Here is a 106,040-nt window from a genome sequence, read left to right as displayed (position 1 = left end):
CCCCACCGTACGTGCCGTTCGGCATACGGCGGTTCCTGTCAGCTCGCTCTGTTATTGCCTCTTCGCCTGTTGTAATATAAGCACCCAGCCATACCTTGCGGATTCCGTCCGCTACTTCCGGCTTCAGGCCCTCTTGCGAGGCATCTGCCCAATACAGTCAGAGATTCGGTCTAAAGCAGTATGACAGGTTCGGTCCTTCGTCCACCTCAGGCGGACTACTATACCCTCTGCTGATTTCTGTCCATCCCTCACACCGCCTTCCGGCGACATCAGCCGAGTGAGTGCGCTCTGACGGGCGCACCAATAAAAAGGGGACTCCGCAGTGGAGTCCCCGCCTCTCTTAGTAAGGGTATGGAGAAAATTAAAATCCGAGAGGATTGACGAAAAGCACGATAAGAACGACAACAAGAGCATAAATGGCGAGAGACTCGATCATCGCGAGACCGATAATGAGCGTCGTCGTGATCTTGCCCGATGCGCCGGGGTTTCTTGCGACTCCCTCTGCTGCACCCTTCAGGCCGAGGCCCTGGCCGATGCCGGTCCCGAGGGCGGCGAGGCCGATAGCGAGACCGAGACCGAGGACGATCATGCCGTTATAGCTCGGCTTTGCACCGCCCGCTGCAGCCGCCTCTTCGGCGAATGCCGGAGCGACGAGGGCAAGGGCAAGGAGCGTTACCACCATCAGTGCGAAAAACTTTTTCATCTGCGTCTTCCTCCTTTCTTCGAGAATATGTATATCAGTGCGCTTCCTCGACCGCGCCGGCGAGATACAGACAGGTAAGAAGAATGAAGACGTATGCCTGTATGACGCTGACCAGCACGCCGAGACCGAGAATGACCACCGGGACAATGGCCGGGGCAAGGATAGCGAGGATCACGAGGATCATATGCTTCGCTATCATGTTGCCGAAGAGCCGAACGGAAAGGGTGATGGGCCGCACCAGGTGGCCGATGAGCTCGATAAAGAACATCAGGATCATCAGGGGCAGCGCATACACGGACCTGATCGGCCCGAGGAAATGGTTGAAATATTTTACACCGTGGACTTTTACGCCGTAGTAGTGCGTCGCGAGGAAGACGGGGATCGCCATCGACGCCGTCATATTGATATTGCTCGTCGGCGACTCGAAGCCCGGAATGAGGCCCATGAAGTTGCTGAGGCCGATATACAGCAGCAGCGTGCCGATCAGCGGATAGAACTTGTCGCCCCAGTGGTGGCCGATCGTCGAGTTCGAGAGCGAGAGGGAAAACTCCGCGATGGTCTCCAGAAAGTTCTGAAGCCCTGCCGGGACGAGGCTGATCTTGTTCCTGACGGCGAGCGCCGCCCCGATCAGGATGAGCATGGCGAGCCATGAATAGGAAACATACGGAGGGATGTTCGGCAACAGCATATGCAAAAAGACTGGTGGTTCTGCCACGGCGGTCCTCCTTTTGTTCGGTAATGCAGGAGCCGGTAACAACGGGGCTTTTCCAGCATTAATTCGACTGTATCTGCTATCTTAAATTCAACGAGAATTAAATGTCAATGTTTCGGCAGTTAAGATTTTTTATTGTCGTATAAGCGTTAGTAATCGGCGTTCGAGGGGGGTATCAAAGTCCTTTGAAAAGGGTCTCTGCGGAGAGCAGGAGCATGGAGCCCCGGGCGAGGCCGAGCGCCGCTGCCACCACGTCGCATTTCGACTGGAAGAGGAAGAAGAGGCGCCGGTCACCCTCCGGAGGGACCGCCAGGAGCTGCGGCGGCGTATCCCAGAGGGTCTCGAAGTTGCCCTGCCCCTTGCTGATGACCAGGCGCGCACCGGCAAACGCCCGGTTGAAGCCGAGGGAGGTCATTTCGAGTATGGTGCCGATGCAGTCGGAGCCGTTGTCGATGACCTCCGTGATGCCGGTGAGCCCCGCCTCCCGTGCATCCTCCATCGTCGCGTCGTTCAGCACCGGCGAGCCCTTCGCGACAACGGCAACCCTCTTCCCCGCCTCGAGGAGCGCCTCTATGAGGATCCGGTCGAAGACGATCTCGCCGGCATTATCGAGGAGGTAGAGGATGTCCTCGTGCCGGGCGAGGGCCTCTTTGAACAAGGGATATTCGTCGATCGTAAGAGGATGGTGCAGCGCCCTATCGATCGTCCCGGCGATATCGACAGACGTAAAGATGCCGAAGTCGATGATATTGCCGGCGATCGCGAGCCGGCAGGCGGTCCAGAGGGGGTCGGCGCTCTCCCGCACCCTCGCGCTGAGCTCCGGATACAGGCCCAGGGCGATCCGGTTGTATTCCGCCTTGATCTCCTCGAAGGGGTCCCTGCCGAGTATCTGCCGGATCTTCCGGTGGAGGAACGTCGTCGAATAGGCAGGAGACCGCGAAAAATCGGTCGCCTTGATCTCATCGGCGACCCCCGTCAGCAACGCCTCCTGCAGGGCGGCGTCCTTCGTGCCGAGCCGGGCCGCGATAACGGCCTGTCTATAAAAGCAGGGGAAACAGTCGAGGTGAACCTTCATAAAAATATAAACTCGAAATTCGAATCTCTAAATCCGAAACAGTCTCAACTCTGTTCAGAATTTCGTGCTCGGGATTCAGGACTTCACCTGTTCAGTGCCCTGTCGGCGATATCTTTCCGGTAGTGCATACCGTCAAAGTGGATCTTTTCGACTGCCTCATAGGCCCGGGCCTTCGCTGCCCTGATGTCCCTGCCGGTCGCCGTAACGCCGAGCACCCTGCCGCCGTTCGTGACGATATCGCCGTTGCTGAAGGCCGTTCCCGCATGGAAGACCACGACATCATCGATCTTGCCCGCCTCATCGAGGCCCCTGATGACCTTGCCCTTTTCGTAGCTGCCGGGATAGCCGCCCGAAGCGAGCACGACGCAGACCGAGGCGTCCGGCTTCCACACGACCTCGGTATCGGCCAGCCTCCCGTCGGTCATGGCGAACGAGATGTCCACCAGGTCGGTCTCGAGCCGCGCGAGGATGGGCTGCGTCTCGGGATCGCCCAGCCTGCAATTGAACTCGAGCACCGAGGGTCTGCCGTTGTCGATCATGAGCCCTGCGTAGAGGATTCCCTTATACGGGATGCCTTCTGCCCTGAGCCCGTCGATGGTCGGCTGCATGATCGTCTCCATAACCACGCGCTCGAGCTCGGGGGTCACCACCGGCGCAGGGCTGTAGGCGCCCATGCCGCCGGTATTCGGCCCCTTGTCCTGGTCGAATACCCGTTTATGGTCCTGGGAGCTCACCATAGGGACGATCGTCTTGCCGTCGGTGAAGACCATGAAGGAGGCCTCTTCGCCCCGGAGGCAGCTCTCGACAACGACCCGGTCCCCGGCAGCGCCGAACTCCTTGTGCTTCATGATCCGCTCGAGCGCATCGATCGCCTCGTCCACAGTAGAGGCGACGATGACCCCTTTGCCCGCAGCGAGGCCGTCGGCCTTCACCACGATCGGCGCGCCCTTCAGGCGCACATGGTCCACTGCATGGAGATAGGAGGTGAACACCTTGTATTCCGCGGTCGGTATGCGGTGGCGCTTCATGAACTCCTTCGAGAAGACCTTGCTCGATTCGAGCTGCGCCGCCGCCCTGGTCGGGCCGACGATCCTCCTGCCCTCTTTTTCGAAGGCGTCCACAATGCCCTTCGAGAGCGGGTCCTCGGGACCGACGATGGTGAGGTCGATCCATTCGTACCGGACGAAATTCACCAGCTCGTCGAAGTCGTCGGGGCTGATGTCGATGCACTCGGCTATCTCGGCGATGCCGGCGTTGCCGGGAGCGCAGTATACCTTGTCAACGTGCTTCGACTGCGCCAGCTTCCAGACAAGGGCATGCTCCCTTCCTCCTCCGCCGATAACAAGAACCTTCATAAATCCTCCTTAAAGACCGTCACGCGTTACGGATTACGCGTAACGAGTAACTACACAAAGATCGTAGTGCACAATCTGTAATGAGTAAAGCAGATCCCTGAATTTATTGTTGTAATTCTTAACCCGTCACGCGTTACGGATTACGCGTAACGGTCTTTCAGTGTCTGAAATGCCTCACGCCGGTAATGATCATCGCCATGTCGAATTCGTCCGCCGCAGCGATGACGTCGGGGTCCTTCACCGAGCCGCCCGGCTGCACTACAGCGGTAACCCCCATCTCGTGGAGCACCTCGATGCCATCCCTGAAGGGGAAGAAGCCGTCCGAGGCGGCGACGGACCCCTTGATCGGCTCGCCGGCGTTCATCGCCCCTATCCGCGCCGAGTAGACGCGCTTCGTCTGGCCGATGCCGATGCCTGCGGTCCTGTCCTTGAAGGCATAGACGATCGCATTCGATTTTACATGCTTGCAGACCTTCCACGCAAAGGAGAGCGCCTCGAGCTCATCGTTCGTAGGCTGGCGCCTGGTGACCGCCTTCAGCGCCATCACCTCCTCGGCGGAATAGTCCCATCCCTGGAGGAGCAGGCCCCCGGCGATCCTCTTGATATCCCACGATGCCGCTTTCCGTTTTTCCGGCGAGAGCATCTCGGGAAGCGCGAGCAGCCTGATATTCGGCTTCCTGGCGAAGACCTCGAGCGCCTCTTTCGTGAAGGAGGGCGCGATCACCACCTCGAGGAAGAGCTCCGCCATTTCCTTGGCCGCTGCGCCGTCCACCTCGGTATTGAAGGCGACTACTCCGCCGAAAGCCGAGACAGGGTCGGCTTTTTCGGCCTTTTTGTACGCCTCGGCCACGGTCTCGCCCGTGGCGACGCCGCAGGGGTTGTTATGCTTTATGATGGCGCATACCTTTTTATCGAATTCGAGCGCGAGCATGAGCGCCGAGTGCGCATCGAGATAATTATTGAAGGACATCTCCTTTCCCTGAAGCACCTTTGCATCGGGGAGGGAGAGCCCCGCGGTCCGCTCCTTGTAGATCGCCGCCTTCTGCTGGGGGTTTTCGCCGTACCGCAGATCGGCTACCTTTTTGAGCGAGGTGGTGTAATACGCGGGGAAGGACGGCTCCTTTTCGGTAATGCCGGTGAGATACTCGGCGATGAGCGTGTCGTAGCGGGCAGTATGGCTGAATACCTTCTTTGCGAGGGCGAGCTTCGTTTCCCTGCTCACGCCGCCGTTCGAGGCCCGCATCTCCTCGAGCAGTTTCGGGTAGTCGTCGGGGTCGACGACCACTGCCACGTCCTGGAAGTTCTTCGAGGCGGCCCTGAGCATGGTGGGGCCGCCTATATCGATGTTCTCGATCGCCTCTTCGAAGGTGACGTCCGGCTTGGCGACGGTCTGCTCGAAAGGATAGAGGTTGACGACGACCATATCGATGGTCTGTATGCCGTGCTTCCGTATGTCTTCCATGTCCTTGGGATTGCCCCGGCGGGAAAGGAGGCCGCCGTGGATCTTCGGGTGGAGCGTCTTCAACCGGCCGTCGAGCATTTCGGGGAACCCCGTGTAGTCCGACACCTCTATGACCGGCACGCCGGCATCGCGGAGGGACTTGGCGGTGCCGCCTGTCGAGAGGATCTCGACCCCCCTCGCCGACAACTCCTGTGCGAACGCGACCACGCCGCGTTTATCCGATACGCTCATCAGCGCCCTCTTGATCATACCCGTTCCTCCTTAATACGCAATAATTATCTTATAATGATCACCCGACATTGTATCACACCGCCCCCTTCTCCTTGAGGCTCACGTACCGGCCGTCTCCGATGATCACGTGGTCGAGCACCCCGATGCCGATAATTTCTCCCGCGCCTTTCAGGCGCTCGGTCACCTGGAGGTCGTCCCGGCTCGGCGCAGGGTCGCCGCTGGGATGGTTGTGCACGAAGATCACCGCTGCCGCGGACTCCTTTATCGCCTCGCGGAAGGCCTCCCGGGGATGAATGAGCGAATTGGTGAGGGTGCCTTCCGATATCTTGCACTCCCGCAGGAGGCGGTTCTTCGTATCCAGGAGCAGCGCGATCAGCAGCTCTTTCCTCACGCTCCTGAAGCGCGGGGCGAAATACGTGTAGACGGCGTGGCTGGAGGAGAAGACCGGTTTCCCTTCGAACGACCCGCTCATGAGACGCTTGCCGAGCTCGAAGGCTGCCTTGATCTGGGCTATCTTGGCGGTCCCGAGCCCCTTGAGCGAGGCGAGCTCGGTAGTGGAAGCGCTGTCGATCGCGCGGAGGTCCCGGAACGTCTCGAGCAGCGTCCGCGAGAGGTCCATGACCCCCTTGCCGTTGCCGCCGGTCCTCAGGATGATGGCGAGCAGCTGGGCGTCGGAGAGGTGCTCGGCGCCGTACTTCACGAGCCTCTCGCGGGGCCGCTCGTTTTCGGGCCAGTCCCTGACTTTCCGCTGATTCAGTCCCGCCATGCTGCTCCACCTCCTTCCTTTTCCTTGAACAGAAACTATACCACAGCGCTTTTCGAAAAGGAAATATCGGAGCTGTCGCAAGGAGATAGGAGGAGACAGGGAGGTTACACGGGTATCTCTTTCCAGGGGAGGGTAAAGGAGAAGACCGCGCCCTTTCCGGGCTCGCCCTCGGCCCATATCTGGCCGCCGTGGCGATTGATGATGCGCTTGACGATCGAGAGCCCGATGCCGGTGCCCTCGAACCCCTCCTCGGCATGCACCCGCTGAAAGACATCGAAGAGCCTGGCTGCATGGCGCATATCGAAGCCGACGCCGTTGTCCTTGATGAAGTAGAGGACCGTATTCCCCTCCAGCAGGCTGCCTATCTCGATCTCGGCGACCTCCCGCGTCCTGGTGAACTTGAAGGCGTTCGAAATGAGGTTCACCACCACCTGCCTCATCAGCGCGGGGTCGGCGAAGAGGGGAAGCAGCGCTCCGGTCTTCAACCGCACCGTCCTCTTCGGCTCCAATGCCTTGACCTCATCGAAGACCTCCCGCACCATCGCCTCCATATCGATCTCGCTCCGGGTCAGCTGCTTGCGGCCCGAACGGGAAAAAGCGAGGAGGTCGTCGATGAGCGCTTCCATCTTGCCCACATTGGCCTGTATAACCTGCAGCACCTCTCTTCCCTGCTCATCGAGCGCTCCCGCGTACCGCTTGAGCAGCCTGCGGGCATAGCCCCCGATCACGATGAGCGGCACCCGCAGATCGTGCGACACGGAGTAGCTGAAGGCGTCGAGCTCCCTGTTCGCATCGACCAGCTCCGCAACCCGCTGCTGGAGCTCGGCATTGAGCTTCCTGATCTCCTCCTCGGTCCGCTTGCGCTCGGTAATGTCGCGGGAGATGTTGATGATGAAGGATTCGCCTCCCCGCTCTATCAGCTCCGCGGACCGGAGCATGGTGCGGACCTCTCCGTTCTTCATCCGGAACTTGACCTCATGGTCCCTCAGCTTTCCCTGCTCCCTCAGTATCCTGACCACCTCGGCGCGCTCGGCAGGATTGACCCAGAGCTTCAGCTCCGCCGAGGTCTTGCCGATGACCTCTTCCCGGCGGTAGCCGGTGATGCGGAGGAAGGCCTCGTTCACATCGATGAGGCGGCCGTCCTCGAGCGTGCTGATGGCGATCCAGTCGGGACTCGAATGAAAGACGGTCGAGAACTTCTCTTCCGACTGCCGCAGCGCCTCGACCTCCCGCCTCCGCTCCGTCACATCGCGCATGATCCCCTGGTATCCCAGGATCGCACCGTCCTGCGTGCGGCGCAGCGAGGAGGTCATGAGGCAGTAGAGCTCCGTGCCGTCCTTTCTCTTGAACCGCATTTCGTAGTCCTTGACGGAGCCCGTCCGCTCTATCTCCTGCTGAAACCATTCCCGGTCCTTTGGATCAACATACAGCTCGCGGATATCCCTTCCGATCAGCTCCTCCCTGGAGTACCCGAAAAGCTCGAGGCCAGCCCGGTTCATGTCGATAACCTCTCCCTCACGGGAGGTGACATAGACGGCATCGCGGGAATCCTCGAAAAGGGTGCGGTACCGTATCTCGCTCTGCTGGACGATGCCTTTTATGCGCGCGCACTCCGCCTCGAGCTCCATGATGCGCCGGCGGAGCTGCTCGGACTCGGACGGAAGCTCTTCGATTCTCTCTCTTTCCGTTATGCCCATGGTTCACTATTATTATATACTGTATAAAAACGGGCCGCTACAGCGCAGCGTGCAGCGAATACCTGCCGCGCCGGAAGCCGGAAGAAGGAGCGCACAGCCGGGACGTGCCGTAAACGTGGTATACTGCCTTAAGAGAGGCCTGTCGCCTCTGGATACTTGTTTGCGAGGAGCTCTTGGTATGGAAGTGCCGAGAAAGACCGTCGATGAGCTGAAGGCCTTGATGGACCGGAACGAGCAGGTCACGATCATCGATGTGCGCCAGCCCGCCGCTTACCGCACCAGCCCCTGGAAAATAAAGGGCGCGGTCTACGTCGACCCTGATGACGAGCAGGCGCTCATGGCCGCGGTGGGCTCGCTGGATAAAAGCGCGCCGATCGTCGTCTATTGAACGTGAAAAGACGAGCATACCAGCGCCCGTGCGGCAGGCAGGCTTATCGAGAAGGGTTTTACCAACACAGCCGCCCTCAAAGGCGGCTACGGCGAGTGGCGTAAGGCGGACTATCCGCTCGAAGCCACGGGGAACCGGTAGATCCCGGTCTACTTCACCCGGGCGCCCTGCTTCACGTCCCGGTCGAGGCCGAGTATCGAGAGCGTGCCCTCGTCATCCGTTGCAGCCAGGAGCATCCCCTGCGACTCTATACCCATCAGCTTCGCGGGCCTGAGGTTCGCCACGACGACGATCTTCTTGCCGATGAGGTATGCGGGGTCGTATGCCTTGCCGATGCCCGCCACGACCTGGCGCTCCTCGCCGGTATCGACCTTCATCCTGATCAGCTTCTCCGACTTCTCGACCCGCTCGGCGCTGACGACGAGGCCGACCTTCAACTGGACCTTCGCAAAGTCCTCTATGCCTATCAACTCGACAACACCCTGTTCGGTCATCGCAGGCTTCTCCTTTTTCTTCTCTGCCTTCGGGGCCTTCTCTGCTATCGTCTTTTCCGGTTTTTCGATTCTCGGGAAGAGCTGCTCTCCCTTGGCGACCTTCACCGCGTATGGCGGCCTCCATGCCCACTCGAAAACTCCCCTGACGCTTTCTTCTCCGCCGCTTTGCCTTACCTCTTCGACCAGCGACTTCAGGCCGAGCTGCTGCCACATCTTTTCAGCCGTCGCAGGCATGAAGGGATACAGCGAAAGAGCGGTCAGCCGCAGCGCGTTCCAGAGATCGGATATCACCTGCTTCAGTTCTTCAGAATCACTCTTGGCGAGCTTCCACGGCTCTTTCCGGGCGATATAGTTGTTCGCCTCCCCGATCATACTCCAGATGTTCTCGAGGATATGATAGAACTGCAGGCGCGACCAGAGCTCCTGCTCATGCGCTTTACGGTTCGCATCGATGCAGACTTTTCCGAAGTCGTTCACTTGATTGCTGACGATTACTTCGATGTCGCCGCTGAAATACTTTTCCGCCATAGTGAGAAACCTGCTCAGGAGATTGCCGAGGTCATTGGCGAGGTCGGTGTTGATGCGGCGGATGAGGGCCTCTTCCGAGAAATCGCCGTCGAGGCCGAAAGTCACCTCCCGGAAAAGAAAATACCGGAAGGCATCCACGCCGTATTTGTCCGCCATCGCATTGGGATCGACCACATTTCCTACGGACTTGGACATCTTCTTCCCCTCGACGGTCCACCAGCCGTGCGCGAAGATGGCGCCCGGCAAGGGGAGCTCCAGGGCCATGAGCATGGCCGACCAGTAGACGGCGTGCGTCGTGAGGATGTCCTTCCCGATGAGGTGGTGGTCAGCAGGCCACCACGCCACCCCCCGGGGGGCGAGATACTCCGTAGCGGAATAGTAATTTACCAGCGCATCGAACCAGACATAGGTGACGAAGCTGCCGTCGAAGGGAAGCGGAATGCCCCAGGCGAGCCGCGCCTTCGGCCGCGAGATGCAGAGGTCGCCCAGAGGATTATGCCGCAGGAAGCCGAGCACCTCGTTCCTGCGGGTCTCGGGAAGAATATATTCGGGATTGTCCTCGATATGCTTTACCAGCCGGTCCTGGTATTTGGACATGAGGAAAAAATAGTTCTCCTCGTGGATATGCTCGACCGGCCTGCCGCAGTCGGGGCAGTTGCCTTCGACGAGATCTTTTTCGGTCCAGAACCGCTCGTCGGGGACACAGTACCATCCCGAATACCCGCGCTTCTCTATTTCGCCGGTATCGAAGAGCTTCTGCATGAGGCCCTGCACGGTCCTGACGTGCTCCGGATCGGTAGTGCGTATGAAGGCGTCGTTCGAGATATTCAGCGTGGCCCAGAGGTCCTTGAAGTTGGGGACCATGCTGTCGGCATGCTCTTTGGGCGTTTTGCCCCGGTCCTTTGCCGCTTTCTCGACCTTCTGCCCGTGCTCATCCGTTCCGGTGAGGAAGAAGACGGCATCGCCCCTCAGGCGATGATACCGTGCGAGGACATCGGCGGCAATGGTGGTATAGGCGTGCCCTATGTGCGGGATATCATTGACGTAGTAGATCGGCGTCGTAACATAATACTTCCCGCTGCTCATCGCCTGAACCGCTTCCTTTTGTGCCGGCCAGGCCGCCGCTTCTCCTGCTGCTCCGGCGCCCGCTCAGCTGATGCGGGAGCAGCCTCGGTAGGGACGAGCGCTTCCGGGGCCGCTTCCCTTATCGGCTCCCTGCGCGCCGGTTTTGTCTCCCGGGGATGCATTCTCCGGGGGTGCTCTCTCCGGGCAGGCGTCGCCGTAATCTTTTCTTCGATCACCTCGATCGGGATATCGTCCCCGCCGATCGGGATATCGTCATCCGAAGCGATGTTCCCCAGGTCGCCGTCGTACTCATAACGGAGACAGCACATCAGCCTGCTGCAGAGTCCCGAAAGCTTGCCGACGTTGAGGACCAGCTCCTGCTTCTTCGCCATCTTTATCGAGACCGGGTCGAAGGTGGCGAGGAAGGTGTTGCAGCAGAGCTCCCTGCCGCAGATCCCGATGCCCCCCACGATCTTCGCCTCGTCCCGGACGCCGATCTGCCGCATCTCGATCCTCGTCTTGAACTTCGCCGCCAGGTCCTTCACCAGTTCCCTGAAGTCGATTCTCCCGTCGGCGGTGAAGTAAAAGACGATCCGTTTACGGTCGAGGGTCGCCTCGGCGCCGACCAGCTTCATCGGCAGCCCCCGCGCCATGATACGCTCCAGGCAGAAGGCCCGCGCATCCCTCTCGATCCTCTTATTATCCTCTCTGGCTTTGAAATCCTCCTCGGAGGCCCGCCTGATCACCTTCTTCAGCTCCCGCTCGGATGCCCCGACCGTACGCCGCGGCCGTACCACCGTCCCGATGCTGAGGCCGAAATCGGACTCGACGATGACGGGGTCGCCTTCTTTCACGTCGAGCGGATCGACCTCGAAGTCATAGATCTTCCCGCAGCGTCTGAACCTTACTCCCACGACATCCGGCATGTATCCTCCATGCATGCGCAGCGCTCTCCACCTTTGGCTGGGAGGCGCCGTCTCACGATGAGCTGCGCGCCAGCAACGGCCTCACGATCTGCGCCGCATAATTCCATGATATTGATTTGTTGAGATTAAAATCAAGAAGCCCGCGCAGCCGCTGCAGATGCCGGTAGGCCTCGAAGACCGCCCCGATATCCGTCTGCCGGGAAAGCCGGTAGCGGCTGCTGCCGTAGAGGAGATCCTCTTCCCGGCCCGTTATCCGCTCCACCGCCATATCCCTGAGAAAGACCGATGACAGGTCGAGCCACGTCTTCATTTCATTCCTGTCGGCCCAGGCCTCTTTCGATCCGCCGCGCAGCAGGGCGTCGAGGAGGTTCATGAACCACTCCCGCTCTTCTTCCAGGTCCCCCGAGAGCGCCAGCCCCGGCCTTCCCATCGAGAGTCTCACCGCCAGAGCTTCAGCCTCCTTCCCCGTCGTTCCGGCGATCACCCTTTTGACTCCCTCGAGCGGCAGGGGATAGAAACGGACCTGGGTACAGCGCGATTTTATGGTATCCGGAAGCCTGTCGGGATTGGGCGAGAGGAGCAGGATGAGGCTCTCCTCGGGCGGCTCCTCGAGCGTCTTGAGAAAGGCATTGGCGGCATTGCTGTTCATCAGGTCGGCATCGTCGATGATGACCACCTTTTTCCGGGCCTCGTAAGGCTTCAGAAAGAGCGCTTCCTCGATCGTCCGCACCGTCTCGATCTTGATCTCCTCGCCTTCGGGCAGGAGCACGGTCACGTCGGGGTGAATGCCTGCTTCGATCTTCCTGCAGGAGAGGCAGGCATCACAGCAGTCCCCTTCGGCCGGCTGCAGGCAGTTGACCGCCTTCGCGTAGGTGATGGCCGCGAGCTTCTTGCCGACCCCTCCGTCGCCCGAGATGAGCATGGCCGACGGGACCCTTTCTCTCCGCAGCGTGCCGAGCAGTATCCTTACCCCGCGTTCCTGTCCTATGATATGCCTGAGCGCCATATTAAAAATCCAAAATAGAGGAACTCCTCAGTTTCTCATTCCTGATTTTGATCTCTTAATTTGGTTTGCACTATTTCCCATACCCGCTCCGCGACCGCCTCGGGCGGAAGGGAGGCATCGACCACTTTCACTCTGCCGGGTTCGGCACGGGCGATCTCCAGAAATCCCTCGCGCACCCTGCGATGGAACTCGATCGTCTCGAGCTCGAGCCGGTCCACCTTGTTGATATCCCGGTTCCTTCTGAGGCCGGTCTCGACATCGAGATCGAAGAGGATCGTAAGCTCAGGCCTGGTCCCTCCTGTCGCTATGCCATCGAGAGACGTGATCAGCGTCAGGTCGATCCCCCGCGCATAGCCCTGGTAGGCGACAGTGGAATCGGCAAACCGGTCGGTGATGACCGCGTCTCCCCTCTCGAGGGCAGGCAGGATGAGCTCGGCGAGGTGCTGCGCCCGCGCGGCGTTGTACAGGAGCAGCTCGGTGGTGGAAGACATCTCCCTGTGCTCGGGAAGAAGCAGGATCTCCCGTACGCGGTCGCCGATGACCGTTCCGCCGGGCTCGTGGGTAAGGACCGTGCGGTGCCCCCGGGCGGAAAGGCGCGCGGAGAGGAGCTGCGCCTGCGTCGTCTTGCCGGTCCCCTCGATGCCCTCAAAGGAGATGAATAAGCCCGTGCTCCTCGCCACTACGCTGCGTCCTCTTTCAGGCGCATCAGCAGTTGAAAGATCCTCGTCGTCTCCTCGATGCTGCGGGATCCGGTGCCGCACGAAGGGGTCAGGAGCAGGCGGCTCGCGACCAGCTCGGGGGAAACACTGCGGCCCAGCTTCCCGATATGCTCCTTTATGCGCGACGCCAGCTGCGCATCGTCGATGCTGCCGATCGCATCGGACGTGGGGACCATGCCCCACGCGAGGTATCCTCCGCCCTCGAGGAACTGCTTGACCTCGTCATGGTACAGGGCGAGGGAGTCGAAGTATTCGAAGGCGTCGAAGTTGACGATCCCGGCGCCGCTCCTGAGGACCATCGGCCAATCGGCCCTCCCGCAGCAGTGGATGCCGGGGATGCCTCCCGCCTCTTCGACCGCACTGATGCTGTCTTTCAACAGGCGCTCCGCTTCTCCTGCATCGACCCCGAGGTACGAGGAGCTCCCCAGCGCCGAAAGGATCGGCTCGTCGATAAAGATGACCACGCCGTCGGCGTGCTGCTTCAGCATGTCCACCTGCCAGCGGATCTTCGCCTTGAGCAGCATGGACGAGACCTCCCGCAGCTCCTCGTCGAAAAAGACATACCGTCCGTAATTATCCTTGAGCCCGAGCGTATAGGTCACCGGTCCGGTGACATGGCCCTTGAGCAGGGGGAACCTCCTGCCCCTGATCATCTTCAGGAAGGCGTGGAGCCCTGCGGCATAATCTTCCGATATGGCGATCCGGGCCATATCGGAGCAGGATTCATAGAACCGTTCGAGCTCATCGCTCGAGTCGCGCATGACCCAGGCGACCTGGTCCTGCTCGTTGATCCGGAGATAGGGCATGCCCTCGGAATACTGGACGATCATCGACTCATGAAACGAGAGACGGGGCAGCTGGGGCCAGAAGGGTATATCGAAGGATCTGAGCACGAGCTCGCAGGCATCTTCTGCTCGCGTATGGGGCAGGCTGCCTATTCCGGTTGTCGAGAACGGTGGTATGGAGAAAGACATTTTTTATTATAGCAAATGCCCGTAACAAAAGGGCAAAATACGCGGTACCGGAAACCGCTGCGGGTACGGCAGAGGAGCGGTCCGCCCCCCACGCTATAGAACGCGCGTCGGCTAGTCGCTCAGCTTCTTGAGGGCCTCGGGGAGCTGGGTCATGAAATCGGGATGCACTCTTCCGAGGAAGAGCTTCAGCCCGCGCACTTCGAGCTTGAGATCGTCCAGCTCGGCCAGCGATGCTTCGAGGGTGCTGATCTTGTCGGTCAGGGTCTTCACCTCTTGCTCCAGCAGCGTCATCTTCTCCTGCAAGATAATGATATCCTTCATGGACGGTTCCCCTTATCTCCGTTGCGACCGCGTCAGCCTGCGGAGCTTTTTGTGCTTGTGTTTACGCATTTTCTTCTTGCGCCATTTCACGACACTGCCCACACCATCACCTCCTTTTCCGGGAATATAAGTTAAAAATGAGAACTGAGGAGTAGGAAGTGAAGACAGGAGCCAGAATAAAAGAACTCCCCTAAGCTCCCCCTTCTTCTTACTTCTTACTTCTTACTTCTTACTTCTTACTTCTTACTTCTTACTTGTCCTTATCCGTCCCGACCGTCTCCATGAATGCCTCGATATGGAGCGCCACGGCCGGTGATTCCGTACCATCGTAAGGGATACTGATGCAGGGTATCCCGTAATCCCTCGTGATCGCCTTCAGGAGCGCTGCGACGATGGTGCCGGGCATGCATCCGAACGGCATCGCGCTGATGATTCCCGCTGCCCCGCGCTCGATGAGATCGACCGCCTTGCCGATGCTCAGGACCGTCTCGCCCTCGAACGAATCATGGACGTAGGGCGCCGCCTTCTTCAGTATCTCTCCTGTTTCAGGCTCCTTCAGAGTCTTGAGGAACCCCTTGAAGGCGCTGCCGTACCGGTGCTCGATACGCTTCTGGAAGAACCGTTTCAGGAGAATATTCATCATATCAGACCTGCGCCTTTTAATCAAGGCTTTGCGCAGCGACATCGTATTGACATAGTAGACCCACTCCTCGATGGGCGCGAGCCAGACTTCGCCGCCCAGTGCCTCTATCTTCCGCACCAGGTCTTCGTTCGAAAACTGGTGTGTCCGGACGAAGATCTCGCCGATGATGCCGATGAGCGATCTCTGCTCCCGGCGGCGGGGGATCGCCTCGAAGCCGTCGCGCATGTCCCTGAGGAGACGTTCCATGGCCCCGTTCCTGCTCTGGAGCGCACGGGAGATCCGTTCGTGATACTGCCGGTACAACGCCTCGGCGTCGCCGGCGGAGCGCTCATAGGGCCTCGTTTCGTGGAGACACTTGGTCAGCAGCTCGTAGGCGATGATGCCCTTCCAGGCCGCCATCGAAAAGTCGCTCCCGGCGATACCCAGATCGCGGTAGAAGCCCACGTCCTGGTTCGGAGCAAAGATGGGGACGCCGCCGAGACCGAGCTTCTCGAGGATCATCTTATGGGAGATGTTGTACTGCCCGAACCTGCAGGGCCCTGTACCGGAAGGCATGAAAAACGCCGACTGCTCGGGTCTGAAATCAGGAGCAAGGGCCTTCTTGAGCATATCCCCGGCCGTCACCAGATAGGGGAAGCACTCCTTTCCGGACACATACCGCCTGCCGATATCGACGGATTCCTTATCAGAGGGGGGCAGGACCTCCGCACGCACCCCGCAGCAGGTAAAAGCTGCCTTGAGTGCAAAGGCATGGTCGGCCATGTGGGGGATGAAGACGGTACGCCCTTCGAGATCGGACGAGCGGAGGACCGCCTGGGGAGCGCCGCCTTCTTCCGCGCTCACGTGTTTCCGCGCCCCGCTGCTTTCGCGCCGCTGCGCTCGCTGCGGGCCGTTCTGCTGCTCGATGCTGTCGAGAAACGCCTCGCATCGGGTAATGGCGCCTGCGTCGGCGCTGTGCTCGTCGATCTCTATGTGGAGGAAAGGCTTGCTCCGCATCTCTTCCTTGAAATACTTCAGGATAAAGGAATCGGGCCCGCACGAGAAGTTGCCGATATAAATGGCATGCAGATTCGGCGTCGTGTTGATAAGACGCGCCGCCTTCAGGATCCGCTGCCCCGACCGCCAGTACATGTTCGGCCATGACCGGGAGATCGATACGGATTCGAGGGGGAGCATATCCATGGGAAGAGAAAGCACCTCGATGGTCGAGAGCTTTTTCGGGATCTCGAGGTTGACGCTCGGGTCAAAGGCATTATACGCCCTGCCGACGATCACCACCGCCCTCATCCCCCCTGCCGCGAGGTCGGCGAGCACTTCCCTTCCCTTTTCCTTGACAGCCTTCGTGAAGCGCTCCTGCGATGCCGCGGCAGCAGGAAGCGCCCGCTCGACATCGCTCTTCCTGATCCCGTAGCGGCCGAGCGCGGCGGCGACCTCCCCCACCAAATGCTGCTGCCCGCGGCCGCTGTCCACGACCGGTGTCAGGGCCCGTACTCCCTTGATGGCAGCCTTCGAGACATAGGGGATCGTCTGGGTATGCGGGCATGCGAGGCCGCGCGGGCAGTCGCTTCCGCCCGGGCCAGCCTGGCCGATATCGATGAAGCTCGGGAGGAGCACGGCATCGATGCCGGTGTCGACGAGATACTTGATATGCCCATGCGCGACCTTCACGGGGAAACATGCTTCGGAAAGGACATTTTCGAGGCCGAGGGTGATGATCTGCTTGTTCGTCTTCGGAGAGACGACGACATCGAACCCGAGCTCCCAGAGGAGCGTCGACCAGAACGGCAGGTAGTCGTGGAGATAAAAAATATAGGGGATACCGATCGTTCCCCGCGAGGCGTGCCGCTTCACACGCCCTGCGGCAGCCTCCGCAGGATCGGCTTCGCCCGTCGCCACCGAGAGCTCATTGAGGTAGTGCTCATGGTCTTTCCAGAGCATCTCCTCCCTGAACGAGAAGAGGTCGGGAAGCGACGAGCGCCGGGCGCGGCGGAGGTCGTACTTTTCGCACCGGCCGCCGTAGAAAAGATGTCCGTCCTCTCCCTGCATCTTGATCTTGTTGATCTCACAGACGTTCGAACAGCCCTTGCACGCGAAGGAGCTGACCTCGTAACCCCGCTGCGATAAGGCGAAGCCCTTGAACATCGTGGCGCACGACGCATCGCGGCTTTGCATATATCGCAGAGCGATAAGGGCCATGCCTATGGCGCCGGTGACGTCATGATGGGGAGGGACGATCACCTCTTTGCCGAGATACCGCTCGAACGCAGCCACCACCGCCTTATTGAAGGCGACCCCGCCCTGGAAAAATACGGTCCTGCCGATCGGCTTGCCGGCAACGACGCGGTTCACATAGTTCTGGACAATGGAGTAGGCGAGGCCGGCGACAAGATTGTCCTTGTCGGCGCCCCTCTGGAGGCTCGCCATCAGGGAGTTCTCCATGAAGACGGTGCAGCGTTCACCGAGCCTGCAAGGGCTCTTCGACCGGAAGGAGCGCGCGGCGAACTCCCCCTTTACCGAGATATCGAGCTTCTCGGCCTGCTCCTCGATGAACGAGCCGGTGCCCGCGGCACAGGCCTTGTTCATCTCGAAGTCTATGATAATGCCGTCCCGGAGAGAGATATATTTCGAGTCCTGTCCCCCGATCTCGAGGATCGTGTCGACCTCGGGATTGATGAAGATCGCTGCTGCGGCCTGGGCCGTGATCTCGTTCTTCACGATATCGGCGCCGACATAATCGGCGATCATGTACCTGCCCGACCCAGTGGTCCCGACGCCCCGGATCTCGACGGTATCGCCGAGCTCTCCCTGGATCTCGGCCAGGCCCTGCCGCACCGCGTCGATAGGCCGGCCCGCGGTCATGAGATACCGCTTTGCGAGGAGCGTGCCGCTCTCGTCGATCACTGCAAGATTGGTGCTGATCGAGCCGATATCGATGCCGAGATACGCGGTGACCGGCGGCGCGTGATCGCTGCCGCCTGCCGGCGCCTCCTTGCCGCCCGGCCTCCCGCTGAACGAGGGGCATGCTGCGGAGCCGCCCAGGTGGCGCTCGGGGAAGTCATCCTCCTGACCGAACAGCGGCGCGTGTCCCCTTTCATCATAAGACGTAGTACGGAGATATTCCTCCAGTGTCTCGATGGAGAAGGCGGTGAACAGCCCCTCGTCCCTGTCCCTCATCGCAGCGCCGAGGGCGCCCATGAGGGCGAAATCGTCGGGAATGAAGAGCTCGTCGAGCTCGAAGACCTCCTTGAAGGCCCGCACCATGCCCTTGTTGGCCGCCACCCCGCCCTGGAAGGCGACCGGGGGCACGATGTCACGGCCCCGGGCGATGGTTCCCTTGAAGTTCCGCGCTACGGCAAAGCAGAGCCCTGCCACGATATCCTCGACGGGCGTGGCGATCTGCTGCAGGTGTATCATGTCCGACTTGGCGAAGACGCTGCAGCGGCCTGCTACCTTGGAGGGCCGCCGCGACTGCACGGCGAGCGCGCTGAACTCTTCGATGCCCAGCCGGAGCCGCTCCGCCTGCTGCTCCAGGAAGGAGCCGGTGCCGGCGGCGCAGAGCGAATTCATCGAGAAGTCCCGTATCCTCCCCTCGTCGAGGAGAATCAGCTTCGAGTCCTCGCCGCCCATCTCGATGATGGTCCTGATGCGGGGATAGAGCTTTCGGACCGAATAGGACTGCGCGACGACCTCGTTGACCGGCTTGATCTTCAGCGCAGCGGCAATGACCCGGGAGGCGGAGCCGGTCAGGGAGAGCCCGCTTTCGGGGTAAGCGTCCTTTATTTCACGAAGGAGGTCGAGCGCTGCGTTGACCGGGTGTCCGTAATGCCGTACATAGCGCCCCTTTACCTTGGCGCCCTCTTTGTCGAGCACCGCAACCTTCACACTCACCGAACCTGCGTCAAGACCGACGAAATGCATCATCCCACCTCATCATCACTGGCGTAAAAGGCTTGTCTGTATGTCAAAGGCAACGAATACCAACGAATACCGGCAGAACTGCTGGTCTGGTGCGGGAACGGCTCTTATTCAAAGATACCATATCCGGCATCTCTTATAAAGGCCCTGACGGAAAAGCTCCTTGCCGTTATTGGATATTCCGGTCCTGCAGCCCTGGAGGAGCGGCAGGATGCTCACTTATCCCGGCCAATCTGGTAATATAGATGCGTTCCGTGCACCATTCATGACTCTTGGAAGGAGGAGCGCTCGTCATTCCACCGGAGCGCACTGTCTATGACACCATCGCTGCAGAAAGTATTCGTGTTCGATACCAGTGTCCTGGTCCATGACCCCCTCGCTCTCAACGAGTTCGGCGATAACCACCGCATCATCCCGATCGCCGTTATCGAGGAACTGGACAAGCTGAAGAAAGAGAACTACACCGCCCGCGAAGCCTTGCGTCAAATCGACCACTTCTGCGACAAGGGAGATATCCACAAGGGGGTGCCGCTTCCGGACGGCGGCACCGTACGGATCGACGTCACCTTCAAGGACGCTCCTGCCAACAAGCTCACCGCCGACGACCGGATCGTCGAGACCGCCCTGAGGATCAGGAAAGAGCATAACGGGAGCGTCCCGGTCATCGTCGTCTCGAAAGATACGTCGGTGCGCATCAAGGCCGAGGCGCAGGGCGTGCACGCCCAGGACTACAAGAGCGACAAGACGACGCTCTTTCAAAACTACGGAAAGATCATCGGCGAAGACGGCGATTACCAGAACGGCATCGCCTCCGTACGCTACCGCCTCGAGGGAGACAGGCTCTATCGTCTTTACGGGAAAGACGCGGTCATGCCGATCGGGAGACGGGAGCGGCTCTACGGGCTCTCCTTCAAGAATGTCGAACAGGAGTGCGCAGCGGATGCGCTCATCTCGGACGACATCTCGATGGTCGCGCTCACCGGCACTGCGGGAGCGGGCAAGACGCTCCTCGCCCTGGCCGCGGGGCTGCACCTCTACGAGAAAAAGAAGATCGAACAGGTGATCGTGGCCCGTCCGGTCATCCCGATGGGAAAGGACCTGGGATACCTGCCCGGCGATATCGAGGCGAAGCTCAACCCCTGGATGCAGCCCATCTTCGATAACCTGGAGGTGCTCGTCTATACGCCGCGGGAGGAGAAGGACAGCAAAAGGGTCAGATACAACAGTGCGAAATACCTCATCGAGTCGGGCGTCGTCCATATCGAGCCGTTGACGTACATCAGGGGAAGGAGCCTGCCCCGTCGGTTCATGATCATCGACGAGGCGCAGAACCTGCGTCCTATCGACACCCTCACGATCGCCACGAGGGCAGGAGAAGGGACGAAGATCATATTTACCGGCGACCTCACCCAGATCGATTCGCCCTACCTCGACGCCGAGAGCAACGGGCTCGCCTTCCTGATCGGCAGGTACATCAACGAGCCCGACTTCTGCTACCTCCACCTCTCGAAGAGCGCCCGGTCGCGGCTCGCCGAGCGCGCGGCGGAGCTGCTCAAGATCCGTTAAGGCAAGGGCTGTCTTTGCTCGATCCTGACGGTGACCGCCCCCTTCGCCCGCCTCAGGACCGCTGCATCGCCGGCGATCCGGCCGACGAGGTTCACCTCGCTCGCCGGTACCGGATCATCTCCTTTGCTCAGCGGCGTGGGGCCGAAGAAGAGCGCCAGGGCGTTCCCCGGGGGCCAGTAGCCGATGTCCCCTGCCTTCACCCGGAGGGTTGCGGTCTCGTCCAGCGGGGCGGCGAGGGGGACCGCGAAGTAGAACTCATCGCCCCACTCCTCCGGTCTGGCCTCGAGCGGGAGCGCCTCGGCCACCGCCTTTGCGCAGGCGGTATCGAAAAGCTCCGCCTCCACGACCACCGGCCCCATGGTTATCGAGATCGGGAGGGGCATCGTTATCTTCCTTTATACCCGGGACAGGCCTCGAACCCCTTGCAGCCCGCCTCTTTCTTGAGCTTGCAGTCCTTGTTGGCGCAGAGAGAGAACGCACGTCCCTCCGGGAGACCCTTCCCCCTGACGCTTTTGCTGCCGTGCCTCTTCATCGGCGCCGTTCCCTTGCTCATGACACTATTCATATTATAGTACGGAACAAGCCGCGGGAAGCATCTTTTTCTTGCTCACGGGGGAGGGAGATGCAGAAAGGCTCCGTCATCACGCGCGCTGCGGGACGACGGAGCCTTCCGGGGGGCCTTTTTGAAACGAGCAGCTCAGCAGCGATTCTCAGCAGCCGGGCTTCGTCCCTTTGAGGTCGTTGAAGCTCTTGATAACGTTCTTGCCGCCCTCGTTGAAGTATTTGACCTTCACCTCGTCGCCCTTCTCGAGGCGGTCGCCGAGCTTCTTGAGCGCTCCTCCATGTTCGACAACAAAGGTCGTGTCCTTGCCGTCGATCGTGACGACGACCGTCTTCTTGCTTACATCGTAGTCCTTGATCTTGCCCTTGCCTTCGAGTTTCTCCGCTGCCATAAGGCCGCCCGCAAAGAGCGCCAGACAGAGCGTCACTGTCATGATGCGTGCTGCTACTCGTACCGCCTTCATCGTATCCTCCTCCTGTGTTTTACAAGGCGCCGGAGAGAGCGCTCTCTCCGAGCAAACCTAGGCTGACTCCCTTTTCAACGCATCCAGAAGTTCCACCACCGTATGCGAGAGGGCTTCCACCTCGCGATACAGCTTCTCCGCCTTGTCCTTCTTTCCTGCATTATACTCCGCAACCGCCTCGCGGGCAAGCCTGTGGATCTGCTCATGGGGAGCGTCAATGTCCCGGTAGCTCCGCAACCGCCCGCAGAGCTCCCTGCCCTCTCCCCCGTACCATTTCCCGAACCTGCAGGAGCGGTGGTCGACGAGCTGCGCCGGGTCGAGGACCACGTCGCCTTTCAAGCACGCATGTACTTTTTCGACGAACATCCGGTGGTCGGTCTGGGCGATATCGAGAACCAGCAGCTCGGTCTCCTGCGTCTTGAACCCCGCCGTGGAATCCCGCAGCGTCTCTGCAACCTTTGTCAACCCGTTTACCTTGTGCGTCATCTCCAACGCCAGGCTCTCCATTTCCTTTGCGACCGACGCCGTCTGTTCTATATTATTCGAAACCTCTTCCGAGGCGGCCGACTGCTCCTCGACCGCGGCAGCGATCTGGGTCACCTGGTCCCGCACCCGGTGGACCGTTTCCACGATATGGTTCAGTGCCTCACCGGCTTCCCGTATGTATTCGGTCGCTTTGGTCACCTCAGCCGACGCTTCAGACATGGATCTCGTCGTCTCCGCCGATTCCGATTGAACCATGCCTATTTTCTCGGTAATTTCAGCCGTAGCCCGCACCGTCCTCTCGGCGAGCTTTCTCACCTCGTCGGCAACGACGGCAAATCCCCGCCCCTGCTCCCCGGCCCGCGCCGCCTCTATTGCGGCATTCAGGGCGAGGAGATTGGTCTGGTCGGCGATGTCCTTGATAACGGTGACGATAGTGCCGATCTCGGACGTACTGCTGTTCAGCCGTTCGACCATCGTTGCGAGCTCGACGGTGGAGGTGTAGACCTTATTGACCGTCTCCACAGCGCCGTCGGCAATCTCCTTGCCCTTTACCGCCGTCGCCATTGCTTCTGAAGACGTCTCCGAGGCCGTTGAAGCGTTCCGTGCAATGTCGGTAATCGTATGGGTCATCTGCTCGGAAGCAGCGGCTATTTGAGATGCCTGGTTCGCCTGCTTTCGCGCCCCTTCGGCAGTCTTTTCCGAGGTCTGATTAACCATGCCTATGGTAGACACGACATCATGCGTAGCGGCAATAGTGCTGCCGATCATTGCATTGAACGACTGCACCATGATCCTCATGCTCTCGGCAAGGCTCCCTATCTCGTCCTTTGCCGTGTGATCCACCCTGACGTTCAGGTCACCGCGGGCGATGCGCCCCGCGGCTTCGGTAATCCTGTCTATGGGCGGCACAACCCCTCTGATAACCAGGAAGGTTAGGACGATGCCCGCCACGAGGCCTGCTGCGGCGCCTGCGATGAGGACCGCCACGACCTTCTTCTCGAGCGCCTCGGTAAGCTCGGTCTGACGCTTGATCTTCTTGTCCTGGCTCGTTGCGATGCCGAGGAGGAGGCTCTTTACGCTGTACTCGAGCTCCTCCCTCCGCTTCAGCTCCTCCTGCGAGAGACCGCCGCTCCTCTTCTTTGCCTCGGTCAACTTCTTGAAAAGGCCGTCGAACTCCCCGATCAGCCCCTCGGCCTCTTCTATCTTCCTCTTCTCCTCGGAGGTGGCTTGCTTCTTTATCTCGCCCAGGTTATCGATGGTCACCTCTATCTCATTGGCGAAATTCTCTGCCAGCTCTTCATTTTCGGCGCCCGAAATAGAGGAGGCGATAAAGTACCCCACGGCATTCGAAAAGTGCTCCTTCGCGCTCATAGCGTACTGCTTGCTGACCACCGGCTCTTTCAGGATCACCGCATAGGAGCTGGTCGTCTTCCGCAGGGCGTAGATACCGAGCAGGGAGACCGTCAGGATAATAAAGAGGAACAGTCCGGACACTGCGTAAAGCTTCCTTGCAATCGTCAGATGCATCTTCCACACCTCGTCGTCGTCATCACTGCGGAACAGCCCTCCCCACAGCTCCCCCACTCGATTCACGCGGCACAACAGGGCACGGGGCCAGGCTACTTGCCTCCCCGCTCCTGCCTGGTATACGCGCTGATAATCTTCCTTATCTCTTCCGCCTCTTTCGGCACCGTCCTCGCCCTGCTCCCCCGGGCATACTCCCCTTCGTACACATCCCAGTTGCCGTGCTGGTTCGCCACATACTTTCTCCCCTCATGCTCATAGCAGGTGACGAGCATGCCGTTATAGAACGATTTGACCAGAGACTTCGTAACCATCGCACCTCCGCTGCGTGACGAGAATTGACCGATCCTTTTTTACTGCGTTACGGCTCTATGATCTTGTTTGCGAATTCGAACAGCCGGGTACGAAATCAACGCGACGGCCCGGCACGCTCCGCCCCTCGGCTGCGCGGGCGGCCAGCACGAGCACAGAAAAGGGGGGAGCTGCAGCTCCCCCCCTTTTCTGAAGCGACTACACATTGACCGAGGGATGTTACCTGCTCTCGCACCATTCCCGTGCGTTCTGGAACAGCTTCAGCCACGGAGAGGCCTTGAGCTGCCGCCTCATCGCTTCCGGCATCCACGCCCATTGCCAGGTGAGGAACGCCCTCTCCGGGTGGGGCATCAGGGCGAGATGCCTGCCGTCGGGGCTGCAGAGCGCCGCAATCCCCATCGGCGAGCCGCCGGGGCTGAAGGGATAGGCCTCGGTGATCTCTCCGCCATCGTCTGCATATCTTATCGGCGCGAGCTCTTTTTTCATTACTTCCTGGAGGATCGATGCGTCGGGGAAGTGTGCCCGTCCCTCCCCGTGGGCCACCCAGATGCCGAGCACCGAATCTTCCATGCCCCTGAGCATGACCGCCGGGCTCTTCAGTATCTTCACGGTCGAGAAGCGGGATTCGAACCTCCCGGACCGGTTGTGGATAAAGCGCGGCTGCCGCTCGTCCGGGATGCCCTGCCAGGGCACCCACCCCAGGAGCGCTGCCAGCTGGCAGCCGTTGCAGACGCCGAGGCTGAACGTATCGGGGCGGTGATAGAACTGCCGGAACTCCTCGAAAAGCCGCTTGTTGAAGCGTATGGTTCCCGCCCACCCCTTGGCCGAATCGAGGACATCGGCGTAGCTGAACCCCCCGACAAAGGCGACGCCCTTGAAACGGGAGAGGGCGATGCGCTCGTCGAGGAGGTCGGTCATGGTAATGTCCCAGGGCTCGAATCCCGCGGCATAGAAGGCAGAGGACATCTCGCGGTCGCCGTTGCTCCCTTCCTCCCGGACGATCGCCACCGCGGGTTTCGCCTCCCGCTTCACGAGCACTTCGGGCGTCGCTTCGGGCGTGAAGCCAACCCTGTACGAGGGTCCCGGCCGATCATAAGCCAGCGCCCTTTCTTCAGCGACACAGGCGGGATTGGCCTGGAGCAGGTCGAGCCGGTGGCTCGTCTCCTCCCAGACCTCCCTCAAGGCCCGCATGTCTGCCTCGACCACCACCTCCCCATCGACACGCACCCTGATATCTTTTTCGGGAAGACTGGCGCCGATGATCTGGTACGGCACATCGTGGGCACTGAATACCCTGGCAACCTCCCGCTCGTCTTCAGGCAGATATTCGATCACCAGCCCCAGCTCCTCGGCGAAGAGGACGGGAAGGGGGTCCTGGCCGGTGCGGCTCCTCAGACTGATATCGATACCGCAGTTGCCGGCGAAGGCCATCTCGAGCAGCGTCGTGATCAGCCCGCCGTCACTCCGGTCATGACCGGCGAGGACCCTGCCGGCGCCGATAAGCTCCTGCACCGCATTGAAGGCATCCTTGAGCAGCTGCGTATTGTCCACATCAGGGGCCTCCGCCCCCACCTGCTTGTAGCACTGGGCGAGCGCCGAGCCGCCGAGCCGGTTTTTGCCGTAGCCGAGATCGACGGCGATGAGCCTGCTCCTCCCCGGCATCTTCAGGTCGGGCGTCACCACCTTGGTGACATCGGGGCAGGTGGCATAGGCGGAGATGACGAGGCTGCCCGGAGATTTGACGACCTCCACCTCTCCCGATGCATGCGTCACCCGGGCCGCCATCGAGAGGCTGTCTTTTCCGCCGTCCACGGCAATGCCGAGCTCGAGCATGATATCGCGCATCGCGATCGCCGCATCGTACAGCCGCGCGCCTTCGCCGGGAAGCTTGGGAGCCCACATCCAGTTGGCAGAGCATTTGATGTCGCGCAGGCCGCTGATCCGCGCCCAGACGATATTGGTCAGGGCTTCTCCCACGCTCATCCGCGCCATTGCCGACGGATTGATAAGTCCCTTGATCGGCTGCTCGCCGATCGAGATGGCAGCGCCCGTGAACTTCCCCTGGTCATCGGGGAAGTGGCTCTGCGCGATGACCGCCACATCCGCTACCGTGAGCTGGAGGGGCCCGGCGCACTGCTGCCGCGCCACCAGGCCGGTGACGGAGCGGTCTGCTTTATTGGTGAGGAACCGCTTGGACCCCACGGAGAGGAGCCTGAGCACCCTGTCGAGGGCATCCATAACCGTTATGCCTTCAGGCAGGCTCAGCTCCTGGGTATGCAGGGCGACCCGCTCCATCCTGAAGGTCTTCTGCGGCATGTCGCCGAGGACTTTATCGAGGCTCAGGTTCTCGGCGACGGTATTATCCGCGCTGTCGTACACGACAATATACCCGTCGCCCGTAATCTCCCCGATGAAGGCGACCGGCACCTTCTCCCTCGTGCAGAGCATCCCGAACATCCCGGCATGGTCGGCACGGACGAGCAGCGCGTCCTGCTCCTGGTACTCGGCGCCCCATATCTCGAGGACCGAGAGCGTGTTGTCGCCGACGATGATTTTTCTTATATCGATCTTCGCCCCGGCGGGGTGAACGATCTCTTTCACGACATTGCAGTTGCCGCCGGCGCCCTGGTCGTGGATGCTGACGACGGGGTTCTCGTCGCCCAGCTCGACGCAGGCCCGGATGACGCGGTTCACCTTCTGCTCCATCTCCGCGTCGCCGCGCTGCACGGCGTTGAAGTCGAGCGCCTCGACATTCTCTCCCTGGATCATGCTCGAGGCTGCGCCGCCGCCCATGCCGATGCGATAGGCAGGGCCGCCGATCTTCACGACGAGCATCCCTTTCCGCGGCTCCTCTTTTTCGGTATGCCGGCTGTCGATCTGCCCCACGCCGCCGGTGAACATGATCGGCTTCAGCCACTCCCGCCGCTCGCCGTCCGGCAGCCGCAGGCCGAACGAGCGGGTAAAGCCCTGGATAACGGGCTCGCCGAACTTGTTGCCGTAATCGGACGCGCCGTTGCTCGCCTCGATCTCGATCTGGAGCGGCGAGGCGAGGTTGCCGGGATACGTGAAGGAGCCGTGCTCCCAGGGGAGCGGATAGCCGGGTATCTGGAGATTGCCGACACAATAGGCCGCGGTACCGGCCACCACGAGACTCCCCTTCCCGGTGGCATGGACATCACGTATCCTGCCGCCCGTGCCGGTCTCGGCGCCGGGGAACGGCGCCACTCCCGAAGGAAAGTTGTGCGTCTCCGCCGTAAAGATGATATGGCAGGTGACCTCGCTCTTCCTGAAGGGCGACGGTCCGCCGGGCCGCCCGGGAAGGATCGTGCGGATCGTGTAGCCGCTGATGGCGCTCGAGTTGTCCTTGAACGCGATGACGCTGTTGTGCGGGTTCCGCTTATACGGCTCCTTCACGATCTGCATGAGCGTATCGGGAATCTCTCTGCCGTCGATGACGAGGCGCCCCCTGAAAAACCAGTGGCGCGAATGCTCGCTGTTCGACTGGCTCAGATCGAAGCACTCCACATTGGTCGGGTTGCGCCTGAGGTCTTTGGCGAACAAGGTGTAGTAATAGTCGATATCCCATTCATCGAGGCCCAGGCCCATTTCGTCGTTGATCTTCAGGAGCGCCGCCTTCCCCTCCTCGAGGACCGGGACGATCCTCACCGGCTCCGGCTGTACACCTGTCTCGAAGGTCGTGAGCGGCGCGGGATAGCGCGTCTCGGTCATACGGTCGTGGATCAGCGGCAGGAACTCCGAAGCCGGCTGCTGATCGCCCAGCAGTTTATATCGCCGCGAGCGCTCCATGCGGGTGACCTTCGTGAGCCCGCAGGCATGGCAGACCGAGACGGCATTCGTCGACCACGCGGTAGTGAAGCTCATGCGGGGGCCGACTTCGATAACGTCGTGATGCGCACCGCGTGACGCATCACGCGTCAAAAAACTACGGGGAGAAAAGCCCTCGGGCTCGAAGGTCTCGGCGAGAAGCCACTGCAGCGTGCCGAGCTCATCATCCGTAAGCGGCGCTGAAGCCTCTATATTGAAGCAGAATTCGGTCTCTATATCGCGGATGCGGGCATCGATCCTCTCCCTCGCTGCCTTCAGGAGGACATCCTTTTTATAGAGCGAAAGCGCAGGGGTGCGATAGAGATGCAAAAGGTTGTGGTGCGGCATTATTCTCTCCTTTGTTGCGTGGTCAGCCCTGTCATTGTACCATACTCCGCCCTGCGCGATATTCATTTAGGAAGAAAGTACAGAGAGATAGGCGGAACAGCACGGCGAACGACCGGACAACTCCTTATTATACCTCGGAGAGGACAATGCCTGCTGACGGTACGACAGCGGGGGGAGCCGGCTCCCCACCGCTGTCGGGCAGGGGGCCGGCTTTGCTCACGGCTAACGCCTTCTTCCTGCCCCGGCCCAGGCAGGCACGCCCTTGTCGTCGCGGAGCGTGACGGTCTTGTCGCCCTTCGTCACTTCAGCGGCAATAACGGCCGGCTTTTCCGCCACGGTCACCCGCGATCCCTTGACCGTGATCGTATCGCCCTTGTCGAACTTCACGTCGAGCTTGTCGATATACCAGGCCGGACCGAGATGGACCGGGATGCTCTCTTTATCGGTCTTCACCAGGAGATGAATCCCGTAGGACATGCCGCGCATCGGCATTATCTTCTCGACAGCCTCGACCGTCCCGGTGAGCGTCTCGACCGTGGCCGGGTTATACATCCTCTGGTACTTCGTCCCCATGCCCCATCCTCCCATACCCCTGCCCTTCATGGGCTGCGCAAAGGCGAGGGAGGTCGCACTGATCAGGAATACGGCAATGAGCAGACCGACGATTCTCTTCATACGCATCATGCCTCCTTCATCACTGCTGTAGTGTAATGCTCATACGTACGCCTACGACCGGGGGCTACCTTCCCCCTCTGCCGTTACCCATCCTGCGGGGGCCCGCGCCGCCGCTCTCGATGCCGCGCTTGATCCGGTCCTCCTGGAATCCCTCCCTCTTCCGTTCGCGTTCTCTGCTCTCTTCAGCTCCTTCGGGCCTCTCGAGGTATCTCCTCTTCTCTTCCTGGGTCATGGTGCGGACCCTCTGCTGCCACTCGTTCTGGAAGGCCTGGCGCTCCTCGATCGGGGCGTCCTGCATCCCGCCCCTCATGCGAGAGAGCTCCTCGGTGGTCATCATGCTGTAATCGGCGGCAAACACCGGCGACAGCAGAAGCATCGAGCCGAGGAGCCCCCCTGCAACGCTCGTTCTCATCTTCATCGGTATCCTCCTCCTTTTTCGGCTTCTAGATAAATAATAGCTCATCCGGAGCGACACTGCATAAATTGCAATGTCCATACCAGGAGCGACCGTTCATGCTTTTCAAACACTTACACCCTGCTATTCCATGATTTAGAATACCTGGTAATTGCAATTTGCGCAATCTTTGCATGCCGTTGCGCACAAATTGCATCTCTTTGCCGCCTCTGCCGCTGCACGCGCCCAGCGCCGCCGCATATGTTACAATATCCTTTTGGAACAGCCAGTAGTGTATGAGGTGTTTCGTGAATATCCGATCGACATCCGATGAAATCATAGAAGCGAACGAAGGAGAGGACCTCTACAAGGCGCTCAAAAGGGCAGGCATCTACCTCGTCGCCTCCTGCGGCGGCAAAGGCACCTGCGGCAAGTGCAAGGTCAGGATCGTTGAGGGGGCGCATGAGATACTTTCCCATGGGAAATTGACAGCGCAGGAACGGGGAGCAGGCCTGGTCCTCGCCTGCCAGACCGTCCCCCGGGGGGAGCTGCTCATAGAAATACCGAAGGAGTCACGGCTGGTCGTCGGCGACAAGATCGCGATTGCAAAGACGAAAAACCTCGTCGATTACCTGAAGTCCTTCGGCGTCGCCATCAACCCCCCTATAAAGAGGGTCTCTCTCGAGCTGCCGCCGCCGACGATCAACGACAACATCAGCGATCTCGAGCGGCTGAAGCGGGCTCTCGACGCCAAGGGGCTGGGGGCGGTCCGCTTCTCCCATGTCTTCGTCTCGACCATGGGCAAGATCCTGCGCGAGGCGGACTGGAAGGTGGTCCTCACCTATGTCCCGGGCAACGATGTCCCCGGAGAGGCGATATTCCTTACGCCGCCCCATCTCTGCAGCAGGCGCTTCGGCCTCGCCGTCGATATCGGGACGACGACGGTGGTGGTCTACCTCATCGACCTCTCGACAGGAGAGATCGTCGACGTCGGGTCGACCTATAACTCCCAGATGCGCTACGGCGACGATGTCATCACCCGCATCGTCCATGCCACCGAAGGCGCGGGCCTTCACGAGCTGAGGAACGCGGTGGTGACCGATATCAACACCATCGTCATCTCGCTGATGGAGCGCCATTCCGTGCAATCCTGCGAGATCGACTCCGCCACCATCGCCGGCAACACGACCATGTCCCATCTCTTCTGGGGCATGGACCCGGGATCGATCAGGGAGGAGCCCTATATCCCGGCGCTCAATCAGTTCCCGCTCTGGAAGGCCGGCACCGCGAAGCTCTCCATCAATCCGCAGGCCCCGATCTACACCGTCCCCTGCGTAGCGAGCTATGTGGGCGGCGATATCGTCGCTGGAGTGCTCGCCTCGAAGATGCACCGGAACGCCGAGATCGCCCTCTTCATGGACATCGGCACCAACGGCGAGATCGCGGTGGGCAACAACGAATGGCTCATGACCGCAGCCTGCTCGGCAGGCCCCGCGTTCGAGGGGAGCGGCATCCGTAATGGAATGCGCGCGACCTCCGGCGCCATCGAAGCGGTGAAGATAAACCGCGCGACCCTCGAGCCCGAGATCGGCGTGATCGGCGGCGGCGTGCCCCTCGGCATCTGCGGGTCGGGCATGATCGACGCGGTCTCCGAGATGTTCCTGTCCGGGGTCGTCGACCTGAAGGGGAAGTTCATGAAAGGCGCCTCGGACAGGATCCGTGACGGGGAAGAGGGGCCAGAATTCGTCTTCTATCGCGGCAATGCGCACCATAAAGATGTCGTGCTCACCGAAGTGGACATCGAGAACCTGCTCAGGGCGAAGGCCGCGATCTATGCCGGCGTCACCACCCTGCTCGGCGACGCCGGGTTCACGCTCGACGCCGTCGAAAAAGTCTATATCGCAGGAGGCTTCGGCAACTACATCAATGTGGAGCGGGCGATCATCTTCGGCATGCTCCCCGACCTCCCGAAGGAGCGCTTCGTCTTCCTGGGCAATACCTCGATCACCGGCGCCTATCTCTGCCTCCTCTCCGAGGAGCTGCGGAAAGAGGCGGAGGAGATCGCCGCGAAGATGACGTATGTCGAGCTGTCGGTCTCGAGGAACTTCATGGACGAATACATGTCCGCGCTCTTCCTGCCGCATACGGACATCGGCCAGTTCCCGAGCGTCGCGGCATTGATGCAGAAGTAAACGCCATTCCTGATAAAACACTATGGGGTTCTTTTCTGACATAAGGAGGGATTACCGGGCGGTCTTCGAGCGGGACCCGGCGGCGCGGAGCGCGGCCGAGGTGGTGCTCACCTATTCGGGCCTGCACGCGATCGTCATCCATCGCCTCAGCCATGCGCTCTGGAAGCTCGGCGTGCCCTTCGTTCCCCGGTTCCTCTCCCAGGCGGCGCGGTTCCTCACCGGCATCGAGATACACCCGGCTGCCGAGATCGGTCCCGGCTTCTTCATCGACCACGGCATGGGTGTCGTCATAGGCGAGACCGCCGAGGTCGGCGAGGACTGCCTCCTCTACCAGGGGGTGACGCTGGGCGGCACCGGGAAAGATAAGGGCAAACGCCACCCGACCTTGGGGAACAGCGTGGTCGTCGGCACCGGAGCGAAGATCCTCGGCCCCATCCGGATCGGCAACCGCGTCAAGATCGGCGCCAACTCGGTGGTGCTCAAGCCGGTGCCCGACGACGCCATCGTGGTCGGCGTGCCGGGCAGGATCATCAAGAAAAAGATCGTGCGTATCGAGGAGCGGGGGCCGGTCGAGGCGCTCGATCATGTGCGCCTTCCCGATCCCCTCGACGAACGGTTCCAGGAGATGATGGACTACATCGAACGCCTCGAAGCGAGAATAGAGCGAATGGAGGGCAAAGGAGGGAAGATGAAGCTTTACAACACGATGTCGGGGAAAAAGGAGGACTTCGTTCCCCTGCACGACCGGAAGGTGGGAATCTACGCCTGCGGCGTCACGGTGTACGACTACTCCCACATCGGCCACGCCCGGAGCGTCATCATCTTTGATGTCATAAAGCGGTACCTCACGCACAAGGGCTTCGAGGTGAAGTTCGTGCGCAACTTCACCGACATCGACGACAAGATCATAAAGAGGTCCCATGAGGAGTGCCATTCGTGGGACGAGGTGGCCAGGAAGTATATAAAGGAATACTACGCCGACATGGACCGGCTCGGCGTGGCGCGGGCCGACGTGGAGCCGAAGGCGACCGGGCACATTCCCGAGATGATCGAGGTCATCAGGGGCCTGATCGAGAAGGGTCATGCCTACGAGTCCGACGGGAGCGTCTACTTCGCTGTCGATACCTTCCCCGAGTACGGCAAGCTCTCGAAGAAGGAGCAGAAAGACCTCCTCGCCGGCGCCCGCGTCGATGTGGAGGAGAAAAAGAGGAACCCCTCCGACTTCGCCCTCTGGAAGGCGTCGAAGCCGGGAGAGCCCTGGTGGGACAGCCCGTGGGGAAAGGGGAGGCCCGGCTGGCATATCGAGTGCACGGCCATGGCGATGAAGCACCTCGGGGAGTCGATCGATATCCACGGCGGCGGCGCTGACCTCATCTTCCCCCACCACGAGAACGAGATCGCCCAGTCCGAGGCGTACTCCGGGAAGATGTTCGCGAAGTACTGGGTGCATAACGGGTTCATCACGATCGACAAGGAGAAGATGTCGAAGTCGCTCGGCAACTTTTTCACCGTCCGCGAGATCCTCGACAAGTTCGATCCCGAGGTGGTGCGGCTCTTCATCCTCTCGAGCCACTACCGCAGCCCCATCGAGTTTTCGAACGAGCAGCTGCGGGACGCCGAATCCTCCCTCGACCGCTACTACAGCACCGCCGCGCGGATCGACGACTTTCTCGCCGGAGCGCCGCCGGTTTCGGGCAAAGCCCCGAAGAGCGCCGCAGTCTGCGAAGAGCTCGCGGCAGTGCTCGACGGGTTCAAGGACCGCTTCGAGGAAGCGATGGACGACGACTTCAATACCGCCCTCGCCCTCGGCCATGTCTTCGAGCTCGTCAGGGTGATCAACAAGTATCTCGATGCGAAGCCCGCGGGAGAGGATGCGCAGCGGCTCGTGCAGCGGGCGAAGGACGCCCTGCACATGGCGGGCGGCGTGCTGAATCTCTTCCACCGCACCGTGGCCCAGTGGAACATCGACCTGCTCGCGATCAAGAGAATTCCGCTGACGCAGGCCGAGATCGAACAGAAGATCGAGGACCGCCGCAAAGCCCGGGAAAACAAGGACTGGGCGCTCGCGGACGCGATCAGAAAAGAGCTCGAAGAAAAGGGCGTGCTCCTCGAAGACAGGAAAGACGGCACGGGCTGGAAGGTGAGGATTGTTTAAAGACTCTTTCAGGGGATACTATAATCCGATGTTTGAGGGCTGCCGGGAACAAGGAAGAGGGTCAGGTCTTGAATCTTGAATTCTATCCCTCTTGCTGTTTTCAAGATTCAAGACCTGACCCCCGGCCGCGAGTAGCAGCCTTGATCTCGTGAATCTGCAACTCTTCTAGGCATGTTCCGGTAATACAAGAGGCCTATGCCGGAATCAGAGGGTCGTGTCTGCACCTATGACTTTTAAGTCCTGAAAATGGGCTTTGTATATTCCTCTGTCCCTTGAGAGCAGTATGTCCGCATGCGCAAGCGCGTGGGCGCCGATAATGAAATCGCTGAGTACTCTTTGGCGCATCGAAATCGGAGCGCCGCAGTGCTGGCATGAGGGCCTGACCTGTTTCCCGCATCGGGAACAATGTATGGATCGTCCCCTGCTTCTGGAGTATTCCACCCAGCGTACGCCTGCCATGAAAAGTGACTTTTCGGTTGAGCAAACAAGGTTAATGCCGGTATCCGACAGGAAATGTCTAAGCTCTTTTTCTGATAAAAACTGCGCGGCGAGTTCCGCGTATACCACTTCCGAGATCACGAGGCGCCCTTTTTCCAGGTATGTCTCGAGCACCCTTTTCGACGGTACCGCGTGCTGCTCGTCAGGAATCAGGATATCGAGCAGGACGTTGGTATCAACTGCCGAGATCATTCACCCCTCAAACCCTTCACAAGGTCATCGGTCTTCTGCCCTTTCCGGTGACGGAGCTTCCCTACCCATTTATCGAAGGGAGACTTTGTTACGGCCTTTTTTATAACCACCACCCCGTCTTTTTCTTCAAATCCGACGTCCTCTCCGGGGTGCACTCCCAGCTTCTCCCGAACCCTTTTCGGTATGGTTATCTGCCCCTTGGATGTCACCTTGGCAACGATCATAAAAACCTCCAGGTAAGGAAAATTTTTCCTTACTTTTATTGTAAGGAGCCATGCCTGTCTTGTCAACCATCATTCCGGCTCCTTCGCGGTCGCCGGTAATCCACTCAGGTCGTTGTTCAAACCGAATACTCCCGCACCAGTGCTTCCGACCGGTTGTGGAGTGAGTTATTTCATCGCTCATGGTACAATTAGCTCATTCGTATACACCTTTTTTACTTCGGGAACTCGATGAGAGACAGGGACACGAAAGGCGAATGGATCTACGGCATCAATCCCGTTACCGAGTCTATCAGATCGGGGCGGAAGATCAATGCGGTGTATGTGCAGGGGCAGCTCCAGCGTCATGGACATATCGCGGGCATCGTCGATGCGGCGAAAGCGAAAGGTATCCCGGTCAAGACCGAGTCCAGGGAGTTCTTCGATGCACGCTTTCAGAAGGGGCATCAGGGAGTCGCCGCGCTCGTCGGCAGGAAAGAGACTATCGCGGTCGAAGAGCTGCTCGAAATCCCCGCGCAGAAAGGTGAGCAGCCGTTTTTTATTATTCTCGACGGCATCGAGGACCCCCGCAACTTCGGCGCCATACTGCGCGTCGCCGATGCCGCCGGCGCGCACGGCGTGGTGTTCCAGAGCCGCAGGTCCGCAGGGATTACGCCCGTGGTCTCCAAGGCATCGGCAGGCGCCCTTGAGCACATCCCGCTCGTCGAAGCGGTCAATATCAAGCATGCCATGGAAAAGATGAAGCGCGCCGACATCACCCTCATCGGCGCCGAGGCCGATGCGCCCGTTACCCTCTGGGAAGTGGATCTGACCGTTCCCCTGGCATTGGTGGTAGGGTCCGAAGGTGAGGGAGTGCGCCGCACCGTGCGGGACCTCTGCGATCTGGTCGTAAAGCTGCCCATGCGCGGGGTCGTCAATTCCCTCAATGTCTCGGTAGCCGCCGGCATCCTCTCCTACGAAGTGCTGCGTCAGAGAGCACGGGCCTGACCGATCAGCTTTCTTGATACCTCCCCGAAGCTTTTGTCTTCCGGCGCTCTTCATATTGCACCCCTCCCGATTTTGCGCTAAGCTTTGTATACGTCTTCGTCTGTCGATACCTCATGCTACCGGGGAGGAGATATGTTCCATACCGCGCGACCCCAGGATATCATCGACGGCGCAATAACCGATGTCTACTTCGAGCGCACCATGGCGGTGCTCAGGGCAAAGGGAATAAACAAGCGGGTCAAGGCCGAGTTCATCGCCAAGAGCCTTCCCGGTCAGTGGCCCTGGGCAGTGCTGGCGGGTCTCGAAGAGGCGTTGTTCCTGCTGAAGCACCTCCCGGTAAAAGTCAGGGCCATGCAGGAAGGATCGGTCTTCTATCCCTATGAGCCGGTCATCGAGATAGAAGGCAGGTACCAGGACTTCTGCGTCTACGAGACCGCCCTCCTCGGCCTCATCTGCCAGGCCTCGGGGATCGCCACGAAGGCTGCACGCTTCAAGAAGCTGGCCGGCGAGCGCCTGCTCATCAGTTTCGGTGCGCGGCGCATGCACCCGATCCTTGCCCCCATGATCGAGCGCAATGCCTATATCGGCGGCTGCGACGGCGTTTCGGTGGTGAAGTCGGCGGAGCTCATCAGGGAGGACCCGATGGGTACCATGCCGCATGCCCTGATCATCTGCTTCGGCTCGACGCTGGATGCGGTCAAGGCGTACGATGAAGTCCTCGCGCCGGGCATCAGGCGCGTGGCCCTCATCGACACCTTCCAGGACGAGAAATTCGAGTGCCTGAATATCGCCGAGGCGCTGGGAGAAAGGCTCTATGCCGTGCGCTTCGACACGCCGGGCTCCCGGCGCGGCAACTTCTACCGCATTCTCGAGGAGGCGCGGTGGGAGCTCGACCTGCGGGGCTACCGGCAGGTCAAGTTCTACGTCAGCGGCGGCATAAGAGAAGAGGATGTGCCGGGCCTGAACCCCCTCGTCGACGGGTACGGCATCGGCACCTCGATCAGCGACGCTCCGGTGGTCGACTTCGCTATGGACATCATGGAGGTCGAGGGGCAGCCGCTCGCCAAGCGCGGCAAGTGGTCCGGCAGCAAGCGCGTGCTCTCGTGCAGCTCCTGCGGAATGCGGAAGATCACTCCTTTCGAGACGGGCGAGCTCCCCTGCCCTTGCGGCGGCGCGTTCCGGGATGAGCTCATCCCGGCAATGGACAACGGCAGACAGCTCATCGATGCGCCGCCCCCTGCCGAGCTGCGGAAGCGCGTGCTGGGGAACGTGAAAGGGCTGCCGCTGGAATAACGGGACGCACACTATTGTTATGAAAGAGACAGGAAGCCCCCTTCCTGTACTCTCTCTCCCTGTCCCTGGTATAATTCCGGGCAGAGCAATTACTACGTAGGGAGGACCTTATGAAATCCTTGCACAATGACCTTCCCGACGAACGGCTCCGGTCGACGATCGGGCTGGGGATGCTTGTTCAGGATGTGATGACCAGAGATGTCCTCTCGGTTCCGAAGTTCGAGAGCATCATGCGCGTGGCGAATATCCTGTCCGAAAGGAATATCAGCGGGCTTCCGGTGGTCGATAAAGAGCAGCGCGTCATAGGCATCGTAACCCAGGCCGACATCCTCTCGATGGTGGGCGTGAGGAGGGAGAATACCCTCAAAGACCTCTTGCGGCATATGCTGGGCGAACAGCTTCCCGAGCGCAGAATGGGGGATATCGCAGGCGATATCATGACCGCTCCGGCCGATACGATCTCCCCCCGTGCAACCATCGCCGAGGCAGCGCGCATCATGGATGAGAGGCGGATAAGAAGGCTGCCCGTGGTCGACGAGAACCAGACGCTCCTGGGTATCATAACAAGGGCCGATATCCTGAAGGCGGTGATCAAGAAACTGAAATGGGACACCCCCGACCGTCGTCCCTGACCGCTTCGGGAGACTCTCTCTAACGCACTAAGGGCAGACCACGCAGAGGCTGCCCTTAGTGCGCTGTGTCAGACGACGGTCATCTTCCCGCTGCCGCCATCTGCGACCGCTTCATCTCCTCCATGCTCTTCGCCATCTCGCTGGTCTGGCTTTCATCCAGGATATCCCGCGCCTCGTCGAAAAGCTCTCCTTCCTCCTCGTCGACATGGTGCTCCACATTCTCCCTGAGCACCGTGAGCTTGGCGAACCATTGCTCACCCTGCTGCATGCTGCTCATCTCCCTGAGGAGCAGCTTGATCACATGGTGCTCCTCGATCGCCTCGAGTATCATGGTGTGGGTCTCTTCCTCGTCTTTCAGCGACGGATAGAAGAGTTTCTCTTCTCCCTCCATATGGATCTGGAGCTCCCGGCTGAGCTGGCTGAAGAGCTGTTGCGCCTTGCTCTCGCTGCCGGACGCGCCTTCGAGCTCGTCCAGTTGATCGAATAGCTTAATCGCCTCTTCATGATCCTTTTTCAACAGCTCGAAAATAGTCATCGTTCCCTCCCTTGTGCGGAGACCGGTGCTTCCGCCGTCTGCATTCCGGTCTCCTGTTTTTAACGGCGTGTCCTGTTTGCGTTCTCGATCCGGCGTCCTGCCGGCATCAGCCGTTGATGATCTCCCCGCCGTTGGGGTGCAGCACCTGTCCGGTCATGTACGAGGAGTCGGATGAGGCGAGGAAGACATAGCACGGCGCTATCTCCTCCGGCTGTCCGGCCCGTTGCAGCGGCACGTTCTCACCGAACGGCGGAATCTCCTCTGCCTTGAAGCTGGCAGGGATGAGCGGTGTCCAGACGGGTCCCGGCGCTACCCCGTTGACCCTGATGCCCCTGGCGGCGAGGCTCTTCGCCAGCGATCGCGTAAAAGCGACGATCGCTCCTTTTGTGGACGAGTAGTCGAGCAGCTTCGGATTGCCCCGGTATGCGGTCACCGAGGTGGTGTTGATAATGGCGCTCCCCTCTCTGAAGTATTTCAGAGCTGCCTTGGTCATGAAAAAATAAGAGAAGATATTCGTCCGGAAGGTCCGTTCGAGGGACAGGGCAGTGATGTCTTCGATACTCTCCCGTTCGTGCTGCTCTGCCGCATTGTTGACCAGTATATCGAGCCTGCCGAGCTCGGCGACGGTCCGCTCCACGGATTGACGGCAGAAGAGCTCATCGCCGACATCGCCGGCGATGGCGATGCAGCGCCGGCCCTCTTTTTCGATCCTCTTTTTCGTCTCTTCGGCGTCTTCGTGCTCGTTCAGATAAAGGATAACGACATCGGCCCCTTCTTTCGCAAAGGCGATGGCGACCGCCCTGCCGATGCCGCTGTCCCCGCCGGTGACGAGAGCGACCCTGTCGAGGAGCTTGCCGCTTCCCTGGTACTCGCGCCTCTCCGCCCTGGGCCGGGGTGTCATCTCCTTCTCGATGCCGGGCTGCCGCTCCTGCTCCTGCGGGGGCTTCTTCATTCTTTTCCTTCCGCGCACCTTCGGCATGCTGTCCTCCTTTGGTTCGGTTGTTGATGGTATGCGGGACTCTTCATTACGGGAACCGGCCGGTTGCCGAGCTCCGGTCCGGCAGAGGAGGCATACCGGTTTCCGGTTCGGATGACGGTCAGGCGATCTTCCCTGTGCAGGGACAAGCGACGAAGAGAGCGGAACAGCCTGCAGAGCAAGAGCGATGGGGTCGAGGGAAACACGAGATCGATACGTCGATGCAATGAAAGGAGGCTCTTCTATCTAAATTGGACCACAAAAGCGCACAAAAAGCAAGACACGCACGCCGCGTTTAACGGAGCGGGCGCTCGGGCTCGTGCCGGTCCACGCCTCGGTAGCGCCCCCCTCTAAGGGCATCGATAAAGTTATGGTGCGTCACCAGCATGAAGAACTCCGTGTAGCAGCCGCCCACCTCCTCGCGCGCATGGGAATCGCTGCCCCCCGTGGTCGGCAGCTGAAGGACCCGCGCCGCCCGCATCGCCTTGTCGTTCTCGGTGCGGTTGTTATGGTGGTTGTACGCTTCTATGGCGCAGATGCCGTTCAGGCTCCCAAGATCGGCCCTCATGAGCGACCATTCGCGATACGGATGGGGGACGATCACTATGCCTCCCCGGTCCGTCACGAAGCGCACGACCTCCCGGACCGGCGCCGCCTCGCCGATGCCGAGGAAACGGTCATCCCGTATGCCGAAGAGCAGCACATGCCCTTCCGCGGTCGCGTACTCGGCGCCTCTGAAGATGCTGATCCTGTCCCGGTAGCGCTCCTTCAGCCGTTCGACCGGCTCCGACGCCTCATAGGAATTGTGCTCGGTAAAGGCGATGCCGTCGAGACCGACCTCGATGGCGCGCTCTATCGACTCCTCGGGCTCGGCGGTGCTGTCCTCGCTGTAGATCGAATGGTTGTGCAGGTCGATTTTCGTTATCATGCTCGCACCCCCGTTATCCCTGTAATGACGGTATGACACTGCCTCAGCGCCGCGCAATCCTGCCGATATCCTCTTTCAGCAGGGCTGCATACCTGGTGATCAGTCTTCTGAACTTCTGCGCATCCTCCGAGGCCCCCAGTCCATTGAGGGCGAAGGTAGTATACCCGATCCGGTAGGCAAGATAGGCGATGCGGTAGAGCGGAAGACGCCGGCGCACGGTCGTATCGCGCGCCTGTGCCTCGTAGGAGGCGAGGAGATACTCTGCCGCCTTCTGTTCGAGCCCGAACTCGATCATGCAGCCGGCGATGTCCCAGGCGATGTCCTGGGAGCAGGGGAAGAACTGGTCGGCGTGGTGGTCGATAGCATCGGTTTTGAGATATCCCCTGTCGGTTCTGATCCACTCGTGGGGAAGCATGCGGCCGTCGACAGCGACCGGCCCGGCTTCGTCGAAGAGAGAGCGGAACACCTCGATCCGATCGAGACGGTCTGCCCACGGTCTGCCGAGGCCGAGGAGGGTATTCCGCCTGATCATCCCGGTGAGCTCCTCGAACCGCATGCCCCGCTCGACAGGGAACGACCGGCCGAGAAAGCGGAGATACCGCACGATGCTGTCGAGCGCCTCCCGGTCGACAGCGCCAGGCGAAAGCGGCACGCCGTCGATGAACGCCGTCGTCATGAAGCCGTTCGACAATCCCTGGACAGGAGGAGTAAGCCCGGCATCCGCGAGGGCGAGGGCGCGCTGCAGCTTCGCTCTTCCGTACCGTCCGAGGCCCGCGAACTTGAAGAGGAGCATAGCCGAGTTCCGATAGAGGAACTTGCGCTTCTCGTGCTGCGGCTGCACGGCGGGCGCGTCGTCCTCTTCGCGGTAGAAGAGGTCGCGCCACATTCCTGCCGAGATGTCCCTGATGAAGTCGCCGTGAACTATCCCGTTCAGACGGCCGCTCCTGAGCAGGACATCGTCGAACCATGCCGTTATCCTCCGGTGCTTCGCCCACCGCTCCCGGGCCGGCCGGGATATGAAGTGCCGGCCGTCCGTATCCCAGCTCGGGAAAAAAACGATCCTGCTGTCGGCGATGCCGAGCGCGGAGAGCTTTTCCGCAGGAGCGCAGATGGACGAGCCGCTCATGCCGGGCCCTTCGTCCATGATGAGGAAATAATGGCCGTTCAGGTCGCGGAGCACCGCCTCGAATGAAGGGGTAAGGAGCACGCTCCGGTAAAAGGGATCGCCGCGGGGCCTCATCGTACAAGGGAGGACCGCACACCCTGCGGCCTCGAGCGCTGCCGCGACCACCGCCGAAAGGCTCGTCCCTATGCTGCGAAGCCCTATGCAGACGACGCGGTCGGGACGGGCCTCGGCAGCGAAGCGCTTCGCCGCCTCGAGATAGGTCTCGGGGTAGAGGCCGTAGTGGGCGTAGCCCTCGGGCTCGCGAAGACAGACGCGTTCGGGCAGGTCATGGGGCGGCAGCTCCGCGAGCGCCCTCTGCAGCAGGGCGAGCCGCCGGAGCGCTTCGGCATCTCTTCCCTCCCAGGAGGCGAGCACGATATGCCCTGTCACGACGCCGATGCTCCTGAGCGTTGCGGCGGACCTGTCGTGGTCATCCCGCTCGGGACAGCGCGCGTCGGCGACTGCCGATTCGAAGACGCCCCACTCGATGAGCAGCTCGACCGCCTCTTCGTGACGTATGCGCGGCATGCGGCAAAGCCGCTCCACCATCCCCTGTATCTCTGCCAGGCACCGGGCGGACGGGACCTCCTGCTCCTGCTTTCTATAGACAATCATAGCCCGTTCTCCTGAAGGCGCCCGCTGAGGACCGCGGCAGCGGAGAGCGCGCCCTCCGCAGACCGGGGAGCGGCGAGCGGCAGGTGATCGATCGTGATCCGGTAGTTCATCCGGTCGCACGCTCCCCAGAGATACTTGAGCTTCTCTCTCCCGCGGAGGAAGTCGAACTCTCTCATCCCTTCGGCGATCGCCTCCTCGATGGCATGGTCGATGAGGACGATGCCGGGGCTCAGCCGGGAAAAGACAGGATTCGTACGCACGCGGTAGCAGTAGAATGCGTCCCTGCCCCGGAGTCCGTAGACCACCGCAGCGGTGCTGCCGTTAACCCGGAGCCGGTAGAGACGCAGATACGCACGACGCTGCAGGGGGTATGCGGCGACGCGGTGGAACAGCTCGGTTGCTCCGTCTTCTCCCGGAGCGCTCTCCCCCTCGCCGGTCCGGCGGCTGTATGAGAGCCCGAAGAAGTCGTCGAGAAACTCATCGGTCGTCTCCTCGCGGGCGGATTCGATGAGCACGCTTCCGGCAGAATCCACCGCCCGCCGGGCGCGGTCCACCCGCACCCTCTGTGCAGCGGAAATCCCGCTCCTGAGGGCCTCGATACTCTCGGGCAATTCCAGCACCGGACAGGCTTCGAGAGGGCGTATCCTCGCAGAGAGTCCATGAGACAGCGTGCACCCGAGCAGCGGAGAGGTCGTCCGGATCTCCCGGAGATCGCAGAGCTCCCACCGGGCACGCTCGCGGAGCAGATAGCGAAAGACCGCAGCGGTCCCGGCAGGGGCTGCGTCAGGCTCGAAGAGGACGTCGAGGTAGTCGGTAATGCCGCTCCCCAGAAGGGCTATCCGCCGGTTGCAGCACGCGGGACCGTCATAGCCCGGACCGTCATCGATGAACAAGGGCGCCAGCCCGACCAGTCTCCCCTCGCAACGTACCGTTATGACCAGGAGCTCACCGCGGCCGATATGCCGCCACCAGGGCAGGAGCCATTCAGGGGTCTGGAAGGGAGTTGCTGAAGGAGAGCGCGCCCAGAGCGCTGACCACTCGGGGACGAGGGCCTCCAGCCCGCGCCCGGTGGTTACTTCCTCGATATGCAGCGACAATGATTCCCTATTCATGATACCTCACATTCTTTTGAAGAGAGCTTCCTGTTCGCAGCAAGGGCACAATACCGCTCCAGGTAGCGCTGCACCATGGCGGTATGGGAAAAGCGCCTCCTCGCCTCGCTCCTGCAGAGCCCGGGGTCTATTTCCGGCGCCGCTGCAATGGCCTCGGCCATCTCCCGCACGTCGCGCACGATAAAGCCGGTCTTGCCCTGTTCGACGATATCCGCGAGCGCTCCCGAAGGGAAGGCGATGACCGGCGTTCCGCAGGCGAGGGCCTCCATGGCTGCCAGCGAGCTCGTCTCTGCCACGAGGCTCGGTATGAGCAGGCACCGCGCTGCAGTGAGGAGGCGGCGTTTGCGAAAGAATCCCACGGGGCCGAGAAAGCGGTGCTGCCGGCCCTCGAGGCGGGGCCGGATCTCTTCGGTGAAATAACGCATATGCACCTCATACGGATACAGCGCGCCGGCGAGGATCAGCGGGATACCGGCCCGGCCCGCGGCATCGAGGGCGAGATGGAATCCTTTCTCGGGGCAGATCCTGCCCAGGGAAAGGACGAAGTTCCGCTTGCTCACGGTGAGAGAGAGCTCTTCGACCGGCACGCCGTTGTCGATCGGCGGCAGCAGGTCCAGACTGCGCGGGCGGGTCGCATGCTGCGCCGCAGAGACGGTATGGAGATACGTCAGCGGCCGCGCGGGCCGCAGGGAGCTCGGCGGATACCAGGCGAGCGGCAGGTGGAGCGTCACCAGCGCCGGCGCTCCCTCGGGGGGGAGGTAGTGCTCGAAATCGATGCCGTGCATATGCACGACATCGATGTGCCCGGCGGAGAGCGCCTTCTTTATAGCCCTTCGATGCTGCTCCCTCACAAAGGCGCGCGCCGCTTCGTCGATGCGTCCTTCGACCCGGGGAGTACTGATAAGAGCGCCCCTCACCGCCGAGCCCTCGCAGGCGATGACGACCGACCGGTGGCCCGAACGCACGAGGAAGTCATCGATCATGCCGAGCACCTGCTCTGCGCCGCCCACGGCATCGGGACCGACCGGCGCCAGCGGATAGGCGACATTGAGCACGGTCAGCGGCGCATGGACGGCCCTATGCTGCATAGCGGCGCACCATCCGCGCGCAGAACTCCGCAAACTCCTCGGGCCGGCGGGGCGGGCTGGTGTGGTGGGGAGTAATGCCGCGGGACTCGGGCGTAAAGCAGAAGGTGAGCGTCACGCTGAATCCCTCGAGCGCCTTCATCTGCCGGTCGAACCATGCATCGGCATCCGGGCGGAGGCTGTCCGCCCAGCTGAGGCCGGTCCGCAGGTAGCTCACTCCCAGTCTCTTGAGCCATCGCACGGCGTCGTCGAGGCGGTGGTCCTCGAAATGAAACCACTGGCAGATGCCGAGCTCCGGCGTGTACGCGGGAAAAGAGGGAAGTGCGAGCTTGGGAGAGCCGTCCTCACGGAGCAGCCCCATGTAAAAATGGCGGTAGTACGACGACCCTTCGGCCTCGCGGTGGCGTGTCGTGGCGGGCCACGCCCTCGGCAGGTCGTACAGGCTGTACCAGTGGATGCGCCCGGCCCGCCCCCGGAGCAGCTCGGCAGTGCGCCTCAGCCCGAACTCCTGCACCTCCTCGGCGCCGAAGGTCGAGACCCCCGCCTCCGACACCCAGACCGGCAGGTCGGTGACCGCCTGTATCTCTCCGAGCTTGTCCGGCCATTCATGGATGGTCCAGTGGTTCCAGTCGAGAGGGAACCCGTGGACAGCGACCACCTCGACGTGGTCGAGCACGCCCTTGCTCTTCATGTTGGCGACGAAATTGGGATCGATGGGGGAGATGCCGCCCAGCACGCGCAGGAGGCGCGGGTTCTCGGCTGCGACGGCGGCGGCGGCGCTCTTCACCATCCCGGCATACAGGTTCCACTCGGCGTCGATATGAAAGTCCCAATGGGACAGGTTGTTCGGCTCGTTCCAGAGCATGACGGCCTCAATCATCGATGCCCCCCTCCTTTCTTTCCAAGGACCGGCAGATGTAGACCTCCTCTTCGGGGTGGTCGATGATCTCGAACGAGGCGCTGCGGAGCATCGCCTCGACGCAGGCGCGGTTCGGGAGCCACCAGTTCGTGGGATCCCCCGAGTACTTGCGCTCTATGAAATGCATCCGGGGAAACGAAGGGTCTTCGAATATGCAGCGCTCGCTGAAGGAGTAGTCGTCTTCGATGGCAGCGACCTCGTCGCTGCCCCGCAGCATGGATTGAAAGATGAGCAGGTCCCTGACCACATGGCGGTGGAGGAGGTCGAGGGCGAAGAGCGGGTGGCGGAGGTGATAGAGCACCCCCATGAAGAGGACGATATCGAAGCTCCTGCCCAGCCGCGCCACTTCGTATACCGAGAGCTGTTGAAACTCGATCTCCATCCCGTGGACAGCGGCGGCGAAGCGCGCCTGTGCAAGATAATCCGCATCCGAATCGATGCCCACCACCTGTCCGGCGCCGCGCCGCTTCATCTCGATGGCGTAGAACCCGGCGTTGCAGCCGATGTCGAGCACCGACTTCCCCTGCAGGTCGGCAGGGACGGCATGGGCGAAGTGGCGCCATTTGACTTCAGGGTAGTCGCCGAGGAAGTGATCGGGAGCGGTCTCGATGCCGCGCAGCTTGAGGTTATGGAACCACGGACCGAGCTCGGCCACTCTCCTCCTGATCTCGTCAGGGGTGAGCCGGTCCGGCGGGACTGAAGACGGAACTGAGGAATGATACGTCATAGAGAGCATCTCCTTTTGCTCCTGAGAAAGGTTCATGTTCGCGCACTGAGCAGTTTGATCGCTTCACGGTAGCCGTTGAGGGTCCCCACGTCCACATAGGACTGCCCGCCCTTCACGCCCCGGGCCTCACCGCCGCGCGCCAGGTAGGCGTTGACGAGCGTGCCGATATACTCGTCACTGCGGTCCCGCTCGGACCAGAGCGCAAAGAGGCCGCGCAAGACCGCCCCGGAGAGCTTGAACCCTCCCCATATCCATGAGGTGGCGGGCCGGGGCTGCTTCACCTGTATCTCGCGGACGGCGCCCCTGTCATCGGTGACGACCGCATCGAAGAGCTCGGGGTGCTCGACCGGAAACAGGAGGAACGAGAGGGCCGCGTCATCGAGAAGGCGGAACCCCTCTTCGGGAAACCAGATGGTGTCCGGCAGTCCCACGATCACCTGTTCGTCGGGATGGATCAGCGGAAGAACGCGGAAGATGGCGTCGCAGAGTCCGGCGGGACGGGGCTGTACGGTATAGCAGACGTGTGCTGAGCTCACATTGCCCTCGTAGTATTCCAGGATATCCGATTTGCCCGGAGCGATAATGAAGCATATCTTTGTCGCACCGCCCGCGATCATCCGGTCGACGAGATACTCGCTGACCGCGCGGGGCCGTTCGACTCCCTGGTCGAGCCGGCTGCCCACCGGGAGCAGCTCCTTCGAGAAGGCGAGCGGCTGTATCCTGCTGCCGACGCCTGCGGCGGGAATGATTCCCCACATACCTAATCCTCCGCGGTTGAAGGGTAGTACCGGTATGCGCCGAACTCCGCAAGCGCATGTCCTGCGGCGTCCAGCGCCCGCTCGAGGTCGCGGACGCGCTGGTCGGCCGTGTGCTCGGCCAGCACGCGCTCCTGCGCAGCCCGGCCGATCCGGGCGATCCGGTCAGGAGACATCTCGAGCGCAGCCATCACCTCCTCCGTCGTCCGTGCAATGGCGATCTCGGCGCCGATCGAGAAGAACTGCTCGAGGCCCTCCCAGCAGTCGCTGATCAGCGGCGCTGCGCAGGCCGCTGCCTCGAAGAGACGGCCCGACGGACAGTACCCCATCTCCGCCATCGCCCCGCGGGTGACATTCAGCGTAAAGGTCGAGGAGCAGAAGAAGGAGGGATGCTCCGGCGGCGGCACGTGAGGGATGTAGCAGATATTCTCCCCCCACGGAAACGATTCCGGGTAGAGGGAGCCGCCGATGAGAAAGCGCCGCCGGGGGAGCCTCCGGGAGGTCTCGACCAGCAGCGCCTGGAGCATCCGCTGGCGGTCGTCGGCGTACGTCCCCAGATAGGAGAGGTCGGCCCGGTAGGCGTCGACGGACGGCACGGGGTAGTGCGTCGAGGGATCGACGCTCCCGTAAAGCGGCGCGACACGGGGTGCGCCCAGGAGCGTCCGGAGCTCCTCCAGCGCCTTCCCTCCGGTGTAGCTCAGCACCAGGTCGAAGTCCCGGAGGCCGCGGGGGCCGATATAGGAGACCGGCTGGCCCCCGCGTACGCGCTCCAGAGTCACCGGGGTATCCATGTCGTAGAACGTACGCAGTCTCACCGGCGAGCATCCTACCAGTTCCGACGCGGCGACCCCGTCGGGACAGTAGGAGGTCACCATGCCGGCATCGGCATCGGCAAGCTGCTCCCGGGCAACAGGCAGCACCGCGGACCAGCTCTGGTAGAAGCAGAGCGTCACGCCGGAGAGCTCGATGAGGTCGCGGTGGTGCGCATAGTAGGGGACGTCCCGCTCGAAAAAGACGACCCGGTGCCCCCGCCGCACCAATGCGCGGCAGAGCCCGCGCCAGAGCGTCGCATGCCCGTTTCCCCAGGAAGAGCTTATCGTGAGTCCGAAGATGACCAGTTTCATAACCAGCTCTGAAGATCCGTCGTGGTGGTTGCTCTGTTCCGCACCGTCCTCCCGCGGCAGACGGAGCGGGCAGCTCCGGCTTACGGCTTGAGAACGACCTTGATGCAGTTCTCCTCTTTATGTTTGAAGATATCGTAGCCGCGCGGCGCGTCCTCGAGGCGCAGGCGATGCGTGATAATGAACGAGGGGTCGATGCGCCCCTGCTCTATGTGCTCGAGGAGCGGCCGCATGTACTTCTGGACATGCGTCTGCCCTGTCTTGATGGTCAGTCCCTTGTTGAACACGGCGCCCATCGGCATTTTATCGATGAAGCCGCCGTAAACCCCGGGGACCGAGACGGTGCCCCCTTTTCTGCAGATTTTGATCGCCTGGCGGAGCGCCGTGGGGCGGTCGCTCTCGAGACGCACCGCCTGCTTCGCCCGGTCGTACCATGCGTCGATGCCGGTCCCGTGGGCTTCCATGCCCACGGCGTCGATGCAGGCGTCGGGCCCCCGGCCGCCGGTCATATCCGCAAGGGTCTCGTCGAGGTCCACCTGCGTATAGTCGATCACCTCGGCCTTGCCCTCCTCATGCGCCATGCCGAGCCGCTCGGGAAACCGGTCGATGGCGATGACCCGCTCGGCGCCGAGCAGGTAGGCGCTCTTGATCGCGAACTGGCCCACCGGGCCGCAGCCCCACACCGCAACCGTGTCTCCCGGCCTGATGCCGCAGTTCTCCGCAGCCATATAGCCCGTGGGAAAGACATCCGAAAGGAAGAGGGCCTGTTCGTCCGGCACGCCGTCGGAGAGCTTCAGCAGCCCCGTATCGGCAAACGGCACGCGCACATACTCCGCCTGGCCTCCCGCGTAGCCGCCGAACATATGCGCATATCCGTAAAACCCTGCGGTCGCGTAGCCGTACACCTTCTCCATCATCGCGGCGTTCGGGTTGGAGTTGTCGCAGAGCGACCACATATCGTTGGCGCAGAAGAAGCAGTGGCCGCAGGAGATCGTGAACGAGGCGACCACCCGGTCTCCGGGCCTCACGGTCTCGACCGCGCTGCCGGCATCGACCACCACCCCCATGAACTCATGGCCGAGGATGTCGCCCTCCCTCAGGGTCGGGACATACCCGTCGTAGAGGTGCAGATCGGACCCGCATATCGCGGAGAGCGTTACGCGCACGATCGCGTCGTGCGGATTTATGACAGAGGGTGCGGGCACGTCCTTTACCCGCACGTCGTTCTTCCCGTACCAGCATAATGCCTTCATACTCGTCCTCCCCTCTCGCAACGGAGCCTGTTTGCGAGAGTCTTTTCATCAGGGGTTCGCGATCCGCATCCGGCGGCGGCAGCCGCGCCGGCCTCCTGCTCAGCGCCGCTGCCTGCCCGAGGGCTGCCCCTCGGTCGTCGGGATCTCTCCCGCCTCCATGACCTGCTTGAAGTTCCGCAGGTCCTCTTCGAGCTGGTTCTTCGGTATCGCAGTGAGCAGTTTCGCTGCCGCTGCTCCGAGCGCGCCCAACGGAGGGCGGTACTTCATCTTCACTCTCACCTCGGTGCCCCGGCCGCCGGTCGCATCGCTGAACATGACCTTGCCTTTATGCCGGATATCGGCATTCTCGAGAGTATGCCATGCGATGAACTCGTTTTCCCGGTCTTCGGTCATCTCCGCATCCCACTCCACCGTGATGCCGCCCGGCTCGCGCACTACCCAGTGGGAGCGTCCGTCGGTGCTGCGCACCGACTCGAGGTGGCGCATAAAGCGGGGGAGGTTCTCGAAGTTCCGCCAGAACCGGTAGACCTCTTCGCGCGGACGGTTGATGATGACGCTCTTCTCCATGCTTATCCCCTCGGCGGCCGCCGCTCCTGCAGTCGAAACGCCGAGGGCGCCGTACAGGGGGCAATGTCCCGACCTGCCGCGGGATACGAGGAGGTAGCTGCCGAGCAGGGAAAGCGCCCGGCCCCGGCGGGAGCGGCGGGTGAGACCGTAGAGTGCGAGAATGCTGCCGCCCATCATCGAGATCCAGCGCTCCGCCCGCCCGACGTTCACTCCTTTTCCCTTGCGCTCTTTTCGTATGACCATCCGCCTCTCCCGAGGCTCGATCGCTGTCTCTGCCGTCGCCATAGTCCCTCCCTTTGTGCTGCTGCGTGCATACGACATCCCTTCATGAGATCAGCTCCCGGAGATCACTTCCGCTATATAGCCCTCCAGCTCGGCTGCGCGATGCGCCGCCGTGTGCTGGGAAAGGACGCGCTCCCGGGCCCGCGCACCGAGGGCGAGGCGGTCCTGCTCGGCAATATCGTGGAGGTACTGCAGCGTGTCCTCGGGTGAACGGGAGACGAGGATCTCCTTCCCGGGCTCCAGGAACTGTTCCAGTCCTTCCCAGTAATCACTGATAATGGGGGTAGCGCAGGCCGCTGCCTCGAAGAGCCGCACGCTGGGCGAGTAGCCGGCGCGCACCATATCGGCCCTGGTGATATTCAGCGTGAAGCGCTGGCCGTTATAGAACGCGCAGTGCTCCGCGGGGTTCAGGTGCACGATGCGCTCCACGTTGTACGGCCATACGATGCTCTCGGGATACTGCGGCCCGGCCACGACATACCGGCAGCGCTCGCTCCGGCGCGCCGGCTCGAGCAGCAGCCGGTCGAGGAGCGGCTGGCGGTCGTCGCTGTAGGTGCCGAGATACCCGATATCCCACCGCTTCCCGGCCTCCCGGAAGAAGTACAGCTCGGGGTCGACCGAGCAGTAGAGCGGCCGGGCCAGGGGAGAGCCGTAGCGCTTTTCGATGCCGTCGAGCAGGGGCCCCCCGGTAAACGAGAGATACAGGCGGTAGCGCGGGATCAGGGATGCCGAAAGGTAGGCGGCATCTCCGTACTCCAGCTTCGCCATGGTCACCGGGGTATCGATGTCATAGAAGGCGGTAATGCCCCGTGCGGTTGCGGTGACCCATTCCCCGACCGCTATGCCTTCGGGCACGTACGAGCCGACGATCACCGCATCCGCCTCCCGCACCTCGGCCGCAAAGCGCTTTTTCAGATCCGTCAGGCTGAGATATATCTCCGTGCGGCAATAGGGCGGTTTGGGAAGGTCGCGGTTGTCCGCATACCACGGCACCTCGCGCTCGAGGAACAGCACCGTATGCCCCCGCTCCACCAGCCCCCGGACGAGCCCCCGGTAGGTCGTCGCATGTCCGTTGCCCCAGGAGGAGGTGATCGACAGCCCGAGCATGACGATAGTCAGTTGCCGGGAGCTCATGCACACCCTCCTGCACGACCTGCAGGGGCATCGAGCACGGCATGCAGCTGCCTCGCCCGGTGGGCATAGGTATGCTCTGCAGTGATACGCTTGAGCGCCGCCTCACCGATCCCGGCGGCGCGGTCGACGGTAAGCGAGAGGAGCTGCTCGGCGACCTCCTCCCCGCTCCGGGCGACGAGGACCTCGCGCCCCGGCTCGAGGAAGAGCTCGATGCCCTCCCAGGCATCGGTAATCAGGCAGGCGCCGGCGCCGGCAGCCTCGAAGACGCGGGTCGGCGGGGAGAATCCGTACCGGGCCATGCTCTCCCTGTTGATGTTGAGCACCGCCCGCGGCGTGCTGTTGAATGCGTTGTGCTCATGCGTATAGACATGCCCGAGATACGTGATATTCCCGGGGAGCGGTGGCTCCCACCCGTTGCCGCCCAGGAGAAAACGGCAGCGGGGCAGCCGGCGCGCGACATCGATGAAGAACTCCTTCACCCGCGCCTCCCGGTCGGGGAGGCGGTTGCCGATGAAGCCGAGGTCGCCGCTGAACCGCGTATCGAGGGCGACGGGGTAGTGGGTCGCGGGGTCGAGGGCATTATAGATAGGGATGCAATGCCGCGCCCCCAGCAACGTATACGCCGTCACCACCGGGTCGCCGCCTCCATAGGTAAAGATGAAGTCGTAGCGGGGGACGAGCGCGCGGAAGGCATCGTCCGGACTCTGCTGAACGCGGTCGAGGGTCGCGGGGGCGTCCACATCCCAGAAGGCAGCCGCTGCGCCGGGCCGCTTTATCTGGAGGACCGCTGCTTCGAGCGCTTCATCGAAGACGCCGACGCCGCTCGCCTTGACGATGAGGTCGGCATGACGCGCGTCGTCGAGGGCAGCGGCGAGGCCCTCGTCGTCGGCTGCGTAGACGACGACACGGGCCCAGGGGGGATCGACGATATCGCGGTGCTGCTGCCGCCCGTAAGCATCCGGCTCATAGAAGGTGATCCGGTAGTCCAGCCGGTGGAGCTCGCGGATAATGCCGCGGTAATAGGTCGCCGCCCCGTTCCAGTAGGCCGAGACGAGACTCGAACCGAAAAAGGCGATGCGCATACGGTGCTGTCCTTTCATTCCGGATTCACTCCCCTGAGCTCCCGGCAAACAGCGAGCAGCTCATCCACGCGGTGAGCGCAGGTGTGGCGGCTGACGACCGTCCGGTATCCGTGCTCCGCAAGCGCGCGGGACATCTCGGCGTCCCGCAGCAGGGTCTTCATATGGCGCAGCATCTCGTTGCCGTTGCGCGCAACGAGAAAGTCCTCGCCCGGAGTAAACAGGCCCTCCGCATCTTCCCAGGGCGCGCATATCAGGGGGATGCCGCAGGCGAGCGCCTCGAAGGGACGGATCGTCGGGATCCCGGGCAGCGCCTGCACATAGGGACGCCGGATCACATGGAGCGTGAGCCTGAAACGCGCAAAGACCCGCGGTACCCTGTAATTCGGGAGCCACCCGCGGTATTCGATCCCTGCGCCGGCGATCATGTCCCGCGCATGCCGGGGATAGCGCACGCCGTGCATGCGCGTCTTCAGCCCGAGTCGCTTCACCGGCCCGAGCAGGAACTCCTGCAGCTCCGCGGTCCGCTCTTCATCGCCCCAGTTCCCGATCCAGACGAGGTCGCCCTCGCACCCTTCTTCTCCGCGAGCGCTGTCGGGGTAGAATATCCTGGTATCCGCAGCCTCGTGCCAGACCCATGCCCGCTGCGTCCAGCCGCGCGAGAGATAGATCGTGCGGACGACCTCGCCGAAGGCGAGCACGCCGTCGTAGTGCGACAGGTCATAGGCCGCCATCAGCTCCGGCGCCGTCACCGAGCGGTGGTGGGTATCATGAAAGAGGAGGGTAAGGCCGCCTGCCCGGCTCCGGTACTCCCCGATGCGCCGCACCAGGTCGTGATCGTTCCATTCATGCACGATGACCAGGTCGGCGCGGTCGAGCGCACGGTCGAGATCGAGCGTCTCGCGGCGGTAGCGTATGCTCGTGAGATGGGGATAGGCCCCGCGGAACTCACGGAGCGGCGCGGTGCCGTGCTCTTCGAGGAGGTTCGAGAGACTCCAGCCGTTCCGGGGCTCGTACACCGCCACCGTATGCCCGCGCGACAGGAGCTCCGAGGCGATGCCGCGCAGAAAATGCGCATTGCCGTGGTTCCAGTCCGAGAGGAGCGAGTGATAGAACATCACGATACGCATTGCCCCTCCGTCTCGGAGGCCGGCGCCGCAGCCGACTGCACCATACGTTCGTACACCGCGAGATAGCCCGCTGCCATGCGCCGGGGCGTGAACTCCTGGGCCCTCACCCGTGCACGTTCCGCCATCTCCTGCCGGTATGCCGCATTGCGGATGAGTGTCTCGATCGCCTCCCGTATCATAGAGGTGTCGTCGGGTGAAACGAAAAGCGCCGCATCGTGCCAGAGCTCGCGGAGGCTCGGGATGTCGCCGAGCACCAGCGCGCACCCGGACAGCCCTGCCTCGAGCACCGAAAGTCCGAAGGGTTCGTAGTAGGCAGGAAATGCATAGAGAGAAGCTCGCGACATCCACGAGGCGATCCCGCTTGCCGGGAGCCGGCCGAGGCGGCGGACCGCGCTATGGCGCCCTGCCGCGGTGTCGCCGCCCCCGGACGGGGGGCACTCCTCGCCGGCGATATAGAGCGGCCAGGAGAGGAGCGGCGCGCTCTCCATGAGCGCTGCCACGTTCTTCGCCCTGTCCCAGAGCCTTCCCGCCGTAAGGACGAGCGCCTCTTTGATCCCCGGCGCAAACAGTTCGGTATTCCGTCCGTTCGGGATAATGCTGCAGGCGATGTCGCTATGGTAGTGGCGTGCGAGCGCATCGCGCATCGACGCAGTCGGGACGACGACGGCGTCGGCTGCAGCGATGCCGCGCTTGACCTCATGACGGTACCGCTTCCACTCCGGGGGAGCCGGCTCTTTCAGGACCGCCTCCCACCACGAAAGGACGCAGGAGTGCCCCACGACGAGCCGGGGCGCTTTCCAGGGGAGAGCCCCGTGCGCATACCCGTTGAGATGGACGATATCGGGCTCGAGCTCTTCTTCGAGCCTGAGCAGCCACTCTCCGGCGCGGGCGACATCGTCCCACGGGTGCTCCATCCACTCGAGCTTGAACGTGCTCTCATGAAGCTCGGCGCCGGGGATCTGGCGAAGGTCGGCGCGCTGCTGCGCCGACAGGGGGGCGCCCATGGTTGCGAGGACCACCTCGATATCGTGCTTCCAGAGGACATGCGCGAGCTCGACGGCGTAGGTCCATACGCCGCCCAGGGTATCGGCGGTCATGAGAATACGCTTGGGATGCCGCCTCATCGCCCTGCTCATCGCCCCCCGCCTGCTTCGAGCCGGGCGAGGGGAAGCGGCCGCTCTTCCTGGATATCGCTGAAGGCGCTGTGCTGCTGCAGGTAGCAGCCGTGCGCCCGCTCCCACGCATACTCATCCGGAGGCCCCCAGCGCTTTGCATATTCCTGCGACCCGGGATAGGGAAAGAGGGGCACGGGCTCATTGGTCCATACGTTGGAGCGGAGGAGGAGGTCGCGCCATTCTGCAGTCAGCGCCGGATCGTCGGCATCCGAGGCGAGCAGGGTCGCCTGAACGAACGGCACATGGTCGCGCGCGCACTTCAGGAGATCGATCAGCTCGCTGTTCGTCTTCATACACCGCTTGCCGAGGGCGAGGCGCGCCGCCTCGCTCGCGCTCTCGATGCCGGCCTCTATCGAGACGCAGCCCGCGGCGCCGAGCCGCTCCAGCAGCTCCGGGGTCCAGAGGTCGATCCTCGTCTGGATGCCGAAGGCGACATCCCGTTCCCCCACTGCAGCGAGCAGCGCGCTGTCGGGCATGAACAGCTCGTCGATGAAGTAGAGGTAGCTCACGCCCTTGCTCACGAGGTCGTCGATCTCTTCGAGCACGACCGGCACGGGACGCCTGCGATACCGGCCCCGGAAGGTCTCCCGGGCGCAGAAGGAGCAGCTGTAAGGGCATCCCCGCGAGCTCTCGACCTCGGCGCCCGGTGCACCCGTCTGCCCGGGCGCGCAGTCGAAGCGGTGGTGGTGGTGCCGGCGCCGGGCGAGGACCTCCCGGGGCCACCGCAGCGCCGGCAGCGCAGCCATGTCGCTTTCGTGCGGCGTTCCTCTTCTTCCTGCGCCCCCCTCCTCCCGCCAGAAGACCGAGGGGATAGTCTTCCCTCTTCCCGGGTCCTGCGCCAGGAGAGGGAGCACCTCTTCGGGCTCTCCCCGTATCACCCTGTCGACGCCCAGCTTTTTCATCACCGCTTCGGGCGTTGTAGAGCCGTGCGGCCCCACGGCAACGGTAAGCGCCCCGCTCTCGCGCACTGCCCGCACGATCTCCAGGGGCGCACGGAGCTCCGGGGGCGCGCAACGCCAGAAGAGATAGCTCGGCGCCGTGGTAATGACGATGATATCCGGGGCAAAGGCATGCGTCTGCTGCGCAATCGCCTGCGCCGGGAGACCATCCCTATGCCCGTCGATAAGGAGCACGTCGTGTCCCACGCGCTCCAGGAGCGCCTTCGCATACCCGTATTCGAGGGGGAGGTGCGGCTCGCGGCATCCGAAGTAGATGCTGCCGCCGAAGGTCCAGTCAGGATTGATCAATGAGTACTTCATGCGGCTCTTTCTCCTGTAAGAGGATCGGGGAGGAGGCGCGCAAGAGCGTCAGCCACTCGTACAGCTTCGCGACGCCCTGGTGTACGCTCGTCCGCGGGGTCCAGCCGGTCATGGTCTTGAACTTCCGCGCGTCGGAGACGTAATAGCGCTGGTCGCCGTGGCGCCACTCGTCGAAGTGCACCTCCGGCCGCGCGCCGTGCAGGCCGGCGACCATCTCGACCAGCTCGAGGAGGCTCAGCGTGTTCGCCGGTCCGCCGCCGATGTTGAAGGCCTGGCCGGAGAGGAGCCGGATATTCGCCTGGGCGATCAGCAGGGCGTCGACGAGGTCCTCGACATACAGCACATCCCGGACCTGCATCCCGTCACCGTAAATGGTGATCGGCCTGCCCTTGATGGCGCTGATCAGGAAGTGCGCCACCCACCCCTGGTCCTCGGTGCCGAGTTGGTGGGGGCCGTAGATGCAGCTCATCCTGAAGACCGTCGCCGGGATCCCGTAGGTGCGGGCATAATCGAGTATATATTGGTCGGCCGTGCCCTTGGAGCAGCCGTAGGGGCTCTGGAAATCGAGCATGCACCGCTCGTTGATGCCGGAGAGCCTGGTCAGGAAATCGATCGGCTCGTACCGTGCGCCGTACTTCCGCAAATAGATATCTTCGAGTCCCCCGTAGACTTTGTTGGTCGAGGTGAAGACCAGGGGAGGAGGGCTCTCGAGTCTGCGGAGCTCTTCGAGGAGGTTCATCGTGCCGCAGACATTGACCGTAAAGTCATAATCGGGATTGACGAGGCTCGTCGTCACCGCTACCTGTGCGCCGAAGTGAAAGACCTGCCGGGCTCCGCGCAGCGCTTCCCGGAGGGCTGCGCGGTTGCAGATGTCCGCGATCTCGACCCGGACGAGGTCGCCGTGCGCCTCCCGCAGCCAGCGCAGGTTCCGCTCGACGCCCGGCCGGGAAAGGTTATCGTAGATGAGCACCGGCTGCTCTGTCGCGAGCAGGCGGTGGGCGAGGTTGGTCCCGATGAAGCCTGCGCCGCCGATAATGAGCACCGGCTGCAGCCGGTGCTCAGGCGCAGGCACGGGGGGGAGCGTGAGCCGGAACGTCTCGCGCACCGCATCGATCCCGCCGCTCTGCCAGAGCCGGAAGAGCAGCTTCGGTCTCCCGTCGCTCTGCCGCAGCCCGAGGTGATAGCACCGCTCATCGGTATGCATGCCCTCGGGGCCGGGAAGGTCGGGAGGGAGGTCCCGGACCGACGCCCAGTAGACGCGCGCTGCCGGTGCCTCGGCCGCCTTGATGAACTCCCTCAGCTGTCCGAGCTCGTCATGCTTCCAGGTGGAGAAGCCGGTCTCGGTAATCCAGAGCTCTTTGTCGAGACTGTAGGTGTCCAGGACATCGCGCAGCTCTGACACCTTGAACGACCACTCGTCCCAGTCGAACTCCCACGTGCCCGGAAAACCGTGAAATCCCACGACATCGATATAGGAAAGGATACCGCGCTCGCAGAGCAGGCGGAGCCAGTGCGGGTCGGTAGGACAGGTCGCCCCCAGGACGGCCTTCTTCCCGTACTGCTGGGCCCGGTACGCGGCGCTGCCGATCATCTCGGAGAAGATGCGCCATTCGGGGTCGAGCCGCCAGTCCCAGTTGTATACTTTATCCGGCTCGTTCCAGAGCTCCACATACTCCAGGAACTTATCGAAGCGGGTAAGGAACGCCTCGACGAAGTCGGCAAATGACCTGGGGTCACGGGGAGGGGCGGATGTTTTCGGAAGCACCCCCAGGGAGGGGGGCGTCTGGACAAGACAGGGAAGGACTTGCACTTCCTGAGTCAGGCGGGGGATGAGCCAGTTATACCACTCTTCTCCCGCGGGCGTCTGCCAGTGAGCCCAGGAGACCGGCGCCCGGAGCTCGGTGACGCCGAGCGCTTTGAGATCATGCAACACCTGCTCGACCTCGTCGCAGGCGCCGGTGCGGAACGTTTCGCTCATGCCGATGACCGGTCCCGCGCGCCGGGACGGCGTCGCCTGCGGGCTCTGCACCCTCACCGACTTCGCGAGCCGGTCCCGCATCCTGGTCGTGAGATAACGCACTTCGCTCATACCGTCAACCCCCGCCCGGCCAGCTCCGCACTCGCCTCTTCGACCCGGTCGAAGGCGACCTTGCCCTCGATCCACTCGCTCAGCTCGAGCAGACCCTCGTCGAAGGTGACGCAGGGTTCGTAATGCAGGACTTCGCGGGCACGGGAGATATCGGCAAAACAGTGGCGGATATCTCCCATTCGATATTTTCCGACGACCTGCGGCCTGATATGCCGTTTCCCGAAGACCTCCGCCATGCGCTCGGCGACTTCGAGGATGGTATAGGGAGTACCGCTTCCTATGTTGAAGATGTTATGCGCTGCGGCGGGGACTTCCAGTGCCTGCCGGCAGGCGCGCGCGACATCGTAGACGCTCACGAAATCGCGCTGCTGGTAGCCATCCTCGAAGATGAGCGGCGGTCTGCCGTTGAGGAGCCGTGAGGCGAAGATGGCGAGCACCCCGGTGTACGGATTCGAAAAGGCCTGGCGTGTTCCGAAGACGTTGAAGAAGCGGAGCGCCGTCACGGGGATCCCGTACGCCTGGCCCGCCATCATGCAGAGGCGTTCCTGATCGTATTTCGAAAGAGCGTAGACCGAGGTGAGACAGGGTTTTTTGGCTTCGGGGGTCGGCACCGGCACGAGGATAGCGCCGTTCCGGTTCTGCAGCTCCCATCTGCCCTCCTTCAGCTGCCCGAGGCTTCTCCCCGCATCGCTGCAGACCGTACCGTCCGGCGCGCAGTAGAGCCCCTCGCCGTAGACGCTCATACTCGAGGCGACGACCAGCCGCGCCACGGGCCGCTTGATCGCCGCTTCGAGGAGAACGGCAGTGCCCCTGCTGTTCGTATCGATATACTTCTCGATCTCGTACATGCTCTGCCCGACGCCGACTGCCGCTGCGAAGTGGTACACGGCATCGATGCCGTCGAGGGCCCGCGCCACCGCCTCCGGGTCCCGCACATCCCCGACGATCAGCTCCACCTCGGGACTGAGATACTCCGGCCTCGTGCAGTCGGGCCCGTGGACCTGAACCGAGAGATTATCGAGCGCGCGAACACGATAGCCCTGCCTGAGCAGCTCATCGGCAAGATGGGAGCCGATAAAGCCTGCGCCTCCCGTAATCAAGATGTGTTTGCTCACGGTATCCTCCTCACCGTACAGTTGCATTTCCCGTTGCGGCTGCCCACAGCAGAAACAATCGTGAGATGGCGGGTGCGGCAGAAATGAGGGTGCGAAGAAATGTCGCCTGGTGCAGCGCTGTGCGAGAAATTTCGCTATCGACGGTTAATAAGAATGATGATGTGTCTATCTCCCTGGAACCGCTGCGCAGAGATAGCGGATATACCGGGTAAGGCGGACCGTAGTGCTGCGCGATACCCCGGAGAGAGCTGTGTCTCTTTTAAACATATAACAGAGGTTTGAGGGATTGTCAAGAAAGTGTAAGCCCGTCCGACACGGTTACTTAGCGCCGGACTGCCGCTTCGGAAGCCGGATGATGAAGGTACTCCCCTTGCCGACCTCGCTCTCCACCGCTACCACACCCCGATGGAGCTCGACATACCGCTTCACGTTGGCGAGCCCCAGTCCCACGCCGCGGAGCTCCCGGTCGTCGATGCCGATGACCTGTTCGAACGGCTTGAAGATGAGGTTGACCTTGCTCTTTTCCATGCCCTTTCCGCTGTCGCTGACCCGCACCTCGACGACCTCTTCTCTCTCAGACAGGGATATTTTCACCCATCCGCCGGGGTCGGTGAACTTTATCGCGTTGTCGACGAGATTCGCAACAGCGCGGTCGAGCATGCGCCTGTCGGCGTGAATGGCGAGGGGAGCACGCGGCATATCCGCGGTGAGGGCGATCTTCTTCCTCCGCGCAAGGGGCTTGAAGCTCTTGACGAGGCCGGTGATGGTTTCCGTGAGGTCGAACGGTTCGGCCGGGATCTCGATCTCCGTCCGCGATGCGGACCGCGCGTACTCGAGGATCATCTTCAGGTCATGTTCGAGGCGGTCGCAGCTCTCGGTGATCAGCGCTACCGCTTCGGCCTGCTCCGCGGTAAGCGTCCCGAGCTTCTCCTCCTGGAGGCGTTTTGCATAGCCCTTGATGGTGATCACCGGCGTCTTCAGGTCGTGGAGCAGATGCGCGAGGAAATCCTCGGTGACGCACCGCTCTCCTCCGCGGATATCCGGCGGGGCCTCGGCGCGCTCCTCTGTTCCATGGTGATTTGCCTTGGGCATACCCTATTGTTCATCTTTTGTCCCGGTTAATGCAACATACGGCCCGCTGCCCTTACCTGCGCGCTCTCCGCCGATGGCGGTAGAGGATCGGCGCCAGGGTGAAGAGGGCCAGCAGCACCAGCGCGGCGATGATGCCGGGCGAGAGGAGGTCGTCCGCCGTATGCACCGTACTCAGCTGCCTGCCGACAAACGAGTAGACGGCTGCGCCGGGGATCATGCCGAGGAGCGTCATCACCAGGAAGACCCGGTAGGGAATCCTCGTCAGGCCCGCGAGGACATTGACCACGAAGAAAGGAAACACCGGCACGACCCGCATGATGAAGAGATAAATGTAGCCGTTTCTGTCTATTTCGGCATTGAATCGTTCGAGCTGCGTGCGGTAGTGGCGCTGGATCCGCTTCCCCGCGAGATAGCGCGCGGCAAAAAAGGAGAGGCTCGCGCCTGCCGACGCCCCGAGGGTCGTGTAGAGCGTCCCCGGCATGACGCCGAAGAGGAAGCCGCCAGCGATCGTGAGCACGAGCGCTCCGGGAACGACAAAGGCAGTCGAGATGAACAGTCCTATATAGACCGCCACGGCAAGGAGATAATGCCGCTCCACGAAGGCGAGCAGGAGCGCGCTGTTCTCCTTGAGGTTCTCGAACGTCAGGTGATCGCCGAGCCCCGACCGGCGGAGAAACACTATCGCCGCTGCCAGCACCGCGAGGAGGATGATATCCCTTGCCGCGTGTCTGCTCCCGACCGCTCCGCTGCGCTCACCCGTTCTTCCTCTGCCCATAGTCGCCTCTGCTCCTGCGGTGACGTATACTTAAGTCTAACCCGCTTCACGTGCTGCCGCAATCACGTGCTTTGAAAGGGTGTCCATAGTGATGCGACTGCCCTGCGAAGCGCTCCGGTTTTCTTGTGGGATACGGTGCTTTTCGTGTATAATAAGGGCAGAATTAGTTCTTTGGCCTCAGGCCCTCTTGTGCAGTAATGAAGTCGTCACATACCTTTAGCATCATGACCTATAATGTCCACAGCTGTATCGGCAGGGACGGCAGAGTTTCCCCTTTCCGCATCGCCAACGTCATCGCTCAATATCAGCCCGATGTCGTTGCGCTCCAGGAGCTCGATAACGGGAGGGTCCGCACCGGCCAGGTACACCAGGCAAAAGTCATCGCGGAGCACCTCGAGATGGATTTCCACTTTCATCCCTCCTTCGAGATCGAGGATGAGCAGTACGGCAACGCGATCCTGAGCCGCTATCCCCTGAGCTTGATCAAGGCCGGCCCGCTCCCGACCTTCAACGGCCGCCGCACGCTCGAGCAGCGGGGGGCGATCTGGGCGAGTGTCGAGCTCGAGGGGAAGGAGATCCATATCATCAATACCCATCTCGGACTCGACCGCCGCGAGCGGATGGCGCAGACCCGGTCGCTGCTGAGCGAGGAGTGGCTTGCGAGCCCCGAGTGCTGTGCGCCGCTCGTTCTCTGCGGCGATTTCAATGCGCTGCCTCTGTCGCCGACCTATCGCACCTTCAAAAGGATGCTGAGGGACGTCCAGCTCTCGTTCAACGGCAGCCGTCCCCGCAGGACTTACCCGAGCGTCTATCCTCTCGCCCGTATCGATCACGTCTTCGTCGGGCCCGAGTTCACGGTGGAGCGCATCGAGGTGCCCCGTACCCGCATAACGCAGATCGCTTCGGACCATCTGCCGCTGATCGCCACCGTACGTATCACCTAGAAGCCGTCTCGCGCTCTTCTGAAGAAGGAAGAGTACACATCAAAGAGCGCCATTGCAAGAGGAGGAGCTCCTCGATGTTCATTTCTTCTCCTTGATTGTTGCTTCTGACGAATCCGTGCTCAAGGAGTACGAACGATGCACCGGATACTCAGCCACCGAAACTGCTGGACCATCGAAGAGGTCTCCGAAGCGGGCGTCTTCGTCGACGGGCATGATTATTACCGCGCCTTTTATCATGCTGCCCGCGCGGCGCGGCGCTATATCCTCATCTCCGGCTGGCAGTTCGACAGCGAAGCGATGCTGCTGCGCGGGGAGGATGCCGACGAGGCCGACGGCGACACCCGCTTCATCGAGTTCCTGAACGATCTGTGCGAGCGGAACCCGGAGCTCGAGATCTATATTCTCGCCTGGGACTTCAGCTTCATCTTCATGCTCGAGCGCGAGTGGCTCCAGGAGTGGATCTTCAACTGGACCACCAGCGAGCGGATCCGTTTCCGTTTCGAAGGCACCCACCCCGTCGGGGCGAGCCAGCACCAGAAGTTTGTCGTCATCGACGGCTCCGTCGCCTTCATCGGCGGCATGGACATCTGTGCGGGCCGCTGGGACACCAGGCTGCACCGTGCCGACGACCCCCACAGGATCAATCCCGACGGGGCGGCCTACGGCCCCTACCATGAGATCCAGACCTATCATCGGGGCCCGATCGCCCTGCGCATCGAGCGGCTCTTCAGGACGCGCTGGCAGCTTGCGACCAGCGATCAGCTGACCCTTCCCGGCGCCCCCGGTACGGACGATATACCGATCGTCGGGCTTGAGTACGGACTGCCGATCCCGAAACAGACGGTAGCGCTCAGCCGCACCCAGGCCGCCACCTTTTCGAGGCTGAACCATTCGATCACCGAAATAAAACAGCTGTTCATCGATGCGATAGCGGCGGCAGAACACCTTATCTATATAGAAAACCAGTATCTCAGCTCCTGCGCCGTTTATAGAGCGCTCGTCGCCAGGATGTCCGGCACAACCCGGCCGAAGCTCCAGATCGTTATCCTTCTCCCCAGGCGGCCGCAAGACGTTCTCGAGGAGATCGCCGTCGGCGTGGCACAGGCGCGCATCCTCCGCTCCCTCGAGAAGACCGCCCTCGAGACAGGGCACTCCCTGGGCATCTATTATTCGCTATCGGAACCGGGCGGCAGCCGGGGGAGGCCGACCTACATCCATTCCAAGCTGCTCATCATCGACGACCGCTTCCTCACCGTCGGCTCGGCGAACACCACAAACCGCAGTCTGGGGCTCGATGTCGAGCTGAACGTGTCCTGGGAGGCGGAGTCGCTTGCAGAGTACGATCTCATACGCTCGATCCGCCGCGTCCGGTTCAGCCTCCTCGCGGAGCTCACCGGCATGAGCGCCGGCATCATTGGCCGGCAGAAAGACCTCGTCGGGTTTCTCGACGCGCTTGCCGCGGACCCGGAGAGCCGTCTTAGGCACCACACCATGGACTCGGTCTTCGATGAGAAGCAGTGGCTGAAGACGATCAAGCCGGACGTTCCCCTGTTCGATCCCGAGCGGACTCTCATCGAGGAGGACCTCTATGAAATGATATCCTCCGAGAGCAGCTCGCTGTTTGCCGGGGGCATCACCCTGCTGAAGCAGTGGCTCTCGGGCAGGCGGGAGACTGCAGCGGGAAGTAAAAGGCCGTAATGCGTTATGCGTAACGCGCAGCGAGTCGAAAGGAAAGAGGCTCAGAGGAATCGCGTAATATAGCGGGCGATGATCGTGACGCCGAGGGCGACCATGAGGATCCAGAAGAATATCCCGAAGACCGCTGCCGCCTGCTTTTCCTTCTCGGTGTCGGGCGTCGGGGACTCCCTCCCCTCCCGCTTGGGCAGTGCCGGCGCCGTAGCGGCGAGGAGAAAGGCGAAGATCAGGGCGACGACGAGAAAGGGGACCCAGTAAATCCCCCATAGCGACGGTCCCGCAGGAGGGAGCCATATGCCGCCGGCCCATGCTGCGAAAAATATAACGAAAAAGAAGACGATCACGCTGAACCAGGGGCCCACCCTCCTGAACACCACCGCGAAGACGAACGTGACGGCGATAGCGATCAGGAGCGCGATGATCAAATCGGAAATGAACACGGGACACCTCCCGCAGCCCTCTTTAATTCAAGCGTATCTCCTTTCCCGGCAGCTGTCAAACATTCCCGCCGGGCATGCTATAATCTGCTGAGAACGGATACGAAGGATCATCCGAGCCCGGCAGACGGTACGGACCCCTTCGAGAGCTCAGGAGACGGTAATGAAGGAGTTTCCCCTCGGAGACCATGAGTTTATCGAGCTGCACAACCTGCTGAAGGTCACCGGACTCTGCGAGAGCGGCGGCATGGCGAAAGCACTGATCGCCGAAGGCCGCGTCACGGTGAACGGCGCCGTCGAGCTGCGCAAGCGTTACAAAGCCCGCAAAGGTGACATTGTCGAGCTCGACGGCAATAAGATAACAGTTATCTAACCCGTTCCGGAGCTTTCCACGTATCACTCCGAACTGCTGCCTTTAAAATCCAAGTCAATGATGATAACTCAATCGTAATGACAGCAGCGCGTTTATGCCTCCGCCGAAACCTCCGATACCCACGCTCCCGATCAGGAATAAACGCGAGGGGCTCCTCCGGACCGCTCGAACCATTTCTGTCCGGCGAGCACCACCGAGGTCCCGATCTGGCGATCGGAAATCGACCAGTACGCCCTGAGCAGCCGTTCCTTTTCTTCCGTAGTGACGAGCCGGAAGCCATGCTTCTCGTAAAAACGGATTGCCCAGAGAGCAGCAGCCCAGGTGCCGATCAGCACCGGCCGATCCGCCATAGTGAGGAGATGCGCGAGGAGGCCGCCGCCTATCCCCCTCTTTCTTTCGATTGTTCGGACATAGGCGTGTCTGATGAGGGTGACATCCTTGACGTGCTGGATTCCCATCACACCGATGAGCGTTCCGTTCTCTTCATGTCCCCAGAAGATAACCCCGGCATCGATCTCCTCCCGGAGGTGCTCCCTGGACATATACGGCTCCTCCCAGCAGTCCGGGGGAATAATCCCCTTGTATGCCTGCGCGGCATCGTTGATGATGTCATGCATGCTATCGAAGTCGCTCTCTGTACATTCCCGGATCATGCCTGTCTCGCTACTCCTATAAATAGTCTTCCCGGATCGGATACCATGCATCTACGGCTTTAGCCGCCTTGTCCAGCACCCTTCCACTGTGCTCCTGATCGGCGTAAATTACGACACCCTCGCCGGCCCTGAGAACCCTTGCCTCCCCTTCAACGGTAAACTCCATCTCGCCCTCAATGACATAGGTTATCTGTTCATGCGGATGCTTGTGGGCAGGTATAACCGCACCTGGCTCGAAATCGAAGAAAGTGATCATTGTCTTATTGCCGGAGATTGCCCTGAGCACGATTCCATCGCGGACCCGTGTCGCCTCGAGATCTGCTTTCTTGAAAAAGCTCATTACTCTTCCCGCCTTCTCCCTCTTTAGATAGGGTGTAATCGAAAGTGAGGGCATGTACCTCGCCTTGACATTCGATGCGATGAGCATCTCAAAGTGAGCCCTTTTCGGCACCGCCTCCTTACTTCCGCATGTCTTGTGAAGGCGATAGGCTCATGATCTTTGCAGGCCATGGAGTCCTCTTACTGCTGATCCAGGTTGAGGATCATATCCACCATCGTAATCCTCGGCCGGGCAAATATCTTTTTCACCCGCGCCCTGAACTCTTCCGGCGTAATATGCTCCTGGTGCGTCCCGATAACGATCTCGATATCAGGGGAGGCTGCATCGAGCACCGCCCTGTACTTCTCTTTGAACGGGCAGAGCGCTTTCACGCAGTTGGAGAAATGGATCGCGTTGATCCTGAACTCGGTGAGCGCCCTGATCCGCTGCAGCAGCTTATCGGCTCCCGTAAGGGTGGGACAGCCGGGACAGTTGATGATGCCGACAAGATCGAGCGGCTCTTCGGGAGGATACCCGGCAAACGACCCCTTTCGCTTCCGCAGGTCAGCGAGGCAGCTCACCGAGGAGCATCCCAGCTCCTGCGTCGCGTTGGAACAGGTAAGAATCCCGATGCGTGCCACTGCTTCCTCCCGGGTCGGTTTCTTAGGGATATGATAATCTTTTCATGAGTGAATGTCTATGCAGGGTCTGTGCTATAATCTTAAAAAGCCGTGAGGGCACAACCGTGAAAGAATTAACCCGAAAGCTCAAAGACTTTCTGGCAAACGATCCCAATGTGGCTTTTGCCCACCTGTTCGGTTCGGCTGCAGCAGGTGTGCTCCGGAAAAACAGCGATATCGACATAGCGATCTGTTTTTATAAGCCGCCGGAGGGTATGGACCTGCTCCGCTTCATCACTGCGCTCTCCGAGATGGCCGGAAAGGATGTCGATGTCGTTGTCCTCAACACTGCATCGGCCTTCCTCAGGCACCACGTGATGAAGCATAGGGTCGCCCTTACCATCAACGACGAAACTGCCTATCGGAAATTCAGGGAGAAAACCATAGCAGACTATGACGAGTACAATTATGTTTCGGGCATGAGCGCTTATGATCGATAAAAAGCTGATCGAAAAAAAGCTCAGGCGCATAGAAGAGCACATCAGGGAGCTGCGTCTTGTGAACGTCGCCACCCTGGAGGAGTTCAGTGGAAATACCGTAGCCCGGAGGTTCATTGAAAGGAACATCCAGCTCTCGATTGAGCAGATGGTGGATATCTGCAAGCACCTCGTCAGCGCGCTCGATCTGAACGAGCCCGAAACCTATGCGGAATGCTTCGACATTCTTGCGGGAAACCGGATCATAGCGAAAGAGCATACCGATACCTTCAAAGCAATGGCCCGCTTCAGGAATATCCTCATTCATGGGTACGAGGATGTTGAGCATTCGGTAACCTACGCGGTTTACAGGAAGAGACTAAAAGATTTCAGGACCTTTATCAAGGAAATACGAACGTACCTGCACGCTCATTAGAAAAGCCCGATCTGCCGCTCTTTGTTCTGTTTCGTTGCCCTATCCGGGATCACCATGGTCTGCACGAGCGGCTCCGGGAGCTCCCCGAGGAATGGCGATAGCAGCGGCGCCCGCCGCTGGCCGCAGAGAAACCTGTTCCGCGCAGGGAGCAGGAAGAGCTCATCCTTCGCCCTCGTCGTGCCCACGAAGAGGAGCCTGCGCTCCTCCTCGATATCACCGTCGTCCTCTCTCAGGGTAAGTCGGAGAATCGAAGAGCCCGTCATCTCCCGCTCCCTCAGAAGAGCATCGCCTGCCCTTTGATCGCCTTCCGCTCGACAGCCTCGAATATCTTTACCTTACCGAACTCGCCGTCGTAGCCCGGCGCGATATGCACCTTCCCGGCGCGCACCCGGGCCACCGCCTCCCTGATCAGGGCGTTGCTCGCCCGGCCTATCTCGTCGAGCGGCGTATCCATGAGAATGGTAAACTCGCTGCCGAGCTGCTCCAGCAGGCGGAGATATCCCTTCATCACGGCCTTGCTGCTGACCCCGACCTTCAACGCCTCAGCGAGCACCTCGGGCAGGGGGATGATGGAACGATACCCCGGCGCGCTCCCGGGCCTCGAGCCCTCGGCACGGTCAGCCAGCAGCTCCATGCGGTGCATCACTCCCACCGTCACCCGTTTACCGCAGACCGGGCAGAGATAGTTGTGGCGTTTCGTCTCTTTCGGATCGAGGCTCACCCCGCAGAGCCGGTGGCCGTCGTAATGGTACTTCCCCTCCTCGGGGAAGAATTCGATGGTGCCCGTAAACCCTTGCTTCGTCTTCAGCGCCTCCATGATCCCCTTATAGGAGAGCTCGGTATCGAGGATATTCGCCTCGCGGCCGATCTTGGCCGGCGAATGGGCGTCGGAGTTCGAGATGAGCGTGATGCGGTCGAGGGCCGAGAGCCGCCAGTTCATCGGGGGATCGGAGGAGAGCCCGGTCTCGATCGCGTGGATATGGGGAGTCAGCTCCTCGAAGCACTCTTCGAGGGAGTCGAACCCCGACTCTGCGCCGAAGACCGAAAAGTGGGGCGTCCATACATGAGCAGGGACGAGCATCGCCTCGGGCGATACCTCCATGAGGATCTTCAGGAGCTCCTTTGCATCCAGCCCCAGGATCGGCCTCCCGTCGGCATTGAGGTTCCCGATCTTCGAGAGCTCGATGCTCAGCCGGGCCGCGGCGGGGAAGTCAGGGAGGAACAGGATGGAGTGTACCTTCCGCGTCCGTTCCCCTTTCTTGTAAATGCAGCTGATCTCGGCGGAGAGGATGAACCCTACTTCCGCCCTGCATGACGCGGGGACATCGCCGGTGCGGAACTCCCTGCGGAGCCGGAAGAGCCCGTTGCCCGCGGACTCGAGCTTTTCGTTCAGCTCCCTGAACCACGCGGGATGGGTGATGTCGCCGGTGCCCATGACCCCGATCCCCTTGAGCTGCGCCCACTTCCAGAGGCTTTCGGGAGACATGTCGCTGCTGGTGGCCCGTGAGTATTTCGAATGGATGTGGAGGTCGGCGATAAACCGCATCCGCAATTATACCATGCTGCCGCCGCTTTCAGCTCACTCCTTGAGGTGTACGTGGGTGCCGTCGCAGTAGGGAGCGTTCCTCGTCTTCCGGCAGGTGCAGAAGGCCACCTTCTTCCGCTCTCTCAGCTTCAGCTCCACCGGCCCCCTGTCCGCCTCTCCATGCGAATCATCGCAGAACGGTTCCGTACCGGTCTTGCCGCAGGCGCACCACCGGTACGTGCCCGGCCCCAGCTCCTTCACGATCGGGAAATACGCGCTCATCGATCAGCCTCCTTTCCCTTATGCTGTTCCTCTGCATCCTACCACATCGGCAGAGGGCATGCTCGATCAGCGCCTCACGCCTGCTACACTTTTGGCAGTTTTGCTCCTTTTTTGTCCATGTCCGCATCTCCGGCTGCGCAGGAGCATGCTGTATTTTCAGTCATATCCTCCCCTGGCACCGCCCTTGCTACCAGCACGGTAAAAAACAACCGTGCTGCGAAAGCGGACGGGGGAGGAAGGATCCATGATTCCCGTAACGATGCCCAGGAAAAAGAAGATCGCCGCCGATCACCCCTGTTTTTCCGAGGAGGCGCACCGCACGTTCGGCAGGATACATCTCCCGGTGGCGCCGGCATGCAACATCCAGTGCCGGTACTGCATAAGGAAGTACGACTGCGCCAATGAATCGCGGCCGGGCATCACCAGTACCGTCCTCTCTCCTGCCGAGGCGCTGGAGCGGGCAGAGGCGGTCGTTGAACGGAGCGGCCGCATCAGCGTCATCGGCATCGCGGGCCCGGGGGACCCTCTCGCCAACGAGGCGACCTTCGAGACGATGAGCGCCATTCACCGCGCATTCCCCGACCTCATCCTCTGCGTCTCGACCAACGGGCTCGCGCTCCCGGATAAGCTCGATGCGCTGCTGCGGTCGGGGGTCAGGAGCGTCACCGTTACTATCAATGCGGTGCTGCCCGAGACCGCTGAAAAAATATACTCATGGGTCTCCTGTCGGGGGCGGCGCTCTACCGGGAGGGAGGCGGCCGCGCTGCTGCTCGACAATCAATGGAGAGGGCTCGGCGAGGCCGCTGAAGCGGGGCTGATGGTGAAGGTGAACAGCGTCATGATACCCGGGATCAACGATGGAGAGCTTCCCCTCATCGCCCGGGAAGCAGGCGCGAAGGGCGCCGATATCATGAACATTATCCCTCTCATCCCCCAGGCAGAATTCACCGGGCTCGGACGCCCTTCGCGCGAGACGATACACGCGAAGCGCACCGAGTGCGGCGGCTACCTGTCCCAGATGAGCCACTGCAAGCAGTGCAGGGCCGACGCCTGCGGCATCCTCGGCCAGGACGGCGATATGGAGCTCGAGACGCTCCACGCGAGGCTCGGCGAAGACTACTGCGACACGGTCGGATAAGATCATGAGGACGGTACTGCTTCCGGCCCTGGTCTTTTTAGCGGGCAGTATGCTCTCCCTGCCGCCGGCTTCCGCCGAACCGGCGCGGGAGATTACCGTTTCCGCGGCGCTCAGCCTGAAGAGCGCCTTCGAGGAAATCGGCAAACGGTACGAGGCGAAGTATAAAAGGACCAGGGTGGCCTTCAATTTCGGCCCCTCCGGCGATCTGGTCCGGCAGATCGAAGCCGGCGCTCCGGTCGATGTCTTCGCCTCGGCAGCGCCGGGCGATATGGATGCGCTGGACCGGAAGGGGCTCGTCATCCGGTCATCGAGGACCGATTTCGCGGCGAACGCCGTGGTGCTCGTGGTGCCCGCTGCTGCGACGGCATCGATACGATCTTTTGAAGACCTCGCGACAAAAGGCGTCAAGAGGATAGCGATAGGCAACCCGAAGACCGCGCCGGTCGGGCGATATGCCGAAGAAGTATTCCGGTACTACAGGATATTCGACGCAGTAGAAGACAAGCTCGTCCTCGCCGGGAACGTGCGCCAGGTGCTCGATTACGTGGCGCGCGGCGAAGTGGATGCAGGGGTTGTCTATGCGACGGATGCCATGACCAGGCCGAAAGAAGTCAGGGGCATCGCAACCGCTCCCGCGCAGAGCCATAAGCCCGTTCTCTATCCCCTTGCCGTCGTGAGAGGAACTAAAAATGAAAGACCGGCGAGAGCGTTCATCGATGCAGTAACCTCGCCGGAAGGGAAGAGGATACTCGAGAAATACGGGTTTACGATGAGTAAGAATTAAGAGCGTCTGACGGAATGAGGAGGGGTGAGCCGTTCCGGAGGCTTTACAATGCGACGAGATACCGTATTCAGCGGGGAGCAGGAAGCGTTCACCTGAAACGCAATCCTCGTCACGATCACGATGGGCAGTATGAAAATCTTCTGCGGTGTCGCAGGTAAAGCCTCCGGAACGGCTCACCCCTCCTCTATCAACGTGTATAGGGAACGATAACGATTACTATGGATAACTCGATCCTCTTTTCGATGAGGCTCTCTTTGCAGGTAGCGGCGGTGGCCACCGTCTTCATCGTGGTCATCGGTACTGCCGTTGCCTACTTCCTTGCGCGGCGGGAGTTCAGGGGTAAAGAGCTGATCGACATCCTCTTTACGCTCCCGCTCGTCCTGCCGCCGACCGTCACCGGCTATTACCTCGTCATCCTTTTCGGAAGAAACGGCGCCATCGGCAGGCCCCTTCATGAATGGACCGGCTGGACCGTCATGTTTACCTGGTACGCGGCGGTGCTCGCCTCCTTCGTCGTTGCGCTGCCGCTGATGATCAAGACAGCACGAGCAGCGATCGAGTCAGTGGACAAGAACCTCATCAATGCCTCCTGCACCCTGGGGCATTCGGAGCTCGAGACCGCGCTCAAGGTGATCCTCCCTCTCGCCAAGCGGGGGATCGTTGCGGGTGCGGTGCTCTCCTTTGCGCGTGCCCTGGGAGAGTTCGGCGCCACCCTCATGCTCGCGGGAAACCTGCCGGGGAGGACGGATACGATGCCGATCGCCATCTACGCTCTCGCAGGGAGCGGCGAATGGTCCACGGCTCATGGCATGGTACTGCTCCTCACGCTCATGTCGGCGCTCTTCCTCTATCTTGCCAACCGCTATTCGCGGAGGATCGTCTGATGGGATTAGCGGTGCGGCTCAAGAAAGCGGTGAAGGGGTTCACGCTCGAAGCGGCCTGGGAGATCGGCAACGAGCTCGCGGTCCTCTTCGGCTATTCAGGGGCGGGGAAGTCGATGACCCTCCAGATGATCGCAGGGCTCATGACACCGGACGAGGGGAGGGTACAGGTCGACGACTGTGTTCTCTTCGACAGCGGCGCACGCATCAATGTCCCGCCCAACCGCCGGGCGCTGGGATACGTCTTCCAGGACCTCGCGCTCTTCCCCCACATGACGGTCAGCGAGAATATCGCTTATGGCCTTAACGGGACCGGACGGCATAAACGGAGAGAGGAGGTCGGCGCACTGGTGGACACCTTTCGCCTGAACGGTCTGGAGCATAAGTATCCTGCCGAGATCTCGGGAGGGCAGAAGCAGCGCGTCGCCTTCGCCCGGGCGCTCATCCGGAGGCCGCCGGTGCTCCTCCTGGATGAGCCGTTCTCCGCCCTCGACACTCCCCTGCGGATGGAGATGCGCATGCTCCTGAAAGAGATACGGCGCGACTTCGATCTTCCTGTTGTCCTCGTAACGCACGACCTGGCCGAGGCCGCCTTTCTTGCCGACACGATGATCGTCTACACGAACGGCAGGGTCGCCCAGGCCGGCGCTCCCGCTGCCGTAATGGCCAACCCTGCCGACCCCGGGGTCGCCGCCCTCGTTGCCTCCTGCAGTCCGGCGCCCTCCCCGTAGAGCGCCCTCTCCCCGGCATCGGCTGTCCTACAATTTGGTGGCTGCTGACAATTTTGTAGCACCCATAAGAGGAGTATTCCACGGCAAAACAATCACCTTACCGCTGGCACGGTTTTCGCACCTCCCCGCTCATGGAACAAGAGCGCATGATCGGCGGCACGATCAAAACGTACGACATCAAGGCACTCTTACATAAAAAGAAAGGAGGAATTGTATGAAACGGTTATTATTTACGGCAGTGATGGTGGCGGTGATGGGGGTTACGGGGTTGGCGGGGGCAGAGACGGCCCCGGCCGATCCTGCAGCTGTGGCGGCCCCTGCGGCTGAGCAGCCCGCCCCGGCTCCCGCAGCAGCCCCGAAGATCGACACCGGCGATACCGCCTGGATGATCGTGGCCACGGCCCTCGTCATGCTCATGACCATCCCCGGTCTCGCCCTCTTCTATGGCGGACTCTCAAAGCGCAAGGACACCCTCAACACCATCGCCATGTCCTTCGTCACCTTCTGCATCGTCAGCGTCCTGTGGGTCCTCTACGGCTTCAGCTTCTCTTTCAGCGGCGACATAGGCGGCTTTATCGGCGACAGCGCCAAGGTGATGCTCAGGGGCGTCACTGCCGGCAGCATCAACGACCTCGCCAAGACCATTCCCGAGAACATCTTCATTGTCTACCAGCTCACCTTTGCGGCGATCACCGTCGCCCTGGCGAGCGGCGCCTATATCGAGCGGATGAAGTTCTCGGCCTGGGTCCTCTTCTCCATACTCTGGATGACGCTCTGCTATGTGCCGGTGGCCCACTGGGTATGGGGCGGCGGGTTCCTGGCGAAGCTGGGGGCCCTCGACTTCGCCGGGGGCACGGTCGTTCATATCAATGCGGGCGTTGCCGCGCTCGTCGGGGCCCTGGTGCTGGGCAGACGGCGCGAGGCCTCCCTCATTCCCAACAACCTGACCCTGGTGGTGACCGGCGCAGGGCTGCTGTGGTTCGGCTGGTTCGGGTTCAATGCAGGCTCTGCATTGGGCGCAAGCGGCCTTGCAGGGGCGGCCTTCATCAACACCAATACGGCAACGGCCATTGCGGCAGTGGCCTGGATGCTCGTGGAGTGGCTGCACTCGAAGAAGCCCACGGTGCTGGGGCTCGCCTCGGGGGCGGTGGCCGGCCTGGTGGCGATCACCCCTGCTGCGGGGTTCGTCAACATCACGGGGGCGCTCATCATCGGGGCTGCTGCGGGGGTGGTGTCGTTCTTCTCGGTGGCGGTGATGAAGCCCCGGCTCGGCTATGACGATACGCTCGATGCCTTCGGCATTCACGGTGTTGCCGGCACGCTCGGTGCCATTCTGACGGGAGTGTTTGCGGACCCTGCGGTCAATGAGCTCGGCAGGGGACTGCTGTACGGCAACCCGGGGCAGCTGATAACGCAGCTCATCGCCGCGGGCGTTACGGTCGTCTATACCGGGGTGGTGACCTTCATTATCTTCATGGTCATCAAGGCCCTCGTGGGCATCAGGGTCGACGCTGAAAGCGAGGTCACCGGCCTCGACGAAAGCGAGCACGGAGAACGAGCGTACAACCTCCAGCAGCATGTCGGCGGCTCGCTCCACCACGAGCCCGGAAAGGGCAAAGAAAGCGCAGCGGCTTTAGGACACGGCGGGAGCATCTATGCCCCGGACACGAAGTAGGAGGAGAGATACCATGAAGAAGATAGAAGCGATCATCAAACCGTTCAAGCTCGATGAAGTGAAAGACGCCCTCAACGGCATCGGCATCCAGGGGATGACGGTGGCCGAGGTGAAGGGCTTCGGCAGGCAGAAGGGCCATGTCGAGCTCTACCGCGGCGCCGAGTACGACATCGCCTTCGTTCCCAAGGTAGCCATCGTCGTCGTCGTCGCGGACGCGCTCCTCGACAAAGCGATCGCCACGATAGAGAGAATCGCAAAGACCGGCAAAATCGGCGACGGCAAGATCTTCGTCTCGTCTCTCGAGGAGGTGGTAAGGATCCGCACGGGAGAACGCGGCGAGGCAGCGATCTAACCCTCCTGGCATGGTTCTGGCATTGTCTCGCAGAGGGAATACGCCATGAGCTCGCTGCGGGACAGAGTAAAGGAAATGGAAAAAGAGGAGATCCTCGCTGCGCTCCGGGAGAGCGACTGGGTACTGGCGAAGGCGGCCCGGATGCTCGGCATAACGGAGCGGATGATCGGCTATAAGGTCAAGAAATACGGTATCAGGAAGGAGAACCGTCCGGAAGGACCGGATGGGTAAAGAGTTCTTGCGGGGGAAAAGAGAGACGGCGGGCGTTGCCCGCCGGAAGAATTCATACACGTTGGAGGAAGCGATGAAAGTACCAGGAAGGCTCAAAGTGGCGGTTCTGGCAGTGGTAATGGTGCTGGCGGCGGTTACGGCGTATGCCGAGGAGACGAAGGTGGGAGGGTACGCTTCGGCGGATATCATGAGCAATTATGTATGGAGAGGCCAGAAGCTGAGCAACAGCTGGGTCGTACAGCCGTCGGTCGGCATCACCTACGGCAGCTTCGGCGCCAATCTCTGGTCCAATTACGACAGCGATCGGGCCGAGGCAACCAGCGGCGACGAGACCGGACACGGAGAGGTGACCGAAACCGATATCACCCTGAGCTACAGCCGCCCCATAGGCAAGCTGACTCTCGGCGCCGGGTATATCTATTATGCCCTCGAGGGCGCCAACGATACCCAGGAGGTATACCTCTCGGCCAGCTACGACACCCTGCTGAAGCCAGCCATCACGATCTACTACGACTATGACGAGGGCGACGGCACGTTCATCATCGCCTCGCTGAGCCACTCCTTTACCCTCGCGAAGATGACCCTCAACCTCGGCGCTGCGGCGAGCTACAACATCAACAATAAAGTGATGGGCTTCGACAGCGACGGCAACGACTTCAGCAACTTCTACAACGGAGAGGTGTCCACGTCACTGAATATCCCTGTTTACAAATCCGTTGTGATCACCCCGAAGATAGCCTACTCGTTCCCGCTGAGCAACGATGCCAAAAGCGCGATCAGTGGCTTCAGCAATGACGGAAAGAGGGATATTGTCTACGGAGGCATAAACCTGACCGTAAGCTTCTAAGAGCTCCTTATAAGATGAAAGGCTTGATCAGCCCAAGATAACCCCCGCCCTAAAGGGCGACAGCGCAATCGAGAGCCGCCCTTTCCCCCCGCCCAATGCAGCTCCCGTAGAAGCACGGGAGCTGCATTTTCTTATTACTCTGGGAGGCGATCCCGGCGACTATGCCTCTTTTTTAAGCACTGCCTGCCCAAAAAGACGGCAGACAGCGATGATCTTTCATAAAAAATGATTTACTTTCAAAGGCCCCGATCCTGGTATGGCGCTTGCAAACTCCTTCCCGTATGTCTGTCCTGATCTGCAAGAACATATCGATCGAGGGCCCCGGAACCATCGAGGCCTTCCTCAGGGCGAAGGCGATCCCCTACACGACCGTCGATTTGTCGGAGGGAGAGGACCTCTCTTCCGGGGAACGGTATGACAGCCTCGTCATGATGGGCGGCCCCATGAGCGTGAACGAGGACGACCGTTATCCCTATATCAAGGAAGAGATGGCGCTGGCGCGGGACTTTGCCGTCCGGGGCAAGCCTGTGCTCGGCATCTGCCTCGGCGCGCAGATCATGGCGAAGGCGCTCGGCGCACCCGTGTATAAGGGTAAAGAAAAGGAGATCGGCTGGTACGATATCGAGCTCGCCGAAGGCGGCCTCCGCGACCCCCTCATGAGAAGGCTCGCGACCCATCCGCAGGCAGGGGACCTCTGGAAGAGGTTCAAGGTGTTTCACTGGCACGGCGAGACCTTCGATATCCCCGCAGGCGCGGTCCGGCTCGCCGGCTCGGCGCTCTTCCCGAACCAGGCCTTCAGGTACGGCGCACGGGCGTACGCCTTCCAGTTCCATATCGAAGTGACGAAAGAGATGATCTATGACTGGCTCAAAGACGAAGCGGTCGATCTCGCCGCGATACGGGATTCCACGGAAAAGGCCTACGAGGTATACAGCGGCAGGGCGAGGCAGTTTTACGAGGCGTTCTTTCAGTAGCGTTTATAGCGTCCGTCGCGTTATAGCGTACCGCAATAAGCGCGATGAATGCTATAAACGCACAACGCGCAGTAATGAGGAGGTGAGACATGAAAAAAATAGAAGCGATCATCAAGCCCTTCAAGCTCGATGAGGTGAAGGACGCCCTGAACGAGCTCGGCATCCAGGGCATGACCGTGACCGAGGTGAAGGGCTTCGGGAGGCAGAAGGGGCATACGGAGCTCTATAGAGGAGCGGAATATGTCGTCGATTTCATCCCCAAGATAAAGATCGAGGTCGTCACTTCCGACGAGCTGACGCCTAAAGTGGTGAGCTCCATCGAGAAGTCCGCGAAGACCGGCAAGATCGGCGACGGCAAGATCTTCGTCTACACCATCGAGGATGTCGTCCGGATACGAACCGGCGAGCGCGGAGAATCGGCAGTCTGACGACCGTCTATAGCGTTGAGGAGATCGTCCTTTACGCTATAACGCTATAAACGCTATAAACGCGATGGACGCGATGGACGCGACAAACGCACAACACCATTTTCAAGGAGGAAAGGTATGACACCGAAGGACGTACTCAAGATGGCCCAGGAGAACAAGGCCGTCATGGCGAATTTCAAGTTTCTCGATTTCCCCGGCATCTGGCAGCACTTTGCGGTACCCATTTCCGAACTGACCGAGGCGGTGTTCGAAGAAGGCCTCGGCTTCGACGGCTCTTCGATCAGGGGATGGCAGGCGATCAACACGTCGGACATGCTGATCATTCCCGATGCGGCGACCGCCTTCATGGACCCCTTCATGGAATATCCGACGATCAGCCTCGTCTGCAACATCGTCGATCCTATCACCAAGGAGTTTTACACGAGGGATCCCCGCTACATTGCGCAGAAGGCCGAGGCGTATCTCAAATCCACCGGCATCGGCGACACCGCCTACTTCGGCCCCGAGGCAGAATTCTTCATCTTCGATGATGTCATGTTCGACCAGAACGCCCACAGCGGCTACTACTTCATCGACTCCGTCGAGGGCATCTGGAATTCGGGCCGCGATGAGAAGCCCAATCTCGCCTACAAGCCGCGCCACAAGGAGGGCTACTTCCCGGTGCCGCCCACCGACAGCCAGGTGAACCTCAGGACCGAGATGGTAATGGAGATGCTGAAGTGCGGCATCTACGTAGAGCGGGAGCACCACGAAGTCGCCACCGCGGGCCAGGCCGAGATCGACATGCGGTTCGACTCGCTCGTGAAGATGGCCGACAAGAACATGCTCTTCAAATACATCATCAAGAACGTCGCCCGGAGGCACGGCAAGACCGTCACCTTCATGCCGAAGCCGCTCTTCGGGGATAACGGGTCGGGCATGCATGTCCACCAGAGCCTCTGGAAGAACGGCAAGCCCCTCTTCGCCGGCAACGGCTACGCAGGGCTGAGCGAGATGGCGCTCTACTACATCGGCGGCGTCCTGAAACACGCAAAGTCCCTTGCGGCGCTCACGAACCCGACCACGAACTCCTACAAGCGGCTGACCCCGGGCTTCGAGGCGCCGGTCAACCTCGCGTACTCCGCACGGAACCGCTCCGCTTCGATCAGGATCCCCACCTATTCGGCGAGTCCGAAGGCGAAGAGAGTCGAGGTCCGGTTCCCCGACCCGTCGTGCAATACCTATCTCGCCTTCGCAGCGATGATGATGGCGGGGCTCGACGGCATCGAGAACAAGATCCATCCGGGCGATCCGCTCGACAAGGACATCTACGAGCTCGGCCCCGAGGAGCTCGCCTCGGTGCCGACCATGCCGGGCAGCCTCGAGGAAGCGCTCAGCCACCTGGAGGAGGATCACGAATACCTGCTGAAGGGCAACGTCTTCACCCAGGACGCGATCGATACCTGGATCGCCTACAAGAGGACGAGAGAGGTCGATCAGCTCAGGCTGCGGCCGCATCCCTACGAGTTCTTCCTCTACTTCGATATCTAAAAGAAGCTGTGCGAGGCATGAGAGGACATAACCGACGGTTATGTCCTCTCATGTATAAGCAATTCGGTCGTTACGTTGCCTGCACTCTCTTGACACCGTCAAGGAGGCTCACGATCTGGTCTGACATATCCTCAACTTCCTTTGGTCTTGAATCCCGCAGTGGCGTTTCTCAGCTCCCCGGCGATCGTGGCGAGACCGTTGACCTCGTGCATGACATCATCGGACATCCTCTCCATCTCCTTTGAGAGAGCCGAGGTCTTCTCTATACTGCCGGCCACCTCTTCCGATGCCGCCGATTGCTCGTCCACTGCGGTGGCGATCTGGGTGATCTGGTCGCGGACCTTCTGCACCGCTCCTACGATACTGTTCAGAGAGTCACCTGCCTCCCTAACATACTCAGTTATGTGAGCAACACCCTCTGACGCCTCGCCCATGGATTTCGCGGTCTGCTCCGATTCTTTCTGCACCGCCTCTATCTTATCGGATATCTCTGCGGTAGCTTTGATCGTCCGCTCGGCGAGCTTGCGCACCTCATCGGCGACGACGGCAAACCCCCTGCCCTGCTCCCCTGCCCTGGCAGCCTCTATGGCGGCATTCAATGCCAGCAGGTTGGTCTGGTCCGCAATATCCTTGATCACGGTGACTATATCCCCGATCTCACCCGCCCTGCTGTTCAATTTCTCTACCACTGCGGCGAGCTCTACCGTGGAGGTGTAGACCTTGTTTACCGTGCTCACCGCGCCGTCTGCTATCTCTTTGCCTCTCGCCGCGGTCTGCATCGCCTCGGAGGAGGTCTCCGATGCTGCCGATGCATTCTTGGCGATATCGGTAATAGTCTGGCTCATCTCCTCTGCCGCCGCGGCAATCTGGCTCGCCTGGCCCGACTGGTCTTTTGCACTCCCTGCGGTCTTCTCTGCCCTCGACCTCAGGACATCTACAATGGCTACCACGTTGTTTGCGCCGGTGAGTATGCTGTTGATAATCGTGTTGAAGGACTGGATCATCTTATTCATATCCCGGGAGAGCACGCCTATCTCGTCCTTGCTGTGGTACTCTATAGCCGTTCTCAGATCTCCGTTGGCCATATCATTGACCTTTCCGGTCAGGTCAGAGAGCGGTTTCGCTATAGAACGCTTCATTATCAGCATGAAGAGTGCGAGGAGCCCCCCCGTACCCCCTATCACCAGAGCGGCCATCGTGGTGGTCCCCATTGCAGCCGTGGTCATCTGCACCATCTCCTTAACCGCCCTCTCGCTGTCGCTCTCATTTTTATTAATCACCGCCGCCACATCCCTGATGACCTTATCACAAATCTTATCGTACTCGTCCATGACTCCATTGCCTTTTGCCCAGTCTGCAAGATATGCATTGAACATCCTGTTGCCGGTCTCCCACATTGTGGGCAAATCGTCTTTCAGCGCCTCAAGCCTTTTGAGGTGCTCCGGATCATCCCTATTCATAGTTATGAGTGCGTCAATATGTTTGTATGCGGCATCCAGGGCAGGCTTTGCCTCCTCATCAATAACCTTCTTATCTTTGGTCAATGAGGCATCGGTGATAAACTGCCAGACATTTGCAACCTCGAGCTGCAAATCCTTACCTATTGCAGTCTCTTTCTGAATGGCCCTATGCCCCGCAATATCATCCCGGAACTCCCGCATCTCCTTAATCACATACAGAGAGAACCCCGTAGTGAGTACCACTACCAATACGATTAAGCCGACCGAGATATTCAGCTTCCTGGCAATCGTCCACTCTGCAAGTTTCATGTTTATTTCCCTCTTGCCTTTATTCACCTCTCAATCGTCTCGAGAGCCTCACCTGCAGGATTCCCTTATGAGCGCGCCGCCCTCTCACTCTATCGCCCTTGCCGATGATTCAATCATTGCAGTGCCTTCGGCCCTGCCCAGCAAGCGGTCCATATCGAGAAGAATGATAAGGCGCTCGTCGAGCTTCGCGATGCCCCTGATGAACTCCGAGCTGATGTGGGATGCCATCGGCGGGGTCGGCTCGACCGTCGAAGCGGGAATTCTCAGCACCTCCGAGACGGCATCGACCACCAGGCCCATGGTGATCCCCTGGATGTCCATAATCATGATGCGCGCCTGCTCGTCGCTGTCCTTCTGCGGAAGACCGAACTTCGCCCTGAGATTGACGACGGGAATGACCTTCCCCCGCAGGTTGATGACTCCCTCGACATACGGCGGAGAGTTCGGAACACGGGTGATCTCTTTCATACGGTTGATCTCCTGCACCTTCAGGATATCCACCGCGTAGTCCTCGTTCCCCAGGGTGAACGTCACGAGCTGCAGGATATCGTCTCCTGCTGCGCCCTTCAGCTCACCTCTCGATCCGGACGACTCTATGACTGCACTCATACGCCACCTCCCCGTCCCTCGCGTCCCGCAGGCCCGCCCCCGATCATAGCAATCGCCGGCCGGCGTTCGGAGAGCTCTGCTGCATTCGTTTAGAGGTTAATCGTTACACCCTGAACCAGCCTATGCTCTGGTTCAGCTCCCGCTCCTGCGTGTGGAGCCGTCCCATGATATGCCGGGCCTCTTCGATCATCCTTCCCGTCGTGTTGACGAGTTCCGTTATCCGCTCCATGTTCTGGGCGATCTCCTCGGAAGCCGACGACTGCTCCTCGGTCGCTGCCGCGATCCTCTGGATCATGTCCATCGCCTTCTGGGTAGAGCCGACGATCTCATCGAGCGCCCGGAGCGCCTCTTCAGCGAGGCTGACGCCGCCCTCCGCATCCGTCGTGCACTTCCCCATCGCCTCGACCGAGGCCTGGGACTGTGCCTGAATCGCGTTGATCTTGTCGGCAATCTCCCCGGTAGCCTTCGAGGTGCGTTCGGCGAGCTTTCTGACCTCATCGGCGACCACGGCAAAGCCCCTGCCCTGCTCCCCTGCCCTGGCAGCCTCGATCGCCGCGTTCAGGGCGAGGAGGTTCGTCTGGTCCGCTATATCGTTGATGACCGCCACGATCTCGCCTATCTCCTTGGAGCTGGCGCCCAGGTCCTCGATCGTCCGCGACGACTGCTTTACGGATTCAGCGATGCCGATCATGGCATCGACGGCCTTCTTGACCGTGTCCTTTCCTTTCTGCGCTATGCCGGTCGCCTCCTTTGCGCCCTCCGACGCATACGAGGCGTTCTTCGCCACATCGATGATCGTCTGCGACATCTCGGAGGTTGCCGAGGCGATGTGGTCGACCTGCGAGAGCTGCTCCTTGGAGCCCGAGTCGATGGCGTCCACCTTTTCCATCAGCACATCGGCGTCCTGCTTCACGTTCTGCGCGACCGAGGTGATGCGCACGATGGTATCCCGCAGGGCCGACAGGATCTTATTGTAGATATCCTTGAGGAAGTTCCTGTCGTCCTCGATCCTGTTCTCCGCTTTCAGCTCACCGCGCTCGAGCGCGGTGAAGCACTCCAGGGCCTGCGCCATATTCCTCTGCATGGTCTTATTGATGATGAAGAGAAACGCCGTGAATCCTAAAAGCGAGAGCACAATGACGGTGACGAGCAGCGCCGTTCCCCGCCGGTCGGCCCGGGCCGCTTCCTCCTCGCTCCTCTTGAAGGTCGCCTTCTGGTCTTTGCTCAGCTGCACGATGGCTGCCTTGATATCCCTCCACTTGGGCGTCTCCTTCTGGACCAGCACACTGACCGCTTCCTCCTTCCTTCCCGCCACTGCGAGCTCCTGGACCTCGGTCTTCAGGGTATGCGCTCCATCCCAGGCGGTACGGATCGCCTTGAGCTGTTCCTGCATCTTCCCCTCGGCCAGCCCGATCGCTCCGTCATTCGCCTTTATGAATTCCTCATGGGCCTTCCTATAGTTCTCCTTCGCCTTCTCATCATTCGGATTGATCAGCACATTGCGCGTCGCCTGCTCCGTCTGGATGCCGTCGATATGCATTTCGTTCAGATTGAGGAGCAGCGCCTGATCGACATCGATCATCTTCTCGAGCCGCTTGTGCGCGCTGCTGTTGTGGCCGATGAACAGCGCAAGGATGATCCCCAGGACAGCGGCATTCACTGCACCCACCAGTATCAGAAGCCGTTTGACGCTCATCAATCCCTCCTGTGATTCCCCGATCTCTCCCGCCGCGATGCGCTATGCTCCCGCTCATGAACGGCCGAGCTCCCTCCACCGCCCGGACACCCATTCCTTGCTCTCCTTGAGCGCCTGCAGGATGCTCTCCTCATTCAGCCCCAGCGTAGCGCATAGCGTCTTCACGGTGCCGCTCCCCTCTCGCAGGACCGTCTCGTTCCGCAGCCGCAGAACGGTCTCGAGCCCGCGATAGAAGAGATATATCTCTCTGAGTTTTCCCGCAGTCTCGGGGGCCACCACGCCGGCCCTGCTCAGGCGCGCAATGGCCGGGAGCGTTCCCTGGACGAGGAGGAAGGGCATGGCCCTGCAATGGCTGAGCTGCAGATATTGAACGATGAACTCCAGTTCTTCAAGACCGCCCGCGCCGAGCTTGATGTCGTAGCTGCCGGGGGACTCCTTCGAGAGCTCCTTGAGAATGCGCTCTCTCATTCTCCTGATATCTGCAAACGATACGTCCCTTCCTCTCTCCAGCAAGACGGAATGCCTCAATGCCATGACCCCCCTGGCTATATATATATCGCCGGAAACGGGCCTCCCCTTTAGCAGGGCCTGAAGCTCCCACGGCTGTGCATCCCGTCGATAATAATCCGCCATTGCCCCGAGGGATCTCACGAGGGGACCCTTGCTGCCGTCCGGCCTGAGACGCGTATCGACCGCATAAGCGCTCCCGTCCTTCGTATAGGAGGTCACGACCCGCACCAGCCGCTCGGCAGCGCGGACCACCGCTTCAGGCGGGTCACCGGGGGAGACGAAGATGAGGTCGAGGTCGGAACTGAAGGTCATCTCTCTGCCGCCCAGCTTGCCGAACCCGATAACCCCCAGAGGGGCCGCCGTACCGCTCCGCCCCCCCGCCGCTCCCTCCCCGGGGGAAGGGCCCCGCTGCGCAAGCAGGAGCTTCATGATCAGCTCGGCGTTGTTGCTCAGCCCGTGCATGAGCGTCCGGACACTTATATCCCTGTTGAGGAAGAGGATGCCGAGGCGTATCTCCTCGAGCCTTCTGAAGAGGCGTATCGCCGTCGCTTCGCCGTACCGCTCGGCGAGCGAGAGCAGCTCGGCCTCGCGCTGCCGCAGCCCCTTGCCCCGGACCTCTCCCTCGAAGAGCGAGCCGATATAGCGGGGGTTGCTCATAAAAATCCTGGAGAGGTACTCGCTGTGTGAGAAGATGAAGGTGAGCGTCTCGACGATCTCCCGTCTTCCGCTGACTGCCTCGAGGTACGATTCGTTGGTAGCGATGAGCGCGGCGAAGTCGACCAACTGCAGCAGGGCGAGATCGGGGTCGGGCCCCTTGAGCGCAGCCTCGACGAACTGCGGAACGATCTCTTCCAGCAGCCGCCTGCCCCGTATCGTCTGAAAGGAGTGAATCGTGTTCCTGATCTTGTTCAGGTAGTGCACGCTCCGCTGCTTGTTCCTGACGCCCGCTGCCGTGAGCGCATCGTCGAGCAGCGTCTCGAGAGGCAGTTCGTCATCCCAGAAGGCCCTGCTGAACAGATTGTCTCCGCTCCCTTCCCGGTCCCGCTGCTTCTTATCATCGGGACGGACCTCGAGGAGGGAGTCGTAGATCGCCCGCACCTTGCGCCGGCGCTGGTCGAGCGCGGCGAGGAAAGCCTTTCCCTCGCTGAACCCCATCTTCCTCCCCAGGATATCGAGCTCGCGCTCTCCGGCAGGGAGCGACTGGGTCTGGAGGTCGTTCAGCTGCTGGAGCCGGTGCTCGAGGGTCCTGAGATAGAGGTAGTTTTCCGAGAGGTGCTGGAAGTCCTCATACCCTATCATGCCCTTCTGCGTCAGGCTATGCAGCGTCTTCACCGTACTCCGCTCCCGCAGGAGCGGTTCCCGGCCGCCATAGATGAGCTGGAAGACCTGCATGAAGAATTCGATCTCCCGTATGCCGCCGTATCCCCGTTTTATATCCCTGCTCACAGCGCCGGGCTTGATCTGCTCGACCTGGGACTTCATGCGCCGTATCTCGTCGATGGCCTGGAAATCGAGATACTTCCGGAAGACGAAGGGCTCGATCAGGGCGAGGAACTCTCTGCCGAGCGCAGCGTCTCCCGCCACCGCCCGCGCCCGCAGGAGCGCCGCCCGCTCCCAGAGCTGTCCCCATGATTCGTAATACTCCTCGTACCCCCTGAGGGAAAGCGCCAGGCTGCCGCGCTGTCCCTGCGGCCTCAGCCTGAGGTCTACCCGGTACGCAAAACCGTCCTCGGTATTGGCGGAGAGGAACCGCGTCATCTCTTCGACGAGCTTGGTGTAGTACTCGAAGGCGGTGATGCGGTTCATGGTGACGCCCTGCATCCCTGCAACGCCGCCGGTCTCGCCCTCTGCGCGATATACGAAGATGATATCGATATCGGAGCTGTAGTTGAGCTCCTGGGCGCCCAGTTTGCCGAGTCCTATGACGGCTACCGCGTTATCGGCCGGGTCGCCGTAGCGCTGCCGGAGCGTTGTCTCAACAAAGCGGAGCGACTCGTCCACTATGGCATCGGCGAGGGTGCTTATATCGAGCATGATCTCCTGGAGGTCCGCCTTCCGGAGGAGATCCTTCAGGGTAATGACGATGAATTTGTCCTTTCTGAAGCGGCGCACCACCGCCATCCCTTCGGCAAGGGAGGCGCAGGAGCTCAAGAGGGCCCGCAGCTCCCTGCCGAGCTCCTCCACGGCGAAGGACATACCGAGGTTGTCGAGCGCGTGAAAGAGCGCCTCGGGGCGACGGGTGGCGTGGGTCGCAAGGAACTGGCTGCAGGAGAAGAGAAGAGAGACTTCGTTCCTCTTTTCCTGAAGGCGCCCGGCGAAACCGGGATTTTCGGCGAGAAAGGTTTCGACGTTATGGGAGGCCCGTTCGGGGTCGGGGATCGAGTAGCTCATAGCTGGCAGCTCACGGCTCATGGACTACTATAATACTCATTCGGTCCCCCTCTTTTCCACGAAGGAGCACTATGAGCTGCAGGCGTTCCTACTCGCTCCAGAGCCGGGGGTCCAGGGCGTCCCGCAGCCCCTCGCCCACGAGATTGTAGCTCAGCACGGTCACGAGGATGGCGAGTCCGGGAAAGAGCGAGAGCCACCAGGCGACGGTGATATTGTCCTTGCCCGCGGTGAGTATATTCCCCCAGCTCGGGTCAGGAGGCACCACGCCGAGGCCGAGAAAGGAGAGCGCCGACTCCGTAAGGATCGCTCCCGCTATACCGAAGGTGGCGGCGACGAAGACCGGGGAGAGGGCGTTCGGTATCACGTGCCTGAAGATGATGCGGCGGTCTCCCGCGCCGATGGCGCGCGCAGCAGCGACGAAGTCCCGCTCTTTCAGCGAGAGGAACTCTGCCCTCACGAGACGGGCAACGTCCATCCAGCCGGTCACCCCGATAATGATCATGATGGTAGTGATACTCTGCTCGACGATCGCGATCACCGCGAGGATCAGGAAGAAGGTCGGGAAGGCGAGCATGATATCGACAAAGCGCATCAGGACGGCGTCTACTCTCCCTCCGTAGAAACCGGCGACGGCGCCGACAATCGTCCCGATGGTTATCGCGATGCCGACCGCAACAAACCCCACGGTGAGCGATATGCGGCTCCCCCATATCATCCGCGAGAGGACATCCCTTCCGAGCTCATCGGTCCCGAAGGGGTGCGTCGCACTCGGCGGCGAGAGCACATTGTACACATTGATCGCCGTCGGTTGGTAGGGAGCGACGAGCGGCGCGAGCAGGGCGACTCCCGCGAGGCAGAGAATGATCGCGAGGCCGGCCACCGCCAGCGCGTTTTTCCTGAACCTCCTCCAGATAATCGCGACCATCTACTTCCTCACCCGGATTCTCGGATCGACCAGCGCATACGAGATATCGGCAAGGAGGTTGCCGATGAGCGTCAGTATCGCGCCGATGACCAGTATCCCCATGATCGTCGGATAATCCCGGGCCATCGTCGACTGGTAGAAGAGCTGCCCCATCCCGGGTATCGAGAAGATCGACTCGAAGATCACCGCCCCGCCGATGAGCCCGGGCACGGCAAGGCCGAGGATCGTCACGATCGGCAGGAGCGCATTGCGCAGTGCATGCTGGATAATGACGGTCGACTCTTTCAGCCCCTTTGCCCGTGCTGTCCTGATGTAGTCCTGCCGTATCACCTCGAGCATGCTCGACCGGCTGAACCTGCTGAACCCGGCAATGCCGCCGAAGGCGGCGAGGGTGACCGGGAGCACCAGATGCTTCGCCCAGTCGAGGAGCCGGTCGAGCCGTCCCATACCCGACACATCGATACTCTGTATCCCTGAAATCGGGAGTATCCCGAGCGTAACGCCGAAGATGATCATCATGATGAGCGCCAGCCAGAACGTCGGCGTCGAGAACCCCAGGAAAACGAAGACGGTCGTCAGCTTGTCGAAGAGCGAGTACTGCCGTGTCGCCGACAGGACCCCGATCGGGATCGCTATGGTCATGATAAGGAGGAGCGAAAGGATATTGATGGTCAGGGTGACAGGAATACGCTCCGTTATCTTATCCAGCACCTTCTTCCCATCGACGAACGAGGTCCCGAAGTCGAGGCGTACAAACCTCTTGAGCCAGTCGAGGTACTGGATGTGGAGCGGCTTGTCGAGCCCGTAGAGTTTTTTCAGGTTCTCCCGGGCCTGGGCCGACGCCTTCATCGACATTTCGGTCTCGACCTCGACCGGTCCGCCCGGCGCGAGGTGGATCACGGTAAAACTGATGAGGGTTATCCCGAAGATAAGGGGTATCATCAGGAGGAGACGTTTCAGAATATATACAGTCATACTTCTACTATATCAAATTACCGGGTTCCAACGCTAAAATCGAGCCTTCAGCCGTCGGCAATCAGCTCTCAGCTATCGGCTCCGGCATCGCCGGCTGCCGGCTCCCCGGCATTATAGAGCATCTTCATCTCTTCAGAATAGCTCCCGTCATCTTCATAGATTATGAGCGGGGGCTCCACTTTCAATCCCGACCGCGCGCCCTTCACCGCCTCGACGAGCACCATCTTCGCCTCCGAGCCGAGGGTCGAGTGAACAAGCCTCAGACGCTTCGGCTCGATTCCGTAACCTTTCATTATGTGGACGATCTCCGCCAGCCGCTCCGGAAGATGGATGACGCAGAACCGGCCATGGTGCCTGAGCAGGGCCGATGCTGCCCGCACGAGCTCGGGCAGCGATACCTTGAGCTCGTGACGTGCAATGGCCCGCTCGTCATCGATGCTCAGCTTTCCCGACCGGGCCCTCCGGTACGGAGGATTCGAGACCACGAGGTCGTACTCGCCGCAACGGAGCGGCGGCCCGGGAGCGGAGGGAATGCTTGGGGCCGTTATGTGCGTGATATCCGCGTTGACGACCGTTACCCTGTCCCGGAGGCCATTGGCCGCCACATTCCTCTCGGCGAGCCGGACAAGGCTCTCCTGCAGCTCGATCAGGGTGACGCCCGCCTCGGGATACTTCCGCGCAAGGAGCAGCCCTATAATGCCCGAACCCGCGCCGAGGTCCGCGATCGTCTTGACGCGCGGCAGCGTGATAAACGAATAGACGAGAAGCGCATCGACGGAGAAGCGGTAACCGCCCTTGTTCTGGTAGATCTTAATGTCGCGCAAAAAATCGTGGGTGGTCATCGGGCTGGCGGTACAGCTCTGTCGGAGTCGAGTATCTCGCGGTGCGATTGCAGAACCTCACCGCCCGCTGGAGTCTGTGCTCATCAGGGGTCAGATAGGTGCCAAAAAGATAAATCGCCTGCACCGCCGGATAAAAGCTCAGCACGGTTTCTATTATCGCTTGTTCACTCATAGCATCACCTTAGACGACACGCCCGAATAGATTTGACCCTATCCGCCAAGCCACCTAATCTCATTGAAAAATATGATACCATATCACACATTCTGCTGGCCCTTTCGTTGCATCTTCCTATCGTTATATGTTTGCCGGGTTGTTTTCATCCTCCGCCCATCGCGAGGGGTTATTGATAATGTATTCCCGTATCCGGTTCAATTCGTCATTGTTGCGTATGATGTGCTCATAATAATTCCGTTGCCATAATTTGCCGTTGAACGGTTGCCATCCATGCGTCCTGGCCCCGCGAATATATTCGTTCGTCGTCATAGTTTTAAACCAATCAATGATATTACCCAATGTAGGGGCAACCCTGTGTGGTTGCCCTGTTTCCGGTTGTTTATTTGTTTCCGGGCAGCCACACAGGGCTGCCCCTACGATAACGATGATGCTGTGTATATGATTGGGCATAATAATATATCCGCCGGATTCAATTGTCGGGAATTTATTTGCCGATTCATTCCACCATCTTGTGACCATTTGACCGGCATCATTCAACTGCATCCTGCCGTCTATTACCTCGCCCAACAGACAGGCGCGGTCTTGTATACATATCGTCACGAAATACGCCCCTTCCCGGCTGTAATCATATCCTTGCAGCCGAACAGAGCGGCGCCGGCGCGTATCAGGATCATATTTCACGGTAAATCCTTTGCTCGTGTGCAAAAAATTCCTTCTGCTCCGGATCGAAGGAAATTACCTTATCAAGAAAATGGAAGCGTGTGTTTGAGGGGTTAAGATAGACGAGGGTTCCTTCTCCACGGTTGCGCTCTCATCGGAATATTCGAGAACTTTCATGTGCCATTACGATTCCCTTATCACCTTCATCAACGCCTCGAGCAGCTCTTCCTCTTTGACCTGTTTCACCACTTCGCCCTTTTTGAATACGAGCCCCATCCCTTTGCCGCCGGCGATGCCGAAATCGGCCTCGCGCGCCTCGCCGGGGCCGTTGACGACGCAGCCCATCACCGCGACGGTGATCGGCTCTTTCATATCTTTTATCGCGGACTCCACCTTCTGGGCGAGCGGCTTGAGGTCGATGCAGCAGCGGCCGCAGGTGGGACAGGAGACGATCTCGGGCCCTCGTTGCCGAATTCCCAGGGACTTCAGGATCTCGTATGCAACCCGCACCTCCTCCTCCGGCTCGGCGGTGAGCGAGACTCTCATGGTGTCGCCGATCCCCTCTTCGAGCAGTATCCCGAGCCCCACGGCGCTCTTGATGATGCCGCTGAAGGAAGGGCCGGCTTCCGAGATACCGATGTGCAGCGGGTAGTCGTACTTCCGCGAGAAGAGCCGGTAGGCCTCGACCGTCTTCATCACATTGGATGCCTTGAGCGACACCTTGATATCCCTGAAGTCGAGGTCTTCGAGAATGCGTATATGCCCCTCGGCGCTCTCCACGAGCGCCTCGGGCGTCGGGTGTCCGTACTTCTCGAGCAGCTCTTTTTCGAGGGAGCCTGCGTTCACGCCGATGCGGATCGGCACCTTCCGGTCCTTTGCCGCGAGCACGACCTCTTTCACCTTCCAGCCGGCGCCGATATTCCCCGGGTTGAGCCGGAGCCCGTCGATGCCCTGCCTGATCGCCTCGAGGGCGAGCCTCCAGTCGAAATGGATATCGGCGATCATCGGGATCGACACCCCCTGCCTTATCGGGCCGAGGGCACGGGCCGCCGCCTCATCGGGAACGGCGAGCCTGACGATCTCGCAGCCAGCAGCCTCGAGCGCCCGGATCTGCTCCACCGTGGCGCCGACAGTGCGGGTATCGGTCTTGGTCATCGACTGGACGGTGATGGGGTTCTGTCCGCCGACGGCGACACTCCCCACCCTTATTTCGCGCGTAGGCCTTCTCGTGATCATTCCCTATTATTTTTGTTTTTTGGTCTTTTTGGCAACAGGAGTGACAGGGGCAAGGGCCTCTTCGGTCTCCTCCGGCGCGGGCGCCGGAGCAGCCTGTGCCGCCTGAATCGCCCTGAACCGCTTGACGGCCTGCTCATGCTCGGTCCAGGTCTTCGAGAACCGGTGCGTGCCGTCGCCCTGCGATACGAAGTAGAGATAGGGGACATTGGCAGGATACAGGGCGGCCATTATCGACTTCAGCCCCGGCGAGGCGATCGGACCGGGAGGCAGCCCCTTGATCAGGTAGGTGTTATACTCCGTCTTCCTCTTGAGATCGCTGAGCGTAATGCGCTCCTTCGAGCTCTTGACGCCGTAAATGGAGGTAGGGTCGGCCTGGAGGAGCATCCCTTTCTTGAGCCGGTTATGGTAGACCGCGGAAATGACCGGACGCTCCTCGTCGACGATCGCCTCCTTTTCGATAATGGAGGCCATGGTCAGCACCTCGCGCTCGCTCCATCCCAGCTTCCCGGCGCGCTCCCTGAGCTTTTCCGTATACGTGTCCCGCAGGGTATTCACCATCAGCCGTACGATCGCCCTGGGGGTTGCGCCTTTGGGTATCCGGTAGGTCTGGGGAAAGAGATACCCTTCGAGGCTCGGGGCCTCGATCCCGAGATGGGTCATGAGCTCCTTATCCCTGGCAAGCGCGTCGAAATCATCGACCGATACGAGCCTGTACGTCTCGAGCTTCCTGCCTATCTCGAGGAGGCTGTCGCCTTCGATGACGGTGATCTCGTACTCGATGATCTTTCCCGAGACGAGGCGCTTGAAGACCTGGAAGGGGCTCATCTTTCCCATGAACGAGTAGTAGCCTGCCCGCACCTTCCTGTCGAGGCCCGAAAGCTTCCCGACGACGATGAACACCGTCTTGTCGCGTATGAGATTATGCTTCCTCAGGATGTTGATCGCCTGCTTGTAGGTGGTGCCCGGAGGTATCTCGATCTCGACCTGGGGAGCGCCGATACTGCCGATATCCGAGGGGACGAAGAGCTGAATGCCTATATAGACCAGGAAGAGCGCGGCGAGCGATCCGAGCAGTATCTTCGCGTTGTTCTTCACGGTTATCTTTCTCATGGCTTCTTATGTTATCGAGGAGACGGGACAAAAAATTGAGCGGGGCCCTTTTCAGTAATAGTACCAAATCTTTACCCTAAACTACAAATACACCATCTCCTAAAAAGCAGGGGCGATTGGTCCAATCGCCCCTGCTTTCCGGCCTCTCTGCTGCTGTAGCGCCGAATTCCGGCTCCCGCCGTTTAGTACATCCCTTCCATGCCGCCGCCGTGAGGCATTGCCGGCATCTTCTTCTCCTCTTCCGGCAGCTCGGTGATCATCACCTCGGTGGTGAGCATGAGGCCCGATACCGACGCGGCGTTCTGGAGCGCCGACCGGGTCACCTTGGTCGGGTCGATGATGCCGGCCTTCAGCATATCGGTGTACTCTTCCCGGTAAGCGTCATAGCCGTAGTTGGCTTCCTTGGAGCCTTTGACCTTCTCGACAATGATCGCGCTCTCGATGCCGGCGTTCTGGATGATCTGCCTGATCGGCTCTTCGAGTGCTTTCTTCACGATGCCGACGCCGAGCTGCTGGTCGTGGTGGTCGAGCTTCACTTTATCGAGGCCCTTGATGCACCTGATGAGCGCTACGCCGCCACCGGGCACAATGCCTTCCTCGACCGCCGCTCTCGTTGCATGGAGCGCGTCCTCGACTCTCGCCTTCTTCTCTTTCATCTCGGCCTCGGTTGCAGCGCCGACATTGATTACCGCAACGCCGCCGACCAGCTTTGCGAGCCGCTCCTGGAGCTTCTCTCTATCGTAGTCGGAGGTCGTTTCGTCGATCTGGGTCTTGATCTGCTTCACCCTTCCCTGGATCTTGGACGCATCGCCGGCGCCCTCGACAATGGTGGTGTTCTCCTTGTCGATCGTGATCTTCCGGGCCCTGCCGAGGTCGTTGAGCTTGACGTTCTCGAGCTTCAGGCCGAGATCTTCGGAGATGACGGTACCGCCGGTCAGAACGGCGATATCCTCGAGCATCGCCTTCCTCCGGTCGCCGAAGCCCGGGGCCTTGACCGCAGCCACCTGCAGGGTGCCGCGCAGCTTGTTGACGACGAGAGTTGCGAGGGCCTCGCCCTCCACCTCCTCGGCGAGGATGAGGAGCGGCCTGCCCATCTTGGCGACCTGCTCGAGAATGGGGAGGAGGTCCTTCATGCTCGAGATCTTCTTGTCGTGAATGAGGATGAACACATCATCCAGCACGCACTCCATCCTGTCGGGATCGGTGATGAAGTACGGGGAGATGTAGCCCCGGTCGAACTGCATGCCTTCGACGACGTCCAGGGTGGTAGCCATGCCCTTCGCCTCTTCGACGGTGATGACGCCGTCTTTGCCGACCTTGTCCATGGCGTCGGCGATGAGCTCGCCGATGGTGGCGTCGTTGTTGGCGGAAATGGTGCCGACCTGCGCGATCTCCTTCTTGTCGGCAATGGTCTTGCTCATGGTCTTGAGCTCGGCGACGACCGCCTCGACCGCCTTGTCGATGCCCCTCTTGAGGTCGATCGCGTTGGCGCCGGCAGTCACATGCTTCATGCCCTCCTTGTAAACGGCATAGGCCAGAACGGTCGCCGTGGTGGTGCCGTCGCCTGCCACGTCAGAGGTCTTCGAGGCGACCTCTCTCAGGAGCTGGGCGCCCATATTCTCGTAGGGCTCCTTGAGCTCGATCTCCTTGGCGACCGTGACGCCGTCCTTCGTGATATTCGGGGCGCCGAACTTCCGGTCGATAATGACATTCCTTCCTCTCGGGCCGAGGGTCGCCTTTACGGCATCGGTCAAAATAGTAATGCCCCTCAGCATCGACTGTCTCGCTGTCTCATCAAACAAGAGCTGTTTTGCTGCCATCTGTTCTCATCCTCCTTTTTTATTCCGCTGTTGAGCTTAAACGATAACGCCTAAAACGTCTTCTTCCTTAAGAATCAAATATTCCGTACCGTCGATCTTGATCTTCGAGCCCGAATACTTGTCGAAGAGAATGGTGTTCCCCTCCTTCAGTTCCTTGACCTCTGACCCGACCGACTCGACGATGCCCTTCTGGGGCTTCTCCTTCGCCACATCCGGCACGTAGAGGCCGCCGGCGGTCTTCTCGACCTCCTCCTCCGAGTACTTCACTACGACTCTGTCCTTGAGCGGCTTGATCTTCATACCTTGCATACCTCCTTGTTGGAATTAGTTTTACACTCTCACCCTGACGGATTAACGTGGATGCTTAGGGCTGTTATTAGCACTCAATCCCGATGAGTGCTAATATAACCGGAAATGCAAAGAAGAAGCAAGAGATTTGAGGGCCGGATATTTGCAGATATCGACTTATTTCGCCGAATTTCTGCTATTATCTGCCTTTTCCTATAAAAATCTCACTCTTTTCCTGGGACGCCACAATTTTATCGTGATGATGCCCGCTATAAAGCCGCCGATATGGGCGAACCACGCCACCCCGCCGTGCCGCAGGGCCCCGGCGCCGAGAATGCCGTTCAACACCTGCAGCACGATCCAGAAACCGAGGACCACCACGGCGGGAATCCTCACTACCTGCCAGAAAAAGCCGAAGATGATGAGGGTGTGAACACGCGCATGAGGGAAGAGCAGCAGATAGGCGCCCAGGATGCCCGAAACAGCGCCGCTCGCGCCGATCATGGGTATGGTCGAGCTCGGGTCGGTGAGGGCATGGCTGTAAGCGGCGACAATACCAGAGAAGAGGTAGAAAAGAAGAAACTTGACGTGGCCGAGCGAGTCCTCGATATTGTTGCCGAAAATCCAGAGATAGAGCATGTTCCCCGCGACATGGAAGAGCCCTCCATGCAGGAACATGGAGGTAAAGACGCTCATCACCGGCGATATCGGCTGCGTGCGCTCCATGGTGATGAGGCTTTGAGGGATAGCGCCATAGAGGAATGCGACCTGCTCCCCCCCTGCCGGAGTCATCAACTGCCAGAGGAAGATGAGGCTGTTCAGCGCGATCAGGCCTACGGTGACGTACGGATACGTCTCGGTCGGGTTGTCGTCCTTAAAAGGGATCATCGATCGGTCTCCTTCAGCATATCAGGGAAGATATGGTACCTCTCTCTTCTATTGTATGGCGTATCGCAAGATTTTTCCTCATATTTTGAAAGACTACCCTCGCTGTGCTCCTCGTCTCCGCGGCGCTGCCGCAAGTTCCGCTTATAACTTTAAGGTATAATATTCTTTCAGGCTGCACTACAGGGCATGGAGGCTGCATGATTCCTTATCCGGACATCGATCCCGTGATCTTCCGCATCGGACCGTTCGAGGTCAGATGGTACGGGGTCATGTATCTTCTCGGGTTCCTCGCGTCCTACCTCCTGGTCCGTTATCAGGCGGCAAAGAAGCGGCTCCCTCTGCCCAAGGAGCGCATCGAATCGCTCTACTCGGCCCTGATCATCGGCCTCCTGGTGGGCGCCCGGCTGGGATACGTTGTTTTCTATAATCCCGCCTATTACCTGACCCATCCGCTCGAGATATTCGCCGTGTGGCACGGCGGCATGTCCTTTCACGGCGGGCTGATCGGGAGCGTGCTCGCCGGGTATCTCTTCTGCAAGAGAGCGAAGCTCGATTTCTGGCAGCTCGCGGACCTGGTCATCGCCACCGCGCCTGTCGGCCTCGGTCTCGGGAGGCTGGCGAACTTCATCAATGCAGAGCTCTACGGGAGGGTTACGGACGCGCCCTGGGGCATGGTCTTCCCCGGCGGGGGCCCGCTGCCGCGCCATCCCTCCCAGCTCTACGAGCTGCTGCTCGAAGGGGTGCTCCTCTTCCTCATTCTCTGGTTCGCCAAAGACCGCGTGCGCCGGACCGGGGTGCTCACCGCCCTCTTTCTCATCCTTTACGGGCTGTTCAGGTTCTTCGTGGAGTTCTTCCGGGAGCCCGATCCCCAGCTCGGCTTTATCCTCGGCCTGTTCACCATGGGGCAGCTCCTGAGCGTGGCGATGATGATCGCCGGGGCGGTGCTCCTCGCGCTGCGCACGAGAGGATGACGCGCGTGCGTGACCTTACGACCGCGCGACCCTCTCTCCTCCTTTGACGATCTCCTCTATGATACCGGAAGATATGAAGTCGCTCTTCACGACGAGGTAATTCCCCTTGTCGATCTCCTCCTGCTCCATGCAGGCTGCGGCGAGCACCTGCTCAAGCGGCAGTCCCGCTTTCAGGAAGAGCCGCAGCTCCTCGATGTACGATGCGCCGTGGGACACCCCTTTCGAGCCGCTGTCGGTGCCGACATGCAGCGTGACGCCGATCGACGCGGCATAGTTGATCGAGGAGAGATGGCTGTCGAGAATCCTCTCTACATGCCCGGCTTCATCCGGCGGGCAGTACCGGGCAAGGCTCGCGAACGCATGCGCCGTCGGCGTCCAGGAGACCGTGCGCTCCGCCATGAGGTGGAGCGACTCGCGCGTAATGAAAAAGCCGTGCTCGATGGATGAGGCGCCTGCATCGAGCGCGCGCCGTATCGCCCCGTCGCCGTTCGCATGGCAGACGGTACGCAGGCCGTGCGCGGCTGCCCCGGCCACGATGACACGCAGCTCTTCCGCAGAAAATCCTCCCTCGGAGACGATGCCGGCCCCCCGGGTGAGGACGATCCCCGAATTGACGACCTTCACGAAGTCGGCGCCCGCAGCAGCGATTTCGGCGACGACCCTCTCTATAGCGGCTGCCCCGGCCGCCGCCTTGCCGAGAAAGGAGCCGTAGGTCCCCGTGCGGTAAAGGGCATATCCAGCCGAAACGATATCGATATCCGGAAGCATCTTCGCCTCCAGCCCTATACCGCTCTGGTGCCCCATATCGCACACCGAGAAGACCCCCCACTGCAGATACGCCCGCAGTATCTCGGGCAGGACCTCCCTGCTCACCGGTCTGCCGTCCCTGAGGAAATGCATGTGGCTGTCCCTGAAGGGCGGAACGATAAGCAGCCCCGGAGAAGTGCGCGCGCTCGCAAAATCGCCTGCCATGGTTATGGTATACTTCTATTATTTTATTTCCTTTGTCAAGAGAGATGATACTATGGAAGCGCCCCGGGACTTGAACACCATAAAGCGGCAGATATTTTTCGAGTTCATGAACCTCGCAGGCCGGGCGTTCATCCTCGTGCGCCACTCCGATGAGGTGGTCCTCGGAAACCGGGGCTTTACCGCTGAAGAGAAGGAGAACGGCATCGTCCTCGTCTTTAACGCGAGAATGAGCTTCTCGTGGGACGACTGCGGGATAACGGCGACGCTGGTCTTCGGCACATCACCGCAGAAGTGCTTCATCCCCGCCGCGAATATCGCTGCGGTCTACTCCTCGGAGCTGAATGCCCAGTTCGTCACCTCTCCCTGCACCCTGCCGGTCCCGGCTCAGAAAGCGCGGCCTGCGCTCGAATCGAAGGCGGTGGAGCGCGTGCACGCCTTTCTGCGCGAGCGCGAGCCTGCTGCGGAGACAACGGCGGAGGGAGACGGCAGAAGCAGTGAAGTAAAAGCCGGTGGCTCCGATAATGTTATTGAAGTAGACTTCACGAAGAAGCATAAACGGTAAGCCTTTACACATCCCTTTTACCCGGTTTCTATTGAATATGGATGCAGCGTATGGCAAATGAACGGCTCTTGCACGATCTGGTAGTCGACCATCTCAGATACCGGCTCGCGAGGGAGTACGGCGAAATAACGGTAAACCCCTCGGGGACGCCCGACCTTACCCTCGCCAGCCACGGCCTCGTGCTCGCCCTCGTCGAGGTGGAGACCGAGAGTACCATCACCCCTGAAAAAGCGGCAGCCTGGAAGACGCTCGCCCAGCCGGGAACCAAGCTGATCCTCATGGTGCCCAAGCATGCCCGGGTAAAGGTGATGGAGCTGCTGTGGCAGCAGGGAGTCGCCGACCGGGTCAGCGTCGGGACCTACGACCTCGCGATCACCATGCCATGAGCACGATCCTCATCGTCGACGACGACAAGACCATCCGCTCCACCCTTGCACAGATCCTGATCGACAGCGGCTTCTCGACGGCTGAGGCGCCGAGCGGTCCCGCAGCGATCGAGCTCATCAAACAGCAGGCGCCGTCGGCGGTGCTGCTCGATCTCAAGATGCCCGGCATGGACGGCATCGACGCCATGCAGGAGCTGAAAAAGATCCGGCCCGATGTCCCCATCATCATCGTCACCGGGCACGGCGACATAGAGACCGCCGTGGCGTCGATCAAGCTCGGCGCCTATGACTTCATCCTCAAACCGCCGAAATTCGACCGGCTCATGCTGACGCTCGAGCGGGCGATCGAGAAGGCGGAGCTCGAACGGGCGGTGAAGCGGCTGAATACCGCGGTGGGGGTATCGCTCGAGTGGCTCCTCGGCAAGAGCGATATCATCAAAGGGATCATCGAACAGATCCACCAGGTGGCGTGGAGCGACTTCTCGGTCGTTATCCAGGGGGAGACCGGCACGGGGAAGACGACGATCGCCCATGCCCTTCACCAGCTGAGCAGGCGCGCGCACGGTCCGTTCGTCGTCGTCGATATGGGAGCCATTCCCGAGACGCTGGTCGAGAGCGAGCTCTTCGGCCACGAAAAGGGCGCCTTTACCGGCGCCGACCGGAAAAAGAAGGGCTTTTTCGAGCATTCGCACGGCGGCACGATCCTCATCGACGAGCTGGAAAACATGTCTCCCTATGTACAGAGCAAGCTCCTCAGGGTGATCGAGGAGAGGAAAGTCTATCCTCTCGGCAGCACCCAGCCGGTCGAGATCGACGTCCGCATCATCGCGGCGACCAACAAAGATATCCGCCAGGCGGTAAGGGAAAAGAAGTTCCGCGAGGACCTCTTTTACCGTTTCGGGGAATTCATCATCGACCTGCCGCCGCTCAAGGACAGAGGAGACGATATCCCCTTCCTGGCGCAGAAGTTCTTCAGAGAGGCTGTGGCGGAGCTGAACAAGCAGATGCACGATATTTCGGATGAGGCCCTGGGGCTCCTCGTTCGCTATCCCTGGCCCGGCAATGTGCGGGAGCTGAAGAACGTCATCCGGAGGGCCGTACTCCTCTGCAGCGGCGCTACGATCAGGCCGGAGCATCTCGATTTCCTGGTCGGCGACAGGAGCGGAGAGAGCAGCTCCCTGCCCCTTCTGCCGCTCAAAGAGCTTTCCGCCATGGCGGTACGGGACGTGGAGGCGAAAGCTATCAGGCAGGTGCTCGAATTTACCCACGGCAACAAGTCGAAGGCCGCCTCGATGCTCCAGGTCGACTACAAGACCCTGCTGACCAAGATAAAGGAATACGCTATCAACTCGCCGGTCAGAGTTACTCACTAAAAATCTGGAGCGCTCTCCACACTATGGAATAGTTTCCATACCCTGCCCTCTCTTCTGTTGCAAAAATCCTTTTAAATCATCCAGCTCGCCTTGGCACTGTTCTTGAATCACCTTTTTACCGACTGCGCCCGCCCGACTCAGGAGGGCCGGCACGCGGAGGGAGGATACGCATATGGAAAAAAGCCTTGTCATGAGGGATGCATTCACCATTCGGGAGATCAGCGAGACCATGCACCAACTGCAGGGCGCCCTGCGTGAAAGCGATGCAGTAGTCGTCGATGCATCGCGGGTGAGGAGGGTCGATATCGCTGCACTGCAGATGCTGGTTGCCGCCCAGAAAGAGTGCAGGGAAACAAGGAAACGGCTCACGATCGTTTCTTCCGCAGAGATTGCCGCGCTCCAGGCGTCCATCGGGATGGAGCTATGAGCGGGAACACCCTATGCTCATTCGGATGCTGGAGAAGAGTGCCATGAGATGTCCCTACTTCATGGACCGTTATGTCGGCGTATGCATCGCAGCGGCCCGTTCGCCCTATGTGCCGAGCATCATCGAGCTCAGACGCTTTTGCGAGGAGCTCGATACGCAGACCTGCCCGATCTACCGGTCGTTACCGATACAGGCCAACTAGATTGTCACAAACGTAAAAAGGAGTCTCCCATGTCGAAAAACATACTGATCGTCGATGATTCAGCTTCGATGAGGCAGCTCGTCTCCTTTGCTTTGAAGGATGCAGGGTATGAGGTCACCGCAGCGGTGAACGGCAAGGACGCCGTCGACAAGCTCTCCGGCGCAACGATCGATATGGTCATTACGGATCTCAATATGCCCGAGATGGACGGCATCGAGCTCATCAAGCAGCTCCGCGCAAAACCGGGCTGCAAATTCACCCCGGTGCTCATGCTCACCACCGAATCCCAGGAATCGAAAAAACAGGAGGGCAAGCAGGCAGGGGCGAGCGGATGGATCGTGAAACCCTTCACCCCGGAGCAGCTGGTCGAGACGGTCAGGAAATTCGTGAAATAACGATGGTCGACTTCAAGAAACTCTATACCATTTTTGTAGAAGAAGCGATGGAGCGGATAGCGGACCTCGAGAACGGTCTCCTGGAGCTCGAGCAGTCGCCGCAGGACAAAGAGCTGCTCAATACCATATTCAGGGCCGCCCACACGATCAAGGGATCGAGCGGCACCATCGGCCTTACCGATATCGCCCGCTTCACCCACACGATGGAAGAGGTGCTCGATGCCATGCGCCATGATACGCTCGTTGCCGACAAGGAGGTCATCTCGCTCTTCCTCGAGGCAACGGACCTGATCAAGGAGATGGTCGAGTGCGTGGCTTCGGAATCGGTCTTCGATATTTCCCGATGCTCGGCGCTGATGACGCGCATGGAGGCGCTGAGGGAGGGAGGAGCCGGGTCCTCCGCCATCCTCCCTGATGTTCCCGGCGATGCCGCCGCCCCGGCCGGATGCCCTGCTCAGGAACGCTCATACCTGATCAAGTTCATTCCCGGCCCCGACCTCTTCAGGCGCGGCATAGACCCGTCGATCCTCATCGATGAGCTCAGGGGGCTGGGAATCGTGGCGCATATAAAGGCATACACCGATGCAGTGCCCCCCCTCTCCGAGCTCGATCCCGAAGACCTCTACGTCCGCTGGGACATACACTTCAAGAGCTCCGCGGCAGAGGCGGACATCAGAAAGGTCTTCGAGTTCGTCGAAGAGGGAAGCGATATCAGGATCACCCCCCTCACCGCCCGGGAGGCCGAGTTTCCCTTCCTGGGGCAGATGCTCGTCCGCGAGGGCGCCGTCAAGCCGGAGGACGTCGAGAATGCGCTGAAGAGCCAGAAGAAGCTCGGAGAGATACTGGTCGAAAAGGGCAAGATAACGCCCACTGACCTCGAGCGGGTGGTGGAGCAGCAGAATCACAAGAAAACCGAGTCGCTGAAGAGCTCGATATCCTCGACCATACGGGTAGACCTCAGGAAGCTGGATCACCTCATCAACATCGTCGGGGAGATGGTCATCATCCACTCCATGTTCCAGCAGGCGCTGCAGGACATCCCCGCTGCCGGGAACGGCGCTCCCGGCGGCAACGGTGATCCGGGACAGGCGGGGTCTCTCGTGCCGGCGCTGCAGGAGCTGGAAGTGCTCTTCTCCCAGCTCCATAGAGTGGGAAGGGAGATACAGGAGAGCACGATGTCGCTCCGGATGCTCCCGGTCGGCGAGGTCTTCCACCGGTTCACCCGGCTGGTGCGGGAGTTGTCGGTAAGCAAAAATAAACAGATCGAGCTCGCGATCAGCGGCGAGGAGACGGAGCTCGACAAGGGAGTCCTCGAGAAAATAACGGACCCCCTCGTCCATCTCATCCGCAACGCCATCGACCACGGCATCGAAACGCCGGAGGAGCGCGCTGCGGCGGGCAAAACACCGAAGGGGTCCATTCACCTGAGCGCCTTCCAGATGGGCGATGCCGTCTTCATCGAGGTGGCGGATGACGGGAAGGGCCTGAGCAGAGAAAAGATCCTGAAGAAGGCCCATGCCATGGGACTGGTAACCGATCCGGCGGCGGCGCGGGAGATGACGGACGAGCAGATATGCAGCATGATATTTCTTCCCGGCTTTTCGACTGCCGACAAGGTGAGCGACGTCTCGGGCCGCGGCGTCGGCATGGATGTGGTAAAAAGGAATATCGAGGAGCTCAACGGCAGGGTGCTCATTCACACGAAGCCGGGCGAAGGAACCACTATCTCGGTCAAGCTCCCGCTCACGCTCGCCATCATAGACGGGCTGATCGTACAGATAGGCGGCGAACCCTTCGTCATCCCCATCTCCCTCGTCGTCGAGTCGCTCAGGCCCGGACGGGACGACGTCAAGACCCTGACCGAGCGGGGTGAAGTGGTCGCCGTCAGGGGTGACTACCTCCCCCTCATCCGGCTCGACAGGCTGCTCGGCATAACTTCCCGGCAGGAGCGGCCCTGGGAAGCGATCGTCATCATCACCGCGTATGAAGGGAAACGCTACGGCCTGCTCGTCGACGAGCTCGCCGGACAGCAGCAGATCGTATTGAAGAATCTCGGTACCGCAACCCCGCGGATCAAGGATATCGCGGGCGGCACCATTCTCGGGAACGGCAGGGTGGCGCTCGTCCTTGATGTCCCGGGTATCATTGAGATCAGCAGGGAGATCAGCAGGGAGCTCAGCAGGCGGTAGACAGCCGAACTGATGCGCCAGACTGATACAAAGGAGGGCTACGTGACAGAGATGACAGCACCAGCGACAGGGAGCCAGACGGAAGGCGGCCGGCAGTACGTCACCTTTTTCCTTAACGACGAGGCATATGCCATCGACGCGCTGGCGGTACAGGAAATTATCGAACTCGGCGCCATCACCAAGGTGCCCCATCTGCCCGACTTCTTCAAGGGTGTCATCAACCTTCGCGGCACCATAATCCCCGTGATCGACCTGAAACGCAAGTTCGCCATGAGCTCGGATGAATACAAACGGCATACCTGTGTTGTCGTGACAGAGGTCGAGACGCGCATCATGGGCCTCATCGTCGACGCCGTATCCGACGTCCTCCACATTGCTGAAGAATCCGTCTCCGACACGCCGTCCTTCGGCGCCCGGGTCGACACTGCCTTCATGAAAGGGATGGCGAAGGTCGATACCGCTCTCGTGATCATTCTGGATATCAATAAAATCCTTTCCGAGACGGATACGATGGCGCTCGCCGAGCTGCAGGGAGGCGGGGGAGTCGAACATTGTTCACCCGGCGCCGATGAAGAGCGCAGGGCGCTGCAGGCGTAGAGGCGGAGGGTTCGTATCATGAGGCAACGGTTCAGCGATCTATCCCTGGCAAGCAAGCTCTCATTGATGCTCTTCGCCATAGTTCTTTCGGCGCTCGCTCTTTTCACCGTATTCATCAGCGTCTTCACCACCCGCTCGCTCGACGGCAAGAGCCTCGACGACCTGAAGTCCAAGACCAGGCTCATTGCTGATATGGTCGAAGTCTACGACAGCAGCCTGCGCCAGAGCGCCGACAAGCTCGGCGCGGTCTTCGCCTCGTACGTTCCCGAGCGGGTTTCGGCGGAAGCGGGAAAGACGGTCGCGGTCGGTGACCTCGAGACCCCGGTGCTCAGGTCCGGAGGCAGCGCGCTCAACCTCAACTTTGCAGCGGTGGACCGCTTTACGGCGACGACCGGCGGCGTCGCCACCATCTTCGCAAAGAAAGGCGAGGACTTCATCCGGATAACCACCTCGCTCAAGAAGGAAGACGGGGCCAGGGCCGTCGGCACCGCCCTCGACCGGGCGCATCCCGCCTGCGCCAGCCTTCTCAGGGGTGAGCCCTACACCGGGAAGGCGACGCTCTTCGGCAGGGACTACATGACCAAGTACACCCCGCTCAAGGACGATCACGGGAACGTCATCGGCGCTCTCTTCGTAGGTCTCGACTTCACCGAGGGGCTGAAGGCGCTGAAGAATAAAATCCGGTCGCTCAAGATCGGCGACACCGGCTATGTCTACGCCCTCGACGCAAAGGCGGGAAAGGAGTTCGGGACCCTCGTCATCCATCCCGCTCAGGAGGGCAAGAACATCCTGAACACAAAGGACGGCAACGGGCGGGAGTTCATCAGGGAGATACTCGACAAGAAGGACGGCGTCATCTACTATCCCTGGATCAACAAGGAATTGGGCGAGACGAGCGCACGGGAGAAGATCGTCGTCTATACGTACTTCAAAAACTGGGACTGGGTGATCGGCGGCGGGAGCTACATGAGAGAGTTCCATAAGGACGGTATCATCCTGAGGCGTTACGTGATCGGCGCGAGCATCGTGCTCGTCGTGGCCCTTGCCGTCCTGCTCTACGGCGCGATAGCCCGCCTCATCTCACGGCCGCTCCGGGAATCGGTCGCCGTAGCCCATCGCATCGCCGGCGGCGACCTGACCGGCGAGATCACGAGCGCCTCGAAGGACGAAATAGGAGAGCTCTTCAGGGCGATGGCGAGCATGGCCGCTGACCTGAAGCGCATCGTGACCCAGACGAAGGAGTCGTCGGGGCAGGTATCGGCGGCAGCGGACCAGATCGCCGAGGCGAACCAGAACTTCTCGCAGCGCATCACCGAGCAGGCGGCCTCGGTCGAGGAGACCTCTTCGACCATGGAGGAGATGTCCGCCTCGATCAGGCACACCGCCGAGAACGCCCGCGAGGCCAACAAGCTCGCCCAGGGCACCAAGACCCTCGCGGAGTCCGGCAGCACCGTGATGGGCGATACGATCAGGGCCATGGACGAGATCAACCGCTCCTCCGGGAAGATCGCCACCATCTCCAACGTCATCGAGGAGATCGCCTTCCAGACGAACCTGCTCGCCCTGAATGCAGCGGTCGAGGCTGCCCGTGCAGGAGAGCACGGCAAGGGCTTTGCCGTGGTCGCCTCGGAGATCAGGAGCCTGGCGCAGCGGACGACCCAGTCCGCCAAGGAGATCACCGGGCTGATCGAGGACAGCGTGGAGAAGACCTCCCGGGGCGTACAGCTCGCCCAGGAGCTCAGTGTGAAGCTCGAGGAGATCGGCACGGGAGTGAAGAAGGTGGTGGACCTCATGGACGAGGTGGCGGCTGCTGCTGCGGAGCAGGCCTCGGGGATCAACCAGGTGAACACGGCCATGGAGCAGGTGGACCAGTCGACCCAGCAGAACGCCTCGCTGGTGGAGGAGACCGCTGCCGCCGCCGAGGAGCTCGCTTCCCAGGCCAAGGAGCTCCTCAGCCTCATCTCCTTCTTTACGGTGGAGGAGGAAAAAGGAATACCGCACAGGAGAACAGCCGAGAGCGCTGCGCCGCCCTCCTTCAAGGCAAGGGAGCTCAAGCCGGCGCTCCCCCTCGCCGGAGCCGGGCTCTCCTCATCGGCGCCTGCTGCGGTAAAAGAAAAGAAGGGCGGCAATGGGGGCTTTGAAGAGTTCTGATCACGGCAGGCCGGCAGTGCCGGTCTGTCTTTCGGAAGAGCGCTTCCGGGAAGGCATCAGTGATGAGGAGTTCTCCCTCTTCGCGGAGCTCATCTATACGGTTGCCGGCATCCGGCTCACGCAGAACAAGAAGGGGCTCCTCGTCTCCCGGCTCTCGCGCAGGCTGAAGCAGTGCGGCTGCTCCGGCTTTCGTGATTATTTCGAGCGGGTCAGGAGTGATGAGGGCGAGCTCATCCAGATGCTCAACAGCGTCTCGACGAACACGACCAATTTCTTCCGGGAGAAGTACCATTTCGAGTACCTGAGAAAAACCATTCTCCCCGACCTGCTCGGCCGGAAGACCGTCAGGATATGGAGCGCCGGCTGCTCGACGGGGGAAGAACCCTATTCCGTTGCTGTTACGGTACACGAGGCCCTTCACGAGAGCGGCGTCGAGAGCCGCTCTCGGGACATCAGGATACTCGCGACCGATATCTCGACCAGGGTGCTCGAGACCGCCCAGGCGGGGATTTACGAGCGCGAACAGATTCCCGACGACATCCCCCGGGAAGTCGTGGAGCGCTACTTCCTTAGGGGAACGGGTGAACACGCGGGCCGGATCAGGGCCAAGGATTTCCTGCGGGAGATGATCCGGTTCAGGCGGCTGAACCTCAAAGAGGGGGCCTACCCGTTCAAACATCCTTTCGACATCATCTTCTGCAGGAACGTCATGATCTACTTCGACGACGGGATGAAGCGGCATGTACTGTCGAAGTTTCATGTCCACCTCGCAGACGAGGGGCATCTCTTCCTGGGCCACTCCGAGACGATGTTCGATAAGGAGCAGTTCGTTCCGGTCTTCATAACGGTCTACCGCAAGAACTGACGAAGCAGCGTCCGGTCTCCTGCTCTGTCACGAGGGGCCGGGGGGACGCCTGGGGAGGAGCTTCGAGGCACAGGGATGATGACAAGGAAGAAGATACGCGTGCTCGTCATAGACGATTCAGCCGTCGTGCGCCACCTGCTCACCGAGATACTCAACCAGACCGGCGACATCGAGGTGGTCGGCACCGCGCAGGACCCGATCTTCGCCCTGTCCAAAATCCAGAACCTCGAGCCCGATGTCCTGACCCTCGATGTCGAGATGCCGCGCATGGACGGGCTCGCCTTCCTCGAGCAGCTGATGAGCACCCGGCCGCTCCCGGTGATCATGGTCAGCGCGCTCACTCACCGCGGGTGTGAAACGACCCTGAAGGCGCTCGAGCTCGGCGCTGTCGATTTTGTCGAAAAGCCGGGCAGCGATATCACGAACGGCATTACCCGGCTGAGTGAAGAGATCGTCAGCAAGATACGCGTCGCGGCTCAGGTAACCGTCCGGGCGCGCCACCGGACCCCGCCTCTGGAGCGGTCCAGGCCCCTGTCCCGGCAGTTCGACCCGCAGAGAATGGCGACGACCGATACAATGATCGCCATCGGCGCCTCGACAGGAGGCACCCAGGCCCTCACCGCGATCATCGCGGCCCTGCCGGAAGAGACCCCCGGTATCGTCGTCGTCCAGCATATGCCCCCTGTCTTTACCCGCTCCTTTGCCGAGCGTCTCGACACCCTTTCGCGCGTGGACGTGAAAGAGGCGTCCTCCGGCGACCGCATCGTACGCGGGATGGTCCTGATCGCCCCGGGCGGCGTGCATATGACCGTCGTACGGCGCGGGGCCTTGTACTACACGGAGCTCATGGACGGCCCGCCGGTGAACTTCGTCAAGCCCTCGGTGGACGTGCTCTTCCGTTCCGTAGCCAGGGAGGCGGGCAAGAATGCCGTGGGGGTTATCCTGACGGGCATGGGGGAAGACGGCGCCCGGGGACTGCTCGCCATGAAACAGGCAGGAGCCGCTACGCTCGCCCAGGATGAAGCATCGTCCATCGTCTTCGGCATGCCGCGCAAGGCGATAGAGCTGGGCGCAGCCGATACGGTCGCCTCCCTCGACGGGATCGCCGCCTTCCTCGCCGGGAGACGGTGACTACTTCGCGGTCTCTTCCTCGGGGTGCTGCATGTGGCGGATGATCTTGCCGGCGACCAGGTAGATGACCATCTCGGCGATGTTCGTCGCGTGGTCCGCGATGCGCTCCAGATACTGGGCCACGAAGCTGATCTTCATCGCCCTCGTCGCGGTGCTCGGGTCCTGCACCATGAAGAAGAGCAGCTCCTGCAGGATCTGGTGCTTGAGGTCGTCCACTTCATCGTCCCGCATGATCACGTCCATCGCAAGCCGCTTGTCCCGCTCCACAAAGGCGTCGAGGGCGTCCCTCGTCATGCCCTGCGAGATCTGGCTCATCCGGGGAATATCGATGTAGGGCTTCAGCAGCGGCTCCTCGTTGAGCTCCAGGGCGCGCTCCGCTATGTTGACGGCGAGGTCTCCCA

General features: G+C 60.8%; 103 protein-coding genes and 1 pseudogene. 36 read left to right on the top strand and 68 right to left on the bottom strand.

All coding sequences use genetic code 11. The annotated features are described in order from the left end of the window. Positions 1-361 precede the first annotated feature (361 nt). The 7 genes from atpE to AB1805_11295 all read right to left on the bottom strand — a co-directional run bounded on the left by atpE (position 362) and on the right by AB1805_11295 (position 8,001). Positions 362-703: an ATP synthase F0 subunit C gene (gene atpE, locus AB1805_11325; protein MEW5746012.1), complete on the bottom strand. Its 342-nt coding sequence runs from the start codon at positions 701-703 to the stop codon at positions 362-364. A gap of 34 nt (positions 704-737) precedes the next feature. Continuing rightward, complete coding sequence (gene atpB, locus AB1805_11320; GenBank protein ID MEW5746011.1) at positions 738-1,418, bottom strand: F0F1 ATP synthase subunit A; 681 nt, start codon at positions 1,416-1,418, stop codon at positions 738-740. Between the two features lie 172 nt (positions 1,419-1,590). After that, complete coding sequence (locus tag AB1805_11315) at positions 1,591-2,490, bottom strand: ARMT1-like domain-containing protein (GenBank protein ID MEW5746010.1); 900 nt, start codon at positions 2,488-2,490, stop codon at positions 1,591-1,593. An 83-nt stretch (positions 2,491-2,573) separates the two neighbouring features. Next, a complete protein-coding gene (purD, locus tag AB1805_11310) occupies positions 2,574-3,845 on the bottom strand; it encodes a phosphoribosylamine--glycine ligase (protein MEW5746009.1) in 1,272 nt (423 codons plus the stop codon). Between the two features lie 157 nt (positions 3,846-4,002). Continuing rightward, complete coding sequence (purH, locus tag AB1805_11305; GenBank protein MEW5746008.1) at positions 4,003-5,556, bottom strand: bifunctional phosphoribosylaminoimidazolecarboxamide formyltransferase/IMP cyclohydrolase; 1,554 nt, start codon at positions 5,554-5,556, stop codon at positions 4,003-4,005. 55 nt (positions 5,557-5,611) lie between these two features. After that, entirely contained in the window at positions 5,612-6,304 is a 693-nt protein-coding gene (gene radC / locus AB1805_11300) for a DNA repair protein RadC (protein MEW5746007.1), read from the bottom strand. A 104-nt stretch (positions 6,305-6,408) separates the two neighbouring features. Beyond that, positions 6,409-8,001: a PAS domain S-box protein gene (locus AB1805_11295; GenBank protein MEW5746006.1), complete on the bottom strand. Its 1,593-nt coding sequence runs from the start codon at positions 7,999-8,001 to the stop codon at positions 6,409-6,411. Between the two features lie 178 nt (positions 8,002-8,179). On the opposite strand from AB1805_11295, the gene AB1805_11290 reads away from it, so the two are divergent. Continuing rightward, positions 8,180-8,389 (top strand): rhodanese-like domain-containing protein, encoded by a 210-nt coding sequence (locus tag AB1805_11290; protein ID MEW5746005.1) that lies wholly within the window; start codon positions 8,180-8,182, stop codon positions 8,387-8,389. Between the two features lie 149 nt (positions 8,390-8,538). Here AB1805_11290 and metG read toward each other — a convergent pair whose 3' ends face one another. From metG to AB1805_11250, 8 genes are all read right to left on the bottom strand, one after another. Continuing rightward, positions 8,539-10,497, bottom strand: coding sequence for a methionine--tRNA ligase (metG, locus tag AB1805_11285; protein ID MEW5746004.1), 1,959 nt, complete (start codon positions 10,495-10,497; stop codon positions 8,539-8,541). Continuing rightward, the gene (locus tag AB1805_11280) at positions 10,494-11,402 is read right to left on the bottom strand and encodes a stage 0 sporulation family protein (protein ID MEW5746003.1); all 909 of its coding nucleotides are present in this window, start codon (positions 11,400-11,402) and stop codon (positions 10,494-10,496) included. The genes metG and AB1805_11280 overlap by 4 nt, the downstream gene beginning before the upstream one ends. A gap of 52 nt (positions 11,403-11,454) precedes the next feature. After that, on the bottom strand, positions 11,455-12,408 hold the full coding sequence (gene holB, locus AB1805_11275; GenBank protein ID MEW5746002.1) for a DNA polymerase III subunit delta': 954 nt from the start codon (positions 12,406-12,408) through the stop codon (positions 11,455-11,457). A 35-nt stretch (positions 12,409-12,443) separates the two neighbouring features. Continuing rightward, entirely contained in the window at positions 12,444-13,088 is a 645-nt protein-coding gene (gene tmk, locus AB1805_11270; protein MEW5746001.1) for a dTMP kinase, read from the bottom strand. Then, a complete protein-coding gene (locus tag AB1805_11265) occupies positions 13,088-14,020 on the bottom strand; it encodes a hypothetical protein (protein ID MEW5746000.1) in 933 nt (310 codons plus the stop codon). Before AB1805_11265 ends, tmk begins: the two co-directional genes overlap by 1 nt. 192 nt (positions 14,021-14,212) lie before the next feature. Next, a complete protein-coding gene (locus AB1805_11260) occupies positions 14,213-14,422 on the bottom strand; it encodes a hypothetical protein (GenBank protein ID MEW5745999.1) in 210 nt (69 codons plus the stop codon). Positions 14,423-14,434: 12 nt separating this feature from the next. Further along, complete coding sequence (locus tag AB1805_11255; GenBank protein ID MEW5745998.1) at positions 14,435-14,524, bottom strand: AURKAIP1/COX24 domain-containing protein; 90 nt, start codon at positions 14,522-14,524, stop codon at positions 14,435-14,437. 148 nt (positions 14,525-14,672) lie between these two features. Further along, positions 14,673-18,986 (bottom strand): acyl-CoA dehydratase activase, encoded by a 4,314-nt coding sequence (locus tag AB1805_11250; GenBank protein ID MEW5745997.1) that lies wholly within the window; start codon positions 18,984-18,986, stop codon positions 14,673-14,675. Positions 18,987-19,295: 309 nt separating this feature from the next. Here AB1805_11250 and AB1805_11245 point away from each other — a divergent pair, with 309 nt between their 5' ends. Then, a complete protein-coding gene (locus AB1805_11245) occupies positions 19,296-20,546 on the top strand; it encodes a PhoH family protein (protein ID MEW5745996.1) in 1,251 nt (416 codons plus the stop codon). Here AB1805_11245 and AB1805_11240 read toward each other — a convergent pair. The 8 genes from AB1805_11240 to AB1805_11205 all read right to left on the bottom strand — a co-directional run bounded on the left by AB1805_11240 (position 20,543) and on the right by AB1805_11205 (position 29,159). Continuing rightward, complete coding sequence (locus AB1805_11240) at positions 20,543-20,929, bottom strand: cyclophilin-like fold protein (protein MEW5745995.1); 387 nt, start codon at positions 20,927-20,929, stop codon at positions 20,543-20,545. The genes AB1805_11245 and AB1805_11240 overlap by 4 nt on opposite strands. Positions 20,930-20,931: 2 nt before the next feature. Further along, complete coding sequence (locus AB1805_11235; GenBank protein ID MEW5745994.1) at positions 20,932-21,099, bottom strand: hypothetical protein; 168 nt, start codon at positions 21,097-21,099, stop codon at positions 20,932-20,934. Positions 21,100-21,256: 157 nt separating this feature from the next. Beyond that, positions 21,257-21,571: a hypothetical protein gene (locus AB1805_11230; GenBank protein MEW5745993.1), complete on the bottom strand. Its 315-nt coding sequence runs from the start codon at positions 21,569-21,571 to the stop codon at positions 21,257-21,259. Positions 21,572-21,628: 57 nt separating this feature from the next. Continuing rightward, on the bottom strand, positions 21,629-23,584 hold the full coding sequence (locus AB1805_11225) for a methyl-accepting chemotaxis protein (GenBank protein MEW5745992.1): 1,956 nt from the start codon (positions 23,582-23,584) through the stop codon (positions 21,629-21,631). 92 nt (positions 23,585-23,676) lie between these two features. Then, positions 23,677-23,895, bottom strand: coding sequence for a hypothetical protein (locus AB1805_11220; GenBank protein ID MEW5745991.1), 219 nt, complete (start codon positions 23,893-23,895; stop codon positions 23,677-23,679). A 217-nt stretch (positions 23,896-24,112) separates the two neighbouring features. Then, entirely contained in the window at positions 24,113-28,066 is a 3,954-nt protein-coding gene (gene purL / locus AB1805_11215; GenBank protein ID MEW5745990.1) for a phosphoribosylformylglycinamidine synthase, read from the bottom strand. Positions 28,067-28,288: 222 nt separating this feature from the next. Next, positions 28,289-28,741, bottom strand: coding sequence for a DNA-binding protein (locus AB1805_11210; GenBank protein ID MEW5745989.1), 453 nt, complete (start codon positions 28,739-28,741; stop codon positions 28,289-28,291). A 64-nt stretch (positions 28,742-28,805) separates the two neighbouring features. Then, on the bottom strand, positions 28,806-29,159 hold the full coding sequence (locus AB1805_11205; GenBank protein MEW5745988.1) for a DUF1104 domain-containing protein: 354 nt from the start codon (positions 29,157-29,159) through the stop codon (positions 28,806-28,808). A 284-nt stretch (positions 29,160-29,443) separates the two neighbouring features. Here AB1805_11205 and AB1805_11200 point away from each other — a divergent pair, with 284 nt between their 5' ends. From AB1805_11200 to cysS, 3 genes and pseudogenes are all read left to right on the top strand, one after another. Beyond that, positions 29,444-31,327, top strand: coding sequence for an ASKHA domain-containing protein (locus AB1805_11200; protein MEW5745987.1), 1,884 nt, complete (start codon positions 29,444-29,446; stop codon positions 31,325-31,327). A 22-nt stretch (positions 31,328-31,349) separates the two neighbouring features. Next, a pseudogene (gene cysE / locus AB1805_11195) lies at positions 31,350-31,856 on the top strand (serine O-acetyltransferase). Positions 31,857-32,015: 159 nt separating this feature from the next. Next, complete coding sequence (gene cysS, locus AB1805_11190; protein ID MEW5745986.1) at positions 32,016-33,482, top strand: cysteine--tRNA ligase; 1,467 nt, start codon at positions 32,016-32,018, stop codon at positions 33,480-33,482. Between the two features lie 204 nt (positions 33,483-33,686). Here cysS and AB1805_11185 read toward each other — a convergent pair whose 3' ends face one another. Both AB1805_11185 and AB1805_11180 read right to left on the bottom strand, forming a co-directional pair. Next, entirely contained in the window at positions 33,687-34,172 is a 486-nt protein-coding gene (locus AB1805_11185; protein ID MEW5745985.1) for a type II toxin-antitoxin system VapC family toxin, read from the bottom strand. Continuing rightward, entirely contained in the window at positions 34,169-34,396 is a 228-nt protein-coding gene (locus AB1805_11180) for an AbrB/MazE/SpoVT family DNA-binding domain-containing protein (protein MEW5745984.1), read from the bottom strand. Before AB1805_11180 ends, AB1805_11185 begins: the two co-directional genes overlap by 4 nt. A gap of 228 nt (positions 34,397-34,624) precedes the next feature. On the opposite strand from AB1805_11180, the gene rlmB reads away from it, so the two are divergent. The 3 genes from rlmB (at position 34,625) to AB1805_11165 (ending at position 37,305) form a co-directional block, all read left to right on the top strand. Next, complete coding sequence (gene rlmB / locus AB1805_11175) at positions 34,625-35,380, top strand: 23S rRNA (guanosine(2251)-2'-O)-methyltransferase RlmB (GenBank protein MEW5745983.1); 756 nt, start codon at positions 34,625-34,627, stop codon at positions 35,378-35,380. 132 nt (positions 35,381-35,512) lie between these two features. After that, positions 35,513-36,673 (top strand): nicotinate phosphoribosyltransferase, encoded by a 1,161-nt coding sequence (locus AB1805_11170; GenBank protein ID MEW5745982.1) that lies wholly within the window; start codon positions 35,513-35,515, stop codon positions 36,671-36,673. A gap of 110 nt (positions 36,674-36,783) precedes the next feature. Next, positions 36,784-37,305, top strand: a complete 522-nt coding sequence (locus tag AB1805_11165; protein MEW5745981.1) for a CBS domain-containing protein — start codon at positions 36,784-36,786, stop codon at positions 37,303-37,305. 79 nt (positions 37,306-37,384) lie between these two features. On the opposite strand, the gene AB1805_11160 is transcribed toward AB1805_11165, so the two are convergent. The 21 genes from AB1805_11160 to AB1805_11060 all read right to left on the bottom strand — a co-directional run bounded on the left by AB1805_11160 (position 37,385) and on the right by AB1805_11060 (position 60,193). After that, positions 37,385-37,840 (bottom strand): hemerythrin domain-containing protein, encoded by a 456-nt coding sequence (locus tag AB1805_11160; protein ID MEW5745980.1) that lies wholly within the window; start codon positions 37,838-37,840, stop codon positions 37,385-37,387. Positions 37,841-37,946: 106 nt separating this feature from the next. Next, on the bottom strand, positions 37,947-38,819 hold the full coding sequence (locus AB1805_11155; GenBank protein ID MEW5745979.1) for an SDR family oxidoreductase: 873 nt from the start codon (positions 38,817-38,819) through the stop codon (positions 37,947-37,949). A gap of 292 nt (positions 38,820-39,111) precedes the next feature. Then, positions 39,112-39,744: a PHP domain-containing protein gene (locus tag AB1805_11150; GenBank protein ID MEW5745978.1), complete on the bottom strand. Its 633-nt coding sequence runs from the start codon at positions 39,742-39,744 to the stop codon at positions 39,112-39,114. 43 nt (positions 39,745-39,787) lie between these two features. Continuing rightward, positions 39,788-41,524: a hypothetical protein gene (locus AB1805_11145; protein ID MEW5745977.1), complete on the bottom strand. Its 1,737-nt coding sequence runs from the start codon at positions 41,522-41,524 to the stop codon at positions 39,788-39,790. Next, positions 41,521-42,636 carry a GNAT family N-acetyltransferase gene (locus AB1805_11140; GenBank protein MEW5745976.1) on the bottom strand — a complete coding sequence of 372 codons (1,116 nt, stop codon included), beginning with the start codon at positions 42,634-42,636 and terminating at the stop codon, positions 41,521-41,523. Before AB1805_11140 ends, AB1805_11145 begins: the two co-directional genes overlap by 4 nt. Further along, positions 42,633-43,724 (bottom strand): glycosyltransferase, encoded by a 1,092-nt coding sequence (locus tag AB1805_11135; GenBank protein MEW5745975.1) that lies wholly within the window; start codon positions 43,722-43,724, stop codon positions 42,633-42,635. Before AB1805_11135 ends, AB1805_11140 begins: the two co-directional genes overlap by 4 nt. Then, entirely contained in the window at positions 43,714-44,601 is an 888-nt protein-coding gene (locus tag AB1805_11130) for a beta-xylosidase (GenBank protein ID MEW5745974.1), read from the bottom strand. Before AB1805_11130 ends, AB1805_11135 begins: the two co-directional genes overlap by 11 nt. Further along, a complete protein-coding gene (locus AB1805_11125; GenBank protein ID MEW5745973.1) occupies positions 44,594-45,367 on the bottom strand; it encodes a TIGR04290 family methyltransferase in 774 nt (257 codons plus the stop codon). Before AB1805_11125 ends, AB1805_11130 begins: the two co-directional genes overlap by 8 nt. Before the next feature lie 32 nt (positions 45,368-45,399). Beyond that, positions 45,400-46,125: a sugar phosphate nucleotidyltransferase gene (locus AB1805_11120; protein ID MEW5745972.1), complete on the bottom strand. Its 726-nt coding sequence runs from the start codon at positions 46,123-46,125 to the stop codon at positions 45,400-45,402. Positions 46,126-46,127: 2 nt separating this feature from the next. Beyond that, positions 46,128-47,246, bottom strand: a complete 1,119-nt coding sequence (locus tag AB1805_11115; protein ID MEW5745971.1) for a glycosyltransferase — start codon at positions 47,244-47,246, stop codon at positions 46,128-46,130. Positions 47,247-47,326: 80 nt separating this feature from the next. Next, positions 47,327-48,496 (bottom strand): zinc-dependent alcohol dehydrogenase, encoded by a 1,170-nt coding sequence (locus tag AB1805_11110; GenBank protein MEW5745970.1) that lies wholly within the window; start codon positions 48,494-48,496, stop codon positions 47,327-47,329. Between the two features lie 99 nt (positions 48,497-48,595). Next, complete coding sequence (locus AB1805_11105; protein ID MEW5745969.1) at positions 48,596-49,348, bottom strand: SRPBCC family protein; 753 nt, start codon at positions 49,346-49,348, stop codon at positions 48,596-48,598. Between the two features lie 48 nt (positions 49,349-49,396). Next, positions 49,397-50,479, bottom strand: a complete 1,083-nt coding sequence (locus tag AB1805_11100; protein MEW5745968.1) for a glycosyltransferase — start codon at positions 50,477-50,479, stop codon at positions 49,397-49,399. Continuing rightward, positions 50,476-51,579: a glycosyltransferase gene (locus tag AB1805_11095; protein MEW5745967.1), complete on the bottom strand. Its 1,104-nt coding sequence runs from the start codon at positions 51,577-51,579 to the stop codon at positions 50,476-50,478. Before AB1805_11095 ends, AB1805_11100 begins: the two co-directional genes overlap by 4 nt. Continuing rightward, a complete protein-coding gene (locus AB1805_11090) occupies positions 51,576-52,688 on the bottom strand; it encodes a glycosyltransferase (protein MEW5745966.1) in 1,113 nt (370 codons plus the stop codon). Before AB1805_11090 ends, AB1805_11095 begins: the two co-directional genes overlap by 4 nt. After that, positions 52,676-53,824, bottom strand: coding sequence for a glycosyltransferase family 4 protein (locus tag AB1805_11085; GenBank protein ID MEW5745965.1), 1,149 nt, complete (start codon positions 53,822-53,824; stop codon positions 52,676-52,678). The genes AB1805_11090 and AB1805_11085 overlap by 13 nt, the downstream gene beginning before the upstream one ends. Continuing rightward, on the bottom strand, positions 53,821-55,122 hold the full coding sequence (locus tag AB1805_11080; GenBank protein MEW5745964.1) for a TIGR04295 family B12-binding domain-containing radical SAM protein: 1,302 nt from the start codon (positions 55,120-55,122) through the stop codon (positions 53,821-53,823). The genes AB1805_11085 and AB1805_11080 overlap by 4 nt, the downstream gene beginning before the upstream one ends. Then, positions 55,097-57,211: an NAD-dependent epimerase/dehydratase family protein gene (locus AB1805_11075; GenBank protein MEW5745963.1), complete on the bottom strand. Its 2,115-nt coding sequence runs from the start codon at positions 57,209-57,211 to the stop codon at positions 55,097-55,099. The genes AB1805_11080 and AB1805_11075 overlap by 26 nt, the downstream gene beginning before the upstream one ends. Then, on the bottom strand, positions 57,208-58,326 hold the full coding sequence (locus tag AB1805_11070) for an SDR family NAD(P)-dependent oxidoreductase (GenBank protein MEW5745962.1): 1,119 nt from the start codon (positions 58,324-58,326) through the stop codon (positions 57,208-57,210). The genes AB1805_11075 and AB1805_11070 overlap by 4 nt, the downstream gene beginning before the upstream one ends. Before the next feature lie 318 nt (positions 58,327-58,644). Further along, positions 58,645-59,418: a HAMP domain-containing sensor histidine kinase gene (locus AB1805_11065; protein ID MEW5745961.1), complete on the bottom strand. Its 774-nt coding sequence runs from the start codon at positions 59,416-59,418 to the stop codon at positions 58,645-58,647. A gap of 52 nt (positions 59,419-59,470) precedes the next feature. Beyond that, positions 59,471-60,193: a VTT domain-containing protein gene (locus AB1805_11060; GenBank protein MEW5745960.1), complete on the bottom strand. Its 723-nt coding sequence runs from the start codon at positions 60,191-60,193 to the stop codon at positions 59,471-59,473. A 197-nt stretch (positions 60,194-60,390) separates the two neighbouring features. Between AB1805_11060 and AB1805_11055 the strand changes: the two genes are divergently transcribed. Together AB1805_11055 and AB1805_11050 are read left to right on the top strand one after the other, a co-directional pair. Then, positions 60,391-61,137 (top strand): endonuclease/exonuclease/phosphatase family protein, encoded by a 747-nt coding sequence (locus tag AB1805_11055; GenBank protein ID MEW5745959.1) that lies wholly within the window; start codon positions 60,391-60,393, stop codon positions 61,135-61,137. Between the two features lie 135 nt (positions 61,138-61,272). After that, positions 61,273-62,835: a phospholipase D-like domain-containing protein gene (locus AB1805_11050; protein MEW5745958.1), complete on the top strand. Its 1,563-nt coding sequence runs from the start codon at positions 61,273-61,275 to the stop codon at positions 62,833-62,835. Positions 62,836-62,876: 41 nt separating this feature from the next. On the opposite strand, the gene AB1805_11045 is transcribed toward AB1805_11050, so the two are convergent. Further along, on the bottom strand, positions 62,877-63,272 hold the full coding sequence (locus AB1805_11045) for a hypothetical protein (GenBank protein MEW5745957.1): 396 nt from the start codon (positions 63,270-63,272) through the stop codon (positions 62,877-62,879). 160 nt (positions 63,273-63,432) lie between these two features. Between AB1805_11045 and AB1805_11040 the strand changes: the two genes are divergently transcribed. Next, positions 63,433-63,642: an RNA-binding S4 domain-containing protein gene (locus AB1805_11040; GenBank protein ID MEW5745956.1), complete on the top strand. Its 210-nt coding sequence runs from the start codon at positions 63,433-63,435 to the stop codon at positions 63,640-63,642. Between the two features lie 131 nt (positions 63,643-63,773). On the opposite strand, the gene AB1805_11035 is transcribed toward AB1805_11040, so the two are convergent. The 3 genes from AB1805_11035 to AB1805_11025 all read right to left on the bottom strand — a co-directional run bounded on the left by AB1805_11035 (position 63,774) and on the right by AB1805_11025 (position 65,255). Further along, a complete protein-coding gene (locus AB1805_11035) occupies positions 63,774-64,295 on the bottom strand; it encodes a GNAT family N-acetyltransferase (GenBank protein MEW5745955.1) in 522 nt (173 codons plus the stop codon). 16 nt (positions 64,296-64,311) lie between these two features. Beyond that, entirely contained in the window at positions 64,312-64,746 is a 435-nt protein-coding gene (locus tag AB1805_11030) for a cupin domain-containing protein (GenBank protein ID MEW5745954.1), read from the bottom strand. A gap of 68 nt (positions 64,747-64,814) precedes the next feature. Beyond that, a complete protein-coding gene (locus tag AB1805_11025) occupies positions 64,815-65,255 on the bottom strand; it encodes a CGGC domain-containing protein (GenBank protein MEW5745953.1) in 441 nt (146 codons plus the stop codon). Between the two features lie 104 nt (positions 65,256-65,359). Here AB1805_11025 and AB1805_11020 point away from each other — a divergent pair, with 104 nt between their 5' ends. Both AB1805_11020 and AB1805_11015 read left to right on the top strand, forming a co-directional pair. Beyond that, positions 65,360-65,734 carry a nucleotidyltransferase domain-containing protein gene (locus AB1805_11020; GenBank protein ID MEW5745952.1) on the top strand — a complete coding sequence of 125 codons (375 nt, stop codon included), beginning with the start codon at positions 65,360-65,362 and terminating at the stop codon, positions 65,732-65,734. Then, entirely contained in the window at positions 65,724-66,146 is a 423-nt protein-coding gene (locus AB1805_11015; protein MEW5745951.1) for a DUF86 domain-containing protein, read from the top strand. Before AB1805_11020 ends, AB1805_11015 begins: the two co-directional genes overlap by 11 nt. Here the strand turns inward: AB1805_11015 and AB1805_11010 are convergent. Genes AB1805_11010 through AB1805_11000 form a run of 3 tightly spaced genes read right to left on the bottom strand, consistent with a single transcriptional unit; the run spans position 66,143 to position 67,953 of the window. Continuing rightward, positions 66,143-66,409, bottom strand: a complete 267-nt coding sequence (locus tag AB1805_11010) for a 3'-5' exonuclease (protein ID MEW5745950.1) — start codon at positions 66,407-66,409, stop codon at positions 66,143-66,145. The two genes, AB1805_11015 and AB1805_11010, sit on opposite strands and share 4 nt — an antisense overlap. Positions 66,410-66,420: 11 nt before the next feature. Then, a complete protein-coding gene (locus AB1805_11005; protein MEW5745949.1) occupies positions 66,421-67,692 on the bottom strand; it encodes an endonuclease Q family protein in 1,272 nt (423 codons plus the stop codon). A 33-nt stretch (positions 67,693-67,725) separates the two neighbouring features. Further along, a complete protein-coding gene (locus AB1805_11000) occupies positions 67,726-67,953 on the bottom strand; it encodes a CDGSH iron-sulfur domain-containing protein (GenBank protein MEW5745948.1) in 228 nt (75 codons plus the stop codon). A 244-nt stretch (positions 67,954-68,197) separates the two neighbouring features. On the opposite strand from AB1805_11000, the gene nifB reads away from it, so the two are divergent. From nifB to glnA, 11 genes are all read left to right on the top strand, one after another. Then, positions 68,198-69,091 (top strand): nitrogenase cofactor biosynthesis protein NifB, encoded by an 894-nt coding sequence (nifB, locus tag AB1805_10995; GenBank protein MEW5745947.1) that lies wholly within the window; start codon positions 68,198-68,200, stop codon positions 69,089-69,091. Between the two features lie 4 nt (positions 69,092-69,095). After that, complete coding sequence (gene modA, locus AB1805_10990) at positions 69,096-69,875, top strand: molybdate ABC transporter substrate-binding protein (GenBank protein MEW5745946.1); 780 nt, start codon at positions 69,096-69,098, stop codon at positions 69,873-69,875. Between the two features lie 218 nt (positions 69,876-70,093). Next, positions 70,094-70,759 (top strand): molybdate ABC transporter permease subunit, encoded by a 666-nt coding sequence (modB, locus tag AB1805_10985; protein MEW5745945.1) that lies wholly within the window; start codon positions 70,094-70,096, stop codon positions 70,757-70,759. After that, positions 70,759-71,487 carry an ATP-binding cassette domain-containing protein gene (locus AB1805_10980; GenBank protein ID MEW5745944.1) on the top strand — a complete coding sequence of 243 codons (729 nt, stop codon included), beginning with the start codon at positions 70,759-70,761 and terminating at the stop codon, positions 71,485-71,487. Before modB ends, AB1805_10980 begins: the two co-directional genes overlap by 1 nt. A gap of 385 nt (positions 71,488-71,872) precedes the next feature. Further along, the gene (locus tag AB1805_10975) at positions 71,873-73,162 is read left to right on the top strand and encodes an ammonium transporter (protein ID MEW5745943.1); all 1,290 of its coding nucleotides are present in this window, start codon (positions 71,873-71,875) and stop codon (positions 73,160-73,162) included. A 13-nt stretch (positions 73,163-73,175) separates the two neighbouring features. Then, positions 73,176-73,514, top strand: coding sequence for a P-II family nitrogen regulator (locus AB1805_10970; protein MEW5745942.1), 339 nt, complete (start codon positions 73,176-73,178; stop codon positions 73,512-73,514). Positions 73,515-73,559: 45 nt separating this feature from the next. Next, entirely contained in the window at positions 73,560-73,745 is a 186-nt protein-coding gene (locus AB1805_10965) for a helix-turn-helix domain-containing protein (GenBank protein MEW5745941.1), read from the top strand. A 73-nt stretch (positions 73,746-73,818) separates the two neighbouring features. Then, entirely contained in the window at positions 73,819-74,592 is a 774-nt protein-coding gene (locus AB1805_10960) for a hypothetical protein (GenBank protein MEW5745940.1), read from the top strand. A gap of 281 nt (positions 74,593-74,873) precedes the next feature. Next, positions 74,874-75,566: a type 1 glutamine amidotransferase gene (locus AB1805_10955; protein MEW5745939.1), complete on the top strand. Its 693-nt coding sequence runs from the start codon at positions 74,874-74,876 to the stop codon at positions 75,564-75,566. An 89-nt stretch (positions 75,567-75,655) separates the two neighbouring features. Further along, a complete protein-coding gene (locus AB1805_10950; protein ID MEW5745938.1) occupies positions 75,656-75,994 on the top strand; it encodes a P-II family nitrogen regulator in 339 nt (112 codons plus the stop codon). 117 nt (positions 75,995-76,111) lie between these two features. After that, positions 76,112-77,524, top strand: coding sequence for a type I glutamate--ammonia ligase (gene glnA, locus AB1805_10945; GenBank protein MEW5745937.1), 1,413 nt, complete (start codon positions 76,112-76,114; stop codon positions 77,522-77,524). 131 nt (positions 77,525-77,655) lie between these two features. Here the strand turns inward: glnA and AB1805_10940 are convergent, their stop codons facing one another. From AB1805_10940 to AB1805_10880, 13 genes are all read right to left on the bottom strand, one after another. Next, entirely contained in the window at positions 77,656-79,293 is a 1,638-nt protein-coding gene (locus AB1805_10940) for a HAMP domain-containing methyl-accepting chemotaxis protein (protein ID MEW5745936.1), read from the bottom strand. A gap of 84 nt (positions 79,294-79,377) precedes the next feature. Then, complete coding sequence (locus AB1805_10935; GenBank protein ID MEW5745935.1) at positions 79,378-79,902, bottom strand: chemotaxis protein CheW; 525 nt, start codon at positions 79,900-79,902, stop codon at positions 79,378-79,380. 103 nt (positions 79,903-80,005) lie between these two features. Beyond that, on the bottom strand, positions 80,006-81,598 hold the full coding sequence (locus tag AB1805_10930) for a methyl-accepting chemotaxis protein (protein ID MEW5745934.1): 1,593 nt from the start codon (positions 81,596-81,598) through the stop codon (positions 80,006-80,008). Between the two features lie 54 nt (positions 81,599-81,652). Continuing rightward, positions 81,653-84,499, bottom strand: a complete 2,847-nt coding sequence (glnE, locus tag AB1805_10925; GenBank protein ID MEW5745933.1) for a bifunctional [glutamate--ammonia ligase]-adenylyl-L-tyrosine phosphorylase/[glutamate--ammonia-ligase] adenylyltransferase — start codon at positions 84,497-84,499, stop codon at positions 81,653-81,655. Between the two features lie 88 nt (positions 84,500-84,587). Continuing rightward, positions 84,588-85,424, bottom strand: coding sequence for an oligopeptide ABC transporter permease (gene opp4C, locus AB1805_10920; GenBank protein MEW5745932.1), 837 nt, complete (start codon positions 85,422-85,424; stop codon positions 84,588-84,590). Then, positions 85,425-86,399 (bottom strand): ABC transporter permease, encoded by a 975-nt coding sequence (locus tag AB1805_10915; GenBank protein ID MEW5745931.1) that lies wholly within the window; start codon positions 86,397-86,399, stop codon positions 85,425-85,427. It lies immediately after the preceding gene. A 68-nt stretch (positions 86,400-86,467) separates the two neighbouring features. Continuing rightward, positions 86,468-87,223 (bottom strand): tRNA1(Val) (adenine(37)-N6)-methyltransferase, encoded by a 756-nt coding sequence (locus AB1805_10910; GenBank protein ID MEW5745930.1) that lies wholly within the window; start codon positions 87,221-87,223, stop codon positions 86,468-86,470. Positions 87,224-87,536: 313 nt separating this feature from the next. Beyond that, positions 87,537-88,097 (bottom strand): transposase, encoded by a 561-nt coding sequence (locus tag AB1805_10905; GenBank protein MEW5745929.1) that lies wholly within the window; start codon positions 88,095-88,097, stop codon positions 87,537-87,539. 162 nt (positions 88,098-88,259) lie between these two features. After that, a complete protein-coding gene (gene ispG / locus AB1805_10900) occupies positions 88,260-89,312 on the bottom strand; it encodes a flavodoxin-dependent (E)-4-hydroxy-3-methylbut-2-enyl-diphosphate synthase (protein MEW5745928.1) in 1,053 nt (350 codons plus the stop codon). A gap of 6 nt (positions 89,313-89,318) precedes the next feature. Beyond that, positions 89,319-90,422: an endolytic transglycosylase MltG gene (gene mltG, locus AB1805_10895; protein ID MEW5745927.1), complete on the bottom strand. Its 1,104-nt coding sequence runs from the start codon at positions 90,420-90,422 to the stop codon at positions 89,319-89,321. Between the two features lie 182 nt (positions 90,423-90,604). Further along, positions 90,605-92,242, bottom strand: coding sequence for a chaperonin GroEL (gene groL, locus AB1805_10890; protein ID MEW5745926.1), 1,638 nt, complete (start codon positions 92,240-92,242; stop codon positions 90,605-90,607). A gap of 36 nt (positions 92,243-92,278) precedes the next feature. Next, positions 92,279-92,542, bottom strand: a complete 264-nt coding sequence (locus AB1805_10885) for a co-chaperone GroES (GenBank protein MEW5745925.1) — start codon at positions 92,540-92,542, stop codon at positions 92,279-92,281. 201 nt (positions 92,543-92,743) lie between these two features. Continuing rightward, entirely contained in the window at positions 92,744-93,418 is a 675-nt protein-coding gene (locus AB1805_10880) for a rhomboid family intramembrane serine protease (GenBank protein MEW5745924.1), read from the bottom strand. Between the two features lie 200 nt (positions 93,419-93,618). Between AB1805_10880 and lgt the strand changes: the two genes are divergently transcribed. Next, on the top strand, positions 93,619-94,389 hold the full coding sequence (lgt, locus tag AB1805_10875) for a prolipoprotein diacylglyceryl transferase (GenBank protein MEW5745923.1): 771 nt from the start codon (positions 93,619-93,621) through the stop codon (positions 94,387-94,389). A gap of 15 nt (positions 94,390-94,404) precedes the next feature. On the opposite strand, the gene AB1805_10870 is transcribed toward lgt, so the two are convergent. Further along, entirely contained in the window at positions 94,405-95,361 is a 957-nt protein-coding gene (locus AB1805_10870) for an amidohydrolase family protein (protein ID MEW5745922.1), read from the bottom strand. Between the two features lie 52 nt (positions 95,362-95,413). Between AB1805_10870 and AB1805_10865 the strand changes: the two genes are divergently transcribed. The 11 genes from AB1805_10865 to AB1805_10815 all read left to right on the top strand — a co-directional run bounded on the left by AB1805_10865 (position 95,414) and on the right by AB1805_10815 (position 105,639). After that, positions 95,414-95,923 (top strand): hypothetical protein, encoded by a 510-nt coding sequence (locus AB1805_10865; GenBank protein ID MEW5745921.1) that lies wholly within the window; start codon positions 95,414-95,416, stop codon positions 95,921-95,923. Positions 95,924-95,973: 50 nt separating this feature from the next. Beyond that, positions 95,974-96,309: a hypothetical protein gene (locus tag AB1805_10860; GenBank protein MEW5745920.1), complete on the top strand. Its 336-nt coding sequence runs from the start codon at positions 95,974-95,976 to the stop codon at positions 96,307-96,309. Beyond that, positions 96,306-97,682, top strand: coding sequence for a sigma-54 dependent transcriptional regulator (locus tag AB1805_10855; GenBank protein ID MEW5745919.1), 1,377 nt, complete (start codon positions 96,306-96,308; stop codon positions 97,680-97,682). Before AB1805_10860 ends, AB1805_10855 begins: the two co-directional genes overlap by 4 nt. Before the next feature lie 172 nt (positions 97,683-97,854). Next, a complete protein-coding gene (locus AB1805_10850; GenBank protein MEW5745918.1) occupies positions 97,855-98,109 on the top strand; it encodes an STAS domain-containing protein in 255 nt (84 codons plus the stop codon). A gap of 43 nt (positions 98,110-98,152) precedes the next feature. Next, entirely contained in the window at positions 98,153-98,311 is a 159-nt protein-coding gene (locus AB1805_10845) for a hypothetical protein (GenBank protein MEW5745917.1), read from the top strand. A 29-nt stretch (positions 98,312-98,340) separates the two neighbouring features. Next, a complete protein-coding gene (locus AB1805_10840; protein MEW5745916.1) occupies positions 98,341-98,706 on the top strand; it encodes a response regulator in 366 nt (121 codons plus the stop codon). Positions 98,707-98,708: 2 nt separating this feature from the next. Beyond that, the gene (locus tag AB1805_10835) at positions 98,709-100,895 is read left to right on the top strand and encodes a chemotaxis protein CheA (GenBank protein ID MEW5745915.1); all 2,187 of its coding nucleotides are present in this window, start codon (positions 98,709-98,711) and stop codon (positions 100,893-100,895) included. Positions 100,896-100,946: 51 nt separating this feature from the next. Further along, positions 100,947-101,492: a chemotaxis protein CheW gene (locus AB1805_10830; protein MEW5745914.1), complete on the top strand. Its 546-nt coding sequence runs from the start codon at positions 100,947-100,949 to the stop codon at positions 101,490-101,492. An 18-nt stretch (positions 101,493-101,510) separates the two neighbouring features. Then, a complete protein-coding gene (locus AB1805_10825) occupies positions 101,511-103,643 on the top strand; it encodes a Cache 3/Cache 2 fusion domain-containing protein (GenBank protein ID MEW5745913.1) in 2,133 nt (710 codons plus the stop codon). Then, entirely contained in the window at positions 103,621-104,508 is an 888-nt protein-coding gene (locus AB1805_10820; protein ID MEW5745912.1) for a protein-glutamate O-methyltransferase CheR, read from the top strand. Before AB1805_10825 ends, AB1805_10820 begins: the two co-directional genes overlap by 23 nt. A gap of 78 nt (positions 104,509-104,586) precedes the next feature. Next, complete coding sequence (locus tag AB1805_10815) at positions 104,587-105,639, top strand: chemotaxis response regulator protein-glutamate methylesterase (GenBank protein MEW5745911.1); 1,053 nt, start codon at positions 104,587-104,589, stop codon at positions 105,637-105,639. Here AB1805_10815 and AB1805_10810 read toward each other — a convergent pair. Further along, positions 105,640-106,040, bottom strand: a 401-nt coding sequence (locus tag AB1805_10810; protein ID MEW5745910.1) for a PhoU domain-containing protein, incomplete at its 5' end; no start/stop codon positions are given.

This window comes from Nitrospirota bacterium (genome assembly GCA_040752355.1).
GTDB lineage: Bacteria > Nitrospirota > Thermodesulfovibrionia > Thermodesulfovibrionales > Dissulfurispiraceae > JBFMCP01.
This window is presented reverse-complemented; position numbering and strand designations above follow the sequence as displayed.

Coding starts and splice junctions, on each gene's coding strand:
- atpE (MEW5746012.1), bottom strand. CDS start 703: ATGAAAAAGTTTTTCGCACTGATGGTGGTAACGCTCCTTGCCCTTGCC.
- AB1805_11315 (MEW5746010.1), bottom strand. CDS start 2,490: ATGAAGGTTCACCTCGACTGTTTCCCCTGCTTTTATAGACAGGCCGTT.
- purD (MEW5746009.1), bottom strand. CDS start 3,845: ATGAAGGTTCTTGTTATCGGCGGAGGAGGAAGGGAGCATGCCCTTGTC.
- purH (MEW5746008.1), bottom strand. CDS start 5,556: ATGATCAAGAGGGCGCTGATGAGCGTATCGGATAAACGCGGCGTGGTC.
- radC (MEW5746007.1), bottom strand. CDS start 6,304: ATGGCGGGACTGAATCAGCGGAAAGTCAGGGACTGGCCCGAAAACGAG.
- AB1805_11295 (MEW5746006.1), bottom strand. CDS start 8,001: ATGGGCATAACGGAAAGAGAGAGAATCGAAGAGCTTCCGTCCGAGTCC.
- AB1805_11290 (MEW5746005.1), top strand. CDS start 8,180: ATGGAAGTGCCGAGAAAGACCGTCGATGAGCTGAAGGCCTTGATGGAC.
- metG (MEW5746004.1), bottom strand. CDS start 10,497: ATGAGCAGCGGGAAGTATTATGTTACGACGCCGATCTACTACGTCAAT.
- AB1805_11280 (MEW5746003.1), bottom strand. CDS start 11,402: ATGCCGGATGTCGTGGGAGTAAGGTTCAGACGCTGCGGGAAGATCTAT.
- holB (MEW5746002.1), bottom strand. CDS start 12,408: ATGGCGCTCAGGCATATCATAGGACAGGAACGCGGGGTAAGGATACTG.
- AB1805_11260 (MEW5745999.1), bottom strand. CDS start 14,422: ATGAAGGATATCATTATCTTGCAGGAGAAGATGACGCTGCTGGAGCAA.
- AB1805_11250 (MEW5745997.1), bottom strand. CDS start 18,986: ATGATGCATTTCGTCGGTCTTGACGCAGGTTCGGTGAGTGTGAAGGTT.
- AB1805_11245 (MEW5745996.1), top strand. CDS start 19,296: ATGACACCATCGCTGCAGAAAGTATTCGTGTTCGATACCAGTGTCCTG.
- AB1805_11240 (MEW5745995.1), bottom strand. CDS start 20,929: ATGCCCCTCCCGATCTCGATAACCATGGGGCCGGTGGTCGTGGAGGCG.
- AB1805_11235 (MEW5745994.1), bottom strand. CDS start 21,099: ATGAGCAAGGGAACGGCGCCGATGAAGAGGCACGGCAGCAAAAGCGTC.
- AB1805_11230 (MEW5745993.1), bottom strand. CDS start 21,571: ATGAAGGCGGTACGAGTAGCAGCACGCATCATGACAGTGACGCTCTGT.
- AB1805_11225 (MEW5745992.1), bottom strand. CDS start 23,584: ATGCATCTGACGATTGCAAGGAAGCTTTACGCAGTGTCCGGACTGTTC.
- AB1805_11220 (MEW5745991.1), bottom strand. CDS start 23,895: ATGGTTACGAAGTCTCTGGTCAAATCGTTCTATAACGGCATGCTCGTC.
- purL (MEW5745990.1), bottom strand. CDS start 28,066: ATGCCGCACCACAACCTTTTGCATCTCTATCGCACCCCTGCGCTTTCG.
- AB1805_11210 (MEW5745989.1), bottom strand. CDS start 28,741: ATGAAGAGAATCGTCGGTCTGCTCATTGCCGTATTCCTGATCAGTGCG.
- AB1805_11205 (MEW5745988.1), bottom strand. CDS start 29,159: ATGAAGATGAGAACGAGCGTTGCAGGGGGGCTCCTCGGCTCGATGCTT.
- cysS (MEW5745986.1), top strand. CDS start 32,016: ATGAAGCTTTACAACACGATGTCGGGGAAAAAGGAGGACTTCGTTCCC.
- AB1805_11185 (MEW5745985.1), bottom strand. CDS start 34,172: ATGATCTCGGCAGTTGATACCAACGTCCTGCTCGATATCCTGATTCCT.
- AB1805_11180 (MEW5745984.1), bottom strand. CDS start 34,396: ATGATCGTTGCCAAGGTGACATCCAAGGGGCAGATAACCATACCGAAA.
- rlmB (MEW5745983.1), top strand. CDS start 34,625: ATGAGAGACAGGGACACGAAAGGCGAATGGATCTACGGCATCAATCCC.
- AB1805_11170 (MEW5745982.1), top strand. CDS start 35,513: ATGTTCCATACCGCGCGACCCCAGGATATCATCGACGGCGCAATAACC.
- AB1805_11165 (MEW5745981.1), top strand. CDS start 36,784: ATGAAATCCTTGCACAATGACCTTCCCGACGAACGGCTCCGGTCGACG.
- AB1805_11160 (MEW5745980.1), bottom strand. CDS start 37,840: ATGACTATTTTCGAGCTGTTGAAAAAGGATCATGAAGAGGCGATTAAG.
- AB1805_11155 (MEW5745979.1), bottom strand. CDS start 38,819: ATGCCGAAGGTGCGCGGAAGGAAAAGAATGAAGAAGCCCCCGCAGGAG.
- AB1805_11150 (MEW5745978.1), bottom strand. CDS start 39,744: ATGATAACGAAAATCGACCTGCACAACCATTCGATCTACAGCGAGGAC.
- AB1805_11145 (MEW5745977.1), bottom strand. CDS start 41,524: ATGATTGTCTATAGAAAGCAGGAGCAGGAGGTCCCGTCCGCCCGGTGC.
- AB1805_11140 (MEW5745976.1), bottom strand. CDS start 42,636: ATGAATAGGGAATCATTGTCGCTGCATATCGAGGAAGTAACCACCGGG.
- AB1805_11135 (MEW5745975.1), bottom strand. CDS start 43,724: ATGCAGCATAGGGCCGTCCATGCGCCGCTGACCGTGCTCAATGTCGCC.
- AB1805_11130 (MEW5745974.1), bottom strand. CDS start 44,601: ATGATTGAGGCCGTCATGCTCTGGAACGAGCCGAACAACCTGTCCCAT.
- AB1805_11125 (MEW5745973.1), bottom strand. CDS start 45,367: ATGACGTATCATTCCTCAGTTCCGTCTTCAGTCCCGCCGGACCGGCTC.
- AB1805_11120 (MEW5745972.1), bottom strand. CDS start 46,125: ATGTGGGGAATCATTCCCGCCGCAGGCGTCGGCAGCAGGATACAGCCG.
- AB1805_11115 (MEW5745971.1), bottom strand. CDS start 47,246: ATGAAACTGGTCATCTTCGGACTCACGATAAGCTCTTCCTGGGGAAAC.
- AB1805_11110 (MEW5745970.1), bottom strand. CDS start 48,496: ATGAAGGCATTATGCTGGTACGGGAAGAACGACGTGCGGGTAAAGGAC.
- AB1805_11105 (MEW5745969.1), bottom strand. CDS start 49,348: ATGGCGACGGCAGAGACAGCGATCGAGCCTCGGGAGAGGCGGATGGTC.
- AB1805_11100 (MEW5745968.1), bottom strand. CDS start 50,479: ATGAGCTCCCGGCAACTGACTATCGTCATGCTCGGGCTGTCGATCACC.
- AB1805_11095 (MEW5745967.1), bottom strand. CDS start 51,579: ATGAAAGGACAGCACCGTATGCGCATCGCCTTTTTCGGTTCGAGTCTC.
- AB1805_11090 (MEW5745966.1), bottom strand. CDS start 52,688: ATGCGTATCGTGATGTTCTATCACTCGCTCCTCTCGGACTGGAACCAC.
- AB1805_11085 (MEW5745965.1), bottom strand. CDS start 53,824: ATGAGCAGGGCGATGAGGCGGCATCCCAAGCGTATTCTCATGACCGCC.
- AB1805_11080 (MEW5745964.1), bottom strand. CDS start 55,122: ATGAAGTACTCATTGATCAATCCTGACTGGACCTTCGGCGGCAGCATC.
- AB1805_11075 (MEW5745963.1), bottom strand. CDS start 57,211: ATGAGCGAAGTGCGTTATCTCACGACCAGGATGCGGGACCGGCTCGCG.
- AB1805_11065 (MEW5745961.1), bottom strand. CDS start 59,418: ATGCCCAAGGCAAATCACCATGGAACAGAGGAGCGCGCCGAGGCCCCG.
- AB1805_11060 (MEW5745960.1), bottom strand. CDS start 60,193: ATGGGCAGAGGAAGAACGGGTGAGCGCAGCGGAGCGGTCGGGAGCAGA.
- AB1805_11055 (MEW5745959.1), top strand. CDS start 60,391: ATGAAGTCGTCACATACCTTTAGCATCATGACCTATAATGTCCACAGC.
- AB1805_11050 (MEW5745958.1), top strand. CDS start 61,273: ATGCACCGGATACTCAGCCACCGAAACTGCTGGACCATCGAAGAGGTC.
- AB1805_11040 (MEW5745956.1), top strand. CDS start 63,433: ATGAAGGAGTTTCCCCTCGGAGACCATGAGTTTATCGAGCTGCACAAC.
- AB1805_11035 (MEW5745955.1), bottom strand. CDS start 64,295: ATGATCCGGGAATGTACAGAGAGCGACTTCGATAGCATGCATGACATC.
- AB1805_11015 (MEW5745951.1), top strand. CDS start 65,724: ATGATCGATAAAAAGCTGATCGAAAAAAAGCTCAGGCGCATAGAAGAG.
- AB1805_11010 (MEW5745950.1), bottom strand. CDS start 66,409: ATGACGGGCTCTTCGATTCTCCGACTTACCCTGAGAGAGGACGACGGT.
- AB1805_11005 (MEW5745949.1), bottom strand. CDS start 67,692: ATGCGGTTTATCGCCGACCTCCACATCCATTCGAAATACTCACGGGCC.
- AB1805_11000 (MEW5745948.1), bottom strand. CDS start 67,953: ATGAGCGCGTATTTCCCGATCGTGAAGGAGCTGGGGCCGGGCACGTAC.
- nifB (MEW5745947.1), top strand. CDS start 68,198: ATGATTCCCGTAACGATGCCCAGGAAAAAGAAGATCGCCGCCGATCAC.
- modA (MEW5745946.1), top strand. CDS start 69,096: ATGAGGACGGTACTGCTTCCGGCCCTGGTCTTTTTAGCGGGCAGTATG.
- modB (MEW5745945.1), top strand. CDS start 70,094: ATGGATAACTCGATCCTCTTTTCGATGAGGCTCTCTTTGCAGGTAGCG.
- AB1805_10980 (MEW5745944.1), top strand. CDS start 70,759: ATGGGATTAGCGGTGCGGCTCAAGAAAGCGGTGAAGGGGTTCACGCTC.
- AB1805_10975 (MEW5745943.1), top strand. CDS start 71,873: ATGATCGTGGCCACGGCCCTCGTCATGCTCATGACCATCCCCGGTCTC.
- AB1805_10970 (MEW5745942.1), top strand. CDS start 73,176: ATGAAGAAGATAGAAGCGATCATCAAACCGTTCAAGCTCGATGAAGTG.
- AB1805_10965 (MEW5745941.1), top strand. CDS start 73,560: ATGAGCTCGCTGCGGGACAGAGTAAAGGAAATGGAAAAAGAGGAGATC.
- AB1805_10960 (MEW5745940.1), top strand. CDS start 73,819: ATGAAAGTACCAGGAAGGCTCAAAGTGGCGGTTCTGGCAGTGGTAATG.
- AB1805_10955 (MEW5745939.1), top strand. CDS start 74,874: ATGTCTGTCCTGATCTGCAAGAACATATCGATCGAGGGCCCCGGAACC.
- AB1805_10950 (MEW5745938.1), top strand. CDS start 75,656: ATGAAAAAAATAGAAGCGATCATCAAGCCCTTCAAGCTCGATGAGGTG.
- glnA (MEW5745937.1), top strand. CDS start 76,112: ATGACACCGAAGGACGTACTCAAGATGGCCCAGGAGAACAAGGCCGTC.
- AB1805_10940 (MEW5745936.1), bottom strand. CDS start 79,293: ATGAAACTTGCAGAGTGGACGATTGCCAGGAAGCTGAATATCTCGGTC.
- AB1805_10935 (MEW5745935.1), bottom strand. CDS start 79,902: ATGAGTGCAGTCATAGAGTCGTCCGGATCGAGAGGTGAGCTGAAGGGC.
- AB1805_10930 (MEW5745934.1), bottom strand. CDS start 81,598: ATGAGCGTCAAACGGCTTCTGATACTGGTGGGTGCAGTGAATGCCGCT.
- glnE (MEW5745933.1), bottom strand. CDS start 84,499: ATGAGCTACTCGATCCCCGACCCCGAACGGGCCTCCCATAACGTCGAA.
- opp4C (MEW5745932.1), bottom strand. CDS start 85,424: ATGGTCGCGATTATCTGGAGGAGGTTCAGGAAAAACGCGCTGGCGGTG.
- AB1805_10915 (MEW5745931.1), bottom strand. CDS start 86,399: ATGACTGTATATATTCTGAAACGTCTCCTCCTGATGATACCCCTTATC.
- ispG (MEW5745928.1), bottom strand. CDS start 89,312: ATGATCACGAGAAGGCCTACGCGCGAAATAAGGGTGGGGAGTGTCGCC.
- mltG (MEW5745927.1), bottom strand. CDS start 90,422: ATGAGAAAGATAACCGTGAAGAACAACGCGAAGATACTGCTCGGATCG.
- groL (MEW5745926.1), bottom strand. CDS start 92,242: ATGGCAGCAAAACAGCTCTTGTTTGATGAGACAGCGAGACAGTCGATG.
- AB1805_10885 (MEW5745925.1), bottom strand. CDS start 92,542: ATGAAGATCAAGCCGCTCAAGGACAGAGTCGTAGTGAAGTACTCGGAG.
- AB1805_10880 (MEW5745924.1), bottom strand. CDS start 93,418: ATGATCCCTTTTAAGGACGACAACCCGACCGAGACGTATCCGTACGTC.
- AB1805_10870 (MEW5745922.1), bottom strand. CDS start 95,361: ATGGCAGGCGATTTTGCGAGCGCGCGCACTTCTCCGGGGCTGCTTATC.
- AB1805_10865 (MEW5745921.1), top strand. CDS start 95,414: ATGGAAGCGCCCCGGGACTTGAACACCATAAAGCGGCAGATATTTTTC.
- AB1805_10860 (MEW5745920.1), top strand. CDS start 95,974: ATGGCAAATGAACGGCTCTTGCACGATCTGGTAGTCGACCATCTCAGA.
- AB1805_10855 (MEW5745919.1), top strand. CDS start 96,306: ATGAGCACGATCCTCATCGTCGACGACGACAAGACCATCCGCTCCACC.
- AB1805_10850 (MEW5745918.1), top strand. CDS start 97,855: ATGGAAAAAAGCCTTGTCATGAGGGATGCATTCACCATTCGGGAGATC.
- AB1805_10845 (MEW5745917.1), top strand. CDS start 98,153: ATGAGATGTCCCTACTTCATGGACCGTTATGTCGGCGTATGCATCGCA.
- AB1805_10840 (MEW5745916.1), top strand. CDS start 98,341: ATGTCGAAAAACATACTGATCGTCGATGATTCAGCTTCGATGAGGCAG.
- AB1805_10835 (MEW5745915.1), top strand. CDS start 98,709: ATGGTCGACTTCAAGAAACTCTATACCATTTTTGTAGAAGAAGCGATG.
- AB1805_10830 (MEW5745914.1), top strand. CDS start 100,947: ATGACAGCACCAGCGACAGGGAGCCAGACGGAAGGCGGCCGGCAGTAC.
- AB1805_10825 (MEW5745913.1), top strand. CDS start 101,511: ATGAGGCAACGGTTCAGCGATCTATCCCTGGCAAGCAAGCTCTCATTG.
- AB1805_10820 (MEW5745912.1), top strand. CDS start 103,621: ATGGGGGCTTTGAAGAGTTCTGATCACGGCAGGCCGGCAGTGCCGGTC.
- AB1805_10815 (MEW5745911.1), top strand. CDS start 104,587: ATGACAAGGAAGAAGATACGCGTGCTCGTCATAGACGATTCAGCCGTC.